Source organism: Pseudomonas sp. NPDC087185 (assembly GCF_044744955.1).
GTDB lineage: Bacteria > Pseudomonadota > Gammaproteobacteria > Pseudomonadales > Pseudomonadaceae > Aquipseudomonas.
This window is the reverse complement of record NZ_JBIUZK010000010.1, coordinates 57,672-163,703: the sequence shown is the minus strand read 5'-3', so window position 1 is coordinate 163,703 and position 106,032 is coordinate 57,672. Positions and strand designations below refer to the sequence as shown.

Here is a 106,032-nt window from a genome sequence, read left to right as displayed (position 1 = left end):
TAGTGAAACGATGCATCGCCGATGGTAGTGTGGGGTTTCCCCATGTGAGAGTAGGTCATCGTCAAGATTCATTTCGCAAAACCCCTATCTGCGCATGCAGGTAGGGGTTTTGTCTTTTCAGGCCAGCTTCAACCGCGGGCTAGTTCCGCCAGATGCGCGGTGGTTTCTTCGCTTTTGAGCACCAACACATCGCCTTTCAGCGAATCGAGCACCACTTCGCAAGTATTGCCAATCAATGCCCCAGAGATACCTGTGCGCGCGACAGTGCCAATCACCGTGACCACCGCATCCAGTTTCATCTCCAAATGAGGAATCAGCACATCGGCCGGCCCCTCTTCGACATGTAAGCGGTCTTCACTGATGCCGTACTCCGCCTGGAATTTACTGCAAGCTTCCCGATATCGTTTATCGAGGGTCTCGCTGAGTTGATACACAGGGTCCGACGCCGCCAACATAGGGGAGGGATGGGCAGTGATGACGTGTAGTTGGCCTTTAGCCAGGCCTGCAATCGCATACCCATGATCGATAATGTCCGCATGCAGCCTGCGATGATCGTCATCTTGATTGCCGACATCCACGGCAGCGAGTATGACTCCACCTGTCCACGCCCGCTCGCTCTTGACCATTAGTACCGCACAAGGGCAAAAGCGCAGCAGTTTCCAGTCGCTGGGCGTGAGCAGTGCCTTTTTCAGAGGGTTGTCCGGCCGGTGCTCCTTGATCACCAGCTCACAACCTTCTGCCTCCTGCACCTTGATGATGGATTCGTGCAATGTGTCATGCCAGGCTTGCTCATGCGTGACGTTGTCATAGCCGTCATCGTGCAACTGGCTACTCAAAAGGCTGAGCAGTGCACTGTGATCTTGCCTCTTGTCGCACATCAGCAAATGCAGACGGGCCCCCGTCACGCCCGCAATCAGCTTGGCGCGGGTCAATGCACGGCTATGGGCATGTTCAGGATCGAGGACGACGAGAATGCTACGGACAGCTTGCATGGGCGTGAACTCCGTTCAATGGTAGCGGCCAATGCCAGACTATAGTCGGCGCCCCTTGCGTCGCCGCTTGATGTACATCAAGCATAGTCACTGGCGCTTGCTGTTGCCGCCGGTATAATCGCCCGTCCTGTCTGTTCTGTGTGGTTGCACGTTTATGTCCCTGATCCCCGAAATCGATGCTTTCCTCGGTTGTCCCACCCCAGACGCCTGGATCGAAGCGGCGCTCGCCGACCAGGAAACGTTGCTGATCGACCACAAGAACTGCGAGTTCAAGGCCGCCAGCACGGCGCTGAGCCTGATCGCCAAGTACAACACCCATCTGGACCTGATCAACATGATGTCGCGCCTGGCCCGCGAAGAGCTGGTGCATCACGAGCAGGTATTGCGCCTGATGAAGCGCCGAGGTGTGCCGTTGCGGCCGGTTTCGGCAGGGCGCTACGCATCAGGCTTGCGCCGCCTGGTGCGAGCCCATGAGCCGGTCAAGCTGGTGGATACCTTAGTCGTTGGGGCGTTTATCGAGGCGCGTAGCTGCGAGCGCTTTGCAGCCTTGGTGCCTCACCTGGATGAGGAACTTGGTACCTTCTACCACGGCCTGCTGAAAAGTGAGGCGCGCCACTATCAGGGTTACCTGAAGCTTGCTCATCAGTACGGGGATGAAGCGGATATTGCCAAGCGGGTGCTGCTGGTGCGCGAAGCTGAAGCTGAACTGATCCAGTCTGCGGATCAGGAACTGCGTTTCCACAGCGGTATTCCGATGGCGCAGGCCGCCTGAATCGCATCAGGCGGCACCACGCCGGGCAACTGCTTCAGTTGCGGCGGCCCAGCAACAGGCCGATTACCAGGCCAAAGCCTGCGGAAACTGCAACCGTCTGCCACGGATGGCCGCCGATGTAGTCCTGGGTAGCGTCCACTACCGGTTGCGCCTTGGCGCGCACCTGGCCGGCCGCCTCTCGTGCCTGGCGAAGTTTGAGGCTGACCTGCGCGCGTAGGGTATCGGCTTCCTCGCCAACCAGTGAAGCGCTGTCGTTGAGCAACTTTTCCGACTCTTCAATCAATGCCTGCAGCTCACTGAATACCTGATCCTTGATCTGTTCGCTGTTGGCTGCAATAGCCGTTTTTCGGGCCATGAACACGTCCTCGTCGATGGGGGTGGTTAAGCAATGGATGCCGGCAGGCCGGGAAAGTTGCGCTGGCTTACCGATCAAGCGGCGCTACGGTGTAAGATAGCGGCCATTTTCAACAGGTGGGTACCTTCATGAGTTTCAATCTGGCCAACAGGAGCTTCCAGGAACGGGCGCAGATCGAGGCGGAAAAGGCCCGGCTGTTCGAAATGTGGCAGAACAACCTCGGCAAGGCCAAAGGTGAGGCCGCCCGACTGATCTCGGAAAAACCACGCCGCAAGGGCAAGTGGGCCGAATGGGTGCGTGCCGAACTGGAAGGCATGTCGCCGCCCGAGTACGCCGGCATGGTGCGCAGTGAAGTCAACAAGATGATGGCTGCCGCCAGCGCCAATCGCTGACGTATACCCCACTCACCAACTCAGGCTAGCGCCCTTGGGCAGGTCGAGCTTGCCCTCATCGGTGAAGCGCACGGTACTCAATGGCCCGCTGGCCAGCTTGCCACGCAGCACATAGGGCATCCCCTGCAGCGAGTCGAGCTTGCCCAGGCCATAGGCCTGGCGCAGGAAGGCGAACGCGGTAATGCTGACCGGCACCACGACGACCGTTTCGCCGTAACGCCCGATATGCCCCTGCTGGTCGCTGACCCCAGAGGCCAGCGGCTGGCCGTTGACCTCGAGATTCAGCGCAATACCGTTGTAATCGACTGGGGCCTCATTGGGGTTCTGCACGCGCATCTTCACCGCCATACGCATTTCCAACGCCTGACCCGCAAGCGGCTCGATGCCGATCACGCTGATGTTCAGCGGGTCGCGGGGCTGCAAAAACGCACAGGCATTGAGCCCACCCGCCATCAGTAAAAGCAGTAACAGACGAGCGCAGCGGTGCAAACGGGCAGTCATGGCAATGGACCTCACCAACAGGATCTGTCCTGCAGTGTGGCAAATGCACGGTAGCGTTGAAAGTGGCGGCCTGGAAATGGACAAGCAGAGCAAGGCCCCACGCTATCCCAGCTAACGGGTCGATGGTGTCTCGGTCTATGCCCAGCTGGACTGGCATGCCACCGACAACCTGACGCTATCGGGCAGTGCGCGTCGCCAGTAGATGGACGTGGATGTCAGCGATTTCAAGGGCGTGCCCGGCGGCAGCAATGACCACCAGGTCAACCTGTACAAAACACCGCCAGCAAATCCTCCGCAAACGCCCGCTGAGCTTCCCCAGGGGCTTGCGCCCTATGCCTGGCCAGGGTAAACGGCACCACGAAGTCCAACGCGGTATCCAGTGCCTTCAACAACCCTTGGCGTTCCCAGCCCGCAGCGCAGTGGCACGGCAGGTAACCCACATGCCGCCCCGACAGAATGAACGTCAGCACGCTCTCGATCTGTTCTGCAACCGCCATGCTGCGCCGGCTCTGGAACGGTTCGCCGCCTTTGAGAAAACGATAGGGATGGCGCACCTGATCTGCCTCGAGCAACTGCTCGCGCGTCACGTGGAGCGTGTCGAACAAGGGGTGGCCCTGGCCGCAGTACAACCGCTGGCGTTCCTCGAACAGGGGCTGGTAATCGAACGCTGCCTGGTTGCCGGAAAAATAGCTGATGGCGTAATCCAACCGCTGCTCCAGCAGCAGCCGCTCCAGCTCCGCCGGTGGTGCGCTGATCAATTCTATTTGCACCGACTCTTCTCGCTCGCGAAAACGCGAAACGGCTGACGCCAGTCGCAGGCTCACGGCTGGATCCTGGTTCTCCGCCATGCCCACCCGCACGCTGCCCAGCAAGCGTCCACCCACGCCGTTGGCCTGCTGGCGAAACTGCTCGATATTCACCAGCAACTCCCGCGTCGCCTCCAGCAGCAGCTCGCCCTTTTCGGTAAGGCGAAAGCCGCGTTTGCCCCGGCTGCACAGGCGATAGCCCAGGCGAGCTTCCAATTGCGCCATGCGTTGGCTGATGGTGGGCTGGCTCAAGCCCGAGACGCCCTGGGCGGCGCTGAAGCCGCCAGCCTCGACTACAGTGACGAACAGCCGCAACAGATGCAGGTCAGGGTCGTGCAGTTGTCCGAGCATCACATTGCTCCTGATGAATGTCAGCTTTTCAAACTTGGCATTCTTGCAATGTAACCCGGCTGGCATGCTGGCGGCATCCACCCATTAGCCGAGGTGTCCGTCATGCGTCGATCGCTGTGTCTGCTGTCCCTGTTCCTGGCCTTGCCCCTGCAGGCCGAAGAAAAGGTGGTCAACCTCTACAGCTGGGCGGATTACGTCGCCCCGGAAACCTTGCAGCGCTTCGAGAAGGAAACCGGCTACAAGGTGCGCTACGACACCTTCGACACCACAGAAGTACTGGAAACCAAGCTGCTGACCGGCCGCAGTGGCTATGACGTGGTGGTGCCGTCGTCCACCGTGCTGGCGCGAGCGCTTAAGGCCAATGCCCTGCAGCCCCTGGATGCGCAGGCCATGCCCGGCTACGCCAACCTCGACCCGGACCTGCTAGCCAAGCTGGCCGAAGCTGACCCCGGCAATCGCTATGCCGTGCCTTACACCTGGGGCACGCTGGGCCTTGGGGTGAATGTCGAGGCCGTGCGCCAACGTCTGGGCGATGTGCCGCTGGACAGCCTGGACCTGCTGTTCAAGCCCGAATACGCCAGCCGGTTGAAAGCGTGCGGCATTGCCATGCCCGATTCACCTCAGGAGGTGATCGGCGTAGCCCTGAACTACCTGGGCAAAGACCCTTACAGCCAGGACAAGGCAGACCTTGCGGCCGCGCAGAGCCTGCTGAAAAATTTGCAACCGTCGATCAGCTACGTCGCCAATGGCCGGCAGATCAACGACCTGGCCAACGGCAGCGTGTGCCTGGCGCTGACCTACAACGGTGATGCCGCCATGGCCGCCGATCAGGCTCGCCGCGCCGGCAAGCCGTTCGAGCTGATCTACCGCATTCCACGTGAAGGCACGCTGGTCTGGCAGGACAACCTGGTCATCCCCAAGGATGCGCCGCACCCGGAAGCCGCCCGGGCGTTCATCGCCTTCATGCTGAAACCGGAGTCGGTCGCCGCGCTGACCAACACGCTGTTCTTCGCCAACGCCAACCAGGCGGCCACACCGCTGGTCGACGCTGCCGTGCGCAATGACCCGGATATCTACCCACCCGCCAATGTGCGAGCCCGCCTGTTTGCCGACCGCAGCATGGCGTTGTCCGACCTGCGCCAGCGCAACCGCCTGTGGACGGCTTTCCGCACGCGTCAGTAACCCATAACCCAAAAGGAGCCCGACCGTGGAGCAAGCCCACAATAACGACCAGGCGATGACCCGTGCCAGCCTGTATGGCACCGCCGCTGAAAGCACCTACGCCGGTATCACCAGTTTCTCTCGCCGGCGCTACAGCCGCGACCTGCGTGGGGTGGATGTGGTGGTCAGTGGTGTGCCGTTCGACACTGCCACCAGCAACCGCCCAGGCGCGCGCTTCGGGCCTCGGGCGATTCGCGCCGCCTCGGTGCAACAGGCCTGGGCGCGCCACTGGCCGTGGGCGTTCGACCCGTTCGAGCACCTGGCGGTCATCGACTACGGCGATTGCGCGTTCGACAGCGGTACACCGCAGTCGGTCCCGGACAGCATCGAGGCCCATGCCACGCACATTCTCGAAGCGGGTTGCGCCATGCTCACCCTGGGCGGCGACCATTTCATCAGTTACCCACTGCTCAAGGCTCACGCCCGGCGTCACGGCCCGCTGGCACTGATCCATTTCGATGCGCACAGCGACACCTGGCCGGACGAGGAGGGCAAGCGCATCGACCACGGCACCATGTTCTGGCACGCCGCGCGCGAAGGCCTGGTGGACCCGTCCTGTTCCGTGCAGATCGGGCTGCGTACCACCAATGACGACAGCCAGGGTTTTGCCATCGTCGATGCCCGGCAGGTGCACCGCCAGGGTAGCGAAGCCGTGATCGCGGCGATCCGCCAGCGGGTCGGCGAGCGGCCGGTGTACCTGACCTTCGACATCGACTGCCTCGACCCGGCCTACGCGCCCGGCACCGGCACGCCTGTGTGTGGGGGGCTGACGACGGTGCAGGCGCTGGAGATCCTCGGTGGTCTGCGCGGCATCAACCTGGTGGGCATGGACCTGGTAGAGGTGGCGCCGGCCTATGACCATGCGGATATCACCGCACTGGCTGGCGCAACCCTGGCCATGGAGATGCTCTGCCTGTATGCGGCACGGCACAAGGTCGATTGCCCCGGCTGATCAATGGGGCCGGGCAGTGGCCCCCAAAGGTTCATACTGAAACATCACGTATCGCATTCACACTTTTGCCGCGAACCCCTCGCGCCTTAGGCTATCCAACGCACAAGGCGCGCCTTTTCGTACATGAGGTGAAGCATGAATCTGACATTGCCAACCCTGGCCATCGGCCTGTTGCTGTGCCTGTCCGCACAGGCGACGCCGCTGCAGCCGCTGCAGCTTGCCGCCAGCAACAACAACCCCTACAACAGCCCGATCCAGCGCGCCAACCCCAACAGCCGCCAGGGCAGCATGCAGGCCGCGCCGCCGGTGCGTGGCCCTTCCACTGTGCCCATTCAGCGCACACCGTCCCTGGACAACCGCGGTATCGGTAATGGCGACAACCTGCGCCGCCAGCAGCAGACCCCCAACCTGGAACCCACCCGGCCACCGCGTGATACCCAGCGTGCGCCCTGAGCCCCTCATCGAAAGGAATCCTGCATGACCCGAGCTACCTGGCTGACCACGCTTACCGCCGCCACCCTGCTGCCGCTGTTGGCGCATGCCGCGGCCGAGCAGCAGTTCCCAACCGAAGAAGGGCAGATTACCGTCAGCACCGTGGCTGATGGCCTGCGCAACCCATGGGCGCTTGCGTTCCTGCCGGGCGGCAAGGACATGCTGGTCACTGAGCGCCCAGGCAACCTGCGTCTGGTCAGTGCCGAAGGCAAGGTCGGCGCCCCCATCAGCGGCGTGCCCAAGGTCTGGGCCGAGGGCCAGGGCGGCCTGCTCGACGTGGTGCTGTCGCCCGAGTTCGCCAAGGACCGTACGGTGTATCTGTCTTACGCCGAGGAGGGCAGCGATGGCAAGGCCGGCACGGCGGTCGGCCGTGGGCAGCTGTCGGAGGACCGCGCCCGGCTGGAGAACTTCAACGTGATCTTCCGCCAGCAGCCCAAGCTGTCGGTCGGCAACCACTTCGGCTCGCGGCTGGTGTTCGACCGTAACGGCTACCTGTTCATCGCCCTGGGCGAGAACAACCAGCGCCCGACAGCGCAGGACCTGGACAAGCTGCAGGGCAAGATCGCGCGGATCTTGCCCGACGGTGAAGTCCCTAAGGACAACCCCTTCGTCGGCAAGGACAACGTGCGCCCGGAAATCTGGTCGTTCGGCCACCGCAACCAGCAGGGTGCAGCACTCAACCCCTGGACTGGCAAGCTCTGGACCCACGAGCATGGCCCGCGCGGCGGCGACGAGATCAACATCCCGCAAGCCGGCAAGAACTATGGCTGGCCGGTTGCCACGCACGGCATCAACTACTCGCTGCTGCCGATCCCCGAGGCCAAGGGCAAGCAGGTCGATGGCATGGTCGGCCCGCACCATGTATGGGAAAAATCCCCAGGCATCAGCGGCATGGCGTTCTATGACAGCCCGACCTTCAAGGCCTGGGATCACAACCTGTTCATTGGCGCGCTGGCGACCCAGGAGCTCATCCGCCTGCAGCTCGATGGCGACAAGATCGTCCATGAGGAGCGTTTGCTGGGGGACTTGAAGGCGCGAATTCGCGATGTGCGGGTCGGGCCCGACGGTTACCTGTATGTGCTGACCGACGACAAGGATGGCACGTTGCTGAAAGTGGGCCTGAGCGAGGGCTGAGCCGAGTTCTTGCCTGCACTGGCCCTTTCGCCGGCTTGCCGGCGAAGGGGCCCTTTGAAGATAATGGCGCATGACGCACGACCCCAGATCGCTATACAACAAGGCCCTTGCTGATCAAGGCTATGTCCCCGACCCGGCGCAAGCCGGGGCCGTCACTGCGTTGCAAGCCTGCTTCGAGGCCGTCGCGCTGCAGCCCGGCCCAGGGGATCTACCTGTGGGGCCCGGTCGGCCGCGGCAAGACCTGGCTCATGGACCTGTTCTACCGCTGCCTGAGCATTCCTGCCCGGCGCCAGCATTTCCACTCGTTCATGGCCTGGGTGCACCAGCGCCTGTTCCAGCTCAACGGCACCGCTGACCCACTGCAAGCCCTGGCCGGGGAGCTAGCCGGGCAAATCCGCGTGCTGTGCTTCGACGAACTGTTCGTCAGCGACATCGGTGATGCGATCATCCTCGGCCGCCTGTTCCAGGTGCTGTTCAAGCACGGCGTGGTGGTGGTGGCCACGTCCAATCAGCCGCCGCAGCAGCTGTACCGCGATGGTTTCAACCGCGAGCGTTTCCTGCCGGCCATCAGTGCCATCGAACGGCACATGCAGGTGCTGTCGGTGGCAGGCGAGCAAGACCATCGTCTGCACCCGGGGGCTGCATGCCAGCGCTACTGGGTCGCCGAGGCGGGCAAGGCCGGCGCGCTGGAAGCTGTGTTCCAGCAACTCAGCGCGGATCACCCAGGCAGCGCACAGCCACTGTCGATCGGTTCACGGCAGATCAAGGTGGTCCGGCACAGCGAACAGGCGCTCTGGTGCCGTTTCACCGACCTCTGCGAGCAGCCTTTGGCCGCTATGGAATTCATGGCCCTGTGTGACCGTTTCCCGGCAATCCTGGTGGAGGGCATACCGGCGCTGAGCGGTGAGCAGCGCGCCGGCCGTATCGCCCGTGGTACCGAGGACGGTGCAGCGCAGGTCGAGGCGGGTGATCGTCAGTTGCCGGCGTTGTCACCCAAGGATGACGCCGTGCGCCGCTTCATCGCCCTGGTCGATGAATGCTACGACCGCAGGGTGGCGCTGTACCTGGAAGCGCAGGTACCGCTCGAAGCGCTCTACACTCAAGGGTATCTGGCGTTCCCGTACCAACGGACCTTGAGCCGGCTACGGGAGATGCAACTGCAACGCTTCGCCTGAAGGAGCCGACCCATGGAGCCGCTGTCGCATCATCTGCTGACCCAGGCCTACAACAATGGCTGGGCCAACCACCGCCTGTACAAGGCCTGCCTGCAACTGACCCAGGACGAGTTCGTCGCCCCTCGTTGCAGTTTCTTCCCGTCGATCAAGGCCACCCTCAACCATCTGTTGACGGTGGACTGGTTCTACCTGCACATGCTTGAGTGCGAACAGCGCGGCGCCGCGCCGGAGCCCGATGGCGAGCGGTTCTTCGAGCCAGAACAACCGTATGCCACCTGTACCGACCTGCATGCCCAGCAAGCCCAGGCTGACCGGCGGCTGATCGCTTATTGCAATGGGTTGCATGATGACCAGCTGGCCCGCTACGTCTGCATCGTGCGGCCCGACCGGGTGCAGCGCGAACAGCGCCTGCGCCTGCTGGCGCACCTGTTCGAGCACCAGATTCATCATCGCGGGCAAGTGCATGCGATGCTCAGTGACACGGCGGTGCGGCCGCCGCAGCTCGATGAATTCTTCTGCGAGGAAGAGGCCGAATTGCGCGAGGACGACTTTGCCGAACTGGGCTGGACCGAAGGCCAAGTCTGGAAGGGCTAGGGGCTGCTTTGCAGCCCATTCACGGGGCGCGAAGCGCCCCGTTACGATTTACTGCGCCAGCCACTCGATCAGCGTCTTGTTGAAGCGCCGTGGCTCTTCGATCTGCGGCGCATGCCCCATACCCTCGAAGGTCATCAGCTCACCGTGTGGAATCAGCTTGGCCACCTGCGGGCCGAGTTCCTTGTAATGACCCAACCGCGCCTTGACCTCCGGCGGGGCGATGTCGCTGCCGATGGCGGTGGTGTCCTGATCACCGATCAACAGCAAGGTCGGCATCTTCAGATCCTTGAACTCGTGGTACACCGGCTGGGTGAAGATCATGTCGTAGATCAGCGCCGAGTTCCACGCCACGGCTTCATGCCCAGGGCCCTTGTTCAGCCCCACCAGCATCTGCACCCAGCGCTCGTACTCGGGCTTCCAGCGCCCCGCGTAATAGGTCTTGCGTTCATACTCGCGCACGCCCTCGGCATCGAGCTTGAGTTCCCGGGCATACCACTGGTCTACCGTGCGGTACGGCACGCCCAGGGCTTTCCAGTCTTCCAGGCCGATCGGGTTGACCATCGCCAGGCGCTCGACCTGCTGCGGGTACATCAGCGCGTAACGGGTGGCGAGCATACCCCCGGTGGAGTGGCCGAGGATGATCGCCTGCTTGATGCCCAATTGGTCCAGCAGGGCGTGGGTGTTGTCAGCCAGCTGCTGGAAGCTGTACTGGTAATGGTCCGGCTTGCTCGACGTGCAGAAGCCGACCTGGTCCGGTGCAATCACGCGGTAGCCCGCCTGGCTCAGGGCGTCGATTGTGGTTTCCCAGGTGGCGGCGCAGAAGTTCTTGCCGTGCATCAGCACCACGCTGCGGCCATTGGCCTGGCCTTTGGCAGGCACGTCCATGTAGCCCATCTGCAGGCGCTGGCCCTGGGACTGAAAGTCGAAATGCTTGAGGGGGTGAGGGTAGCTGAAACCTTCGAGCTGTTTGCCGTAGGTGGGCGGCTCGGCAGCGATGGCCGGGGCGCCGACGAGGCAGGCCAGGGCTAGGGCAGTTGCGCGCAGCATGGGGGCACTCCGTGTAGGGCCATGTAGGAATTGGCGACTTTAGCAGCCAGAGAAGCACCTTAAACGTTAAAGGTGTTACCAGGCATGAAACCAACCCAGGGTGACGATGGCCACGACACTGTAGCGCCCAGCCTTGGCCACGCTCACCAGCAGCATGAAGCGCCAGAACGGTTCACGCATGATCCCGGCGATCAGGGTCAGCGGGTCGCCGATCACCGGCATCCAGCTGAGGAGCAGCGACCATTGCCCCCACCGCTGGTAGCGCCCCTGGGCCCGCTCCAGCTGCGCGTTGCTGAACGGGAACCAGCGTTTGTCGCGCAGGTGCTCGATGGCCCGGCCCAGCAGCCAGTTGACCACCGAACCCAGCACGTTGCCCAAGGTGGCGACCAGTAACAGGGTCAACCAGGCATCGGGTTGGCGCAGCAGCAGCCCGACCAGCACCGCCTCCGATTGCAGCGGCAGCAGGGTGGCGGCACCAAAAGCGCTGAGGAACAGCGCCCAGAAGCTGAGCATCAGTAGTTGGCGACCACGGTGTCCTGGCCATCCTGGGTCACCCCGATGACCGAGTAGGCATCCTTGTGATCACCCATTTCCATGCCTGGCGAACCCATCGGCATGCCCGGCACGGCCAGGCCCTTGAGGTCGCTGCGCTTGGCCAGCAGGCGCACCTGCTCGGCCGGCACATGGCCCTCGACGAACTTGCCGTCGATCACCCCGGTGTGGCACGACGCCAGGCGCGGCGCCACGCCCAGGCGCTGCTTGACGGCGCTCATGTTCGGTTCGACATGGTCAATGACGGTGAAACCGTTGTCGCGCAGGTGGCTGATCCAGGCTTTGCAGCAGCCACAGTTCGGGTCGCGGTAGACATCGATCGTCTCGGCGGCCTGGGCCAGGCTGGTGATGGCCAGCAGGCCGAACGCGATCAGGTGTTTATGCAGCATGGTCGAACCACTCCTCTAGAAACGCAGACGCACACCTGCCACCAGGCGGGTCTGCCCAAGGTCTTCACCGCTTTCACGGGCCTGGTCGGCGCGGTTGCCGTGCAGGCGGTTGAAGCTTACCCCGACATAGGGGGCGAAGCCGCGGGTTATTTCATAACGCAGGCGCAGCCCGACTTCGCTGTCGGCCAGCCCTGCCCCTTGCTCGCGCTGTGCATCGTTGCGGCCGAAGAAATTGGCCTCCAGCGTTGGCTCGAGGATCCAGCGATTGGTCAGCAGCATAGCGTAGGCCGCTTCCAGGCGCAGCGCGGTCTGTTGCCGCTCGCCCGCGTAGGCCGTGGCTTCCAGCTCCAGGCCGTAGAGCGGCGTGCCCTGGAGGCCAAACGCTGCCCAGGCCTGGCCACTGGCGGGCTTGAAATCCTGTCGCAGGCCGCTGACGAGCTCCCACCAGGGGCTGATCGCATGGCCCCACAGCGCCTGCAGTTCGGCCTTGTGGGTCCTGCCTTGTCCCCGCTCGCCTTCGCTGCGCAGCCACAGGCGGTCGATATCGCCGCCGACCCAGGCCGTGGCGTTCCAGTTCAGCGCACTACGGCTTTCGACGTGCTGGTACTCCAGTTGGTCGACAATTACCGCCCAGTTGACCGCGCGATCATGCACCTGATGGCCGGCCACACGTGGGAAGGCGGCCTGACGGTCGGCGTCGGTGATGACTGGCAACGGCGTGCGGGGCTGGCGTGGGGGCACATTGTCGTGGCTCATCTGGCTGTGGTCCATGGACAGGCTACCGTGCCCCATGTGTTCCATGCCCGCGGCCATGGCCCGTTCGCTGGCCAGCAGTGCCAGCAAGGCGACGCCGGCCACCAGGCGGCGGTTGTTGAGCTCACTCATCGACCCGTACCTCGCGGAACATACCCGTCTCCATGTGATAGAGCAGGTGGCAGTGGTAGGCCCAGCGGCCCAGGGCGTCGGCGCTGACGCGATAGCTGCGGCGGCTGCCGGGCGGGATGTCGACGGTGTGCTTGCGCACCATGAAGCGCCCGTGTTCGTCTTCCAGGTCGCTCCACATGCCATGCAGGTGAATGGGGTGGGTCATCATGGTGTCGTTGACCAGGGTGATGCGCACGCGCTCGCCATAGGTCAGGCGCAGCGGCGCGGCATCGCTGAACGTGACCCCGTCGAACGACCAGGCAAAGCGCTCCATGTGCCCGGTCAGGTGCAGTTCGATGTCCCGCGAGGGTTCGCGGCCGTCCGGGTCGGGGTAGGGGCTGCGCAGGTCCGCATAGGTCAGTACCCGGCGGCCGTTGCCGCGCAGGCCGATACCGGGGTCGGCCAGGTTAGGCCGGGGGGCCATGGTCTGCATGTCGACCAGCGGGTTGCCGGTTTCGCTGCCTGGGTGCTGTTGCATGGCCGCCATCGCGGAGTGGTCCATGCCGGCCATATTGCTGTGGTCCATGCCCGCCATACCGCTGTGGCCCATGTCGGCCATGCTCAGCACCGGGCGTGGGTCGGGCGCCGGCACCGGCGCCTGCAAGCCATCGGCGCGTGCCAGCGTGCCGCGGGCATAGCCGCTGCGGTCCATGCTCTGTGCGTAAAGGGTGTAGGCGGGAAGGTCTCCAACGGTGACCAGCACATCGTAGGTTTCGGCCACGGCGATGCGCAGTTCGTCCACGGCCACAGGTGTCACCGGCAGGCCGTCGGCGGCGATCACCGTGAGCTGCAGGCCAGGAATGCGAAAGTCGAAGTAGGTCATGGCCGACGCGTTGATCAGCCGCAGGCGCACGGTCTCGCCGGGCTGGAACAGGCAAGTGAAGTTGCCGTTCGGCGGCTGGCCGTTGAGCAGGTAGGTGTAGCTGGCGGCGCTGATGTCGGCGAGGTCGGTGGGGCTCATGCGCATGCGCGCCCAGCCCAGGCGCTCGTCAACGGTATAACCCCAGCCGTTTTGCGCGACGTCGTCGATGAAGTCGGCAAGCGTGCGCTTGTGGTAGTTGAAGGCGTCGGACTGCTTCTTCAGGGCCGCCAGCAGTGCGTCGGGTGCCTGGTCCGACCAGTCGCTGAACAACAGCACGTGGTCACGCTGGTAGCGGTGCACTTCAGGCTCGCGCGGTTCGATGATAATCGCGCCGTACACCCCAGCCTGCTCCTGCAAGCCTGAATGGCTGTGGTACCAGTAGGTACCGCTCTGGCGCAGGGTGAACTGGTACAGGTAGTCGCCGCCAGGGGGGATGCCGGCAAAGCTCAAGCCGGGTACGCCGTCCATGTTGGCGGGCAGGAGAATGCCGTGCCAGTGGATCGAGGTGTCCTGGGCCAGCCGGTTGCGTACGTGCAGGCTTACCGTATCGCCTTCACGCCAGCGCAGCAGCGGCCCGGGCAGGCTGTTGTTGAGGGTCAGGGCTGTGCGTGGGCGGCCAGTGATATTGACTGGCGTCTGGCCGATGAACAACTCGAAGTGCTGGCCAGTCAGCTCATGGCCTTCGGCGGCGTGCGCCAAGGGGCGCCATAGGCCAAGGCCCGCTAGGGTCGTAGCGGCGCCCAGGCCTTTGACGAAGGTACGGCGGGTGGGGTTGCGCAACATGGCGTGGCCTCTTGCGGGAGAGCCACGATCCTCGCCTGCTGCGCCTGTCAGTTGGCTGAAGCGCACATTACGGCTTTGTCAGTTGCCTGTGTCGGGACACAAGTCGCGCATCAGCAGGCCATGTTCCAGTGAAACCTGCTCTGGAACCGGCAGGTACACCACGTGGCCGTCACCCGGCGCCACGTCGATGGGATGCCGTTGCCGGCCGAACAGGCGGTGCAGGTCGAAGTGATAGTTACCGCGCGGGGTCATCAGCTCCAGGTGGTCGCCTACGGCGAAACGGTTCTTCACCTTGACCTCGGCCAGGCCATCCACACGCACGCCGGTCAGCTCACCGACGAACTGCTGGCGCTCGGACAGCGAATTGCCGCGCAGGTAGTTCTGGTATTCGTCGTGCACATGGCGGCGCAGGAAACCTTCCGTGTAGCCGCGTTGCGCCAGCGACTCGAGGTTGTCCATCAGGGCCATGTCGAAGGGGCGCCCGGCCACGGCATCGTCGATGGCCTTGCGGTAGGATTGCACGGCGCGTGCGCAATAGAAGTGCGACTTGGTGCGGCCTTCGATCTTCAACGAGTGCACGCCCATGGCGGCCAGGCGCTCGACATGCTGGATAGCGCGCAGGTCCTTGGCATTCATGATGTAGGTGCCGTGTTCGTCCTCGAACGCCGGCATCTCGGTGCCGGGGCGGTTGCTCTCCTGCAGCAGGAAGACCTGCCCGGTCGGTGCGCCCAGGCCCAGGGTCGGCTCGACCTCGCGCACGATGTCCCCTGCGGCGTTCTCGGTGGCCGGCGTGGCGTCGTACTTCCAGCGGCAGGCATTGGTGCAGGTGCCCTGGTTGGCATCCCGCTTGTTCAGGTAGCCAGACAACAGGCAGCGGCCGGAATAGGCCATGCACAGTGCGCCGTGGACGAACACTTCCAGCGCCATGTCCGGTACCTGCTGGCGGATTTCCTCGATCTCTTCGAGTGACAGTTCCCGGGACAGGATCACCCGGCTCAGGCCCAGCTGCTGCCAGAACTGCACGCTGGCCCAGTTGACCGTGTTGGCCTGGACCGAGAGGTGCACAGGCATCTGCGGGAAGTGCTGACGCACCAGCATGATCAGGCCGGGGTCAGACATGATCAGCGCGTCGGGCGCCATCGCGATGACGGGCGCCAGGTCCTTGAGGAAGGTCTTCAGCTTGGCATTGTGCGGAGCAATATTGACCACCACGTACAAGCGCTTGCCCAGTGCGTGTGCCTCCTGGATGCCCAATGCCAGGTTGGCGTGGTCGAATTCGTTGTTGCGCACCCGCAGGCTGTAACGCGGCTGGCCGGCATAGACCGCGTCGGCACCGTAGGCGAATGCATAGCGCAGGGACTTGAGGGTGCCGGCAGGGGCCAGCAGTTCGGGCTTGGCAGGTAGCTTCATGTGCGCACCGGGGCAAAAAGCGCGGATGCTAATGCCGGGTTGCGCCGGCCATCTTGATTTGAATCAAAGGAGCAACGGCACTTTTCTGGATAGCGCGTGCACTAATGTTCAGGACACTCGAGGCCCCCCATGAACGAAACCGCTCTGCAGAACAAGGCCCTGGCAGTACTGCTGGCGCTGGTCACCATCGCCTTCGGCTGGATCCTGCTGCCATACTATGGCGCGATTTTCTGGGCGGTGATTCTCGGCATCCTGTTCGCGCCGCTGCAACGCAACTTGCTGATGCGCTTTGGCCGGCGGCGCAACCTGGCTGCCGCCACCACCTTGCTGGTGTGCCTGCTGGTGGCTATCTTGCCGGTGATCATCACCAGTGCGCTGCTGGTGCAAGAGGGCGCCATGCTCTACCAGCGGATCGAGAGCGGGCAACTGGACATCGCCGGCTACGTCGAGCGCGGCATGGACATGTTGCCCCCTTTCCTACAGCACGGGCTGGACAACATGGGGATGGGCAACCTGGACGGCCTGCGCGACAAGATCACCAAGTGGGCCACCCAGGGCAGCCAGGTGCTGGCCAGCCAGGCTTTCAGCTTTGGCCAGGGCACCTTCGAGTTTCTGGTGAGCTTCGGCATCATGCTTTATCTGTTGTTCTTCTTCCTGCGCGAAGGCGCCGAGGTGGCGCGCCGGGTACGCCTTGCCATCCCCCTGCCAGAACACCAGAAGCGTCGCCTGCAACTGAAGTTCAACCGCGTGGTGCGGGCAACGGTCAAAGGCAATGTGCTGGTGGCCATCACCCAGGGCGCGCTGGGCGGTTTCATCTTCTGGGTACTGGACATACCCAGTGCGCTGGTCTGGGCGGTGCTGATGGCGTTCCTGTCGCTGCTGCCGGCGGTGGGTGCCGGCATCATCTGGGCGCCGGTGGCGGCGTACTTCCTGCTGACCGGGGCGATCTTGCAGGGGATCATCCTGACAGCCTTCGGTGTGCTGGTGATCGGCCTGGTGGACAACGTGCTGCGGCCGATCCTGGTGGGTAAGGATACGCGGATGCCCGATTATCTGATCTTGGTGTCCACCCTGGGCGGGTTGGCGGTATTCGGGCTCAACGGCTTTGTGATCGGGCCATTGATTGCCGCGTTGTTCATGTCGAGCTGGGGGATTTTCGCGGCCACCAAGCCGCAGGTCCAGTTGCCCTGAGGATAACGCCAAAGGCAGCTGATCGACCCGCTAAAGGGCTAGCGTCTTACTTGAATGTGTAAGAAATACCTAGATAGGTGGCAAAGCCCTCGCCCGGTGTGGAGCGGGCGACATCGGCACCGGCATCGTCATACCCCGGCGTGACCGTTGCCGCGTAGCGCTTGTTGGTCAGGTTGCGCAGGTCCAGCCAGGTCTGCCAGTCCTGTTTCGGCGAGTCCCAACCCAGCCGTGCGCCCAGCAACGCATAGGCATCGGCGTGGTAGCTGTTGGCGTAGTCGACCTGCACCTTCGAGGCCATCTGCGTGTTGATCCCGGCGTAGAACCCGCTCGGCCAGCCGTAACGCAGCTCGGCCTGGTAGTAATGCATGGGGATGCCGGGCAAGCGGTTATCGCCGAACCTGTCGTCGTCCACGTAATGGAAGTCGCTGAACGTGTACGCCTGGCGCAGGCTCAGCTTGCCGGTTCCGGAGCGTTCCCAGAGCGTGCTGTCCAACCCGGCCTCGACGCCCTGGTGCACGGTGGGGCTGGCGTTGAACTCCTTGAACGGCAAGCCTTGCACGACTTCCACGTTCAGCAGTTCGTGACGGACCTGCGCGTAATACCAGGCCAGGTCCCAATGCCCCAGGGCCGAATCGCCGCGAGCGCCCAGTTCCAGGGTGGTGGCGGTCTGGTTTTGCATTTTCATGGGCTGGTTGTTGACCGGCGCACTCCAGACCAGCGACCACGGATGCGGTGGCTCCACCGAGCGGCTGAGGTTGCCGTAGACCTGCAGGTCCGGGCGAATGTCGTAGCGCAGGCCTACCCGTGGCGCATAGTCCCAGTCGTGCTGGCTGACCCTGCCGCCGCTGGCAGGGTAGGTGACGTCGCTTTCACGACGGGTGTAGATCATCGCCAGGCCGGTGGTCAGCCACAGGTCGGGGATCAGTTCCAGGTCGTTGCCCACGTGCAGCACGGTGTCCGAGCCCTGGTAGCTGAAGTCACGGCTGCGCGCGCCGAAGTTGTCGCCGCTGCTGCGGGCAAACTGCGAGGCGCCGCTGTTGGGCAGGTGCTTGGTGGTGCGCCAGCCGACGGTGGTCTTGCTCTCATGGCCTAGCAGCGTATCGCGGCGGAAGTAGTTCAGGGTGCCGCTGACATCGGTGTAGGCCACCTTCAGGCGCATCGGGCCTTCGCGCAGGTCCATGGGAAAGTCGTGATAGACCAGCCCGGCTTCCACGCGGGCATCGTCTTCGAGGTAAAAGGTGGTCTTGTTGCCCACCCAGGTGCTGCCGGGTTGCGGGCGGCTGTCATCGCGGGCCAGGTAAGCGGCGTTGGCGGCGCGCGGGTCGTGCTTGATCTGATCTTTGGTCAGGCGCCCGGCCAGGTCATTTTCGGTTTCCCGGTAGCGCAGGTAAAAGCGTGTCTCAAGGTTGGGGTTGAAACGGTAGCCGACATTGGCGGCGATACCCTTGGCGCTGCCGCTGCTGTGCTGCTGATAGCCGTCGTACTCCGAATCGGTAAGCGCCACGTAATAGTCAAGGTTGCCCAGTACCTGGCCGGAGCTGATGTGCCGGTGCTGGTAGCCACGGCTGCCAACCTCGTAACGCACCTGCAGCGGCGCTGCATCGTAGCCGGTGTGGGTCACGTAGTTGATCGCCCCGCCCAGGGCCAGCGAGCCCTGATCGAAACCATTGGCGCCGCGCAGGACTTCGGCACGGCTCAGCCACAGCGGCTCGAACAGTTCGTAGGGTGTACCGCCCGGGCCGGTCAGGGGCAGCCCGTCGAACATCGTGTACACCCCCGAGCCATGGGCACCCGGCGCGCGGTTGATGCCCGAGCCACGGATCGACAGCTTGATGCCGTCGTTGCCGGCCGACTGGGCGAATACACCCGGCTGATAGGCCAGTACATCCTGGTTGCTGGCGACCCGGCCCTGGCCCACCTTGTTCATGTCCACCAGGTTGCTGGCGCCGGGGATTTCCCGCAGCTGTTCGGCGGCACGCTCCAGTTCGGTCTGTTGCCGATCTTCGATCAGCACCTGGTCGAGTTCGATGCTGCCGGCAGCCTGGGCGGCGCTGGTGACGCACAGGGCCAGCAAGGAGAGGGGGAGGGACGGGCGCATTTGATGGGGTTCCAGATCGATAAGCGGGAATCTGACGCTGCAAGTGTCAGACGAAGCACAGCTTTCGTTCTGTAACCTTGAAAAAGAAAAACCCCGCCGAGGCGGGGTTTTCAGGATCGCTGCAGGTCAGCCGATCAGTTGCAGGCCAGCTTGCTGGACCATCTCCAGCAACGGCTGCGGGTACACACCCAGGACGAAGGCGAGGATGGCGATGGCCAGCAGCATGACGCCGCCGGTGCGCTGTTCCCACTTCAGCGGGGCATCGTGGCGACGCAGGTTCGGCTCGACCAGGTACAGGGTAACCATGACGCGCAGGTAGTAGTAAACGCCGATGGCGCTACCGATCACCAGTGCACCGACCAGCCACCACAGGTGCGATTCGACGCCCGTGGCGATGATGTAGAACTTGCCGATGAAGCCTGCGGTCAGCGGGATACCGGCCAGCGACAGCATCATCACGGTCAGCACAGCGGTCAGGTACGGGCGGCGCCAGAACAGGCCGCGGTACTCGTACAGCGCGTCGGCGTCGCGGCCGCCGTAAGGCGAGGACATCAGCGTGATGACACCGAAGGCGCCGAGGCTGGTGATCACGTAGGTGACCAGGTACACGCCCATGGCTTCCATGGCCAGGCCCTTGCTGGCGACCAGGGCGATGACCAGGTAACCGAAGTGGGCGATGGACGAGTAACCGAGCAGACGCTTGAGGTTGCTCTGGGTCAGCGCCAACAGGTTGCCGATCAGGATCGAGGCGACCGCGATCACCGCCAGTACGGTGCTCAGCACGCCGCTGCTGGCAGCAGGGGAGAGCATGAACAGGCGCACGACCACGGCGAATACCGCCACCTTGCTGGCCGTGGCCAGGAACGCGGCGACCGGTGCCGGGGCGCCTTCATACACGTCCGGGGTCCACAGGTGGAAGGGGACCAGCGACAGCTTGAAGGCCAGGCCGACCAGCATCATGCCCAGGCCCAGTTGCGCGACCAAGCTTGGCATGCTGGTAGTGGCCAGCACTTTGCCGATCTGGTCGAAGCTCAGGCTGCCTGCATCGGCGTACAGCAGTGCCATGCCGAACAGCAGGAAGGCAGAACCTGCGGCCGACAGCACCATGTACTTGATGCCCGCTTCCAGCGAACGCTTGTTGAAGAACGCGTACGCCACCAGGCCGTAGACCGGCACCGACAGCAGCTCCAGGCCGATGAACAGGCCGGCCAGGTGGTTGGCGCTGACCAGCACCAGGCCACCCAGTGCCGACATCAGCAGCAGCAGGTAGAGTTCTTCACGGTTGCCCGGGAAGCCCTTGGAGCCTTCGCCGAGGTAGGCGTGGGCGAGGGTGACGCAAGCCAGCGTGGCCACCAGGATGATCGCCATGTACAGGCAGGCGAACTTGTCGATGGTGATCAACGGGGTAACCGCCAGCGGTGCAACCTTCAGCACCGGCAGGATCGACAGCAGGGCCAGGTTCAGGCCCACGGTGGACAGCAGGAAAGTCTGCGAGTGGTTGCGCTTCCAGGCGATCGCCAGCATCACCACCACCGTGGTGATGGTGGTGATCAGCATCGGCGCCAATGCGATGAAGTGTTGAGTGGTGAATTCCATAGCGCTCTTACCGGGCCGAAGCGAGTTGAGTGAAAGCGGAACCGAGCCACTGCTGCACACCACTCATGGTGGCGGCAGAAGTGTCGAGGAACGGCTGCGGATACACGCCCAGAACGATCAGCAGCACCGCCAGGCCCAGCACCATGATCAGCTCGCGGCCGTCCATGCCGGCCAGCACGGTATCGCTTTTGCTTGGGCCGAAGTAGGCGCGGTGGATCATGATCAGCGAGTAGACCGAACCGAACACCAGGCCAGTGGTGGCGATCACGGTGATCCACGGCACGCTGGCGAAGCTGCCGATCAGGATCAGGAACTCGCCGACGAAGTTGCCGGTGCCGGGCAGGCCCAGGGAGGCGGCGGCGAAGAACAGGCTGATCGCAGGCAGGTAGGCGATGCGGTGCCACAGGCCACCCATCTGGCGCATGTCACGGGTGTGCAGGCGCTCGTACAGCTGGCCGGACAGGATGAACAGCGCGGCGGCCGACAGGCCGTGGGCCAGCATCTGGATCACCGCGCCTTGCAGGGCTTGCTGGCTGCCGGAGTAGATACCGATCAGCACGAAGCCCATGTGCGAGACGCTGGAGAAGGCGATCAGGCGCTTGATGTCGGACTGCGCGAAGGCCAGGAAGGCCCCGTAGAAGATACCGATCAGGCCCAGGGTCATGGCGATCGGCGCAAACTCGGCCGAGGCGTTCGGGAACAGCGGCAGGGCGAAGCGCAGCAGGCCGTAGGCCGCAGTCTTCAGCAAGATACCCGCCAGGTCCACGGAACCTGCAGTCGGTGCCTGGGCGTGCGCATCCGGCAGCCAGGAGTGGAACGGCACCACCGGCAGCTTGACCGCGAAGGCGATGAAGAAGCCCAGCATCAGCACGTACTCGACGCCAGCCGGCAGTTCGGCCTTGAGCAAGTCGCTGTAGTTGAAGGTGAGCACGCCGGTGGTGTTGTAGTTGACCAGCACCAGGCCCAGGATCGCCACCAGCATGATCAGGCCGCTGGCCTGGGTGAAGATGAAGAACTTGGTCGCCGCGTAGATCCGGGTCTTCTTGCCGTCTGCGGAGCTGTGACCCCAGAGCGCGATGAGGAAATACATCGGCACCAGCATCATTTCCCAGAAGAAGAAGAACAGGAACAGGTCCAGCGCCAGGAACACACCGACCACGCCGCCCAGGATCCACATCAGGTTCAGGTGGAAGAAGCCGACGTGGCGCTGGATCTCTTTCCAGGAGCACAGTACCGACAGCACACCGAGCAGGCCGGTGAGCAGGATCATCAGCAGCGACAGGCCGTCGAGGGCCAGGTGGATGCTGATGCCGAAGCGCTTGATCCACTCGACTTTGTATTCGAGTGCCCAGGCAGGTTCGGCGCCCGGTGCAGGGGCCAGGGTGTAGTCGCCGGTACCCCAAAGGTACAGGCCGATGCCAAGCAGCAGGGACATGGTCAGCAGCGCGATCCAGCGTGGCAGGGTGGCGCCGAAGCGCTCACCCAGCCAGCACAGGAAGCCGCCGATGAAGGGGATCAGGATCAGCCAAGGCAAAATCATGACGGGTTGGTTTCCTTTGGCAAAGTCGCAAGATTCATAGTCATACCGCAGCCACTACCACAGCACCGAGTACCAGCACGGCGCCGACGGCGATCGAAGCGGTGTACCAGCGCAGTTGGCCGGTCTCGGTCTTGCTCATGGCGACGTGGCCACCACGTGCCATCCGAGGGATCAGGCCGATGCTGCGGTCAACCGGGTCCTTGCGCAGGATATGGCTGATCAGCAGGTAAGGTTTGACGAAGAGCTTGTCGTAGATCCAGTCGAAGCCCCAGGCGGCGAACCACCAGGCCGACAGGACGCGGCCGATGCCGCTGTTGGCCACCGCGCTGACGAAGCGGCGCTTGCCCAGGAACAGCAGGGCCGACAGCAGGATACCGGCGATGGCGATGGCGCCCGAGGCGATCTCCAGCGAGTGCTTGGCGTCACCGCCAGCGTGGCCGGCGCTTTCCGGCAGCACACCTGCCAGCGGCGGGGTGATCCAGGCGCCGACGAAGGTCGACAGCACGATCAGCACGCCCAGTGGCAGCCAGTGGCTGATGCCGTGGCCGGCGTGGGCTTCGGTCTTGGCTTCGCCGTGGAAGGCGATGAAGATCAGGCGGAAGGTGTACAGCGAGGTCATGAACGCACCGACCAGGCCGGCGTACAGCAGGCCGGTGTTGCCGCTGGCGAAGGCTTCCCAGAGGATCTCGTCCTTGGAATAGAAGCCCACGGTGACGATTGGCAGGGCTGCCAAGGCGGCACCACCGACCACGAAGCTGGCGTAGGCCAACGGCAGTTTCTTCCACAGGCCGCCCATCTTGAAGATGTTCTGCTCGTGGTGGCAGGCAACGATCACCGCACCGGAAGCAAGGAACAGCAGGGCCTTGAAGAAGGCGTGGGTCATCAGGTGGAAGATCGCCGCGTCCCAGGCACCAACGCCCAGGGCCAGGAACATGTAGCCGATCTGGCTCATGGTCGAGTAGGCGAGGATACGCTTGATGTCGGTCTGTACCAGCGCGGCGAAGCCGGCCAGTACCAGGGTCACACCGCCGACCACGCCCACCAGGTGCAGGATGTCCGGCGCCAGCAGGAACAGGCCGTTGGTACGGGCGATCAGGTAGACGCCCGCGGTCACCATGGTTGCGGCGTGGATCAGTGCCGAAACCGGGGTCGGGCCTGCCATCGCGTCAGCCAGCCAGGTCTGCAGCGGCAGCTGGGCCGATTTACCGACCGCGCCACCCAGCAGCATCAGGGTCGCCAGGACCATCCAGGTGTCACCCGCCTGGAATTTCTGCGGTGCCAGCACCAGCAGTTCCTGCACGTTCAGGGTACCCAGCTGGGCGAACAGGATGAACAGGCCGATGGCCATGAACACGTCGCCGATACGGGTGACGATGAAGGCCTTGAGTGCTGCGTTACCGTTGTTGCGGTTGCTGTAGTAGAAACCGATCAACAGGTACGAGCACAGGCCCACGCCTTCCCAGCCGAAGTAGATGAACAGCAGGTTATCGCCCAGCACCAGGAACAGCATGCTGGCGATGAACAGGTTGGTGTACGAGAAGAAGCGCGAGTAACCGGCTTCGCCACGCATGTACCAGGACGCGAACAGGTGGATCAGGAAGCCAACACCGGTGACCACGCCCAGCATGGTGACCGACAGGCCGTCCACGTACAGGGTGAAGTTCGGCGCAAAGCCGTCTACCGACATCCACTGCCACAGCAGCTGGCTGTACGCGCCGCCTTCAGGCGGGGCGACGTTGAATTGCCAGATCACGTAGGCGGCTGTTGCGGCCGAGAGGCCGACCGAGCCGACGCCGATCAGGGCGGACAGGTTCTCCGAGAACCGCCCGCGCGAGAACGACAGCAGCAAGAAGCCGATCAGGGGGAAGACGAAAGTCAGGAAGATAAGGTTCATCCGCGCATCTCACTGGCAGCATCGATGTCGAGAGTGTGGAAGCGGCGATACAGCTGCAGCAGGATCGCCAGGCCAATGCTGGCCTCCGCGGCTGCCAGGCTGATCACCAGAATGAACATCACCTGGCCGTCGGGCTGGACCCAACGGGCACCGGCGACGACGAACGCCAGGGCAGAGGCGTTCATCATGACTTCCAGGCTCATGAGCACGAAGAGGATGTTGCGGCGGACCATCAGGCCAACCAGACCTAAGCAGAACAGGATGCCGGCGACCGCCAGACCATGCTCGAGAGGGATAGCACCCATGATTTACTCCTTCGCCTCAACGCGGCCCAGGTGGAAGGCGGTGACGGCTGCAGCCAGCAGCAGCATCGAGGCCAGTTCGACCACCAGCAGGTACGGCCCGAACAGGCTGATGCCCACTTCTTTCGGGCCCACGGTGGTACCGCTGATGCCAGCGCCGCTTGGGGCGACGAACAGCACGTACAGCAGTTCCAGCAGCAGCAGGGTGCCGAGGATTACCGGCCCTGCCCAGATGCCGGGCTTGAGCCAACCGCGTTCCTGGGCGACCGAGGCCGGCCCGAGGTTGAGCATCATCACCACGAAGACGAACAGCACCATGATGGCGCCGGCGTAGGCGATCACTTCCAGCGCGCCGGCGAACGGCGCACCCAGGGCGAAGAAGATCATGGCCACGGAAATCAGCGAAATGATCAGGTAAAGCAGGGCGTGCACGGGGTTGGTGCCGGTCACCACCCGAAGGGTGGAAACCACGGCGATCCCGGATGCGAAGTAGAAAGCGAATTCCATCTTTCTGTCCTTATGGGAGCAAGCTCTTCACGTTGATCGGCTCGGCTTCGTTCTGTGCAGAGCCTTTCGGCTTGCCAGCGATGGCCATCCCCGCAACACGGTAGAAGTTGTAGTCAGGGTTCTTGCCGGGGCCGGAGATCAGCAGATCTTCTTTCTCGTACACCAGGTCCTGACGCTTGAACTCGGCCATTTCGAAATCCGGAGTCAGCTGGATCGCGGTGGTCGGGCACGCTTCCTCGCACAGGCCGCAGAAGATGCAGCGCGAGAAGTTGATGCGGAAGAACTCCGGGTACCAACGACCATCCTCGGTCTCGGCCTTCTGCAGCGAGATGCAGCCCACCGGGCAGGCCACCGCGCAGAGGTTGCACGCCACGCAGCGCTCTTCGCCGTCGGGGTCGCGAGTGAGGACGATGCGGCCGCGGTAGCGCGGCGGCAGGTACACAGCTTCTTCGGGGTACTGCAGGGTGTCGCGCTTGCGGAACCCGTGGGAGAACACCATGGCCAGGCTGCGCAGCTGTGTGCCGGTGCCCTTAACGATGTCGCCGATATACTTGAACATGGGTCAAATCCTCACTGGGCCGCGACGGCTGGCGTGTTGTAAAGCACGATCGCAGCGGTCACCAGCAAATTGATCAGGGTCAGCGGCAGGCAGAACTTCCAGCTGAAGTCCATCACCTGGTCATAGCGTGGGCGCGGGATCGAGGCGCGCAGCAGGATGAACAGCATGATGAAGAACGCGGTCTTCAGCGCGAACCACAGGAACGGCACTTGCGGCAGGATGCCGAACGGGCCGTGCCAGCCACCGAAGAACAGGGTCACCAGCAGCGCCGAGATGAGGATGATGCCGATGTACTCACCGACGAAGAACATGCCCCATTTCATGCCGGCATACTCGATGTGGTAGCCGTCGGCCAGTTCCTGTTCCGCTTCCGGCTGGTCGAACGGGTGACGGTGAGTCACGGCGACGCCAGCGATGAAGAAGGTGCAGAAGCCGAAGAACTGCGGAATGATGAACCACAGGTTCTGGGCCTGGTACTCAACGATGTCGCGCATGTTGAACGAGCCCACCTGCACCACCACGCCCATCAGCGCCAGGCCCAGGAACACCTCGTACGACACGGTCTGTGCCGAAGCACGCAAGCTGCCCAGCAGGGCGTACTTGTTGTTCGACGACCAGCCAGCGAACAGCACCGCGTAGACCGACAGGCCGGCCATGGCGAAGAAGAACAGCAAGCCGATGTTCAGGTCGGCGACGCCCCAGCCCGGTGTGATCGGGATGATCGAGAAGCCGATCAGCAGGGCGCTCATGGCCACGACCGGCGCCAGGGTGAAGATCATCTTGTCGACGAAGGGCGGGTTCCAGTCTTCCTTGAAGAACATCTTCAGCATGTCGGCGGCAATCTGGAACATGCCGAACGGGCCGACCCGGTTAGGGCCGTAGCGGTCCTGCCACCAGCCCAGCAGGCGGCGCTCGACGAAGCTGAGCAGTGCGCCGCAGACCACTACGGCCAGCAGCACCACGATAGCCTTGACGACCTGGATGATCACATCGATCACTTCGGGGGTGAACCAGCTCATTGTGCTGCCTCCTGCAGGCCTTCGACGGAAGCACCGAAGATGGCAGGCGGAATGCCGGCCAGGCCTTTCGGCAGCGCAACCAGGCCAGCGCCCAGCTCTTCATTGATGCGCAGCGGCAGGCGCAAGGCCACACCGGCGACGTTCAGGCTCAGCAGCGCGCCTTCGTTGACGCCCAGGCGGTCGGCTTCGGACTTGGCCAGGGCCACGTAGGCTGGCTGGATGCGCTCCTGCACCGGGGCGGCGCGCGAGGAGCTTTCTTCGCTGCCGAACAGGTGGAAGAACGGTACTGCAGTCCAGGTGCCACGGGCCGGATTGAAAGCGCCCGGGATGGCGTTGAACCAGCTCAGGCGGTCGCCTTGCGACTCGATCAGGCGCACGCCCGGGTCACCGGCACGCAGGTGGCCACCGACTTCGTCCTGGAACTTGTTCCAGGCTTGCGGCGAGTTCCAGCCTGGCGACCAGGCGAACGGCACTTGCTGGCGGGGTTCGACGGAGCCCGAGTAGCCTTCCATCGAGAAGGCGAACGCGGTGTCCTTGTCTTGCGGGGTACGCGGTTCGTGCACGCTGATGTTGGCGCGCATGGCGGTACGGCCGGAGTAGCGCAGCGGCTCACGAGCAAGCTTCATGCCCTTGATGCGGAACGCGGCGCTTGGTGCGGCGTTGACGATGCCGGCCAGTTGCGGGGCGGCTTCGGCGCACGCGCTGGTGACGTGGTCCAGCTGGGTCCAGTCGACCGGCTTGTTCAGCAGGGTGGCACGCAGGGCGTGCATCCAGCGCCAGCCTTCGTGGACCAGAATGCTGCTGTCCAGGTATTGCGGGTCGAACACCTGGAAGAAGCGCTGGGCACGGCCTTCCTGGCTGACCAGGGTGCCGTCGCCTTCGGCGAACGACGCCGCTGGCAGCACCAGGTGGGCGCGCTCGAGGGTGGCGGTGTGGGAATGGTCGGCGACGATCACCACCTTGGCGGCAGCCAGGGCAGCGTCGACTTTGGCGGCCGGCACACGGGTGTACAGGTCGTTTTCCACGATCACGATGGCATCGGCCTTGCCGCTGATCACTGCGTCCAGCGCAGCATCGACGGACTCACCGCCCATCATCGCCATGCCCAGGCTGTTGGCCTCAGGCACCACCAGGCTCAGCGAGCCGTTCTTCTCGCGCAGCTTCAGGGCTTTGGCGATGTTGGCGGCGGCTTCAATCAGCGCCGCGTCGGCCAGGGAAGTGCCGGCGATGACCAGTGGGCGCTGGGCAGCGACCAGGGCGTCAGCGATGCGCTGGGCCAGGGCCTTGGCTTCGTCGTCCAGGCCAGCTACTGCTGGTGCGCTCGGGTCGATGGCGTGGGCCACGGCGAAACCGATGCGGGCCAGGTCGGCAGGGGCGGCGTGCACGCATTCTTCGGCCACGTCGTCCAGCTTGGTTTCAGCCAGCGAAGCGATGAACAGCGGGTACAGCGCGTGCTGGCCGATGTTCTTCACTGCAGCGTCCAGCCAAGGCTGCACTTTCATCGCCTCGGCCATGGCTTCGGCCTTGCCTTTGGTGGCCTGGCGCACGGACAGGGCCACACGGGCGGCGGTCTGGGTCAGGTCTTCACCGAGCACGAACACGGCGTCGTGGTCTTCGATGTCGCGCAGGGTCGGCACCGGCAGCGGGCTGTTGTTCAGCACGTTCAGGGCCAGGCGCACACGGGCCAGTTCGCCCGCTTCCATGCCGCAATAGAAGTAGTCGGCGCCGACCAGTTCACGCAGGCCGTAGTTGCTTTCGAGGCTGGCGCGCGGCGAGCCGATACCGACGATGGTGCGGCCGCGCAGCAGGTCGGCGGCCTTGTCCAGGGCGGCGTCCAGGCTCAGCTTGGAGCCATCGGCCAGGCGCGGCTGGCGTGGGCGGTCGGTGCGGTTGACGTAGCCATAACCGAAGCGGCCACGGTCGCACAGGAAGTACTGGTTGACCGAACCGTTGAAGCGGTTTTCGACCCGGCGCAGCTCGCCGTAGCGCTCGCCCGGGCTGATGTTGCAGCCGCTGGAGCAGCCATGGCAGATGCTTGGGGCAAACTGCATGTCCCACTTGCGGTTGTAGCGCTCGGAGTGGGTCTTGTCGGTGAACACGCCGGTGGGGCAGACCTCGGTGAGGTTGCCGGAGAACTCGCTCTCCAGCACACCGTCTTCAACGCGGCCGAAGTACACGTTGTCGTGGGCGCCGTAGACACCCAGGTCGGTGCCGCCTGCGTAGTCCTTGTAGTAGCGCACGCAGCGGTAGCAGGCGATGCAGCGGTTCATCTCGTGAGCGATGAACGGCCCGAGGTCCTGGTTCTGGTGGGTACGCTTGGTGAAACGGTAGCGGCGCTCGTTGTGGCCGGTCATTACCGTCATGTCCTGCAGGTGGCAGTGACCGCCTTCCTCGCACACCGGGCAGTCGTGCGGGTGGTTGGTCATCAGCCATTCGACGACGCTGGCGCGGAACGCCTTGGACTCGTCATCTTCGATGGAGATCCAGGTGCCGTCGGAGGCAGGGGTCATGCAGGACATGACGATACGACCGCGGGTGTCGTTCTCGTCGGTGTACTGCTTGACCGCACACTGCCGGCAGGCGCCAACGCTACCAAGCGCCGGGTGCCAGCAGAAATAAGGGATGTCGAGGCCGAGCGACAGACACGCCTGTAACAGGTTGTCTGCACCGTTGACTTCGAGCGCTTTGCCGTCTACGTGGATAGTGGCCATTGTTCAAAGTTCTTCGTTGGCCCGCGTGAGCGGGCGTGGCTAATGGAAATCTGTACGCCTGCGGCCCGCCACGAATCGTTCGGGCCGGCCTGCAGGCTGGCGGATGGCACGGACCACCCGCAGCTCATCGGGTTATGCGCCGACCACGATCGGCCCGCTCGGCACTGGCTTGGCCAGGTTCGGGCGCAGGGCGTCGGCAGCACTGGCTGGGGCGACACCGGCCTCGAACTCGGAGCGGAAGTATTTGATGGCACTGCCCAATGGCTCGACGGCACCCGGTGCGTGAGCACAGAAGGTACGGCCTGGGCCGAGGAAGTTGACCAGACCCAGCAGGGTCTCGATGTCTTCGGCGCGGCCCTGGCCTTGCTCCAGCGAGCGCAGCATCTTCACGCTCCACGGCAGGCCGTCACGGCATGGGGTGCACCAGCCGCACGACTCGCGGGCGAAGAACTCTTCCATGTTGCGCAGCAGCGAGACCATGTTGACGCTGTCGTCCACTGCCATGGCCAGGCCAGTACCCATACGGGTGCCGACCTTGGCGATGCCACCGGCGTACATCTGCGCGTCGAGGTGCTCGGGCAGCAGGAAACCGGTACCGGCGCCGCCTGGCTGCCAGCACTTGAGCTTGAAGCCATCACGCATGCCGCCGGCGTAGTCTTCGAACAGCTCGCGGGCGGTGACGCCGAACGGCAGTTCCCACAGGCCCGGGTTCTTGACCTTGCCGGAGAAGCCCATCAGCTTGGTGCCGTGGTCCTCGCTGCCTTCGCGGGCCAGCGATTTGTACCAGTCGTTGCCGTTGGCGACGATGGCCGGCACGTTGCACAGGGTTTCGACGTTGTTCACGCACGTCGGCTTGCCCCACACGCCCACGGCGGCAGGGAAGGGCGGCTTGGAGCGCGGGTTGGCGCGGCGGCCTTCCAGCGAGTTGATCAGTGCGGTTTCTTCACCGCAGATGTAGCGCCCGGCACCGGTGTGCACGAACAGCTCGAAGTCGAAGCCCGAACCGAGGATGTTCTTGCCCAGCAGGCCGGCGGCCTTGGCTTCGTCGATGGCACGGTTGAGGTTCTTCGCTGCAGTGGTGTACTCGCCCCGCAGGAAGATGTAACCACGGTAGGCCTTCAGGGCGCGGGCGCTGATCAGCATGCCCTCGACCAGCAGATGGGGCTGTTGCTCCATCAGCATGCGGTCCTTCCAGGTGTTGGGCTCCATTTCGTCCGCGTTGCACAGCAGGTAGCGGATGTTCATGGATTCGTCTTTGGGCATCAGGCCCCACTTCACACCCGTGGGGAAGCCCGCGCCGCCACGGCCCTTGAGGCCGGAGTCCTTGACCGCCTGAACGATGTCGTCCTGCGACATCTGCGCCAGCGCCTTGCGGGCCGCGGCGTAGCCGTTCTTGGATTCGTACTCGGCAAGCCAGACTGGTTCGCCGTCGTCACGCAGGCGCCAGGTCAGCGGGTGGGTTTCGGCCGAACGCGCGATGCGGTTGGCCGGGCCGAAGGAAGTGATGGTCATACGTAACCCTCCAGCAGTTTGGTAACGCCAGCGGGCTGCACGTCGCCAAAGGTGTCGTCGTCGATCATCAGCGCCGGGGCCTTGTCACAGTTGCCCAGGCAGCACACCGGCAGCAGGGTGAAGCGCCCGTCCGCGGTGGTCTGGCCGAGGCCGATGCCCAGTTCGCTCTGGATCTGGCTGACCACGGATTCGTGGCCGCCGATGTAGCAGACCATGCTGTCGCACACACGGATGATGTGGCGGCCAACCGGCTGGCGGAAGATCTGGCTATAGAAGGTGGCCACGCCCTCGACGTCGCTGGCAGGGATGCCCAGCACTTCGCCAATGGCATGAATGGCGCCGTCCGGCACCCAGCCACGTTCCTTCTGGACGATCTTCAGGGCTTCGATGGACGCCGCGCGCGGGTCCTCGTAGTGATGCATCTCGTGCTCGATGGCCGAGCGCTCGGTTTCGCTCAGGGCGAAACGGTCGGTTTGGATAAGCGTGCTGTTCATGCTTAGCGGTCCACGTCAGCCATAACGAAGTCGATACTGCCCAGGTACGCAATGAGGTCGGCGACCATGCTGCCTTTGATCACCGAAGGGATCTGCTGCAGGTGCGGGTAGCTCGGGGTACGGATCCGGGTGCGGTAGCTCATGGTGCCGCCATCGCTCGTCAGGTAGTAACTGTTGATGCCCTTGGTCGCCTCGATCATCTGGAACGACTCGTTGGCCGGCATGACCGGGCCCCACGAGACTTGCAGGAAGTGCGTGATCAAGGTCTCGATGTGCTGCAGGGTGCGCTCTTTTGGCGGCGGCGTGGTCAGCGGGTGGTCCGCCTTGTACGGGCCTTCCGGCATGTTGCGCAGGCACTGGTCGATGATGCGGATACTCTGGCGCATCTCCTCGACCCGGACCATGCAGCGATCGTAGGCATCGCCGTTGTGGGCCAGCGGTACTTCGAACTCAAAGTTCTCGTAGCCGGAGTAGGGGCGTGCTTTGCGCAGGTCGAAGTCGCAACCGGTGGAGCGCAGGCCGGCACCGGTGGTGCCCCATTCCAGCGCTTCCTTGGTGTTGTACGCGGCAACGCCGACGGTACGGCCCTTGAGTATGCTGTTCTGCAGGGCGGCCTTGGTGTATTCGTCCAGGCGCTTGGGCAGCCACTCGACGAAGTCCTTGACCAGCTTGTCCCAGCCGCGTGGCAGGTCGTGGGCGACGCCACCGATGCGGTACCAGGCTGGGTGCAGGCGGAAACCGGTGATCGCTTCGATCACGGTGTAGGCGCGCTGGCGGTCGGTGAAGGTGAAGAACACCGGGGTCATCGCGCCAACGTCCTGGATGTAGGTACCCAGGAACAGCAGGTGGCTGGTGATGCGGAAGAACTCGGCGAGCATGATGCGAATCACGTCGACCTTCTGCGGCACCTTGATACCGGCCAGCTTTTCCACCGCCAGGACGTACGGCAGGTTGTTCATCACCCCGCCGAGGTAGTCGATACGGTCGGTGTAAGGGATGAAGCTGTGCCAGGACTGGCGCTCGGCCATCTTCTCGGCGCCACGGTGGTGGTAACCGATGTCCGGGACGCAGTCGACGATCTCTTCACCGTCCAACTGCAGGACGATACGGAATGCACCGTGAGCGGATGGGTGGTTGGGGCCGAGGTTGAGGAACATGTAGTCCTCGTTGGCGCCCTGACGTTTCATGCCCCAGGCTTCCGGGTTGAAACGTGCCGATTCCTCTTCAAGCTGCTGCTTGGCCAGGGTCAGGCTGTAGGGGTCGAACTCGGTGGCGCGGGCAGGGTAGTCCTTGCGCAGCGGGTGACCTTCCCAGGTGGGCGGCATCATGATGCGGCTCAGGTGCGGGTGGCCGGCAAAGTCGATGCCGAACATGTCCCAGACTTCGCGCTCGTACCAGTTGGCGTTTGGCCAGATGCCGGTCACGGTCGGCAGGTTCAGGTCGCCTTCGCTGAGCGACACCTTGATCATCACGTCGCTGTTACGTTCGACCGACAGCAGGTGGTAGAACACGCTGAAATCGGCTGCCGGCAGGCCACGGCGCTGGGTGCGCAGGCGCTCGTCGACGCCGTGCAAGTCGTACAGCATGCTGTAGGGCTTGGCCACGCCGCGCAGGAAGCTGAGCACCTCTTTGAGCTGGGCGCGCTTGACCCACAGTACGGGCATGCCGGTGCGGGTTTCCTGGGCGACGAATGCTTCGGCGCCAAAACGGTTGTGCAGTTCGACGACCACATCTTGGTCGTCAGCCTTGTAGGGCGGAATGAAAATAGCGTTGTCCGCTGTCATGGTCTCGGTCGCTTTGGGTCAACGTTAAGAATGAAGCCAGGCCGCCGGCTCCATAGGGAGCGGGCGGCAGGTCGCTGGATCAGACTTCGTCGGGGCTGCGCAGGTTGGTTACTGCAATGCGCTGCTCACGACGCAGGTCTTTCTGGGCAGGCATCTCGGCACGGTAAATACCTTGATCACCAACAACCCAGGAAAGCGGGCGTCGTTCTTGGCCGATCGACTCCTGCAGCAGCATCAAGCCTTGCAGGAAAGCCTCAGGGCGTGGCGGGCAGCCAGGCACATAGACGTCCACGGGGAGGAACTTGTCGACCCCCTGAACGACCGAGTAGATGTCGTACATGCCGCCGGAGTTGGCGCACGAACCCATGGAGATGACCCATTTAGGCTCGAGCATCTGCTCGTAGAGGCGCTGAATGATCGGCGCCATCTTGATGAAGCAGGTACCGGCGATGACCATGAAGTCGGCCTGACGCGGCGAAGCCCGGATGACTTCGGCGCCGAAGCGGGCGATGTCGTGGGGTGCCGTGAAGGCCGTGGTCATTTCCACGTAGCAGCAGGACAGGCCGAAGTTGTACGGCCAGAGGGAGTTCTTGCGCCCCCAGTTGACGGCGCCACGCAGCACATCTTCGAGTTTCCCCATGTAGATGTTCTTGTGGACCTGGTCTTCCAGCAGCTGGTCGGTAACGGTTTCCCGCTCGCCTACCGGGTACTGCTCGTTGGGCGCATCCGGGTCGATTCTGGTGAGATTGTATTGCATTGCCAAAGCCTCATTGTTTCAGCTTCGCTTGCCGCTTGCGGCGACCTTCGGGAGCCCAATCAAGAGCACCGACGCGCCAAAGGTAGACAAGACCTGCCAACAGAATTGCTATGAAAACGAGTGCTTCGACGAACCCGGTCCAGCCGCTTTCGCGGACGGACACAGACCATGCAAAGAGGAAGAGGGCTTCGATATCGAAGATCACGAACAGCATCGCGACCAGATAGAATTTGGCGGACAGGCGCAGGCGGGCGCTGCCGACGGGCAGCATGCCGGATTCGAAAGGTTCGTTCTTGGCGCGGCCCCAGGCCTTGCTACCGAGCAGGCTGGACAGGCCGAGCATGAAGGCGCACAGGCCGACGACACCCAGAAGGAAGATGGCAAAGCCCCAGTTGTGGGCGATGAGTCCTGCCGAATCGGACATGCTAGAAATCCTTATACAGAGACCCAGCTCTGCAGTCTGAAATAAGTAAAGCGGCGACGTGGTGTCGCAGGTGCAGTGACCAAATGTCGCAGCTGAATCAATCGCGCTGATTTTATGGGTAAACCTGGTGCAAGTAAAATTTCTGTCGCAAATTTATTCGTAGCATTTAGAACAAAAGCCCTTCGTAACTGGCTGAAAGCCTTGAAATTCGGGCATTGCGTCTGGTTTTGTTAATTATGTTTCTTGCGACGGGTAACGAATTACAAGTTGCGTAATGATAATTAATATCATCTGGGCTGAGCTGCATTACTTTAATGAGATTGAGCCTTGTTAAGTTCATGCCCCCATTCCCCCACTTGCAATTCCATTCGGCGCTCGTTCTATCAGCCTCTGACACCGCTTGCACCGCTCTGGGTCAATGTTTTTGCGAATGCTCCGTGCTGCGCTGAAGCGGCGATTGCCCACTGGCCGAGCCAATAGGCTGTGATGATCAGGTACTGCGCCGCAGCGAACGGGCTGACGAAACGGTCGAGGCCGATGAGGCTGTCGGAGAACACGAACAGGCAGGCGCCGAGGGCCGCCAGGCCGCCGCAGGCCAGCGCGCGCCAGAGCATGGCGCTGATCGCCAGGGCATACACAGCCACCGGGACCAGCAAGGGGCCCAAGCCGTGGCTGGCCAGTACGGCGAGCAGGGTGGTGCCGATGGCCGCGCTCACCAGCAGTGCCGGCAGGGCAGGGCGTAACGTCTTGCTGCAATAGGCGCGCAGGTAGGCGAGGTGCGCGCAGAGGAAGGCTGCCAGGCCGAACACGAACAGGTCTGCCGGGATTGCCAGTAGCAGGTCGCCAAGTACCGAGAAGCCGAGGCCCAGCGTGATCCAGCGACGGTATGGGGTAGCAGGTGCGCTGTACAGCCAGGCGATCAGGGCCAGTACCGGAACCGGTTTTACCAGCAGGCCGAGCAGGGCGTTTTCGCTGGCCAGTGCATATAGATAGAACGCAGCGGCTGCGGCGGCGATCACGAGCAGATGGCTTGGACGAGGCATGGGCGGTCCTTGCTACTGGGCTGCCACAAGCATAGTCCGGATCTTGAATTCTGCTTTTTGTCTGTTCTGGCGCTTCGCGGATGAATCCGCTCCTACAAAGGCCAGGCGCGATCAGTAGGAGCGGATCCATCCGCGAAGGGCCGGCGAAGGCCGCAAAAAAGCCCAGGGCCTAGCAAGCCCTGGGCCTCATTCGAGCATTGCGCTATCAGTGGAACTGCTCTTCCTCGGTCGAACCGGTCAGCGCGGTCACCGACGAAGCGCCACCTTGAATCACGGTGGTCATGTCATCGAAGTAACCCGTGCCCACCTCCTGCTGGTGCGCCACGAAGGTGTAGCCTTTGCTGGCGTCAGCGAATTCCTGCTCCTGCAGCTTCACGTAGGCGGTCATGTCGTTGCGGGCATAGTCGTGCGCCAGGTTGAACATGCCGTGCCACATGTTGTGGATGCCGGCCAGGGTGATGAACTGGTGCTTGTAGCCCATCGCCGACAGCTCACGCTGGAACTTGGCAATGGTCGCGTCGTCCAGGTTCTTCTTCCAGTTGAAGGAAGGCGAGCAGTTGTACGACAGCAGCTGGTCCGGGTATTCCTTCTTGATCGCTTCGGCGAAGCGGCGCGCTTCGTCCAGGTCCGGTTTGGCGGTTTCGCACCAGATCAGGTCGGCGTACGGTGCGTAGGCCAGGCCGCGAGCGATGGCCTGGTCGAGGCCGGCACGCACTTTGTAGAAGCCTTCACGGGTACGCTCGCCGATCACGAACGGCTGGTCGTACGGGTCGCAGTCGCTGGTCAGCAGGTCGGCGGCGTTGGCGTCGGTACGGGCCAGGATGATGGTCGGCACGCCCGAGACGTCAGCGGCCAGGCGCGCTGCAACCAGTTTCTGTACCGCTTCCTGGGTCGGCACCAGCACCTTGCCACCCATGTGGCCGCATTTTTTCACCGAGGCCAGCTGGTCTTCGAAGTGCACGCCGGCGGCGCCCGCTTCGATCATGTTCTTCATCAGCTCGTAGGCGTTGAGCACGCCGCCAAAACCGGCTTCAGCGTCAGCCACGATGGGCGCGAAGTAGTCGATGTAGCCTTCGTCGCCTGGGTTCTTGCCGGCTTTCCACTGGATCTGGTCGGCGCGGCGGAACGAGTTGTTGATGCGCTTGACCACGGTCGGTACCGAGTCGACCGGGTACAGCGACTGGTCAGGGTACATGGACTCGGCCGAGTTGTTGTCGGCGGCAACCTGCCAGCCCGACAGGTAGATGGCCTGGATGCCAGCTTTTACTTGCTGCACTGCCTGGCCGCCGGTCAGGGCGCCCATGCAGTTGACGAAATCTTTTTCAGGGCGGAAGGACGGGTGGGCACCTTCGGTGACCAGCTTCCACAGTTTTTCTGCACCCACGCGGGCCAGGGTGTGCTCTGGCTGCAGGGAGCCACGCAGGCGAACGACATCGGCGGCGGTGTAGGTACGGGTCACGCCTTTCCAGCGCGGGTTCTCGGCCCAGTCTTTCTCGAGGGCTGCAATTTGCTGTTCGCGTGTCAGTGCCATGGAAATAAACCTCGTCGCATCGATCTTGGGGTAATTGTGCTGATGCTCGGATGCGAATCAGGGGCCTGGCGGCTGTCCTGTCCGGGGGAGTGCGGCGGCGAACGCGAAGGCTCGAAGGGGAAGGTGGTGCAGGCCAGGCGAAGGTGTGCTCCGGCAGGTCGGCTCGTGGTTGCCTTGCTGCGGTGCTACGCGATTGCCAGTACTGCGGTGATGCGCTTCCGTCCCTCGGGACAACTTCTTCGTTGCAGTCGCAATCCCGTCGAACCGCCTTGTGGGCCGTATAGACACGAGGTGCCTCCAGGGGTGGTCGGAGTGCGCCTCGAAGGCCCTTGCCAGGGCCCCTGATTAGCGGGAGCGAGGCCATCATGCCTTTGCCAAAAACACCCTGTCAAATGTTTTGTAGTGCTTTTTTCTGCTTACTACATCTTTGGTCTAGTGCGACTTGGCGGTCAGTTTCAAGGCCCTGGGTCGAGGCCTTGAATTGCCTGGGATCAGTCGACAAGGTCGACTTTGACACGCAATGTCATGTTTTCACCCCGTTGAGTGCTGTATGTACGGCTTGACGCGCTGCGGTCTGCCTGGCTCTGCTGATTGAACCCTGCCAGAGTGATCCACTCGCCGAGCCTGCCGGTGACCGTCGTGTCGGTACTTTGCACTTTCACTACATCTGCACGTTCCTGGCTGACTCGGTCATTATTGGTGCTTATTTGCAGACGAACCGTCTCGCCAGTGAGGCTTGGGGTGACATAAAATCCTTGGGTCACATTGCGGTATTCGGTGTTGCTTTGCATGCGCCCATAACCGTCGGTACTGGTGCTGGTGACCGGAATGCTCTGGCCCACCTGGATCAGCGCCGGCTGGCCTTCGCTGGCCTGCACCTGCTGCAGCCCGCCGTCACGGTTGCTGGTGCCGTAGTGGATGATGCGGCCGTTGCCGCGGTTGTCTTGGTAATTGCTGTCGTTGTTGTCGACACTGATCAACAGGCGCTTGGGGGCAGTGTCCAGCTGCTGTAGCAGGGCGCGCAGGTCGTCGATGCGCTCGGGGCTGGCGTTGACGATCAGCTTGTTCTCGAAAGCGCTGACGCTGCCGTCCTTGCCGATGAAGGACTGCGCGGCGGGCAGCAGTTCGGCGCTGCTGCGGTACTGCAGCGGCAGCACTTCGGTGGCAGCGTGGGCGGTGAGGCTCGCAGCCAGCAGCAGCGAAGCGAAAAGGGGGCGTAGCGGCATGTCCATGATCTCCGCAGGTGGAATCAACATGATGGCAAATTTACCGCGATCATGCCGGGTGTACATCACAGGCTTTCTTCTATCCGGTTCGGCAGTGCTTGCGGTGGCCGCTGTCAGACAAATTCCGTAACATCGCGCCCTTCGATTTTTGTACAGTCCGTCAGGACCGCACCACAGGACTCACATGAAACCCGCTCGCCTTCGCGCCGACCTGCTTGCCGGCCTGACCACCTCTTTTGCCCTGGTGCCCGAGTGCATCGCCTTCGCCCTGGTGGCCCACCTCAACCCGCTGATGGGCCTGTACGGCGCCTTCATCATCTGTACCCTGACCGCGCTGTTCGGCGGCAGGCCGGGCATGATCTCCGGTGCCGCCGGCTCCATGGCGGTGGTGATCGTCGCCCTGGTGGTGCAGCACGGTGCGCAATACTTGCTGGCCACGGTGCTGCTGGGCGGTGTGGTGATGATCCTGTTCGGCCTGTTGCGCCTGGGCAAACTGGTGCGGCTGGTGCCTTACCCGGTGATGCTCGGCTTCGTCAATGGCTTGGCGATCGTTATTGCGCTGGCCCAGCTGGAGCACTTTAAACAGGGCGAGCACTGGCTCAGCGGTTCGCCGCTGTACCTGATGATCGGCCTGGTGGCGCTGACCATGCTGGTGGTCTACGTGCTGCCGAAGCTGACCCGTGCCGTGCCGCCAGCGCTGGTGGCGATTCTGGGTGTCGGCCTACTGGTGTACCTGCTCGACCTGCCGACCCGTACCCTTGGCGACATGGCGCACATCGCCGGTGGCTTGCCGGTGCTCGCCCTGCCGGATGTGCCGTGGAACCTGGAAACCCTGAAGATCATTGCCCCGTACGCGCTGCTGATGGCCATGGTCGGGCTGCTGGAAACCCTGCTGACCCTCAACCTCACCGACGAAATCACCGAGAGCCGTGGCTACCCGGACCGCGAGTGCGTGGCCCTGGGCGCGGCCAACATGGTCTCGGGCCTGTGCGGTGGCATGGGCGGTTGCGCGATGATCGGCCAGACCGTGATCAACCTCAGCTCCAACGGGCGCGGTCGCCTCTCCGGTGTGGTGGCGGGGGTGATGATCCTGTTGTTCGTGCTGTTCCTGTCGCCGTTGATCGAGCGCATTCCGCTGGCGGCGCTGGTCGGGGTGATGTTCGTGGTCGCCCAGCAGACGTTTGCCTGGGCCTCCCTGCGGGTGCTGCACAAGGTGCCGGTGAGCGATGTGCTGGCGATCATCGCGGTAACGGTGGTCACGGTATTTACCGACCTGGCAACCGCGGTGCTGTTCGGTATCGTCATCGCGGCAGTGAATTTTGCCTGGCAGCATGCGCGTGAGCTGTATGCCGACAGCCACCAGGACGGTGAGGGGATCAAGCATTACCAGGTGCACGGCACGCTGTTCTTCGCCTCGGTCACGCCGTTTCTCAACCAGTTCGACGCGGCAGGTGACCCGGACAAGGTGACGCTGGACTGCAGGCATCTTAGCTTTGTCGATTATTCGGCAATTGCGGCCCTGAAGACCTTGCGCGAGCGCTATGCCAAGGCCGGCAAGCAGTTGCGGGTCGTGCACCTTTCCGAGCGCTGCAAGAAGCTGCTGAAGCGGGCTGGCGAGCACCACTGAATTTTTTGTGGTCTGAAATGGCCCTATCGCCGGCAAGCCGGCGATCGAGGGCGCAGCCCTCGGTTAATCACTCCCCGCGGTTTTTCTTCACGATCCCATCGGCAATGCTCGCCGGCGCCTCGGCGTAACGGGTAAATTCCATGGTGTAGCTGGCGCGGCCCTGGGTCATGGAGCGCATCGAGGTGGCATAGCCGAACATCTCCCCCAGCGGCACTTCAGCGCGGATCACCTTGCCGGCGGGCGTCTCGTCGCCATCCTGGATCATCCCGCGGCGCCGGCTCAGGTCGCCCATGATGTCGCCCTGGTACTCCTCAGGCGTGACCACCTCGACCTTCATCACCGGCTCCAGCAGCACCGCGCCACCTTTTTGCGACAACTGTTTGGTCGCCATCGAGGCGGCGATCTTGTAGGCCATCTCGTTGGAGTCGACGTCGTGGTAGGAACCGTCGAACACCGCCGCCTTCAGGTTGATCAGCGGGTAGCCGGCGAGTACGCCGTTCTTCATCTGCTCCTCGATGCCTTTCTGGATCGCCGGGATGTACTCGCGCGGCACCACACCGCCGACGATTTCGTTGATGAACTCCAGGCCTTCCTTGCCTTCATCGCCTGGCGCGAAGCGGATCCAGCAGTGGCCGTACTGGCCGCGACCGCCAGACTGGCGCACGAAGCGGCCTTCGATCTCGCAGGTGTTGCGGATTTTCTCGCGGTAGGCCACTTGCGGCTTGCCGATATTGGCCTCGACGTTGAACTCGCGGCGCATGCGGTCCACGATAATGTCCAGGTGCAACTCGCCCATGCCGGAGATGATGGTCTGGCCGGTCTCCTCATCGGTACGCACGCGGAACGACGGGTCTTCCTGGGCCAGCTTGCCCAGGGCGATGCCCATTTTTTCCTGGTCGGCCTTGGTTTTCGGCTCCACCGCCACAGAGATCACCGGGTCGGGGAAGTCCATGCGTTCGAGGATGATCGGTTTGTCCATGTCGCACAGGGTGTCGCCGGTGGTCACGTCCTTCATGCCGATCAGTGCGGCGATGTCGCCGGCGCACACGTCCTTGATTTCGGCGCGCTGGTTGGCGTGCATCTGCACCATGCGGCCGATGCGCTCCTTCTTGCCTTTGACCGAGTTCAGCACGGCATTGCCGGAGCTGAGCACGCCGGAGTACACCCGGGCAAATGTCAGGGTGCCGACGAACGGGTCGGTGGCGATCTTGAAGGCCAGGGCCGAGAACGGTTCTTTATCGTCGGCGTGGCGTTCCAGGTGCTTTTCTTCGTCGTCCGGGTCGGTGCCTTTGATCGCCGGGATTTCCGAAGGGGCGGGCAGGTAATCGATGACCGCGTCGAGCATCAGCGGTACGCCCTTGTTCTTAAACGATGAACCCAGGATGGTCGGCACGATCTCGTTGGCAATGGTGCGCTGGCGCAGGGCGGCCTTGATCTCGTCGATGCTCAACTCCTCGCCGTCGAGAAACTTCATGGTCAGTTCGTCATTGGCCTCGGCCGCCGCTTCGATCATGTGCGCGCGCCATTCGTCGGCCAGCGCCTGGAGCTCGGCGGGGATCGCTTCTTCGCGGTAGCTGGTGCCATTGTCAGCGTCGTTCCAGTAGATGGCCTTCATCTTCACCAGGTCGATCTGGCCGATAAAGTTCTCTTCGCTGCCGATGGCCAACTGGATGGGCACCGGGTGGTGCCCCAGGCGCTTGTCGATCTGCTTGACCACGCGCAAGAAGTCGGCGCCCTGGCGGTCCATCTTGTTGATGTAGGCCAGGCGCGGCACGTGGTACTTGTTGGCCTGGCGCCACACGGTTTCGGACTGCGGCTCGACGCCGTCGGCGCCGCTGAACACCACCACTGCGCCATCGAGCACGCGCAACGAGCGCTCCACCTCGATGGTGAAGTCGACGTGGCCGGGGGTGTCGATGATGTTGAAGCGGTATTTGTCTGGGAACTGCTTGGTCGAGCCTTGCCAGAAGGCCGTGGTCGCTGCCGAGGTGATGGTGATGCCGCGTTCCTGTTCCTGGGCCATCCAGTCCATGGTCGCGGCACCGTCGTGCACTTCGCCCATTTTGTGGTTGACCCCGGTGTAGAACAGGATGCGTTCGGTGGTCGTGGTTTTGCCGGCGTCCACGTGGGCGACGATACCGATATTGCGGTACAGCTCGATGGGCGTTGTACGGGCCATGACGGACTACCTGCGGCTGAGCGGATTCCCCCACGTTAGCAGAGCGGGAGAATCCTGCTTTACCGCCGGGCCGTCAGTCGGCCTGGGCTTGCAGCAACCACTGGCCATCCACTTCGCGCGCCAGGCCGCAGGCGGGCAGCAGGGCCAGCAGGCGTTCGTGCAGGGCGGTGTCGGTGAACGTCTTGAGGGTGGCCAGGTCCAGCGCACCGATCAGGTTCAGGTCGGCCTTGGTGTAAGACAGCCAGGCTTTCTTCAGCACTTGCGCCACATCGCTGCCAGCGGTGGTGGCGAAGCGGCGATGCCACTGGCGGCCTTCGAAGGTGAAGGTGTGCGCGTGGCTGTAGGTGCTCTCGTCGCCCCCTTCGGCGCAACGGTGGCAACTGCACGGGCCTTCGCCGAAGGCATTGTGCAGGTAGCTGTTGAAGTCCACGACGGGCTTGAGGGTCAGGCGTTTGTCGACCTCGAACAGGTCGGCGATCAGGGGTTCTTCGGCGCTCACTCGGTGTCCTCGTGTGGTGTGGCGTGCATCGGCGGGCACCCTAACAGATCGAGGCGGGGGAGGCCATGTGTTGTGGCTTGCCGGTCATAAGGCCAATGGAGACAAGCGCTGGCGGCTGCCGTACTCTACGCGCCTGCAAAACCCACCCTTCAAAACCGAGGTAACCCCGCTTGAGCACCCAGTACCCGTACACCGCCACCGTGACCGTCAGCGCCGAAGACCGTGGGGGCGATATCGAGGCCTCGGAAAACCCCAACATGCGCGTCGGCCTCGAAGCGGTGACCGAAACCCTGAAGAAGGTGCATTTCGTCGGTACGCTCGCGGCCCCCGAGAAGTCAGCCACGCACATCTGCGTCACCCTGGAGAACGGCCTGACCTACTACGGCCCGATCGTCAACGGCCACGCTGAACTCGAAGGCGGCTGGATTGCCTTCGAGTCCGACATGCTCACCCCTGAAGAACTGGGCCTGTAAGCCTCAGCTCAACTCGGCCAGGCATTGCTCGAAGATATCCAGCCCTTCTTCGAGCACCTCGGCTTCGATGGTCAGCGGCGCCAGCAGGCGAATGATGTGCCGCGCCTTGCCGCTGGGCATCAGCAGCAGGCCTTTGGCCCGTGCGGCGTCCATCACCTTGGCCAGTTGCGCCGGTGCCGGGCTGCCGTCGGCATTGATGAACTCGATTCCGCGCATCGCCCCGACGCCGGTCAGGCGGCCGATAAACGGGTACTGGCCTTGCCAACGTTCAACACGGCTGACGATCGCCTGCTCCTGGCGTTCGCCCCAGGTGGCGACGTTCTCATCGGTCATCTGCGCCAGGCTTGCCACGGCCGCCGCACAGGCAATCGGGTTGCCCGAATAAGTGCCGCCCAGGCCGCCTTTGGGCAGTGCTGCCAGCAATGCCTTGCGCCCCACGAGCGCCCCTAGCGGCATGCCGCCAGCAATGCTTTTCGCCAATAGCAGCAGGTCTGGCTCGATGCCCAGGCGTGGGAAGGCAAAACGCTGCCCGGTACGGCCGAAGCCGGACTGGATCTCGTCGATGATGATCAATATCCCGTGCTCGTCGCAGAAGCGGCGCAGGGCCTGGGCAAATGTCGGGTCAAGTGCCAGAAAGCCACCTTCGCCCTGGACCGGCTCCAGGATGAATGCCGCCACGTCCTCCACGGCCAACTCGACGCTGAACAGGCGGTCCAGGGCTTTGAGTGCCTGCTCGCAGGTAACCCCAGTGTCGGTGCTGGGGTAGGGCAGGTGGTACACCGGCCCTGGCAGTTCACCTACCCGCTGCTTGTACGGGGCGACTTTGCCGTTGAGGTTCAAGGTTGCCAGGGTGCGGCCATGGAAGCCGCCATCGAAGGCGATGATGGCCCGCTTGCCCGTGGCGCCGCGGGCAACTTTCAGGGCGTTCTCCGCTGCTTCCGCGCCACTGTTGGTGAGCATGCCGGCCAGCGGGTAGCTGACCGGGACGAATGCACTTAAACGTTCCATCAGTTCCAGGTAGGGCCCGTGAGGCGCTGCGTTGAAGGCGTAGTGGGTGAGGCGGGTTGCTTGAGTCTGGATGGCCTCGACCACGGCAGGGTTGCAGTGCCCCAGGTTGAGCACACCGATACCACCGACGAAGTCGATGTAACGTTTGCCAGTGGTATCCCAGACTTCGGCATTACGGCCATGGGAAAGTGTGATCGGATGAACGATGGCAATGGATTGGCTGATACTTTCCAGATTCATGGGCACGCGGACCTTGTTCGAGTTTCATACTATCGAAGCGCGCCGCCGTGTTATTCCGCAAACGAATTATTCGATTGCGATCATTCCGTGTATTCATGAAGTCACCGTGCTGCCCCTTCACGTGTTCACCCGCGAAGGGGCCAGCACAGCCAGGCATCAATCCCCCTCTGCCACCCGCTCGCGGATCCACTGCACGAAGGCCCTGATCTTCGGTACCTCCGCCGCATGCTCGGCATGGGCGATGAAGTGCCGGCCATTGCTCGCCACCGGGTGGTCCCAGGCTACCACCAGCTTGCCCTCGCTCAATTCTTCGGCCACCAGGTAGCGCGGGATCAGGGCAATGCCACAACCGGCGATGGCTGCACGAATGCACAGGTAGAACGTGTCGAACCGCGGGCCGTGGTAGCTGTTCTGGCTGTGCAGCCCCAAGCCGAGGAACCATTCATGCCAGGCCTCGGGCCGCGAGGCGCATTGCAGCAGGCGGTGCTCGGTGAGCGCCTCGGCACTGTCGAAACGGTGCCGCTGCAGCAGTTGAGGGGCGCACACCGGTACCACCGCTTCGCTGAACAGCTCGATACACGTTGCCCCCGGCCAAGTGCCCTGGCCGAAAAAGAAGGCGATGTCGGCCTTGGCCTGTACCAGGTCGAAGGGTTCCAGTTCGTTGCGGATGTCCAGGTGGATGCGCGGGTAGCGGTCGCCGAAGCCCTTGAGCCTGGGCACCAGCCAGCGTGCGCCGAAGGTCGGCTGGGTGGCGATGCGCAGCACTTCGGTCTCGTCACCGTAGCTGAGGATGTAGCGGCTGGAGATGTCGATCTGGGTGAGGATCTTGTTCACTTCGGTCAGGTACAGCGCGCCGGCCGGGGTCAGGTGCAGGCGCCGGCGAATCCGCTGGAACAGCGAGTGCGACAGCATCTCCTCGAGCTGCGCGACCTGCTTGCTGACGGCGCTCTGGGTCAGGTGCAGCTCCTGCGCCGCGCGGGTGAAGCTCAGGTGCCGGGCGGCGGCTTCGAAGCACTGCAGGGCGGTGGTGGAGGGCATCAGGCGTTTGGACATGGCAGGCGCGTACCGAGCAAAAAAAAGGAAGAAGTTCATTCCGTATCGGAATCATGTGCTTCGAAAAGGTCGTTTGTTGACCTCGCCCTATAGATTAATACTGACCGGGATCAACAATTACAACCGGCACTGCGAAGAGGAGGCAAGTGCACAGCCGGCAACTTCAAAACAAGAAAAAAGAGCAAGACACCTACAAGAATTCTGCTCCAACTTTTCAGCCGTCCGCGCGGCGGCCGACCCATTCGAGGGTTCTCCATGGCTTCGCTAGAAAACAAGAAACAGCGTTCCCTGCAGCACGGCCTGACGTCCCGTCAGGTATCCATGATCTCCATCGCCGGCATCATCGGCGCGGGCCTGTTCATCGGTTCCTCCAACGCCATCGCCACGGCCGGCCCGGCCATTCTCATCTCCTACGCCATGACCGGCCTGCTGGTGCTGCTGGTGATGCGCATGCTTGGCGAAATGGCCATCGCCAACCCCAACAGCGGCTCGTTCTCCACCTATGCCTCCGAGGCCATCGGCCCTTGGGCGGGCTTCACCATCGGCTGGCTGTACTGGTGGTTCTGGGTGCTGATCATTCCGGTCGAAGCCATCGCCGGTGCCGACATCCTGCACGCCTACTTCCCGGGTGTGCCGTCCTGGCTGTTCGCCTTCCTGATCATGCTCGTGCTGTCGGGCACCAACCTGGTCAGTGTGAAGAACTTCGGAGCATTCGAGTACTGGTTCGCGCTGGTCAAGGTGATCGCGATCGTCGCCTTCATCGCAGTCTGCAGCCTGGCCGTGTTCGGCTTCTGGCCACTGGCCGAAGTCTCGGGTGTGAGCCGGCTGTGGGATAACGGCGGGTTCATGCCCAATGGTTTCGGTACCGTGCTGGGCGGTGTGCTCATCACCATCTTCTCCTTCTTCGGCGCCGAGATCGTCACGATTGCCGCTGATGAGACCGCCAACCCGAAAGACAAGATCCGCCGCGCGACCAACCTGGTGGTGTACCGCATTGCGATCTTCTACCTGGCATCGATCTTCCTGGTGGTGTCGCTGGTGGCCTGGAACGATCCAGGCTTGAAAGCGGTGGGTTCGTTCCAACGCGTACTGGAAGTGCTGAACGTGCCCGGGGCCAAGCTGCTGGTTGACCTGGTGGTGTTGGTGGCCGTGACCAGTTGCATGAACTCCGGCCTCTATACCGCTTCGCGGATGCTGTACTCCCTGGGTGCCCGTGGCCAGGCGCTGAGCATGACCAGGCGTATCTCGGGTGCTGGCGTGCCGACCGTGGCGGTGATCCTCTCGACCCTGGCAGGCTTTGCTGGCTGTTTGGTCAACTATGTGTTCCCCGGCAAGGTGTTCGGCTTCCTGCTCTCGACCACCGGCGCCATCGCTTTGCTGGTGTACCTGGTGATCGCCGTTTCGCAGCTGCGCATGCGGGCCCGTGCTGACCATGAAGGGCGGCCGCTGGAGCTGAAGATGTGGCTGTTCCCGTGGCTGACCTGGCTGGTGATCGGTACCATCGTAATGGTGCTGGGTTACATGCTGTTCAGCGATGCCTACCGCTATGAAACGCTGATGACCGCCGGGGTGACCGTGTTCATCGTGCTGGTTTCGCTGACCCAGAAGCGCGGCAGGGCGGTGGCGCAGACGGCCTGACGTTTCTGCTTTAATGGGGGCGTTTCGCGCCCCCATTCCAACAAGCACAGGCTGCGTATGAACGATCAGATGCTTTCCCTTCAGGCCCTCGCCGCACCCGACGGCACTTGCTACGGCTGCGGTAGCGCCCACCCCTCCGGCCTGCACCTGCAAAGCCACTGGGATGCCGACGGCATCCACCTGTTATGCCGGCATGCACCGGATGAAACCTTCATCGGCTGGCCCGGCCTGGTCTACGGCGGCTTGCTGGCCATGCTGGTCGATTGCCATTCCAACTGGACCGCCATGGCCTACCACTACCGCGCCGAAGGCCGCGAGGCGGGTAGCCTGCCGCGTATCGACTGTGTCACCGGCAGCCTCGGGCTCAACTTCCTGAAGCCGACCCCGATGGGCGTGGAGTTGCTGCTCAAGGCCCGCGTAGAGGGTGACGTCGGACGCAAGACGCGGGTCATCTGTGAAGTCTGGGCGGGTGATGTCCTGACTGTCAGCGCCGACTCGATTTTCGTGCGGGTGGACACCGAAAAACTCAAGCTCAAGGCGCACGGCCAGGTCTGACAACAGGCCGTTCACCTAGCATTTCTGCCAGTAGACGCCTGAACGGCGCTCGCCCTAACGTGGGTGTGCGCCGTTCAGGCGTTTGGCCGTCAGGAATAGAGCCTGTGCCGAAGCAGTTGTTGAAAAGCTGATGGGGTGGTTAGGAAAAGTCCTATTCGACTGTCAGCTTCGTGGCAATAGTCTTGCGTCGTTTCCAAATCAGGCTGTCTGTTCATCAACTGCCTGTGGTCGCCGACGCCGGTAGCCACAGATTCGCGAGCGCATCAAAGGAGCCTATTCCATGCGTTTCAACTGCAAAACCTTGCCGCTTGTCGGCCTGCTCATGATCATGAGCGGCTGCGCCAGCGTGACCGTTCCCAATGAGCAGATCGAACTGGCTCGCAGTGCGGTCAACCGCGCCGTCGCCGCCGAAGCCACCCAGTACGCCCCGGTGGAGATGCGCGCCGCCCAGGACAAGATGAGCGCCCTGGACCGCGCCCTGGGTGAGAAGAAGTTCGAACAGGCCCGCACCCTGGCCGAAGGCGCGAGGGCAGATGCCCGCGTGGCCGAGCGCAAGGCCCAGGCGCTCAAGGCCAAGGAGCAGTTGGAGGCCGCCCGCAAGGGGATTGAAGTGCTCAAGCAGGAGATCCTTGATGCGCCTGACAGCCCGACTGCCAAATCCGTTCATTGAAGGAAGTGACCATGTCCAAAATCTACCTGCTGCCCGCTGTGTCGCTCCTTGGTCTGATGCTGGCCGGCTGCGGCACCACCCCGGAAAACCCCACATTGCTTGAAGCGCGTGAAGCCTATTCGGTGTTGCAAGGCAAACCCGAGGCAAGCCGTCTCGCCGCTCTGGAAACCCAGGATGCCTATACCGCACTGGGCAAGGCCGAGTCGGCCTCGCTCAAGGACCGCAAATCCGCCGAGGTCGAGCGCCTGGCCACGCTAGCCGGTCGGCAGATCGAGTTTGCTGAGCAGACCATCGACTTGCGCAAGACCGATGCCGCGCTCAAACGTGTCGAGCTTGAGCGAACTCAGGCCCGTCTGGATGCACGCACCGCACAGCTCAACGCGCTCAAGGCCAAGCCGAGTGCACGCGGCGACGTGGTGACGTTCGGTGATGTGCTGTTCCAGACCGGCAAGGCCGAGCTGAACGGCCGCAGCCACCACAACATCCAGGAGCTGGCGGCGTATCTGCAGGCAAACCCTGAGCGCAAGGTGCTGGTAGAGGGTTTCACCGACTCCACCGGCAGCGATGCCCTCAACCAGCGACTGTCCGAGCACCGGGCTGACTCGGTGGCCAACGCGCTGCGCCGTCAGGGTGTAGGTGCGGAGCGCATCAAACGCGCCGGTTACGGCAAAGAATACCCGGTGGCCAGCAACGCCACGGCGCAGTCACGCCAGCTCAACCGACGTGTCGAGGTGGTGATCTCCAGGGGCGCCGAGGCCGTCGCGCCACGCTTCTGATAAAGCGCCGGCGCAGCCCTCTGGCTGCGCCATCTGGCACTCTGCGATGGTCAAACCGCAGCGCTGTCCCTAAAGTGATCGTTTCCACGACTGCAGGGACCGAGCATGACCGATCTGAGCGCATTCCCCATCACCCGCAAGTGGCCGGCGCAACACCCCGAGCGCCTGCAGCTGTATTCGCTGCCCACGCCCAATGGCGTCAAGGTGTCGATCATGCTGGAGGAAATCGGCCTGGCCTACGAGCCGCACAAGGTCAGCTTTGACAGCGACGACCAGTTGAGCCCCGAATTCATTTCGCTGAGCGCCAACAACAAGATCCCGGCGATTCTCGACCCCGATGGCCCGGGCGGCACTCCGCTGCCGCTGTTCGAGTCGGGTGCGATCTTGCAGTACCTGGCGGAAAAGAGCGGGCAACTGCTCAGCCAGGAGCCGGCGACTCGCTACCAGACGCTGCAGTGGCTGATGTTCCAGATGGGCGGCATCGGGCCGATGTTTGGCCAGGTCGGTTTCTTCCATTTCTTTGCTGGCAAGGAATACGAAGACAAGCGCCCTCGCGATCGCTACGTCAACGAATCGAAGCGCCTGCTGGGCGTGCTGGACCGGCACCTGCAGGGGCGGCAGTGGATGGTCGATGAGTACAGCATCGCCGACATCGCCATCTTCCCCTGGGTGCGCAACCTGGTGGAGCGCTACAACGCCCGCGAGCTGGTCGGGTTCGATGAATTCAAAGAGGTGCAGCGGGTGCTGGCCAGCTTCCTCGAGCGGCCTGCCGTTCAGCGTGGTCTGAAAATCCCAGGTTGATCGGGCATCACTGAGCCTGTGGGAGCGCGCTTGCGCGCGAACGCTGTGAGGTTTCGCCATCGTGTTCGTGGGCGAGCCCGCTCCCACAGGTTCTACATTCCCACTCAGAAAACCTGGTTCAGCAGCCAGTAAAGGCTACCCGCCAACACCATCGCCGCCGGCAAGGTCAGCACCCAGGCCATCAGCAGGTTGATCAGCGTCCGCTTCTGTACCCCCGAGCCATTGGCAACCATGGTCCCGGCCACTCCCGAACTCAACACATGCGTCGTCGATACCGGTAGCCCGAACAGGTCTGCCGCACCAATGGTGCACATCGCAACCACTTCAGCCGACGCCCCCTGGGCATAGCTCAGGTGAGTCTTGCCGATCTTCTCGCCCACCGTCACCACGATGCGCCGCCAGCCGACCATGGTTCCCAGGCCCAAAGCTATGGCCACGGCCACCTTGACCCACAGCGGAATGTACCGCGTGGCGTCATCCAGCTGGGTCTTGAACCGCTGCACATGGCGGTGGGTCTCGGTGTCGAAGGCTGCCAGCTGGTGCTTTTCGATCAGGCGGATCGCTTCGCTGGTCAGGTACATGTCGTTGCGCACGTTGGCCATGGCTTCGGCCGGTACGCGCTTGAGCGAACCATAGCCCTTGACCTCTTCGCCGATCATGCCGGTGAGCGCGGCCAGGGCCGGTACCAGTTGTGGGTTGGCCTTGGGTTCGCTGATGAACACCGTGAGTACCTGGCGAGGGTCTGCCGGCAGCGGCTGCGGGTCGCTGCGCACCAGCGCCTGGCGGGTCACCTCGGCGACGGCGGAAAACTGCAGCGCCTGCTCGCTGGGCATGGTCTTGTTCAACGCGTAGGCCATCGGCAGGGTGCCGACCAGGATCAGCATGATCAGGCCCATGCCTTTCTGCCCATCGTTGGAGCCGTGGGCGAAGGACACGCCGGTACAGGTCAGGATCAGCACGCCGCGGATCCACCACGGTGGCGGCGTCTGGCCTTGCGGCGCCTGGTACAGTGCTTTGCGCTTGACCAGCGCGCGCAGCGCGAGCAGCAACAAGGCCGCGCAGGCAAAGCCGATCAGCGGCGAAAACAGTAGCGCGTAGCCGACCTTGCTGGCTTGGCCCCAGTCCACCCCGCTGGTGCCGTCACGCCCGTGCATCAGTGCATTGGCCACGCCGACGCCAATGATCGAGCCGATCAGGGTGTGCGAGGATGACGCCGGCAAGCCCAGCCACCAGGTGCCGAGGTTCCAGATGATCGCAGCCAGCAGCAGGGCGAAAACCATGGCGAAGCCGGCCGTGGAGCCCACCTGCAAAATCAGCTCCACCGGCAGCAGGGCAATGATGCCGAACGCCACCGCACCGCTGGAAAGCAGCACGCCGAGGAAGTTGCACAGCCCGGACCAGACCACTGCCACCGGCGCCGGCAACGAATGGGTGTAGATCACTGTGGCCACGGCATTGGCGGTATCGTGGAAGCCATTGACGAATTCGAAGCCCAGGGCAATCAGCAACGCCAGGCCCAGCAGCAGGAACGGCGTGACCGTGGTGATCACCGTGCCGCTGGCGCTGACGTCCTGCTTGAGGCTCCAGGCGGTGTAGGCGATGCCTGCCGTGAGCAGACCGAAGAACAGCAAGAGCGTGGCACGCCCGGGTTTGTGGTTCAACTGCGGGCGGGCATCGCGTTCGGCCAGTTGCGGCTGGCTGGCCAGTGACGGGGTTGCCATGTGGGCTCCGGTTGGCGTCGGGCGAAGGTGCCGAAGGCTGTCAGCATAGAAACATTTCCTTGCCTGAACGTGACCCCGGTCAATGGATTACCTAGGCTCAAGACGAGTGGTAGAGGCAGGAGAACCCCATGATTCGGTGCAAGCGTGTCTACGACGCGGCCAGCGAAGACGATGGCCAGCGTGTGCTGGTCGACCGCCTGTGGCCGCGTAACACGCGCAAGGATGCGTTGCAGGGCCAGTGGTTGCCTGAGGTGGCGCCGTCGAACACATTGCGCAAGGCGTTTCACCAGGCGGCGGTCGATTACGCCGGTTTCACCCAGCGTTACCAGCAGGAGCTGGCGGCGCACCCCGAACACTGGTACCCCCTGTTGGACCGGGCTGCCCAGGGCAATCTGACCCTGCTGTATGCCAGCAAGGATACCGAACACAACAATGCCCGCGTGTTGGCCGAATGGCTGGAGGATGAATTGGAGCGGCGCGGGCCGGGGAGTTCGCCGGTGTGTTATGCCACCTGAGCGGTGCACAATGGCAACATGAGACTGATACCCGCCACCGACCAACATTGCACCTTTGCCCGTGACCTCACCCGGCGGGCCATGCTGCCTTATTACCGTGAGTACGACCTGTTGTGGGTCGAAGAGGCATTTGACCAAGCCTGGGGCTGGCGTGAGCAGTGGCTGGTGGTCGAAGGCGAAACGTTGCTGGGTTTCTGCAGCCTCAGCCAGGACCGTCAGGCGCTGTTCATCCGCGAGCTGCATCTGTTGCCCGAGCACCGTGGGCAAGGGGTCGGCAGTCGGGTGCTGGAGGCGCTGGCGGGCTGGGCGACGCAGCGGCGCTTGCCGTTGTTGCGGCTGATGGTGTTCAAGAGCAACCCGGCACGGCGGCTGTACCAGCGCCATGGGTTTGTCGAGATGGGTGAGGATGAGTGTTTTGTGCGCATGCAGCGGGTAACAGGCTGATCTGTACCGGCCCTTTCGCGGGTTTACCCGCGAAAGGGCCCGTTCGGTCACTCAACAAACGGGATCACTGCTGCTGCACCCGCACCGCGCGCCCTTGGCGCACGGTAGCCTCCAGCAATTGCCCCTGCAGTGGCAGCAGGTCGCCGATCAACAGGTTCTGCAGCAACGGCTTGCCCTCAAAGGTATTGCCCCCCAGCAGCACATCACGCACCCCCTCCACGCGCACCAGTGCCTTGCCCACCTGGCCCAGGCGGTTGCCGCTCAGCACCAGTGGCCCCGGCAGGGGCGCGGCGTTGCGCAGGCTCACGGCGTATTCCGCGGTATTGCCGATCCGGTTGTCGAGCAGCGCCACGGCGCTGACTTCACTGGCATCCACGGCGCTGCCCGCGCTGCTGGCCAGCAGGTTGTCGTCGATGACCAAAGGCGCCGCAGGGGTAGGCGTGAGGTTGCGCAGTTGAATGCCATTGCCACGGCTGTCGCCGATGCGGTTGCCCGCCAGCAGCACCGCCCCCTGTTGTTCGCTGACCTCGATGGCCGCCTTGGCGGCGCCGAGGATCAGGTTGCCTTCGACCTGCGCGCGGGTCTGGCCCCGCAGGCGCACGCCACTGTTGTTGTTGATGCCGCGCAGTTGATTTTCCTGCAGCCGGACCTGGCTGTCGCGCACATCGATAGCGTACTGCTGCGACTGTTCGAACTGGCTGGCGCTGATGGTCGCCTGGCTGTGCTGCAACTCCACCGCGCTGGACATGTCGCTGAACTGGCTGTCGCGGATGACCACGGTGGCCAGGCGCGTGCCCGGCGCCTGCTGGGGGCTCAGGGCGGTGGTCAGGCCGCGTGACAGGTTGGCGTTGTAGCCCAGCCGTTTGAGCGTCGAACCGATCACCTGGGTGTGGCTCCCTGCCCAGGCCACCACGAACGGGCGCCAGGCGCGCTCGGTGTTGCCAGGCTGGTCACCGGCCATGCTTTGCAAGCTCGACTGGTTCAGGCCCAGCCAGCCCTGGTTGATCAGGGCCGTGCCCGCGTAGCTCGACAGGTACAGGCTGGTGCCTTCCATGACCAAGCCGGCATCCACGCCGATCATCAGCGGGTAGCTGAGCAGGTAGCCCTCCTTGTAGCGCGTGAGGATACGCGGGTCATTCAGCGCATCGTGCAGTTGCGCCAGGGTGATGCTGCCACCGCGCAGCATCACCACCTGCGGGTGATGCGCCTGGTAGCCGGCGATGGCGCGGAACAGGCCGTTGTTGACGAACGGCTCGAACGGCCAGCTACCGGCCTGGGCCGAGAACATCGGCTGCAGGCTAACGCTGGCGCGGCCCGCCGGGCGCGGGCGCTCGGCCTGCTGGAAGGACACCGCCTGGCGTACGTGCCGGCGCAGTTGGTCGACCTTCAGCTGGCGCTCGGCCTGGGGCAGCGTGTCCACCGTCTGGGTGATCGGCAGCGCCTGGCTGGCAGCCTGGGCACTGGCCGCCAGCCACAATGCGGCCAAGCAGGTGAAGGAGAAGCGGGCGAGTGGCACCATGGTCAGGTCCTTGATCCGGGCAATGGGGGGTAGAACGGCTTGAGCGGGCCACCGAGCTGGCTGTAGTTGTCCACCTCACCGTCCTCGCTGTCGTACAGCTGACGTGCCAGCGTGTGGTGCGGGTTGCGCTGCAGGAACGGGATCAGCCAGGCCAGCTTGTACGGCGCCACCTCTGCCTGGGCCTGGCCCTTGAGTTCGGGCAGCTCATCCGGGGCGAGCACACTGCGCGCGGCGAAATTGGCCAGCAGGTCGAGGGTATGCTGGTCTTCGGCGCTCCAGGGCAGGCCATTGGCCCGCGCCGCTTCGGCCAGCAGCACCAGGGGCACCAGCGCGTACTGGCTGTAACTGGCGGCCAGCTTGCTGCGCGCGACTTCCAGCGGCAGGTAGGCATAGCTGCCGTCACTGGCGCGCACGGCCTGGGCCAGGCCGCGACGCAAGTTGCCATCGGCCCAGAGGATGAAGTCGTCGCGGCTCACCAGCATGCCGGTGGCCGCGACTGCCCAGGCGGCCCAGTAGTCGTGGTTGTTGAAGTACACCCCAGGGGTATCGCGGCGCGGGTCGTACTCGGCGATCACGCGCTCGCCGAGCCGGGTGAACCAGGCTTTTTGTACCTCGTTCAATTGCACCTTGCCGTCGCTGGCCGACTGGGTCAGCAGCACGGCGCCGGCCATGGCTGCCAACGCCCATTTGCGCGCGGCCATGCCGGTGCTGCTGGCGTCAGGGTTGAGCAGGGCGCCGGCTTCGGCCCAGCGCTGCAGCCATTGGTCCTGGCAGGCCAGGGCCATATTGGCGTCCTGGGGCTTTTGGGCCCGCTGGAAGCGTTTGCTGGCGTAGATCAGGCCGCCCACGAACTGCTTGACCTGCTTGCCGATGCGCTCGCTGTCGGCATCGGGGCTGCTGCGCAGGGTCGACTTGCTGGCGTCGCGCTGGTCATATTTACTTTGCAGGCGCAGGGTACCGGTGTAGGGCGGTGGGGCTTGCTTGCTGCAGGCCAGTGTGCGGTAGTCGGCGATCATCGCGGCTTGCGCGGTGCCGTGGGCAGGCCAGATCGGTTGAGCGGCCTGCGCCAGCGGGGCGAGCAGGCACAGCGCACATAGCGTCTTCACAGGCACAGGCGCGTCTCCACATCGGTTGCCACCGTCCCAGCCTTGGTCGGCTCAAGGAACACCGACAGCAGGTTGGCCCCAGCGTAGGCGGGGTCCTTGCTCAGCTCCAGGTAATACTGGCCACCGCTCACCGCCGCTTCACGGCGGAACCACACCTTGTCGCGGGCGCCATTGTCGTAATAGACGATCACGTAGAAGTCCTTGACGTTCTTGTCGCTCAAACGGATGTCGAGAAAACCCTTCGAACCACTCAACGACTGCCGCCCGCTGCCGGCATTGCTGAGCAGCTCGATGCGTTCGCCGACCTTCAATGCCGGGCGCTGCAGCTTGCTGCCAAGTACTTCCTTCGACGCCGCGCAACCGCCCTGTACCGCCGGCACCAGCTGGCGGTACATCAGCGGCGAGTCGAGCCGGTAGTTGGCTGGCAACTCCCAGACGATCAGCTTGGGCGGCGCCTTGGGCGTGTAGTCGCTCGACAGCAGGTACTCCAGCAACGAGCCATCCTCGCCCACGCCCGGCAGGGCATAGTTGAGGATGTCGGTCTGCAGGTACTGCTTGAGGTAGCCGTCGAAGTTGAACTGCTTGCTCTCGTCCTCACGTGCCGCAGCGTTACTGTCACCGACCAGGATCACTTGCGGGTCCGGTGCCTCGTCGAACAGCGCGTCGGCGCTGTCGGCCACCGGGATGGTCTGGTAGCCGCGCACGTACTGGAACCCATAGTTGTTGCCGCAGATGTAGCTCAGCGCCAGGTTCAGCGTGCCGTCCTTTGGCACCATCACCCCGGGCTCGGTACGGTACTGCTTCTTGGTCAGCCCGACGTAGAACGGTTGGCGGCGGATCTCCTCGGCCATCAGCCTGGCGGTGGCCTCGGCGCCGGTGGGGGTCCAGTGGTGGTCGCGGCGGAAGAAATACTCACCCTTGGGCGGCTGCTGCAGCAACTGCATCATCGGCGCGACCACCGCGCCGCCCTGGCGCAGCTGGCCCAGGTAGGCATCCAGGTTGCGGCTGGCGCGGGCGTAATCGAAACCGTGCAATTGCCCGGGCAGCAACTGGTCGCGGTGCATCAGCCCGCGGGTCGGCTGGATCGCCATGGCCACGTGAATGCCCTGGCGCTCGAAGGCCTGCATCAGCCGGGCAAATTCCGGGCGCATCGGCGCGGGGATGCCAAAGTCGTTGGTCAGGTCGACCATCGAGCGGAACAGCCAGCGGTCCTTGCCGGGCACGATCTCGCGCATCAGCTTCATGCGCCCTTCGCCATAGCGCTGCGGGTCGCTCAGCGCCGGGCAGACCATGCACTGCAGGTTTTCACAGCCGGGCTTGCTCGCCTGGGCTGCGGGCGCCGCCTGGCCAGGCAGGCTCAGCAGCGCCAGGGCCAGGCTCAGGGCTGAGGTTACGAGAATCTTCATGTGCCTTTCATCCTTGCAGCAGGGGCGTCACTCGGTGGGGTCGATGCTGTTGGCCAGGGTCATGCTGCGGTTGCCCGGCAGCAGCACATAGCTGTAGGAACGGCCCTTCTTGAGGAACTGCTCGTCGAAGCTGGCGACCTTGGTGTCCTGCGCATACGCGGCAAAATCGAGCTTGATCTCGTTGACCATGCGCGTGCCGGTCTGGCCGTTGCCCAGGGCCGCGACGACCTCGTGCTTGCCGTCGGCGGTTTTCAGCGCAGTCGGGTTCGGGGTCAGGTTGTAGAAGGCAATCTGGGCCTTTTTCGGCTCATTGACGTACTTGTCGCTGATCAGCGTCAGCTGCTTGCCGTCGTAGACCACGGTGCTGGCGGCATTGGCCTTGAGCTGCGGTTCGATGGCCTTGCCGCCAACGGCAATCTTGTGGGCACCGGCGGGGGTGAAGCGGTAGCCGCTGAGCTGGCCGGCGGCGACCCGTTGCGGGTTGACCTTGCCGCTGAGCGTCACCTCGATGTTGCTGGCGGACAGGTTGAGCACGCGCACGAACGCTGAGTCGGCTGGGGCGACGGCGTCATACAGGTCGGCGTTGCCTTCGGCGGCCAGGGCCGTGTGGCTGGCCGTGGCCAGGGCCATGGCGGTGAACAGGTGCGAGAGTTTCATCAGGTTCTCCATGATTTGTCAGAAATGCTGGGGTGTAGCGCTTCGGCTAAGCGAGCCGGGGCGGTGGGCGAGCAGGGTGCGCAGGGGGAATTCCCAGACCACGGTGTCGATCTGCGTGTTGGCCAGCTGGTCGCTGGCCAGGAATTGGTTCATCGCCTCGAACGGGCCGCGCGCCTCGACGGCGATGCTCAGCAGGTCGCGGTTGAGGGCTTCCTTGAGGAAACCGACGAAGTTCCAGTCGTCGATCTTGCTGTAGCTGGTGCCGACCAGTAGCAGGCGCTGGTCCTCTTCGGCGAACAGGTCGTCACTGCCTTGCTCGGCCTTCAGGGTTTCGTAAAGGGCGATCGTGTTGGGGCCGAACTGTGGCGCCAGGCGCGCGTGGTCGAACTGCAGGTAGTTCATCAGGTCGCCCTTGATGTTCTTCTCGCCGGCCTTGTGCGACACATACACCTGGTCGCCCAGCAATTGCGGGCGTTGGCGCGCCAGCTCGTACGCCGACAGCCGCGCGCCTTCGGGGCTCCAGTGGGTGTCGGACGTGAGGAACAGCTGCGGCCCGTCGAGGTTGGCCATGAACGCACCCCGCAGCGGCACCACGTCCAGCTGGCGGCTTTGCAGTTCGCCGACAAAGCGGTCGTAGAGGCTGCTCACACGTGGGTCGAAACGGTGCTCGGCATGCGTGGCATACACATCCAGCTTCATCGGCAACGGCAGGATCACCAGCTGCTTGCCATGCTCGGCCAGTTGCGCGCGGACCTTGCCAATCTGCTCCAGCTGGCTGGCGAGGTTTGCGTCAAGGTCGTTGGGCACGCGGTATTCCTGGTTGGTATAGAGCCAGCCGTCCTTGCCCAGCACTACGCCCTTGGTACCTTCGCCGAACAGGTGGAACTGGGCATCGGCCCACAGCGTCACCGACGGGTCGCGCAGGAAGAGGCGTTTGTCATAGGCCTGCTCGAACGTGCGCAGCAGCTTGCCGTCGACGAACAGGTTCCAGCTGTCGGTCTGGGTGCGGGCAAAGTTGAACACGGGCGGCAGCGAATAGATGAACATCGCCGCCAGCACCAGCGCGAAGAGAATGCCATTGGCCTTGCTGGCCGAATTCATCACCGGGTACATGGCCGTCTCCTAGAACTGGAAATACAGGAAGGGCGAAAAGGAATTGGCCGCCAGGCTGCTCAGCGCCAGCAAGAAACCACCCCACAGCAGCACGCTGTGCAGCGCGCCGACATGGCGCATGAAATAGCCTTCCTTGTTGCCGGCGTAGAAACGCACGTTGTTGACCCCGGCCAGCACCAGCCAGGCCAGCGCCACCAGGGCGAAGGCCATGGCCATCTTCGAGGCGCCGAGCACGTACAGCTCCAGCGAGCCGAAGCCGTTCACACCCAGCAGCGCCTGGTAGATGTCGAGGCTGTGGCGCAGGTCCATGGTGAAGAACAGCGGCATGCTCAGCACGATCAGCAAGCCCGTGCGCAGGTTGCGGCCCAGGTGGTAGGGCGTGGTGACCTTGGTCGCCAGGTTGAACTTGCGCTCGATGACCATGCCGATGCCAAAGAACAGCCCCCAGCAGATGAAGGCGAAGCTCGCCCCGTGCCACAGGCCCGACAGCAGCATGGTCCAGATCAGCGCGGGCAGCGCGCCGGCCACGCGCTTGCGCACCAGCGGCATGTACACGTAGTCGCGCAAGAAATGCGCCAAGGTCATGTGCCAGCGCGCCCAGAACTCGGTGATGCTCTGCGACACATAGGGCTGGTTGAAGTTTTCCGGGAAGCGAAAGCCCATCATCAATGCCAGGCCCAGCGCCATGTGGCTGTAGCCGGCGAAGTCGAAGTACAGCTGCAGGGTCGAGACCACCAGGCCGAACCAGGCATCGCTGAACTGCAGCGCACCTTCGCTGACGAACAGCCCGTTGATCGGTGCCAGGCGGTCGGCGATCAGCACCTTCATGATGAAGCCAAGCATGAAGCGGCACACGCCCAGCGAAAACAGCTCCAGCGAATGGGTGCGCTCGCGCAGCTGCGGCGCCAGCTGGCTGTAGCGCAGGATCGGCCCGGCCACCAGGTGCGGGAACAGCGCGACGAAGGCGGCGAAATCGATGAAGCTGCGGGTGGGCGTGGCATCCTTGCGGTAGATGTCGACGATGTAGCTCAGGGCATGGAACACGTAGAACGAAATGCCCAGCGGCAGGAAGATGTTCTCCAGGGTCCAGGTGTTGATGCCCAGCGGCGCCAACAGCATGGCCAGCACTTCGGCGCCGAAATTGGCGTACTTGAAGTAGCCCAGGGTCGACAGGTTGCCGGCTATGCCGAGCCACAGCAGGCGCAGGGCCCAGCGTTTGTCGCCGGCGTCCAGGCGCGCCTTGATGCGCAGGCCGAACCAGTAGTTCCAGTAGGTGATACCGACGAACAGCAGCAGAAAATCTGGCCGCCACCAGGCATAGAAGATGTAGCTGGCAGCGACGATCACCAGCGAGCGCCACTGCGCCTTGGCCAGGAAGTACACGGCCAGGAACAGCGGCAGGTAGAGGAACAGGAACACATTGGAGGCGAAGATCATGGCACGTCCCTTCCTTAGTAACTGATCACCACGCCGACGCTCAGCTGGTAGTCGTCGCCGGTTGCCAATGCGCTGCCGGCATTGAGGTAACTGGCGCTGACCAGCGCGTTGACATCCAGGTGCTTGCCATCGAGCGCCACGGGAAACATCTTCCAGTAGTAATTGAGGTCGAGCATCTGCCCGACATTGCGGCCGCTGCCGTTGCTGCCCTGGGCGATGGCGCGGTTGCGTTCGGCGCGCTGGTCGCCGTTCATGCGGATCGGCAAGGTGCCGTCGGCGTCGCGCAGGTTGAGTTGGGTCACGCGCAAGTCCAGGGCACTGCGCGGGGTCGGGCGTGTTTCCAGGGCGAAGCCGTAGTAGCTCAAGTTGCGCAGGTCGAGGGCGACGAACGAACTGGTCAGCCGGGTGCTGTACGCGCCGCTGCGGGTGATGCGGTCGGACTGGATGGCGTTCAGGCGAAAGCCGTCGTTCTCGTCGCTGGGCGTGTCGGTCAGGCCGCCGCGCAGGGCCACGCGCGGGGCCCACGGCAGGCTGTCGAAGCGCTTGCCGAGTTCGCCCAGCGCCGCCCAGCCTTTGCTGCTGTGGCCGGTGCTTGTCAGGCCATCGCTGTCGGTGTTGTCCATCTTGCCGTCCAGCGCCGCCAGCTCCAGGTGGTAGTCGCTGAGCACTGGGTAGGCCAGGTTGTCGCCCTTGAAGAACAGCCCGTAGCGCAGGCCCTTGAAGTCGTAGCGGTCGTCGGCGTCGTGGCCGCTGTGGTCGTTCTCGTGCATCAGGCGCACGCCGGCCTGGTTGTTCTGGCTCCAGCGGTAAGCGTACTGGCCCATCAGGTAGGTGGTGCGTGCTTCGCTGTCGGCCAACGTGTTGACGTCGGTGTTGTAGTTGTGGAACTTCTGGCCGACGGCGAAGAACGCCTCGGAGAAGGTGTCCTGATAGTTGAAACGCACCGATTCCAGGCTGTCGTCCCACCAGATGCCGTAGTCGTCGTAGAAGCGCTGGCGCCCCAGCGAGGCCGAAAACCGTGGGTCGTCGCCGATCAGGTTGCGCTTGACGTACAGCTCGCGCAGCTCGGCGTACCACCCTTCAGGCTGCTCGCGTTCGCTGCCGTTGCTGGCCTCGTTGGTCAGGTTGCTCGACTGGCTGGAATCGTAGTTCAGCCACAGCCGCCCGTAGACCATCCACTTGGCCCAGCGTTTTTCCGGCGAGTACCAGGCGAACGACGGTTCGTAGCGCAGGCTGTAGAACGACTCGCGGTCGCTGCCGACCTGGGAGTCCTCGGGGCCGTAGCCAGTCTGCACGGTGAGCTTGTTGAAGAATTCCGAGGTAATCACCGGCTCGCTGCCATCGATGGCGACGCGCACCGGTTCGTTGCTGTCCGCCTCGGGGCCGGTGATTTCCTCGGTGGCCAGGGCTGCCGGCAACGGGGCCAGGGCGAGCAGGGCGCCGAACAGGGGGTGATGGGCTTTCACAGGGTGGCCTCCTTCAACAATCCGTTGCGAGCGGCCAGGGCGCGCTCGATGTCATCCTTCGGCAAAGTCCTTTCCAGGCGCTTGAGCAGGCTGCGCGCCCCCCGTTCGCCCAGGTCGAGGGCGACGCGGGCGTAGGTATAGGCCTTGACCGGGTCGTGGCACAGCGCGCGGCCATAGGCGTGGAGGGTGGCCATGCGGTACCAGGCGGCGGTGGAGCCTTGCTCGGCCTCGGCCTGGAACAGCGCCAGGGCCTTTTCCTGGTCGGGCTGGTCGGCAACGCCTTTGCTGTAGTACTCGGCGAGTAGCAGGCCGGCGCCCGGGTAGCCACTGGCGCGCAGCGCGTCGATCAGCGCGCGCGCCTTGTCCGGGTCGAGGGTCAGCCAGTTGTTGACCATGTAGAACTGCGCCTGCAGGGCCTTGGCTCGGGTCGGTTCGCGTTCGCGCACCTGGTCGATCAGCACCTGGGTTTCTTCAGCGTTGTGCTCGGTCGGGTTGGACATCATGTAGTTGGCCTTGGACACCATGGCCGGCACGAAGCCGCGCGCCACGGCCGCGTCGCGCCAGCGCTGGACCTGCGCGGTGGCCTGGTCGAGGGCGTCGGCCTGGGCTTTCTCGCGGGCCAGCTGCGCCGGCGTTGGCGGCAGCTTTTCGCCAACGCCGGCCTGGCTTTCGTAGCGGTCGGCTTCCTGTTCGGCGCGCTGCACGCTGGTGATGCTGTCGAGCAGCGCCGCGATACGGTGGACGATGTCCTCCGGCAACTGCGTACGCTCAGGCTCGAGCTGGTCGGCGAAGGCCGGAAACAGCCGGTCCTGCTGCTCGCCGAGGAACGCGTAATAACGGTCGATGGCGCGCACATCGACGCGTACGGCCTGGCGGTACCAGCGCTCGGCACCGGCGCGGTCGCCCTGGCGCTCGGCCAGCACCGCGCGGTACAGCTCGGGGCGGCAGTTGAGCAGGCAGGCACGCTCGTACAGGGCCAGCAGCTGCGCGGCTTGCGGCACATCGACCAGCTCGGGGTAGACCAAGAATACTTCCAGCGTGGTACTGGTGTTGCGCGGGTCGAGGTTGGCCGGGTAGCGCGTCAGCGCCTGGGCCACCCATGGCCGCTGCGCCTCGCGCAAGCTCGGCGTGCGGTCGATCAGGCGCGCCATCGAGGCCAGGGCTGGCACCAGGCCGTGGCCGTCGGCAAAGGCCTGCCGGTACAACGCAAGTACTTGCGTACGGCTGGCGTCGTCGCGCCCGGCCAGCACATCGCCGAGCAGCAGGGTGCTGGCCAGGTCGCCGCGTGCGGCCAGTTGGCGTAGGTCGGCGCTGACCTCGGCACTCGGGTCCTTGTACAGCGCGTAGCGGATCTGCTCCAGGCTCTGCCCGGCACTGGCCGCGCCAGCGCAGGCCAGGGCAAGGCCCGCCAGCAACAGGCGGGAAGGCGTGTTCACGGTCATGGTGTCATCGTCCTCGGCGGCTCAGCGCGAAGCGCCGAACGGCAGGCCCAGGTACAGGTCGACCGCCACGGCTTTCTGGTAGGCCGAAGCGGGCAGCGGGCTGTCCGGCTGGAGGGTGAGTGCCAGGTTGCGATTGACCTCATCGACGCGGGCGTCGACCACCTTGCCGCTGAAGTGCTGGTCGAGGCCGAACACCTGCATGTCCACCGCGCGCACCCGGCTCACATCGGCGAGTTTGTCGAACGGCACGTTGGCACGCACGAACAGGCCCTGGTCCTTGGGCAGCAGGTGCATCAGCGGCGCGTCCTTGTAGCCGTAACCGTCCAGGCGCTGGGCCGGGTGATACACCTGGCAGTCGCACGGGCTGTTGATCACCGTCTCGATGGTGGCGCGGCCAAGCAAAGTCTGCAGGTCGCCCGGCGAGAGATCAGCTACTGCCTTCATGTCGGCGGGGCTGGTAAAGCTCGTTGCCAGTTGCGTGGAGATGCTGGCCAACGGCTGGCCGGCTTTTACCTCGGTAGCGTCGGCAGGCAGCAGGTACTTCACGTAGCCATTGTCGGGCATGCTGATGACCTGGGCATTGGTCGCCACTTGGGCCTGCACGGCGGGGATACGGAAGAACAGCAGGTAGCCCTTGTAGCCGACGAATGCCAGCGCGGCGACCCCGGCAGCGCTGTACAGCAAGGTGCCGGCCAGTGCCTTCAGGCGCGCACCGGGGGTGCGCGCGCTGGCGTACTTGTGCTTGCGCTCCTTGATGTAGTTTTCGCGCTGCATGACGTTGAACAGGCCGTTGATGTCGGCAATCTCGCCAGACATGTAGGCGCTGATCAGGTAGCGCAGGATGTCGCGCTTCTGCGCATCGAGGTCGACGAACTGTGCGCCCACTTCGCTGCCGCGCTGCGAGACGATGCGGATCTTGCTGTCGATGCTCAGGTCGACCTGGTTCAACCGCAGGCGGATCGAGGCGTCGTACAGCGCGCCGACCTTCAGGGGCGCCTCGTGCAGCAGGCCCAGGCCACCCAGCGAGATATCCTGCAGGGCGGCTTCGAACGCCGGTTGCCCGGCGCTGGCCAGGCGCACGCGGGCGTTCATGCGGGTGCGCACGTACTGGCGCTCGTCGATCGCCTCGTGGACGATATTGGCCGCTGTCTTGCCCGGGGCCGCGGGAATGTTCGTGCTACTCATGTGCAGGCGCCTTTCCTTTAACGTTGCGTGAGTTCCAAGAGAACGGTGATGACCCCGAAGAAGATGGCGATCGACGCGCACAGCATCGCCTTCGAGGACCAGCGGTTGAGGGTGGCGTCGAAGTCGACGCTACCGGTGGCCAGGGTGGTCTTCTGCCGCGTCCAGCTCTGCTGGTCCATGTGGAACATCGCGTAGACCTTCATCAGCGAACCGACGATCTGGTTGTAATAAAGAACGAAGGGGTACATCGGGCTGACCGGGTGGCCCGCGAAGACGAACAGCACGGTCACCAGGCTGCGCGAGATCAGCACCCAGAACAGGTACACCAGCAGGTACTGGATGCCGAACACCAGGCCTGCCACCACCGACGCAGTCAGGCCCATCAGGCAGGTCCACATCGACACGCGCTGGTCCAGCAGCACATACAAGGTGAAAAGCCCCAGGCGGGCGCGGCCGAGCAGGGCGGTGGCGCGGAAGTTCTGCCGCAGCGAGTTGCCGTACCAGCGGAACATCAGCTGGCGGGTGGCGACCCAGAAGCTGTCGCTGGGCGGGTGCTCGACTGTCAGCGTATGGCTGTCGGGCACGTAGAAGGTGTCCCAGCCGGCGCGCATCAGGCTCAGCCAGCTCGACTTGTCGTCGCCGGTCAGGAACTGGAAGCGGCCCAGGCGCCAGTGTTCGAGGAAGTCCGCCTCGACATCGCGGATGAACGCTGGGTCGGTCATCACGCTGGCGCGGAAGAACGACAGCCGCCCAGTCAGGGTCAGCACCCGGTGCGACAGCGCCATCGAGCACATGTTGATGTGCCGCTGGACGAAGCGCATCGAGTGCCACTGGCGCATCCAGCGGCTGCCTTCGACCTCGCAGAATTCGTTGGTGGTCAGGCCGCCGACATCCGGCAGCACGGCAAACAGCTTGACCGCGCGCTCGACGCAGCCAGGCAGCATCATGGTGTCGCCATCGACCACGCCGACCACCGCGTCCTCTGCCGGCATCTGCCGCGACAGCGCGCGGAAGGCGTGGGCCAGGCCATCACGCTTGCCGGTGCCGCGGGCGCGGACGATCACCAGCTTGATGTCGTCGCGTGCCTGCACCTCGTTGCGCATGATGTCCTTGATGAAGGTCTCGTCGCCCTTTTCGACGATCGAGGCGATCACCGTGCACGGTACGTTCAGCCGCTGCACCTCCTGGAACACCGACTGGTACACCTTGAACGTGGTGAGGGTAGGGATGCGGAAACTGGTCACTACCATGAACAGGTGCGACGGCAAGGCCGCATCGCCCAGGCGTTCGACCTGGCGGCGCAGGCGCGGGAACGCCCAGTGCAGGAAGTACATGCCGCGTAGGTAGTGGACGATGGCATTGCCATAGCGCCACATGCCCAGGGTGCCGATGATGAAGATGAACAGGTGGTGGTTGGGGTCCAGATACTGCGGCGCGACCATCTCCGACGCCAGTGCGATCAGCCCGGCCAGGCATGCCCAGGCGAAGAAGCTGGCGCCTGCGCGCAAGTAGCCGGGTGGCGGTTGCTGTCGATCCATGAACCTTGACTCCTGTGTTGCGCACCCGCGTGCCACGCCACACAGGCCAGGGCCTGCGGCGAGTGCTGCAGTGCAGTGCGGGTGCCGCGGCGGGTTTACCAGCAGATACCTTGGGTACTGGAATCGCTGACGCCGGACATGAAACCGACCAGGTCGATCACCTGTTTGCCGTTGCCGGCCGCCAGGGCGTTGGCAAAGCGCTCGTCGCTGTTGCCCAGCACGATCACATCGGCGTCGTCGATCACCTGGGCCAGGTCGTTGTGCAGCAACGACGAGACATGCGGGATCTTCGCTTCGATGTATTCGCGGTTGGCCCCGAAGACCCGGGCGTACTCGACGTTGGCGTCATAGATGCGCAGGTCGTAACCCTTGCCGATCAGGCGCTCCGCCAGCTCCACCAGCGGGCTTTCGCGCAGGTCGTCGCTGCCGGCCTTGAAGGCCAGGCCGAGCAGGGCGATCTTGCGCTTGTCCTGGCGCTCGATGAGGTCGAACGCGTTCTGCACCTGGTTGCGGTTACTGGCCATGATCGACGCCAGCAACGGGTGTTCGACGTCCAGTTGGCTGGCACGGTAGGTGAGGGCGCGCACATCCTTGGGCAGGCACGAACCGCCAAAGGCAAAGCCCGGGCGCAGGTAGTAGCGCGACAGGTTGAGCTTGAAGTCCTGGCACACCACATCCATGACTTCGCGGCCATCCACGCCCGAGGCCTTGGCGATGTTACCGATCTCGTTGGCGAAACTGACCTTGGTGGCGTGCCAGACATTGCAGGTGTACTTGATCATTTCGGCGACTTCGATCGACTTGCGGATCACCGGGGCGTCGAGGCCGTTGTACAGCGACTCGAGCAGGTCGCCCGACTGGGCGTCCAGCTCGCCGATCACGGTCATGGCCGGGAAGTCGTAATCCTGTATCGCCGTGCTTTCGCGCAGGAACTCCGGGTTGACCGCCACGCCGAAGTCGACGCCGGCCTTCTTGCCCGAGCATTGCTCCAGGATGGGAATCACCACGTTGTTCACCGTGCCGGGCAGCACGGTGCTGCGCACCACCACGGTGTGGCGGCTGCCCTTGTCACGCAGGGCAGTGCCGATTTCGCGGCATACCGCTTCCATGTACACCAGGTCCAGGTCGCCGTTCTTCTTGCTGGGTGTGCCCACGCACAGCAGCGACAGGTCGGTGGCGAGGATCGCCGCCTGCACATCGGTGGTGCCGCGCAGGCGGCCGTGGCGCACGCCGTCGAGCAGCAGCTGTTCGAGGCCCGGTTCGACGATGGGCGACTTGCCCTGGTTGATCAGGTCGATCTTTGCCGGGGAGATGTCCACCCCCAGCACATGGTGACCGCGGGCCGACAGGCAACCCGCACAGACAGCGCCTACATAGCCAAGTCCGAAGATACTGATGTTCATAGATCCCTCTCCCCAGGCGCGGCGAAGCCGGCCGAGATACACAGTTCAAGAAGTTGTCGAGTGGCAGACGCGCAGAACTAAGCCGCGCTCAGAAGTGGCGTTACAGGCTGTTTCTTAGTGGTCTTCTTATAGCCTAAGTGCGTTCTTATTTTTATTGCAAGCGTTGCTATTTGTTATTTTGAAAATAACTTGAAATCAACCTGTTAAAGTTTAAAAACCTATAAAAATCAATGAGTTAAAGTTTGATAATAGTTGGGCGTCAAAAAAATGATTTGCCTTGAAGGGTCGATAAAATGGCGCCAAGTGGGTGGCGTTTATCCCTCTTCACACCTCACAACGTTAAGGGGTGTCGCGTTTTTTCAGCGGCAATAGTTGCCAGTAGTTGTAGTGCAAGCGGGCAATTATCCTTGAAATTCAGGGCCTCTAGAGAGCAATGGTGGCGCAATGCTGGCTTGCGACGAGGGCGTGCGATGGGCATAGTGACTGCGGAGTCTGCAAGTGCTCACAGGGTCGTGGGCAATATCCGATGACGATTAGGGAAGAAGGAGCAACGTCATATGAACGAGGTCGGTCCGCGTCTTAGGGAAGAGCGTGAACGGCTGGGCATGACCCAGCGGGTGTTCGGTGATATCGGCGGCGTCGAACCCAATGCCCAGGGCAAGTACGAAAGTGGCGAACGCACGCCCCGGCTCGATTACCTGGCGGCCTTGGCGGCCAGGGGTGTGGATGCACTCTATGTGCTCAGCGGTGTGCGCACGCCTGCGCCGCTGAACAGCCTGACGGCCGATGAAACCGGTTTGCTGGGCGCTTTTCGGCGCTTGTCAGCGGCCGACCAGGCGGCTTTGTGGCACTTGTTGGGGCGCCTGGTGGGCGAAGGGGGGAGCCGCGAGGCGTCGTGGCCGCCGCGCCATCAGCGTCAGACGTTTCTCACGGAAGTTTTACGTTAGGTCCGTCTTGAAAAATTTTGTTAAGGTGGCGGGATCCAATCGCCCTGTTGACGAGGTGTCTGCTTGATTAGGGTCCTAGTGGTCGACGACCACGATCTGGTACGAACCGGTATCACACGCATGCTGGCCGACATTGACGGCCTGCAGGTGGTGGGTGAGGCGGATTCGGGTGAGTCGGCGCTCAAGCTGGCCCGAGAGCTGAAGCCGGATGTCGTGCTGATGGACGTGAAGATGCCCGGTATCGGCGGCCTGGAGGCCACCCGCAAACTGTTGCGCAGCCACCCCGACACCAAAGTGGTGGCGGTTACCGTGTGCGAAGAAGACCCGTTCCCCACACGGCTGATGCAGGCCGGTGCAGCCGGGTACCTGACCAAGGGCGCGGGCCTGGACGAAATGGTCCAGGCCATCCGCCTGGCATTTGCCGGGCAGCGTTACATCAGCCCGCAGATCGCCCAGCAGCTGGCACTCAAGTCGTTCCAGCCGCAGGGCTCCCCGTTCGATGCGTTGTCGGAGCGGGAAATCCAGATAGCCTTGATGATTGTCGGGTGCCAGAAGGTGCAGATCATCTCCGACAAGTTGTGCCTGTCGCCCAAGACCGTCAATACTTACCGTTATCGGATCTTCGAAAAACTCTCGGTCACCAGCGACGTCGAACTGACCTTGCTGGCCGTTCGCCACGGTATGGTCGACGCAAGCCTGTAAACCTCATGCCCCAAGTCTTTGATGCCAGCGCGTTCCTGGCGACCTGCAGCGGTCGCCCGGGCGTCTACCGGATGTTCGACGCCGAGGCTCGGCTGCTCTACGTGGGCAAGGCCAAGAACCTCAAGAAGCGTTTGGCCAGCTATTTTCGCAAGACTGGCCTGGCGCCGAAAACCGCCGCGCTGGTTGGGCGGATCGCCCAGGTTGAAACCACCATCACCGCCAACGAGACCGAGGCCCTGCTGCTTGAGCAGAACCTGATCAAGCAGTGGCGGCCGCCGTACAACATCCTGTTGCGCGACGATAAATCCTACCCGTATGTATTTTTGTCTGATGGCCAATTCCCACGCTTGGGTATCCACCGTGGTGCGAAAAAAGCCAAGGGCCGTTACTTCGGGCCGTACCCTAGCGCCGGCGCCATCCGCGAAAGCCTCAGCCTGCTGCAGAAAGCCTTCTCGGTGCGCCAATGCGAGGACAGCTACTACGCCAACCGCACCCGTCCCTGCCTGCAGTACCAGATCAAGCGCTGCAAGGGGCCGTGCGTCGACCTGGTCGCCGCCGAGGAATACGCCGAGGACGTGCGCCACTCGGTGATGTTCCTCGAAGGCCGCAGCCAGCAGCTGGGCAACGAGCTGAATGCCGAGATGGAAAAGGCCGCCATGGCCCTGAACTTCGAGAGGGCCGCCGAGCTACGTGACCAGATTGCCCTGTTGCGCCGGGTCCAGGACCAGCAGTACATGGAAGGCGGCTCTGGCGATGTCGATGTGGTCGCCGCCTTCGTCAACCCCGGTGGCGCCTGCGTGCACCTGATCAGCGTGCGCGGTGGGCGGGTGCTGGGCAGCAAGAACTTCTTCCCGCAGGTGGGCATCGAGGAGGAGGTGGCCGAAGTCATGGCGGCTTTCTTGTCCCAGTATTACCTGGGCAACGCCGAGCGCGAACTGCCCGGCGAGTTGATCGTCAACGTGGTGCACGATGACTTCACCGCCATCAGCGAGGCGCTGCACACCCTGCGCGGCCGCGAGCTGACCATCAGCCACCGGGTGCGTGGTACCCGCGCCCGCTGGCAGCAGCTGGCGGTCACCAACGCCGAACAGGCACTCAACGCCCGCCTGGCCAACCGCCAGCACATGGCCGCGCGTTTCGAGGCGCTGGCCGAGGTGCTGGGCCTGGACGAAGTGCCGCAGCGCCTGGAGTGCTACGACATCAGCCACTCCAGCGGTGAAGCCACGGTGGCCAGCTGCGTGGTGTTCGGCCCGGAAGGCCCGCTGAAGTCCGATTACCGCCGCTTCAACATCGAAGGCGTGACCGCTGGCGACGACTACGCCGCCATGCACCAGGCCCTGATGCGCCGTTACGGGCGCATCAAGGACGGCGAGGGCAAGTTGCCCGACGTGCTGCTGGTGGACGGCGGCAAGGGCCAGCTGAACATGGCCCGCGACGTGATGCAGGAGCTGGCCTTCACCGACCTGACCCTGCTCGGCGTGGCCAAGGGCGTGACCCGCAAGGCCGGTTTCGAGACCCTGTACCTCAATGATGTGGCCCACGAGTTCACCCTCAAGGGCGACAACCCGGCGCTGCACCTGATCCAGCAGATCCGCGACGAGGCCCACCGTTTCGCCATCACCGGCCACCGCGCTCGCCGCGGCAAGGCCCGGCGTGTGTCGAGCCTGGAAGACGTTGCCGGGGTAGGGCCCAAGCGCCGCCGCGACCTGCTGAAACATTTCGGCGGCCTGCAGGAGCTCAACCGCGCCAGTATCGACGAAATCGCAAAAGCCCCCGGCATCAGTAAAAAGCTTGCCGAGTCGATTTATGCCAGCCTGCATAGCGAGTAGAATGCCGTGCTCAACCCGCAGCCAGTCGTACCGATGAATATTCCAAACCTGCTCACCGTTCTACGCGTCCTGCTCATCCCGATCTTCATCCTGCTGTTCTATGTGCCCTATCACTGGAGCTACATGGCCGCCAGCACGGTGTTCGCCATCGCCGCCGCCACCGACTGGCTGGACGGCTACTTGGCGCGTCGCCTGCAGCAGAGCACGCCGTTCGGCGCATTCCTCGACCCTGTGGCCGACAAGCTGATGGTCGCCGTGGCCTTGGTGCTGCTGGTGCAGGTGCACGCCAACTTCTGGCTGACCCTGCCGGCCGCCGTGATCATCGGCCGCGAAATCGTCGTTTCGGCGCTGCGCGAGTGGATGGCCGAACTGGGGGCGAGGGCGCACGTGGCGGTGTCGAACCTGGGCAAGTGGAAAACCGCGGCGCAGATGCTGGCGCTGGTCATCCTGCTGGCCAACCCACCGGCGATGACCTTCTGGGTGATTCTCGGCTACTTCCTGCTGCTGATCGCCGCAGGCCTTACGCTGTGGTCCATGGCGCATTACCTGCTGGCCGCCTGGCCACACCTGCGCGAAGGTTCGGAGCAAAAATAAAACTTTTTTGAATCAAGGGGTTGACGCCGTTTTAGATATCGTTAGAATGGCACCCATCACGACGCGGGAATAGCTCAGTTGGTAGAGCACGACCTTGCCAAGGTCGGGGTCGCGAGTTCGAGTCTCGTTTCCCGCTCCAGTTATAGATCTACAGAGTTCCACGGAAGTCTGTAAGTCGTTGAAAAAAGGGCCTTAGGGCCCTTTTTTCGTTCCAGCGGAAACCACTGAAAACCGGCAGTATCCGGACATTTTAAGTCCAGAATTGAGTCCAGAATTGGAAAACGCCCGATTCGCTTTTCCGGTAGAGCTAGGTGGCACACGAGACGAGCATTTGGCCTCTGACAGTTTCAGGAGGTCACCATGGCACTCTCGGAAATGGCGATCCGGCACGCTCGGGTCACCGGTAAGGACTACACGCTCGCAGACAGTGACGGCTTGTTCCTCAATGTCACGGCGCAGGGCGGCAAGATCTGGCACTTCCGCTACTACTGGGCCGGTCGGCAGAAGCGCATGTCGTTTGGCAGCTACCCGCAGGTTGGCCTTCGCGATGCGCGTGCACGGCGAGATGAAGCAAGAGCTTTCATTGCTCAAGGCACTAATCCGTGTGAGCAGCGCAAGCAGCAGCGCCAGGCAGTCCGCCTCGCCAGTGACCATGCCTTTGAGGCCGTGTTCAATCAGTGGATCGCCTTCCGCCGCTTGAGTCTCAAAGAAGGGCGGCAGAGCACGCTGTCACAGATGCTGCGCATCTTCGCCAAAGATATTCTGCCCCACATCGGCGATCGCTCCATCCATGACATCACCCGACATGAGCTCATGGAGGTGCTGGATCGTATCGAGTCTCGCGGTGCATATACCACGGCGGAAAAGTGCCGGACCTGGCTGAATCAACTGTTTCGTTATGCGCTGGTGCGGATCGCTGGCCTTGAGCATAACCCCGCGGCCGATCTGGACGTTGTGGCGATGCCGAAGCCTCCAGTGGAGCATAATCCTTTCCTGCGTATGGCTGAGCTGCCCCCGCTTCTAGGTAAACTCCGTACTTATCACGGCGGTCAGCAGACCCTTTTGGGGATTTGGCTGCTGCTGCTCACTGGTGTGCGTACCGGTGAGCTGCGCTTGGCAACGCCTGATCAATTCGACTTGGAGCGTCGGCTGTGGGTCATTCCGCCAGAGGTGGTTAAGCAGTTACAGCTCAAAATGCGCAAGAGCCGTAGTAGCGCCTCCAAGGTGCCGCCATACATCGTTCCGTTGTCAGTCCAGGCGATTGAAGTGGTGAGTCTACTGCTTGATCGTGTAGTGCCCGCGCAGCGGCATTTGCTTGCCCATCGAAGCGACTTGAGCAAGCGCATCAGCGAGAACACTTTGAACAGTGCGCTGCGGCGTATGGGCTTTGCTGACAGACTCACCGGGCACGGCATGCGAGCTACCATCTCAACGGCCCTCAACGAGATCGGCTACCCGAAAGCATGGGTTGACGCACAGCTTTCACACGCACCGGGATATCAAGGCTCGGAGGTTGCTCTCAGTCTGTCTTGGAAATCGGGGTCAACGTATTCCGGATTGGCAGCTTGATCCGTTGAAGCTCAAGCTGGTGCTTGCGGTATTCGAAACACTGCCTGCAATGGGAGCTTGGGATGTCTACCGCATGCTGACCAATCCTCATGCAAAGCTGCGCGGAAATGCTCCTTGCACCGCTATTAGCCCTGATAATTTTGAAGAGCTTGTGAGCCTTCTGACTTCTATGGGCTAGGTGCAAAGATCGCCGCGACGGGTCGATAACTGCTCTGTCGCGAATGGCAACTTTCGACCCAATGCAGACGGTCACGGCGAGCACTTTTTGTGAGAGCTGCTGATCAACCTGATCCACCACTGCTCAATGACCTTGAGACCTGCTCACTTCCACGATGCGTGCCGCGTCCTTGGCCGGAGGTAAGCCGAACAGGCGCACGTAGTCCCGGCTGAATTGCGTGGGGCTCTCATACCCAACCTCGAACGCCGCCCCCATCACACTTTTGGCATTGGCCACCATGAGGGTGCGGGCCTGAAGCAAGCGCACGCGCTTTTGGTACTGCAACGGGCTCAGGTTGGTGACAGCTTTGAAGTGCCGGTGGAACGCCGAAACACTCATGGCCGCCCGCTGCGCAAGCTCTTCAACTCTGATCGCCTGCGCAAAGTCACGGCGTATGAACTGAATAGCCTGGCTTACCCTGGCCAGGGCCGTATCCGGCGCGGCTATCTCCCGCAACATACAGCCATGCGGGCCTTGCAATACGCGGTACAAAATCTCGCGTTCATAGACGGGGGCAAGGGCCGCTATCTCTTCAGGCTTTTCCATCAGGCGCAGCATACGTACCCAGGCGTCCATCAGCTCTGGCGTGACGGCTGCTACCGAAAACCCTAGGTGGTGTTCATACTGCCCGGTTGGCGTTGGCAGGTCGGCGAGCAAGGTCGTCAATACCACCGGGTCGAGCGTCAAGCTCACCGCCAGGTAGGGGGCACCTGACTCAGCGGCGTGCACCGTGCCCACTGCGGGCAGGTCGACGGACATGACAAAGTAAGTCTCCGGGTCGTAGCGCAGGGTGCGATCACCCACGGTCATCGACTTACTCCCTTGCAGGATCAGGTTGATCATGGGGTCGTAGACAGCAGCCAGCATGTGCTCCGGGATTTTGCCCTGAACCATGGCTACACGCGGGATGCCCGTCTCGGTGCGGCGGTTTTCGGCTCTGGCGGCCAGGGTGCGGAGTTCATCAATTGGAGTGGTCATGGCTGGCATGCTGACGGCAGCGGGCGACGCCGTGCAAGCAAAAAGCAGAAACAGGCAGGATCTAGGCAGCAATGGGAGCGTCGGCAATCTGCGATGTGATTACTGTGGGGGCTCAGTTGATCATCAGCGGAGTAGCACATGGGCGTTATCGTCATAACGGGAGGCAGCCGGGGCATCGGCGCCAGTACCGCACAACATCTGGCCCGGCGCGGCATGGGTGTCATTCTTACCTACAAGCGCAGCTCGGATGCCGCACGGCAGGTAGTCGCTGACATTGAACACGTTGGTGGCAAAGCAGTTGCACTGGAATTGGATGTCGCGGATGTCGGTAGCTTTGTCAGCTTTCGCGAGGCCGTCATCGAGGTGCTGCAAGAAAACTGGGGCGTGAGCGGGCTTGGCGGGCTTGTGAACAATGCGGGGCACGGCCTTTTCAAACCGCTGGAATCGGTCACTGAGAACCAGTTTGACGCGCTGCTCGGCGTGCACTTGAAAGGCCCGTTCTTTCTTACCCAAACCTTGTTGCCGTTGCTGGAAGCGAACGCTTGCATCGTCAACCTCACCAGTGCCACCACGCGCGTGGCAACGGCGGGTGTTGCGCCCTACGCATCCTTCAAAGGGGGGCTTGAAGTGCTCACCCGTTATATGGCCAAGGAGTTCGGTGAGCGCCGTATTCGTGCCAACTCGGTTTCCCCGGGTGCCATCCGCACTGAGCTGGGCGGTGGTTTGAACGATGAGTTCGAGGCGTTGCTGTCGTCCCAGACGGCGTTGGGGCGGGTGGGCGAACCCGAGGATGTGGCGCGCGTCATCGGTACTCTGCTGTCCGCCGAGGGCGTCTGGATCAACGCCCAGAACATTGAAGTCGCCGGCGGTTACAACATCTGAGCACAGGAGCGTTTCAATGCTTGACCACATTTTCCTTTCAGTAAGCGATATCGAACGTTCCATCCGCTTCTATGACGCAGTCCTGACGCCACTTGGCATAACGGCGCGGCTGAATTATGACGGTAAAGACGGGCCACCTGGGCATCCCGATCTCAAGGGTTATGGTGCCAACGGTCGGATGTTTTTCTGGCTACGCAAAGGCATCGTCGAGGGAGGCGCCGCGCATGTCGGCTTCGTCGCCCGCAACAAGGCTGAAGTGGACGCGGCCTATGCTGCGGCCATGCGTAATGGCGCCATCGACAACGGCGCGCCGGGTGCCCGTTTACACTACGACCCTGATTACTACGCTGCCAATGTGCGAGATCCGGACGGGTACAGTCTCGAATTCGTTTACAAGAAATGGCAGCACGCACAATGAAAAAGCTTCTGATCTACGGCGCCACGGGTTACACCGGCCGCATGGCGGCAGAGCGAGCAAAAGCGCTCGGGCTGAATGTTGAAATTGCCGGGCGCGACGGTTCGCGCCTGACGTCACTCGCTAGTCAGCTGGGCGTACCTTTTCGGGTGTTCAAAGCCGACGCGCACGCCGAAGCGTCTTTATCGGGCATTTCGGTACTGCTCAACTTCGCAGGGCCATTCGCGCATACGGCTGAAGCCTTGATGCGTGCTTGCATGAAAGCAGGTGTGCACTACCTGGACATCACCGCAGAAATCAACGTGTACCGATTGGCCGAGAGGCTTGGCACTGAGGCGGCTTCCCATTCAGTCATGCTGATGCCTGGCGTCGGTTGGGACGTCGTGCCCACTGACTCCCTCGCAGTGCAAGTCGCCAAACGTGTCAAAAATCCGCTTGCACTCAGCATCGCGCTTCAAGTGCCTGGCTCGATGTCCCGAGGGTCGGCCATGAGCGCCAGCGAAATCATCGGGGCAGGTGTACTCACCAGGGTCGATGGCGAACTCGTTGCAACGCCTGATGCAACGCCGCGTCATTTTGATTTCGGGGAGGGGCCGGTACTCTGTGCACCTTTGTCGTTTGGAGACTTGGTAACCGGCTGGCATTCGACTGGCATCGCGAATATCGCGATGTTCGTTCATGTATCAGGCGATGCATTTCCCGAAGGTGACCTGTCTCAGCTGCCTGATGGGCCCAGCGCTGAAGAGCGAAATGCTCATCGAGCGCAGGCAGTGGTAGAGGTGGTGGGAGCAGATGGATCAATTGCTCGCTCCGTGATCGACACGGTCAATGGCTACACGTACACGCCGTTGTCCGCAGTGGAGGCTGCGCGACGGGTACTGAGCGGTGAGCGTCACGCAGGCTTTGCAACTCCCGCTCAAGCCTTTGGCAGTGGATTTGCCCAGAGCATCGTAGGCACGTACATCACCGATTTTTAATAACAGAAAGCTTGGGGCGTTGCTTAGTTCGACGGGCTGCTTTGGGTCGATAGCTGCCGGTCACGACGGACCGCTATCGACTCTATGGCTTTTGCATGGGGTGCAAGGGGTCGAGTGTTCGAATCACTCCGTCCCGACCAAATAACTCCAAAGAATCCAGTCACTTAGCGGTGACTGGATTCTTTTATGGCTGAGGCATTCTTGTCCCTTGGCGTTTTTACCCCACTTTTTACCCCACCGCGATTTGTCATGTTCCGGTTGCCCGATCATGGAGCTACCAGCCGCATCTGTTTGGGGTGGAATTTCTGATCAAGCTGGGTTGCGGTTCGCTGCTGCTGCTGCTGCTGAGTGTCAGTGGCTGTGAGTGGCAATTGCGATCAACTCATCACAACGCTGAGCATGGGCTGGAAATTGCTTGGTGAAGCTCTGCATCCGGATCGGCGACACCGCCGGCTGAATTTGTCTGGCCTAGACTCAGCCGCAGGGAGAATGAGAAGATTTTGAGCCGCCATTCACAGCCAGATGAAAGGCACAATGATGTCGTTCGTAGCTTCTGGAGCATTGAGGTCTGAATTTAAGGTTTTAGTTTTTGTGATGCGGATAGTGGCAATAGTCTGAGCTTCGTTGAGCTGGAGGTTCGGGGGTCGCCCCCTTTTATTATTATTGTGGCGGCTAATTAAGAAGGGTTCTGAATTTTTATCCCAGTGGGCAGGTGATGTTGTCTACATGCGCTAGCAGCTTCTCGTTTGCGTTGTAAAGGTTCAGTGTATATGAGTGGCCGAGACTGCTTTCATCTAATATATAGCGTCTTCCTGGTTTGAAATCGTTGTAGCTGATGTTAGCGTTGCATGTAGATCCGTTACTGTCACCATCCCCTTCGACGAACAGCGTCGCACCTAACGTATGTTTTCCTGTGGGTACCTCGAAGTAGCGCCCGTCGTTGAGCCGCTTGCCGTCCAGACTTTCCGCCATCAAGGTGGTTGTTGGTTCCTCTTTCAGGCTTACCCAGGCCGCGTCAGAACTGGCTTTTGGCATTGGTCCGGCGCAGCCGCTAAGCACTCCGAGTAGTCCGAGAAGCGGTAACATAAACTTCCATTTAGTGCTCATATTAGCCCGCATAAAACACCTCTGTTTGCACCTGTGAATGATTCGCATAGGATGCCAGCAACCCGCTTGGCTGCAAATGAAGACGCTAGATGCTTTTTCTTAAAATACTTTAATGGAGGTTTAACCTATCCCCTAGTAAGCCCGTGGAAGACTGCGCACGGTTTAACTTTCAGGGGCACAGCATGCTCGCGCTGGTAAAAACGGCACTTCACAAACCCTACACTTTTCTGGTGCTCGCGATCGTGGTTTGCATCGTCGGCCCATTGGCGGCGGTACGCACGCCAAGTGATGTGTTTCCGGATATCGGCATACCGGTGATTGCCGTGGTCTGGCAATACGCAGGGCTGGCGCCGGATGCCATGTCGGGCCGAGTCATCTACACCTACGAACGGGCCTTGAGCACCACGGTCAACGACATCGAACACATCGAGTCGCAGTCGTTGCCAGGCATGGGCATCGTCAAGATCTTCTTCCAGCCCAGCGTCGATATTCGCACCGCCAATGCCCAGGTCACCGCCGTGTCGCAAACGGTGCTCAAGCAGATGCCGGCCGGCATCACGCCGCCGCTGATCCTCAACTACAGCGCCTCGACCGTGCCCATTCTGCAGATGGCGTTTTCCAGCCCCACCTTGTCCGAGGCGCGCATCCGCGACCTGGTGCAGAACAGCATTCGCCTGCCGCTTACCGCCGTGCCCGGCCTGTCGATGCCAACCCCCATGGGCGGCAAGCAGCGCCAGATCACCCTCGACCTCGACCCCCAGGCCCTGGCCGCCAAAGGCCTATCGGCCGAGGACGTGGCCAATGCCTTGGCCGCGCAGAACCAGATTATTCCGGTGGGCACGGCGAAGATCGGCCGCAACGAATTCACGGTGCTGTTGAACAACAGTCCCAGCGCCATCGATCAACTCAACGACCTGCCGGTCAAGGTCGTCGACGGTGCACAGATCACCATCGGCCAAGTGGCCCATGTGCGTGACGGCGCGCCGCCACAGACCAACATCGTGCGTGTCGACGGCCGCCGCGCGGTGCTGATGCCCGCGTTGAAGAACGGCAACAACTCGACCCTGTCGATCGTCGACGGAATCCGCGGCATGCTGCCGCGCATCAACGAAACCCTGCCACCGGAACTCAAGATCTCGCTGCTCGGCGACGCCTCGACCGTGGTCAAGGAATCGGTCGGCAGCGTCGCCCGCGAGGGCATCATCGCCGCACTGCTGACCAGTGCCATGATCCTGCTGTTCCTCGGCAGCTGGCGTTCGACGCTGATCATCGCCGCCTCGATCCCGCTGGCGGTGCTGTCGGCGATCGCCTTGCTGGCGGTCAGCGGGCAGACCCTCAACGTGATGACCCTGGGGGGCTTGGCACTGGCGGTGGGCATCCTGGTGGACGATGCGACGGTGACTATCGAAAACATCAACTGGCACCTCGAACAAGGCAAGGCGGTCAGGCAGGCGATCCTCGATGGCGCCCAGCAGATCGTCGGCCCCGCGTTCGTGGCGCTGTTGTGCATCTGCGTTGTATTTGTTCCGATGTTCATGCTTCAGGGCATCGCCGGATATCTGTTCCGGCCCATGGCATTGGCAGTGATGTTCGCCATGGGAAGCTCTTTTATTCTGTCGCGCACTTTGGTGCCGACCCTGGCCATGTTCCTGCTCAAGCCGCACCGGGTGGAGCAGGGCGAGGGGCCGCATCCGGAGGACGCGTACCTCAACCACCACGAAGGCGACAAGTCGGCCAACCCGCTGGTGCGCCTGCAGGCCGGTTTCGAGGCGGGCTTCTCGCGCCTGCGCGATGGCTATCAGGGCCTGCTGGAACTGGCCCTGGCCAAGCGCAAGCGCTTCCTGCTGGGCTTTCTTGCTTGCGTGCTGGCCAGCTTCGCGCTGCTGCCGACCCTGGGCGAGGACTTCTTCCCCGAGACCGACGCCGGGGCCATGGCCCTGCATGTTCGCCTGCCGTTGGGCACTCGCATTGAAGAGAGCGCGGCGGCCTTCGACCGGATCGAAAGCCGCATCCGCGAGGTGTTGGCGGCCGATGAGGTGGAGTCGATCATCGACAACATCGGCCTGCCCATCAGCGGCATCGACATGGCCTACAACAGCAGTGGCACGGTAGGCCCGCAGGATGGCGACATCCAGGTCTCGCTCAAACCCGGCCACGGTCCGACCGCCGATTACGTGAAGCGCCTGCGCGAGGTGCTGCCGGACAGCTTCCCCGGCACCACCTTCGCCTTCCTGCCCGCGGACATCAGCAGCCAGATCCTCAACTTCGGCTCACCGGCACCGCTGGACGTGAAGGTCTCCGGCCCCAATGATGCCGCCAACCGCGCCTATGCTGCCGAGCTGATGCGCCGCCTGCAGCACATTCCCGGCATCGCCGACCTGCGCCTGCAGCAGTCGGAAAGCTACCCGTCGCTGGAGGTCAACGTCGACCGCAAGCGCGCCGCCGAACTGGGCATCACCGAGCGTGACGTCACTACCAGCCTCGGCGCCTCGCTGGCCGGCACCTCGCAGACCGCGCCGACCTACTGGCTGAACCCGGCCAACGGCGTGTCCTATTCGGTGGTCGGCTCGACGCCGCAGTACCGCATGAGCAGCATTGCCCAGCTGGAGGCGCTGCCGATCACCGGCAGCAACGGCCACACCACCGTGCTCGGCGGTATCGCCAGCCTGGCGCGCACCGACACCGCCGACGTGGTCAGCCACTACAACATCACTCCGACCCTGGACCTGTACGCCAACGTCCAGGGCCGTGACCTGGGCGGCATCGCGGCGGACATCCAGCACGTCATCGACGACACCGCGCAATTGCGCCCGAAAGGCGCGACCGTGAGCCTGCACGGGCAGATCACCGCGCTGCACGAAGCCTTCCACGGCCTGGGCCTCGGCCTGCTGGGCGCGGTGGTGCTTATCTACCTGCTGATCGTGGTCAACTTCCAGTCCTGGGTCGACCCGTTCGTGATCATCACCGCGCTGCCCGCCGCGCTGGCCGGCATCGTCTGGATGCTGTTCGTCACCGGCACCACGCTGTCGGTGCCGGCGCTCACCGGGGCGATCCTGTGCATGGGCGTGGCCACCGCCAATTCGGTGTTGGTGGTCAGCTTCTGCCGCGAGCGCCTGGCCGAGCATGGCGATGCCATGAAGGCCGCCATGGAGGCCGGCTTCACCCGCTTCCGGCCGGTGCTGATGACGGCCCTGGCGATGATCATCGGCATGCTGCCGCTGGCCCTGTCGCAGGAGCAGAACGCCCCCCTGGGCCGTGCGGTGATCGGCGGCTTGATCGTCGCCACCTGCGCCACCTTGTTGTTCGTCCCCGTCGTGTTCAGCCTGGCCCACCGCCGCTCAACCCCTCACGCTGTCGTTGGAGAAAACCTGCATGCCTAGCCGTTCCGTAGCTGATCGTCGGCGCCTGAAGCTCATGGGGGGCGCCGGCCTGGGCCTGGCGGCCCTGGTCGTCGCGCTGGGGGTGTATGGCCGCCAGCACCAGGCCGCTGCTGTGCAGGCCTGGACCGAAAGCCGGGCTCTGCCTGCCGTGGTGACCTTCACCCCGTCGAAGAACGCGGCTGGCGAAACCCTGAGCCTGCCCGCTCACCTGCAGGCCTGGAACATGGCCGGGGTCAACGCCCGGGTCAGCGGTTACCTGAAGAGCTGGCAGGCGGACATCGGCACCCCGGTCAAGGCCGGCCAACCGCTGGCGGAGATCGACAGCCCTGAGCTCGACCAGCAACTGGCCCAGGCTAAGGCCACCCTGGCCCAGTACCAGGCCAGCGCGTCGCTGGCGCAGAGCACCGCCGCGCGCTGGCAGCACCTGTTCGCCAGCCACTCGGTGTCGCGCCAGGAAGTCGACGAGAAAGTCGCCGCGGCAGCCGTGGCCAGTGCCGATGCCGAGGCGGCGCAAGCCAACTACGCGCGGCTCAAGGACCTGGCCGCGTACAAGGTCATCCGTGCCCCGTTCACCGGCACCATCACTGCCCGCCACGCGCAGATCGGCCAGCTGATCAAGGCCGACAGCGACAACGCCACCTCGCTGTTCGACATCGCCGACACCCGCCGCCTGCGCCTCTATGTGCCGGTGCCGCAGAACTACGCCAGCCGGATTTTGCCCGGTATGCAGGTGCAGTTGTCGGTGCCGGAGCGCCCTGGGGAACACTACATGGCGGCGTTGATGGGCACCTCCACGGCAGTCGACCAGGGCTCGGGCACGCTGCTGGCCCAGTACGCGGTGGAGAACGCCAACGGCGCCTTGCTGCCAGGCGACTACGCCAGCGCCAGCATCACCCTGCGCAGCGATGCCACGGCGGTGAGCATCCCGTCCAGCGCGCTGATCTTCCGCGCCCAGGGGCCGCAGGTGGCGGTGCTCGACGCCCAGAGCCGCGCGCACCTGCGCAGTATCCACATCGCCCAGGACCTGGGTAGCACGCTGGTCGTCGACCGTGGCCTGGGCCTGAAAGACCAGGTGGTGGACAACCCGCCCGACGCCTTGCGTGACAACGACGCGGTACGCAGCGTGACCCAGGGAGGTGCCCATGCGCCCTCGGTTTAAGCACGCCGGGCTGGCGCTGTGCCTGGTGTTGCAAGGCTGCTCGCTGGCGCCGCATTACCAGGCGCCTGTGGTGGACTTGCCCGCCCATTACGGCGAGCGGGTCGGCGACTGGCAAATGATCGATGGCAAAGGGCATTTGCCCGCGCAGTGGTGGACATTGTTTGCCGACAAGCGTCTCGATGCACTCCAGGCACGGCTGTTGGCCTCGAACCCGAACCTCGCCGCCGCCGTGGCCCACAACGATGCGGCGGCGGCCTATGCCCAGGGCCTGCACGGCAGGTTGTGGCCGCAGGCCAGCGCCAGTGCCACGCCGCTGCGCCAGCGCCAGTCCGACCGCCGACCCTTGCGCGGCGATACCCAGCCGTCGATCTACAACAGCGATACCGCCGGCCTGAGCCTGAGTTTCGACCTTGACCTGTGGGGCAAGCTGCGCAACCAAGTCGCGGCCGGCGATGCCACGGCGCAGGCCTCGGCGGATGAGCTGGCCGGCGCGCGGCTGAGCCTGCAACGGCAGCTGGCGGTGCTGTACGTGCGGGCCCGCGGCCTGGATGCCCAGCGGCAGTTGCTCGACAGCGCGGTTAACCACCGTGCCCAGCTGCTGGCACTGATCCAGCAGCGCTTCGAGGGCAACATCGCCTCCGAGCTGGACCTGGACCGGGCGGCGGCCAGGCTGTCGGAGGCAAAGGCGGCGCGGGACGATGTGGTTGCCCAGCGCACCCTGGCACAGCATGCGCTGGCCGAGCTGGTAGGCGCATTGCCCGGTGATTTCTCGTTGGCGCCGGACCCGACACCGGTCACTGCGCCAGAGGTGCCGACCGACCTGCCCGGCAAGCTGCTATTGCAGCGCCCGGACGTCGCCGCGGCCGAGCGCCGGGTGTTTGCCGCCAACGCCAATATTGGTGTGGCGCGGGCCGCCTGGTACCCGGACTTCAGCCTGACCGGCATACTCGGCGGGCAGACCCAGGGCACCGGCAATCTGCTGGCGGCGGCCAACCGCTACTGGGCGATTGGCCCGGTGCTGCAGCTGCCGCTGTTCGACGGTGGACGACGCTCGGCTGACGAGCGCCGGGCCAAGGCCGAATTCGAGGCAGCGGCGGCCGAGTACCACGGCAAGGTGCTTCTGGCCGTGCGCGAGGTCGAGGACAGACTGGCGCAGGTGCGTGACCTGGCGCAGGAGGCGGGTGATGTGGGGCGGGCGGCGCAGGCGTCGGGGCGTGCCGAGCAGATTGCCCTTGAGAGCTATCGGCAAGGGGCAGTGAGCTTGCTGGATGTGCTGACGGCGCAGATCGATGAGTTGCAGGAGAAGCAGAAGTTGCAGGAGCTGCAAACACGGCAGCTTGAGGCGCGCATAGGGTTGATGGTGGCGCTAGGCGGTGGTTGGAGTATTCCAGAGGGACGACTTAACTGAGGATGAATCAACCCTGCGTTATCCCACATCAAACGGGCGGAAGCTTGAGGGTAAGTCGCAGTCAGCGTATTTGATTCATGGTGAAATGGATGGCGAAGCTTCTCTTTTACAGACGATGGAGTGGGTAGCCCATGCCCTCAGAGGTCGTTATGCATGACCGCTAGGGGCAGTCCATTAGCCGTGTTTGGGCTGGCATGATGGGTGTTATATGACCTTCAGCAGAATCCGTCGTAACATTTTGCGTCAACGAAGGTGATGAAACATGCGTTCACCGGTTGTATCTGCCGTTGGAGTGATGGCTAGCCGTTCTCCCTTACCGAGTGTGAAATAAGTCCTGTAAGGTCGTATGCTACTTCACACCTTTGGCCTCATGGGCAGCTTTCAAGCGGCTCACATGATCCAAGTGCGAGCGAAGGAATTCGGCAGCCTGTTCGCGTTGGCCAGACTCAATCAGGTCCAGCAATTCGATGTGCTCGCGGCATTGTTGAATCAACCGCGGTCTGTCGACGTTGGACTTATAAGCCATGAAGCGGCGCAGCTGGTTTTGCCGGCGGATGGATTCAAGGAAGAACGGATTGCCCGAACAACGCACGATCAGTTCATGCAACTGCGCGCCGATATGGAACAGCTGCGAACGAGACAGCGTAAAGATCTCGCCTTCCAGCAGCGTTTGCTGTGTTTTGCGTGCTTTAGCGAAAGCGGCTTTGTCTACCACATAGCCAGGTTCGAGGAGGGCGGCTGGTTCAACAGCCATGCGAAATCGGTAGCTCTGTATGTGCGCTTCGGAGTCGTGGAGAAAAGCATTGATGCTCCACCCCTGGCCAGGGTTCCGTTCGATCATACCCTCCCGGGCCAGCCGGTTGAGAACTTTAATGATCTGACCCCGCGGTACAGCGTACTTGCGCATCAGCTCAGCTTCGAAGAAGGATGCTCCGATATCCCCCGCCAACACGTCGTCGACTACCCGCAGGTAGAAGTCTTCGAAAGAATCAACCTCCAATGGCAGTTTCCCGGTATCGACACTGCGTGCATCGCAGGTCAGGAAAAACCCTCGGTTAGGCTCTTTGACGGCCAGTCCCAGCTCTTCAAGAAGCGCAAAGCCACGACGGATGGGGGATCGTGAAACGCCCAATTCCTTTGCGAAAGCTTCTTCTCTAAGCGGATCGCCGGCTCGCATTGAGCGTGCGCGAGCCATATCCAGGATCTTGGGTGCCAACTGGTTGGCAAGGTCTTTACGGATCGGAGAGGTCAAGGTGGTCAAGGTGTGTATCCAGCGATAGCTGCCCGGCTGGGTGAGGTCGATGCTCACTATATCGTATAGCTGAAGGTTGCGGAGCTTAGCGGTCATCCGTTGCGGATAACCTGACGCAATATTGCACTTGCAATTTCCAAAATGCAGTAGCAGAGTGGCAGAAGCCTGTCTGCAGGTTCGCTGTTCAGGGATCCTAACCAGGTGGGTGGCCTGTACAATTGTTCAGGATTGTATTCCTGCGCGATGAAGTCCAATATCAGGCGAGTTTTTCTCGCTAGCTGCTGCTCCCTACAAAAAACACAAAAGGAGTAAGGTTTATGTCCAAACGCATCGCTTACGTCACAGCCGGCATGGGCGGCTTAGGTACTGCTATTTGCCAGCGTCTTTATCGTGACGGTTTTACCGTAGTGGTAGGCTGTGGACCCTCTTCGCCGCACAAAGCTGACTGGCTTGCCGAGCAGCATCGGAAGGGGTTCGACTTCATCGCCTCTGAAGGCAACGTCGCGGATTGGGACTCTTGCGCTGCCACCTTTGATCGTATCAAGAAAGAAGTCGGTCCTATCGATGTGCTGGTCAACAACGCCGGCACAGCCTGCAATGTGGTATTTCGCGACATGCAGCCCGGGGATTGGGCAACTGTCATTGATACCAACCTCAATTCGCTGTTCAACGTGACCAAGCAGGTTATCGATGACATGGCCTCCCGGGGATGGGGCCGAGTGATCAACATTTCATCGGTGAACGCGCAGATCGGCCAGGTCGGCCAAGTCAATTATTCCACCGCCAAATCAGCCATCCGCGGCTTTACCCGCGCCTTGGCCCGTGAAGTAGGGTCGCGGGGCGTGACCGTGAATACGGTATCGCCAGGCTTTATTTCCACTCCCAAGCTCAAGTCCGTGACCAGCACCGCCATGATGGATCGCTTGATCCACGACATTCCTGCACGGCGGCTTGGCACTCCCGAAGAAATTGCAGCTATTTGTGGCTGGCTGGCATCCGAAGAGTCAGGGTACGCAAACGGAGCTGACTTCTCGGTCAATGGCGGCTTGCACATGAGCTGACGGTTCGCCGTCTGTGACCTTGATGCGCCGAAAGAGCGCTGACCCACAACAATAATTGTATTTCAAGTCAAGGTGATACAAATGCTGTCATTTCTTGGATACGGCATGATCGTGACCTTCATGGCCCTGATCATGACCAAACGGCTGTCACCCCTGGTGGCCATGACCACCGTACCGATCGTCTTCGCGTTGATTGCCGGCTTCGGGCCGGACATGGGCGACATGATGATCGAGGGCCTGCGCAAGGTCGCGCCGACTGCGATCATGGTGATGTTCGCCATCCTCTACTTCGGCCTGATGTTCGACACTGGGCTGTTCGACCCAATCATCAAGAAGTTCATCAAGCTGATTGGCGGGGACCCGATGAAAGCGGTGGTGTTCGCCGCGCTGCTGGCAGGTCTGGTGTCGCTGGACGGTGACGGCTCGACCACCTACATGATCACGGTCACTGCGATGCTGCCGCTGTTCAAGCGGATGAGGCTGGACCCTCTGGCACTGACCTGCGTGGTAATTCTGGCTGCCAGTGTGACCAACCTGCTGCCATGGGGTGGGCCATTGGCACGGGCAGCGGCCTCGCTGCAAGTGGAGACTTCCGAGCTCTTCCTGCCATTGATCCCGACGCTGATCATCAGTTTCCTGGGTGTCATGCTGCTGGCCTTGTTCATTGGTACCCGCGAACGTCAGCGCCTGGGACGCTTGCCGCAATCGCTGGGAGCAGCGGCCACGGTATTCGATGACGCTGATAACGAGGCTACGCCTTCACTGTCGGAAGAAAACGCCGAACTGCGTCGACCCAAATTGTTCTGGCTCAATGCTGGCCTGACTATCGCGCTGATGACTGGCCTTGTGCTGGAGATTCTGCCGCTGGCGATCCTGTTCATGGTGGCGTTCTCGATTGCGCTGGTAATCAACTACCCGCACATGCAAGACCAGCGCCGGCGTATCTCCGCGCATGCGCCCACGGCCTTGAATCAGATCGCGATCTTCCTGGCGGCCGGTATTCTGGCGGGCATTCTGTCGGGGACCGGGATGGTCGATGCAATGTCCAAGAGCTTCCTGAACATGCTGCCGGCGGAATGGGGCCCTTATATGGCACCTATCACTGCACTGGCGAGCATTCCAGGCACGTTCTTCATGTCTAACGATGCCTTCTACTACGGCGTGTTGCCCGTGCTGGCCAAGGCTGCCGAGGTCTATGGCATCACCCACGCCGAGATCGGTCGGGCTTCGTTGGTCGGGCAACCGGTGCACTTGCTCAGCCCGTTGGTGGCATCGACTTACCTGCTGTGTGGGCTGGCCGGGGTCGAGTTCAGTGACCATCAGAAGTACACCCTGAAGTGGGCCTTTGCCCTGTGCATGCTGATCATGGTCGTGGCCATGGCGTTTGGCTTGTTCCCTTGGAGTGCAGGCTGACGTTCATTGTGGAATGCCGGTGCGGTCAGGAACCGCACCGGCTACTTGTCTCTCTGCAGTTCTGCGTACATCGCAACAGCCCTAGCGTTAGATCCCTCATACCCTTCAATGCGTGGCGACCTCAGGCAGATCTTGCGGGCCGGGGCGCCACGGCCGTGACTAACACATCCGATCAATCCCAAGCCTGTGGTTGGCCCTCCTTCTAGCGAAGGTGTGGGCAATGCAATTGCACCCATTTGAAATGCTGACCCAGCGCGCGGGGGCAGGTGCAAGCGTAAGCAACAGCAGTCGACATCGGATAACGTGTGCCACTACTCGGTATTTCGCCGTCGTGGGACAGGCCTTCGCCTTGGTTCAAACGCATTGGGGCCGCATAAGCGGCCCCAATCTGGAGTACAAGGAAGGTGCTCAGTCGGCTTTTGCCAGGTTACCTTCACCTGCCTCATCCTGAGCTTTTTCACGGCGGGTTCGCATACGGATGTTCAAAGCTTCTACTGCCAGCGAGAACGCCATTGCGAAGTAGACATAGCCTTTGGGTACATGCACGTCGAAGGACTCGGCGATCAGCACGGTACCGACCACGACCAGGAAGGACAGCGCCAGCATCTTCAGGCTTGGATGGCGCTCGATGAACGCGCTGATAGTGCCGGCGGCCATCATCATCACCATCACTGCGACGATGATCGCGGCAACCATCACGGGCACATTCGAAACCATGCCCACGGCAGTGATGACCGAGTCGAGCGAGAAGACGATATCGATGATGGCAATCTGAATGATCGTGGCGATGAATCCGCGTCCGACACCTGGGGCGTCGGAGGCTTGTTCTTCTTCACCTTCCAGGCTTTGGAACATTTCAGTACTGCTCTTGTACAGCAGGAACAACCCGCCGAAAAACAGAATCAGGTCTCGCCCGGAAATGCCTTGGCCGAAGACTTCGAACAGGTCGCGGGTGAGCCCCATGATCCAGGTGATCGAAAGCAGCAGCAAGATGCGCGTGACCATCGCCAGCGCCAGCCCGAAAAAGCGGGTGCGCGCACGCATATGCGGCGGCATGCGGCCGACGAGAATTGCGATCATGATGATATTGTCAATGCCAAGGACGATTTCCAGGGCGGTCAGGGTGAAGAAGGCGACCCAGATTTCTGGGCTGGTAAGCCATTCCATATCAATTACCTATCAGTGTCTAAGCCCTGCAGTCAGGCTGCGCAGGCGGGAATAAAAAGGAGGCGGTCCCGTTGGGGACCGCCTCAAAGACGCGCAGTAGCGTCACCGTGGAGCACGTCATCGATGGCAAGGCAGGGTGACCAGACCACTCCCAGCCCATCCATGACCTGATGGTCCCCTGAAGACCGATCAGTTGGTAAGCAACGAATGACCTTCCATCTGTGCCGGCAGTGGGAGATTCATCAATTGCAAAAGCGTGGGGGCTATGTCGCATAGCCTGCCGTCGCGCAAGCCTGTATTAGCCACGTGACGGCCCACCAGAATCAGCGGCACCGGGTTCAATGTGTGAGATGTGTGGGACTGCCCGGAGTCGGGATCTGTCATCTGTTCAACATTGCCGTGGTCGGCGGTGATCAGGCACTGTCCGTCGACCTTCAAAATCGCTTCGACTACGTTAGCAAGGCAGTTGTCGAGGGCCTCGACGGCCTTTACTGCCGCGTCGAATGATCCGGTGTGTCCGACCATGTCGCCATTGGCGTAATTGCACACTACCAAGTCAAAACGTTCGCTTTCGATCGCTTCGACCAGGCGCTCGGTCAGTTCTGGCGCACTCATCTGCGGTTGGAGGTCATACGAGGCCACGGCGGGCGAGGGGATCAGGATGCGCTCTTCGCCGGGAAAAGGCTGTTCGCGCCCGCCATTGAAGAAGAATGTTACATGGGCATACTTCTCCGTCTCGGCGATACGCAATTGTCGCTTGCCCAGACCTGCCAGGTATTCGCCCAGGCTGTTGACGATGCTTTCTGGCCCAAACGCGAAGGGGCAGGGCAGGTCTTCGGCGTACCTGGTCAGTGTCAACAACTGCGACGCTGGCACTACAAACGGCCGCTCGAAGCCAACGAAATCTGGCATGACCAGCGCCTGGCACAATTGCCGTGCACGATCCGGGCGGAAGTTCATGAACAGAAGTGCATCCTGCGGCTGCAGCGGAACCGGCTCACCGATGGTCGTTGCGGCAACGAACTCGTCACTTTCGCCACGTTCATAGGCCTGTGACAATGCCTCGCTGGCAGAGCTGGCCTGAAACTCGGCCTGCCCCTGAACCATAGCGCGGTAGGCATTCTCGATCCTCGGCCAACGATTGTCGCGGTCCAGCGCAAAATAGCGCCCGACCAGCGTAGCGATACGTCCACGGCCTGACTGCGCAAGCGCTGCCTCCAGCACCTCGATCGATTCGCTAGCGCTTTTGGGTGGTGTGTCGCGCCCATCGAGATAAGCGTGCACGTACAACCGCTCGACGCCCAATTGCGCCAGAGTCTGGCAGGCTGCAAGGATCTGGTCGATGTGGCTGTGGACACCGCCAGGCGACAGCAGCCCCATGACATGGACCGCGCCGTCGCGCTCCACCGCCTGGTCGACCAGTGACCGCAGGGCAGCATTGCGAGCAAAGTCCCCGTCGGCAATTGCCTTGTCGATGCGGGTAAGGCTTTGGTACACGACCCGTCCGGCGCCCAGGTTCATGTGCCCCACCTCAGAGTTGCCCATCTGCCCTTCGGGCAGGCCGACGGCCAAGCCCGAGGTCGCGATCTGACTATTTGGGTAGTGCGCCAGTAGTGAGTCCAGGTTAGGCGTGCGTGCCGCTGCCAAGGCATTGGACTCGCTGGCCTCACGCAGGCCGATGCCGTCCAGGATGATCAATGCACGGGTGCTCATCTCCGGGCCCTCAGAAGATATAGTCGGTCGTGAGGAAGCTCGACTCACGATTACGAATGATCTTGCTGATCAGTTCTTTGTTGCTGCCTTGGAACTTGGTGGCAACCAGGGTGCGGATGGAGAACACACGCAGCGCATCGTGAACCGACAAGGTACCTTCAGCGCTGTTTTTACGGCCGTTGAACGGATAGTTGTCCGGGCCGCGCTGGCACTGGGCATTGATGTTGATGCGACCCACCTGGTTGGCGAAGGCATCGACCAGACGACCCACCTCTGCACTGTCGTTACCGAAGATACTCAATTGCTGGCCGTAGTCAGAGTCCAGGACATAGTCGATAACCGTTTTCAGATCGCGATACGGCACTACCGGCACCACGGGGCCAAACTGCTCTTCGTGATAGACGCGCATCTCGCGGCTGACTGGGTAGAGCACTGCCGGGAAGAAGAACGAGCCGCGGACATCGCCCCCCCCTTCATTGACCACTTGGGCGCCCTTGGCTTTAGCATCAGCGACAAGGGTGGCGAGGTAATCGGTCTTGCCCGGTTCGGGCAGTGGCGTGAGCGAAACACCCGGCTCCCAAGGCATGCCCGGCTTGAGCGCGGCAACCTTGCGATTGAATTTATCAAGGAATGCCTCTACCACATCCTCATGTACGAAGAGGATCTTCAGTGCGGTGCAGCGCTGGCCATTGAAGGACAGTGCGCCGGTAACCGCCTCTTCCACGGCATTGTCCAGATCCACCTGGGGCAGCACGATGCCGGGGTTCTTGGCGTCCAGGCCGAGCGCAGCGCGCAGGCGGTGCGGGCGTGGGTGCAGTTTCTTCAAATCGCTGGCAGCCTTGTGGGTGCCAATGAAGGCAAACACATCGATCTTGCCGCTGGCCATCAGTGCGCTCACGGTCTCGCGGCCGCTGCCGTATATCACGTTGATGACACCAGCCGGGAAGCTGTCGCGGAAGGCTTCGAGCAGAGGGCGAATCAGCAGCACACCGAACTTGGCCGGTTTGAATACCACTGTGTTACCCATGATCAGCGCGGGGATCAGGGTGGTGAAAGTCTCGTTGAGCGGATAGTTGTAGGGGCCCATGCACAGCGTCACGCCCAGCGGTACTCGGCGGATTTGGCCAAGTGTGCCTTGTTCAAGCTCGAATCGGCTTGAGCGACGGTCGAGGTCTTTCAGAGCGTTGATGGTGTCGACTATGTAATCGCAGGTGCGGTCGAATTCTTTTTCAGAGTCCTTCAGGTTCTTGCCGATCTCCCACATCAGCAATTTGACGACGGCCTCACGCTGCTTGCGCATGCTGGCCAGGAAAGTTTCGACATGCTGGATGCGTTCAGCCACGCGCATCGTCGGCCAGGTACCTTGGCCATTGTCATAAGCCTTGACCGCTGCATCGAGGGCGACCAGCGCGGTGGTGGCATCGAGCAGCGGCGCACTGCCCAGGATGACCTGCTGCTCGCCCGTTGCGCTGGCCAGGTAGACCGGGCTGCGCACTGTGGCCACTGGACCGTCCCAGTGGTGTAACTGGCCGTCTACCAGGTACTCACGCTGTTCGATCGGGTCGCCCAGACGGTAGGCCTCCGGGACCTGCTCGGCGGTGGGGAAGAGGGTGCTGAGGGGGGCAATCGAATTCATGCTTTTACCTTTCTTGTGTTTCTTGTCTGAAGGCGCACGGTTGCGCGATTGGGTCAGGCGCGAGCGGCTTTGCAGATCGCACCAAAGGCTGCTGGGTCCAGCGATGCGCCACCGATCAGGCCACCGTCAATATCGGCCTGCTCGAACAGCTGCGCTGCGTTATCTGCTTTGACACTGCCGCCGTAAAGCAGGGGAATGCTGGCGGCAGCATCCGGATCCTGCTCGGCCAGAAGCGCACGAATGTGCTGATGGACTGCTTGGGCCTGGGCTGGCGAGGCTGTCTCGCCCGTGCCAATTGCCCAGACCGGTTCATAGGCAATGACGCCACGGGCAAGTTGCTTTATCCCGACTTGCTGCAGAACCGCTCGCAGTTGTGCGCCGATCACTGCATTGGTGTTGTCCGCCCGGCGCTGATGGATGGTTTCGCCCAGGCACAGGACTGGCACCAGGTTTGCGCGTAATGCTGCCTCGAATTTCATCGCCACCAGCGCGTCAGTTTCGCCATACAGGCTACGGCGCTCGGAATGGCCGACGAGCACGTAGTTGCAGCCTATGTCGGCAAGCATTTCGCCGCTGACCTCGCCAGTGAAAGCTCCTTGCGGGCGTTCGCTGAAATTCTGTGCGCCCAGCGATACGCAGGAATTGCCCAGAAGATCGGCAACTTGGGACAGGTATGGCAATGGCGGGCAGATGGCGATCCGTACGCCTTGCAATTCGCTGAGTGTTGGCAGCAGGTTGTTGATCAGTTGCTCATTGGCAGCACGAGTGCCGTGCATTTTCCAGTTCGCGATTACAAGCTTTTCGTTCATGTGCGGTTCTCTTTATCAGCCGCGTTGCGCGCGCAGTGCATCCGCGCAGTAGGGCGCCTGTTCCAACAAGGCTTCTTCGATGCGCAGCAGGCGGTTGTACTTGCCCACCCGGTCAGAGCGACACAGTGAGCCGGTCTTGATCTGCCCGGCACGTGTGCCTACCGCCAGATCTGCGATAGTGGTGTCTTCGGTTTCGCCTGAGCGGTGGGAAATCACGGCGTTGTAGCCCGATTGCTGAGCCAGGCGGATGGCGTCGAGCGTTTCGCTGAGGGTTCCGATCTGGTTGTATTTGATCAGGATGGCATTGCCCACGCCTTGGCTGATCCCCTCGCGCAAGATGGCCGGATTGGTGACAAACAAATCGTCACCGACCAGCTGGGTGCCTTTGCCCAGTGCCTGGGTCAGCAGGGCCCAGCCGTGCCAGTCGCTTTCATCCATGCCATCTTCGATGGACAGGATGGGATAGCGGTTACGCAGCTGACCGAGGTAGTCGGTGAATGCGGCGCTGGAAAATCGCTTGTTCTCGCCAGCAAGCACGTACTCACCGTCGTGGTAGAACTCTGAGGCTGCGCAATCCAGCGCCATGCTGATATCGACGCCGACTCGGTAGCCTGCACGTTCGATGGCTTCCTGAATCACCACCAATGCTTGTTCGTTGGAGTCCAGGGACGGGGCAAATCCGCCTTCGTCACCCACAGCGGTGCTCAGGCCGCGCTCTGCTAGCACTTTCTTCAGGGTATGAAACACTTCAGCCCCCATGCGCAGGGCTTCGCTGAAGTTCTGCGCGCCGATCGGCTGGATCATGAACTCCTGAATGTCGACGTTGTTGTCGGCATGCTCGCCGCCATTGATGATGTTCATCATGGGTACCGGCATGCTGAACTGGCCGGGTGTGCCATGCAGCTCGGCGAAGTACTTGTACAATGCCAGGCCCTTGGCTTCGGCAGCAGCCTTAGCCGTGGCCAGAGAAACCGCCAGGATTGCATTGGCCCCAAGCGTGCCCTTGTTGTCTGTGCCGTCCAGCTCAATCAGAGCTTGATCGATTGCCCGCTGATCAAGTGCGTCCAATCCTTTCAGGTGGGCAGCAATTGCCTGATTGACATGTTCTACCGCGCGCAGCACGCCCTTGCCATGGTAGCGGTTGCCACCATCTCGAAGCTCCAAGGCCTCGCGGCTGCCCGTTGATGCTCCCGACGGTACGCTTGCGATACCTTGCTGGCCACCTGCCAAGGTGACTTGTGCTTCCACCGTGGGATTGCCACGCGAGTCGAGGATCTCACGTGCGGTGATTTGGGTGATGAGGGTGGCGTTGATCATGGCGTCTGGTGCCCCTGTTTCGAAGGTCGGATCCAGCAGCTCCTGCTGCTCTGCATATTCCTGGCGGAAATCGAAGTCACGCGGCCAACTGCCAAGTGCCGGATGATCAGATGAGACGTTGTGTGTGGACTGGCTCACTGGCAACCTCCTGCTTCTCAGCGGTTTTCATCGCCCACGCGCACTACGCGCAGGGTATTGGTACCGCCTTGGTTGTGGGCATGGTCGCCTCGGGTAATCAGCACATGATCACCGGCACTGACCACACCCCGCAGGACCAGGGCTTGCACTGCACGGTGATTGACTTCCTCGGGGAGCATGTCATCGCTGTTCAAAGGCAGGGTCTGGACGCCACGGAACAAGGCCACGCGCGTTTGTGTACGCGGGTTGTCCGAGCATGCGTAGATCGGCAGGTGCGAGCGGATGCGCGACATCAGACGGGGTGTATCGCCACTTTCGGTCAGGCTGATGATCGCCTTTACGCCATGCAGGTGGTTGGCGGCGTACATGGCGGAGAGGGCGATGGTTTCGTCGATTCGCTGGAAGACTTCATCCATGCGGTGTTTTGAACGTTGCGCCTGCGGATGACGTTCAGCGCCGGCAATGATGCGGACCATTGCTTCCACTGTCTGCACTGGGTAGGCGCCGGCAGCGGTTTCGGCGGACAGCATCACGGCATCTGTGCCATCGAGCACGGCATTGGCGACATCGAACACTTCGGCGCGGGTTGGCATGGACTGCGTGATCATCGACTCCATCATCTGGGTTGCCGTGATCACAACTCGATTCAAAGAGCGCGCACGATCAATGATCAGTTTCTGCACCGCTACCAATTCGGCATCGCCGATTTCCACACCCAGATCGCCACGAGCGACCATGACCCCTTCGGAGGCTTCGATGATCGCATCGAGGATATTCCGATCAGCCACTGTCTCAGCACGTTCGATCTTGGCGATCAGGCCTGCTTCAGCGCCTGCTTCATGCAACAAACGACGCGCCAGGTGCATGTCCTCGGCATCGCGCGGGAACGACACAGCCAGGTAATCCACCTGCATCTTCGCTGCGGTACGAATGTCCTCGCGGTCCTTATCGGTCAAAGCAGCGGCAGATAGGCCCCCGCCCTTGCGGTTGATGCCCTTGTTGTTGGAGAGCGGACCGCCGACCAGCACTTCGCAGACCAGGTGGTGCGCATGAGCCTCGAGTACTTGCAGCTCGACGCGTCCATCGTCGAGCAACAGGATGTCCCCTGCGCGGCTGTCGCTGATCAGGGCCTCATAGTCGATACCCACTGCTTCGGCAGTACCCGCCTGCTTATCCATTTTTGCGTCGAGGATGAAGTGCTGCCCTTTGTTGATCGTCACCTTGCCTTCTGCAAAACGGGCAATCCGAATTTTCGGGCCCTGCAGGTCGGCCAGGATGGCCACAAAGCGATTGTGCTTGCGGGCCATCTCACGCACCAGCGCTGCTCGAGCAATGTGCTCGTTGGCCGAGCCATGAGAAAAGTTGAGGCGCACCACATCAACGCCGGCGCGCACGAGGCCCTCGATCGCTTCCGGTGACTCGGTGGCGGGTCCCAGTGTGGCAACTATTTTTGTTCTTCGCTGCATGGCTCAGCTTCCTTCAAAGCGGACGTCTGGTAAGAAAAGGCAGTCAGATCAATTGGATATTTGGATCCATACATCCAAATAAGGTTTTGGCTTGAACTCAATCTGAAGGCTGCCATTGAGCAAAAATCATGGATTCATCAGGCGGTTTGTGAGGGTGGTGAGGACTGCCTGGCGAGCGAAAGAAGATTCGCATATTGACACTTACAAATGCAATGTTATTTTTGGAGGGCAGCGCTGCTGGTGGGCGTTCGTTTCTGGCATTGCCTGCCAGGACCTCATCAGGAGGCTGCTGCGCCGCAGTGCGCATAGCTTGTTTAGATCCACAACAAGAAAGCCCGGCAATGGCAGGCCAGGGCACTAACTTCTAAACCAGGAATACTTGACGATGCATGCAGTGACTCAGGGGTTTACCGCGTTGGCCGTTTCGCTCGCCTGTGCTACGGCTCAGGCTTCGGATCAGTCGGAATCAGCGGGTTTTATCGAAGGCAGCAGCCTTCGTCTGCTCAACCGCAATTTTTACTTCAATCGCGATTATCGTGATGCCGAGCCCGGTGATCAGAGCTACCGCGAGGAGTGGGCGCACGGGATCATGGCGTTCTATGAGTCTGGCTTCACACAAGGCACCTTGGGTTTCGGTGTGGATGCCTTTGGCTTGCTTGGCTTGAAACTTGACAGTGGGCGAGGGCGTTCCGGCGCTGACCTGTTGCCGGTCGATAGTGATGATCGCCCGGAGGATGACTACTCCAGCGCCGGCGCCGCTGTGAAAGTGCGTTTATCCAACACCGAGCTCCGCTACGGCAACATGCGCACCGAGGCGCCGGTGTTCGCAACCGGGGATTCGCGACTGTTGCCAGAGACCGCAACCGGTCTGTTGCTGCAAAGCAAGGAAATTGATGGCCTTGATCTGCAGGCGGGGCATTTCACCGCCTACAAGCTGCGGGACTCCAGCAACCAGGATGACGATCTTTATCTCAATTACGGTGAAAACCGCATTGGCAAGTCGATCGATTTCGTCGGCGGCACCTATGCCTTGAGCAAGCAGCTCAGTGCTAGCCTTTATGCCTCGGATTTCGATGAAACCTGGCATCAGTACTACGGCAACCTGAACTATGTGTTGCCGCTCTCCGATACCCAGTCCCTGGACATGGACGCCAACCTCTACAAAACTCGGGATGCCGGCAAGGCGTTGCAGGGCGAGATCGATAACACCACCTATAGCCTGGCGCTGGGCTATGCGTTCGGCGATCACAAGCTGACCGTTGCGTACCAAGACGTAGATGGCAACACGCCTTTCGATTTTGTTGGCGGCGACTCTATTTTTCTCGCCAACTCCGTCAACTACTCGGACTTCAACGGGGCAAACGAGCGCTCCTATCAGGTGCGCTACGACCTGGACTTTGCAGGCTACGGCGTGCCGGGCCTGAAGTTTTCTGCACGCTACCTCAAGGGTGATCATATCGATGGCACCAAGGCCGATCCTCTGGGTGGATACGCAGGCCTGCAAGGTGAGGATGGCAAGCACTGGGAGCGTAATCTGGACCTGCGCTACGTCGTGCAATCGGGCGCTGCCAAGGACCTTTCCCTGCGGCTGCGACACACCACTCACCGTGCCAACGAAGCTCAGGCAGAGGGCGACGTGGACGAAGTGCGCGTAATCGTCGAGTACCCGCTCGAACTGCTCTGAGCCGTCATTGCAACTTGTTCGTCGATGCCGGGCCTGTTCGCGGGCCTCGTATCGGCGCAAGTCATTGTTGCGATTCCCGTCCGGGAACAAAGGAACCTTGATTAGATGAACATCAGAATGATCGGTGTAGGACCGCGAGCTGCTATCGGCTTCGCGTGCCTGGCGCTGTTGAGCGTGCTGTTGGGCGCGTTTGCGCTGCAACAAATCCGCGTAGTACAGGCTGAGGCTCTGGATATCAAGGATAACTGGCTGCAGCGCGTTCGCGCCCTGGGTACGGCCAATGCCGCCTTGAATCGCTATCGAATGGGGTCGATGCAGCACATCCTTTCGGTTAGCCAAGAGCAGATGCAGACGTACGAAGAACGTACAGCAGGTCGCCTTCAGCAAGTGCGCGAACAAATGCAGCGATACGCCGGGCTGTTGCAAACCGAGCAAGAGCGTACCGGCCTCAAGGACTTTGTGCGTAGCCTTGAAACCTATGCAAAGCATCATCAGGCACTACTGGCCGTTTCGCGTACGGGCGACAAGGCAGGTGCACGTGCTTACCTCATGTCGGTGCGTGATGCTTACGATGAGATGACCCGCCAGTTCGACGCGTTGATCGAACAGGCTGATGAGGGCGCTCAGCGCGCCAACCTGCGATCGGAAACCGCGTATTCCAATGCGATCAAGGGAGTCGTGCTGGTGGTACTGTTGGTCTTTGTCTGCACCGGGTTGATCGCTTGGCTCCTTATCACCAGCATCACTGCACCCTTGCGGTCGGCGGTACAAATTGCCGAACGGGTTGCCGAAGCGGATCTGAGTCAGGTGATCGCGCCAACGGGTAACGATGAAGCGACGCGGTTGATGCAGGCCCTGAAGCGTATGCAGTCGAACCTGTTACAGACACTGCGACAGATCGATGGCTCGTCTACGCAGCTGGCAACAGCCGCCGAGCAACTTAATGCCGTTACCGAAGAGGGGCGGCGGGACAGTCACATGCAGCACAATGAGATCGAGCAGGCGGCTACTGCGGTCACCCAGATGACCAGCGCAACCGAGGAAGTCGCTCAGAGTGCGGCCATGGCCTCGCAGTTGGCACACGAGGCCCGTGAAACGGCGCTCCAAGGCAGGCAAAAGATGGAGGAGGCGCTGGCTTCGCTCAATGGTCTGATACGCGATGTGCTGGCCAGTGCCAGCCAGGTTGAAGGGCTTTCAGGGGCAGCGCAGGGGATTGGGCGGGTACTGGATGTTATCCGTACGATTGCCGAGCAGACCAACCTGCTTGCGCTCAATGCCGCGATCGAGGCTGCCCGTGCGGGCGAAGCGGGGCGGGGTTTTGCAGTGGTCGCAGATGAAGTGCGGGGCTTGGCTCACCGTACGGCAGAATCTACCCGCGAGATCGAAGCCATGATCACGGCGATGCAGCGGGAAACCGGGGCCGCAGTGCAGACCATGCACAACAGTACCAGCCGAACGCAGGAAACCTTGGCCCTGGCCGAGGCAGCCAGCGTCGCGCTGCAGGCGCTGCTATCTAGCAGCGAGCAAATCAATGAGCGTAATCAGGTCATCAGTTGTGCGGCGACCGAGCAGGCGCAGGTGGCCAGGAGCACGGACCGTAACTTGTTGGCAATCCGTGAGCTGTCGATACAGACGTCGGCGGGCGCCGCTCAGACCGCAGCGGCAAGCCAGTCGCTGGCCCACTTGGCGTTGGAACTCAATGAGCTGGTGCGACAATTTCGCATGGCGCCCCGTTAGCGGTGCCTGCCGCCTTGAGCAGGTTCTAGCGTATACTTGCATTTAACGGCGCCGATAATCAAAGGATTGGCTGCTGATCTCTCCGGTTTTACAACGTATCGGTTCAGGTATATGGCATCAAGCACCCTAGTCCAGCGCATTGTTTTTGACATAAAACACAAGATCCAGCTTGGCGAAATTACCACTGGAGCGCATTTGAGCGCGCAGAAAGTCGCTGATGACTTTCATGTGTCGCGCTCACCTGCTCGGGAGGCGTTGACGCTGTTGGCCGAGCAGGGCGTCCTGGAGCAGATTCCCAACCGGGGCTTTTTTGTAATTGGCATTGCTGACGGATTGACTGAAGCACTGGATGAGATCACGGCGACTGAAGAACCCCCAGAGTACTATCGGCTTTCAGAGGATTGGCTCAACGATGCAATTCCATCGGAAGTCACTGAGAAGTACCTGCGAGAGCGCTACGACCTGACCAAGTTTCAGGTCATCGATATTCTCAACCGAGCGGCGAAAGTTGGCTGGGCCGAGCCCAAGCCAGGTTACGGCTGGCGGTTCCTGGATGTGGCGAAAACCCCAGAGACGCTCCAGCAGATTTACAAGGTCCGGTCTCTGATCGAGCCTGCAGCTTTGCTCGAGAATGATTTTGCGTACGACCTCGATGTGCTCAGGCGTCTTAAAAAGGAGCAGAAGGACCTACTGTCCGGCGGCATCGACACGCTGCCGGCCGATGTCCTCATGAAGTCCGGTATCCGCTTCCACGAGGATTTGATCAAGTTGTCCGGCAACCCGCTGTATCACATGATCCTCAAGCAGCTGAACAACATGCGTCGCTTGCTGGAGTATCGCTCCATGATCGACCGCAAGCGCCTCTACACGCAGTGTGCCGAGCACCTTCGGATGATCGAGTTGGTCGAAGAAGGGAACAATCTGGAAGCAGCGCATCTGATGAAACGCCATCTCAGTGGTTCGCTCGCCCGCAAGTCGCCGATTCTGGAGCGCAGCAGGCCAACGGAGACGCCCGCGGAAACGGTCGAGGCGGGCGTTCCTGTTGCGTAAAGGCGCTAGTCCTGCTCTTGTTGCTCGTTCACGACGTCACCCTGGCGTGCCAGCCATAGCTTGAGCACAGGTTCTGCGCATAACATGACCACCACCAGGCGCATGATCTGCATAGCGGTCACCATCCCTGCTCCCAGGTGAAGGGCTTCAGCGGTAAGGTACATCTCAGTGCTGCTGCCCGGCATCATGCCCAGCGCCAATGACAGCACTGGCATACCTGTCAGCCAGCCGAAGCCCCAGGCGAACAGGAAAGTGCCAACGATCATCGACAGGGTAAAAATCACCACCTTCATCAGGTATAGCGGCGAACGACGGAAGAAGCCTCGATCGAAGAAGCTGCCCAGGGCACAACCAATCATCAATTGGCCATAGTGGCTCATCTCTACCGGGAGTGCTGTTCGCAGGTCGAACGCTGCCGTCAGGCCAGCGCACAGGGCCATCGGGCCGAACATCCACGGGTTCGGCAGGCCCATCCGTCGCCACAACACTGCCACCAACGCACCCCCTACCAACATGGGGCCGAGCCACTGCCACTGGGCTGCAGGGCGCAACGGTTCGGTTACGCCTGGGGTAACTTGCATCAACAGGAACATGGCGGCAGGCACGCTGAGCACGATCAGCACCAGGCGGATGCTATGAGCCGCAGCGATCTGACTGACGTCAGCGCGGTGGCGCATCCCCAGCTGGATCATTTCGGCAAAGTTTGCCGGCATGAAGGCGAAGTAAGCGGTCTTCAGGTCCATGCCCTGGCGCCGCATGAAGGCGATCCCGGCAAGGGCGAGTAACAGGGTAAGAAAGGCTGCCGCCAGCATCATCGGGAAATGGCGGACAATTTCATGGACTACAGGTTGGGTGAAATGCAGGCCGATGGAGGTGGCAATCATCCACTGGCCTGATTTACGTCCGTTTGGAATCTCGGCAATCAACCAGCCGCTGCAGCGGACGAAAATCACCGCTAGCATCGAGCCTATGATCCATGGCAGGGGCCAGTGCGCCGCACTGGCCAGAAGGGCGCCGATGATGCCTACCAGAGGTGTTGCCCACCAGGTTTTCAGGCTCGCAAACATGTGCCATTCACTTCAGAGGATAGAGGCGCCGCAGTTCGGCAATTTGCTCGGGGGTCAGGGTCTTGAACTTGTGCTGGAAGATCAGCAGGAACAACTGGGCGGTAGCCTCGAGTTCCTCGGTGGCATCTACAGCGGCGTTCAGGTCACTGCCCGCCACCACGGGGCCATGATGGGCCAACAGCATGGCGTGATGCTTGCTGGAAAACGAGCGGACTGCTTCTGCCAGGGCCGGATCCCCCGGGGCGTAATAGGGCACCAGCGGAAGTTTGCCGACGCGCATGGCGTAGTAGGCAGTAATCGCCGGCAGCAGGTCGTCCGGGTCCAAGCCATCCAGTACCGAGACGGCTACCGAGTGGGTGGAATGCAGATGCACGACGGCGCCACTCGTGGGGCGCTCTTGATACATGGCAAGGTGCAGCATCAATTCCTTGGAGGGCTTGTCGCCGCTGATGTGCCGGCCTTCCCAGTCTAGCTTGGTCAGTCGTGCGGGATCGAGTCGGCCCAGTGAGGAGCCGGTTGGCGTAAGCAGCCAGCCGTCATCCAGACGCACGCTGATATTACCTGTGCCCCCGTGGGTCAGGCCACGGTCGTACATGGACTTGCCGAGCAGGACAATCTGTTCCCGTTCCTTGTTCTCGTTCATGGCGCCAGCTCCAGGGCTTTGATGAAGAAGTTACGGGTACCGAAATTACCGGATTTAAGTGCCAGCGCTGTCGGGTGCTCACCCAGGCCAAGCGTCCATGGCACGCCCGGGTCGATAGGTGCACCGATTCTCAGTGCATCGACACCCAGCGCCTTCACTACTGCCCCGGAGGTTTCGCCGCCCGCGACAACGAAGATGTTCACGCCCAAGTTTCGTAGGCCCAGAGCAATCTGCGACAGGGCACGTTCGACAATTTCGCCGGCAGCGGCAATGCCAAGTCGCTCCTGAACTGCTTTGACTGTTTCGGGGCGAGCGCTGCCGTAGATCAGTACCGGTCCTTCAGCCAACAGTGGTTTAGCCCAGTCCAGCGCCTCAGTAATCTGGTCATGCCCGTCGGCGAGGCGCAGCGGGTCGAGCGCGAAGCTCGGACGACCACTCTGCTGCCAGTATTCGACCTGGCCGTTGGTCGCTACCGAGCAGCTACCGGACAGTACCGCCGAGTGACCTTCGATATGGGGTAGCTTGGCAGCGTGAGAAGCGCCAGGGAGCAGTCCTGCGCGCTTGAAGTTATCGGGTAGGCCGATGGCTACGCCTGAGCCGCCGGTGATCAATACATGGTCTGCGGCAGCTTCGCCGATAACCTTGAGGTCCAGGTTGTTGACAGCATCGACGATAGCATAGCCGCTACCATCGGCCTGGGCCTCGGCGAACGCCTGACGTACCGCGCCGGTGCCTTGATTGACGATGCTGTGGGGTATCAGGCTGACCTTGCGCTCGGTTTGCTGTTGCAGGACGCGCACCAGATTGGCATCAGTCATCGGCGTCAACGGGTGATGGCGCATGCCGGACTCACTGAGCAGTTCGTTACCAACGAACAGGTAGCCGTTGAAGAGCGTACGCTGGTTTTCCGGGAATGCCGGGCATGCGAGCGCAAATGGCGCGTTCAAGGCTTCAAGCAGGGCGTCTGCGACTGGGCCGATATTGCCTTGCGCGGTGGAATCGAACGTTGAGCAGTACTTGAAGAAGAACTGACGGCAGCCGGCCTGTTTGAGCCAGTCAAGTGCGGCTACTGATTCTTCGATGGCCTCGGCGGCGGGGAGGGTGCGGGACTTCAACGCGATGACCACGGCATCGACATCAGCGTCTATCGGGCCGTCGGGAACGCCTATCACCTGCAGCGTGCGCATGCCTCCGCGCACCAACATGCTGGCGAGGTCGGTGCCGCCGGTAAAGTCGTCGGCGATGCAGCCGAGTAAGGGTTGGGTCACGGGCAGTTTCTCCTGTGCAATTGTTGGGCGGCGTAAAACGGGTTCAACCCCGCAGGAGCGGGAAAAGCCGGCGACGACAGCGCATCGCCAGCTTGGTAGGTTCCTGCAGGATTTACGGCGTGCGGTAGATCAGCCGGCAATCACTGCTGCAACAGCTTCACCGAAGGCGGCGCAGCCCAGCTTGCCGCCGAGGTCGGCAGTGCGCTTGGCTGGATCTTCCAGTACAGCGTCCACTGCCTGCTCCATGGCCTTGCCCGCTTCGCCCAGCGCAGGCTTGCCGTGCTGCTCGCCCATCCACTGCAGCAGCATCGCCACCGAGAGAATCATCGAGACAGGGTTGGCCTTGTCCTGGCCGGCGATGTCAGGCGCCGAACCGTGCTGGGCCTGAGCGCAGCAGTGAATGTCGCTGGCCATCATCGAGCCGGCGAGGCCGAGGCTGCCGGACAGTTCGCTGGCCAGGTCGCTGATGATGTCGCCGTAGAAGTTGGTTGCAACCAGCACGTCGAAACGCTCAGGGCTGCGCACCAGGTGAGCGGTAGAAGCGTCGACCAGCAGGTCGTCGACTTTGACTTCCGGGAAGTCTTTGGCCACGTTGCGCACGCACTCCAGGAACAGACCATCGGTCATGTGGAAGCTGTTGGCCTTGTGGATCGCTGTGACCTTGCGGTTACGCTTCATGGCCAGCTCGAAGGCGCGACGGGCGATACGTTCGCTGCAGTGTCGAGTGATTTTGCGAGTCGACAGAGCCATGTCCGGCGATGGCATGACTTCGCCCCAGCCACGGGACATGTTGCGGTCCGGATAGAAGCCTTCGGTGGCTTCACGCATGATCACCAGGTCCATGGTCTTGCCAGGCTTCATGTTCGACTCGAGGAACGAACGGGTGCGCGCCGGGCGCACGTTGGCGTACAGGTCAAGGCCGATACGGAAGCCGGCGGAAACGTTGCGGCCACCTTTCTCCGGCGCTGGGTAGTCAGCATGTGACTGCGTGCCCAGGATGATGCCGTCGTAGGTCTTGGCTTTTTCCAGAGTCTCATCACGCAGGGTGGTGCCGTACTTTTCCAGGCTGACGAAGCCGACGTCGTCGTAGTCAAAGCTCAGGCCAAGATCAAATTTCTTGTTGGCAGCATGCAGGGCCGACATCGAAGATTCGACGATTTCAGGACCGATACCATCGCAGGGAAGAACCAGAATACGCATCACACTCTCCTAAGCATTTTTGTTCGTAGATAAAGCGGCTCGTCGCTACTCGCTAGGGTGTACGTTGCGGCGACGAAGTACAATCATCGAAGCGATTCGTTGCCGCCCCGATCGATGCTGTCCACTGGAGCAACCCGCTGCCGCCCCGGCCTTTGCATTTTATTGCATGTAAAACCAATATATGCAACATTTGTTTTGTCTAAACCTAGCGAAGGGGCTGCAATGAGCATCAAGACCACCGATCTGTGCGATGAGTTTGGCGCGAGTGCCAGAGTGCTTCTGCCGATTTTTCAGGACCTGGGCGGCAAACCTGACTTTCAGGGCCCGGCAGTCACGGTCAAGTGCTTCGAAGACAACTCGCGCATCAAGGAGCTGAGCTGCCAGGCCGGCGCGGGGAGGGTGTTGGTAGTGGATGGCGGCGGTAGCGACCGTTGTGCACTGTTTGGCGATCACATTGCCGAAGACTTGGTACGCAACGGCTGGGCGGGCGTGCTGGTGTATGGCTATGTGCGCGACAAGGCGGTCCTGCGCACCTTGCCGATCGCCATCAAGGCGCTGGGGGTGACCCCGGCCAAGTCGACCAAGCGCAATGAAGGCCAGGTTGGGCTGAGCGTGACGATTGCCGGCCAAACCATTGCCGATGGCGATCAGCTGTTTGCCGATGACGACGGCGTGCTGGTGCTTGATGCATCGCGCGTCCAGGGAGCCGCATAATGTCGACCAAGCGTGTTTTCCTTATTCACGCCACCCCAGTGGCGGTTGCGCCTATCAATGAAGCTTTTGCACGTTTGTGGCCTGAGGCCGAGCTGTGCAATTTGCTCGAAGATTCGCTGTCGCGCGATTTGCGAAGCGCAGGTTCCGTCACGGATGCACTGAAGCAGCGCTTTATGGCGCTTGCACGCTATGCGCGCGAGGCGGGCGCGGACGGAATCCTGTTCACCTGCTCGGCGTTCGGTGAGGCGATCAATGCGTGCAAAGCCAGCTTGGATATTCCTGTCCTGAAGCCCAATGAGGCAATGCTCGAAGACGCCTTGCAATACGGTGATCGGGTGGCGCTGCTGGCCACCTTCGCCCCGGCTATCGATTCGATATCCGAGGAACTGCACGAGGCAGCCGCGGCACGAGGCAAAAAATTGACCTTGCAACACGCCGTCTCGCCTCGGGCCATAGAAGCACTTCATCAAGGAGATGCGGCGCGCCATGATCAGTTGATCAGTGAAATGGTCCCGCCGCTCGCTGATGTCGATGTGATCTGTTTTGCTCAGTTTTCCATGACATCGGCCGCCTCGGCTTGTGCGGCGTTAACCGAGACGCCTGTGTTGACCACTCCCGACAGTGCGGTTTTGAAGCTCAAGCGGCTGTTGCAATCCTAAATAGCGACATATTGCACTTGTATTTACTGAAATGCAGATGCAAAGTGTGAGTCGTGCTTGCCAGGGGCATCCGCGCGTTCATGCGCGCATGCCCTCAGGCCCTCCGCGATATGAGAATAGAGGGGTGATTCATGACTAAACGCGTAGCTTACGTCACAGCCGGTATGGGCGGATTGGGTACCGCTATCTGCCAACGGTTGTACCGCGACGGTTTTACGGTAATCGTAGGCTGTGGCCCGGACTCCCCACACAAGGCAGACTGGCTTGCGGAGCAGCACCGAAGGGGCTTCGATTTCATTCCCTCGGAGGGCAATGTGGCCGACTGGCAGTCATGTGAGGCGGCCTTCGATCGCATCAAGCGCGAGATTGGGCCCGTCGATGTGCTGGTCAATAATGCAGGCACCGCTTGTAACGTAGTTTTTCGTGACATGCAGCCCGGGGATTGGGCGACAGTCATCGACACCAACCTCAACTCACTGTTCAACGTCACCAAGCAGGTGATTGAGGACATGGTTGCCAATGGATGGGGGCGGGTGATCAATATCTCCTCAGTCAACGCCCAGATTGGCCAAGTAGGCCAGGTCAATTACTCGACGGCAAAGTCCGCCATTCGTGGATTCACCCGGGCGCTTGCCCGTGAGGTCGGGGCGAGGGGCGTCACGGTAAATACGGTTTCTCCCGGTTACATTGCCACTCCCAAGCTCAAAGCGATCACCAGCACGACGCATATGGATCGCATCGTCCATGAGATCCCTGCGCGCCGGCTGGGCGCTCCAGAAGAAATTGCCGCGATCTGCTCCTGGCTTGCATCTGACGAATCGGCCTATGCCAATGGAGCGGACTTCTCGATCAATGGTGGCCTGCATATGAGCTGATCCACTTTGCAGCGATTAATCTACAGCTGCCGTTCACACGCTATCGCTGCTGCCCTTGATGCGCCTCACCGCGCTGACTCACAACAATAATTGTATTTTAAGTCAAGGTGATACAAATGCTGTCATTTCTCGGATACGGCATGATCGTGACCTTCATGGCCCTGATCATGACCAAGCGCCTTTCGCCCCTGGTGGCCATGACCACCGTACCGATCGTCTTCGCGTTGATTGCCGGCTTCGGGCCGGACATGGGCGACATGATGATCGAGGGCCTGCGCAAGGTCGCGCCGACTGCGATCATGGTGATGTTCGCCATCCTCTACTTCGGCCTGATGTTCGACACTGGGCTGTTCGACCCAATCATCAAGAAGTTCATCAAGCTGATTGGCGGGGACCCGATGAAAGCGGTGGTGTTCGCCGCGCTGCTGGCAGGTCTGGTGTCGCTGGACGGTGACGGCTCGACCACCTACATGATCACGGTCACTGCGATGCTACCGTTGTTCAAGCGGATGAGGCTGGACCCTCTGGCACTGACCTGCGTGGTAATTCTGGCTGCCAGTGTGACCAACCTGCTGCCATGGGGTGGGCCGCTCGCTCGTGCCGCTGCTTCCTTGCAAGTCGATACAGCAGACCTGT

General features: G+C 62.2%; 92 protein-coding genes, 2 tRNA genes and 4 pseudogenes (1 of these 98 cut by a window edge). 42 read left to right on the top strand and 56 right to left on the bottom strand.

Translation table 11 applies throughout. The features are described from left to right. Window positions 1-128: 128 nt before the first annotated feature. Entirely contained in the window at window positions 129-992 is an 864-nt protein-coding gene (locus tag ACIPIJ_RS27265) for a universal stress protein (protein ID WP_401082917.1), read from the bottom strand. Window positions 993-1,146: 154 nt separating this feature from the next. Here ACIPIJ_RS27265 and ACIPIJ_RS27260 point away from each other — a divergent pair, with 154 nt between their 5' ends. Then, window positions 1,147-1,764, top strand: coding sequence for a tRNA-(ms[2]io[6]A)-hydroxylase (locus ACIPIJ_RS27260; protein WP_401082915.1), 618 nt, complete (start codon window positions 1,147-1,149; stop codon window positions 1,762-1,764). Between the two features lie 34 nt (window positions 1,765-1,798). Here ACIPIJ_RS27260 and ACIPIJ_RS27255 read toward each other — a convergent pair whose 3' ends face one another. Continuing rightward, window positions 1,799-2,119 (bottom strand): YqjD family protein, encoded by a 321-nt coding sequence (locus ACIPIJ_RS27255; protein ID WP_401082913.1) that lies wholly within the window; start codon window positions 2,117-2,119, stop codon window positions 1,799-1,801. 128 nt (window positions 2,120-2,247) lie between these two features. Here ACIPIJ_RS27255 and ACIPIJ_RS27250 point away from each other — a divergent pair, with 128 nt between their 5' ends. Then, window positions 2,248-2,511 carry a hypothetical protein gene (locus ACIPIJ_RS27250; protein ID WP_401082911.1) on the top strand — a complete coding sequence of 88 codons (264 nt, stop codon included), beginning with the start codon at window positions 2,248-2,250 and terminating at the stop codon, window positions 2,509-2,511. A gap of 12 nt (window positions 2,512-2,523) precedes the next feature. On the opposite strand, the gene ACIPIJ_RS27245 is transcribed toward ACIPIJ_RS27250, so the two are convergent. Continuing rightward, window positions 2,524-3,012, bottom strand: a complete 489-nt coding sequence (locus ACIPIJ_RS27245) for an LEA type 2 family protein (protein ID WP_401082909.1) — start codon at window positions 3,010-3,012, stop codon at window positions 2,524-2,526. A gap of 52 nt (window positions 3,013-3,064) precedes the next feature. On the opposite strand from ACIPIJ_RS27245, the pseudogene ACIPIJ_RS27240 reads away from it, so the two are divergent. After that, window positions 3,065-3,283 (top strand): annotated as a pseudogene (locus ACIPIJ_RS27240) (hypothetical protein); the annotation flags it as partial. Here the strand turns inward: ACIPIJ_RS27240 and ACIPIJ_RS27235 are convergent. Then, complete coding sequence (locus ACIPIJ_RS27235; protein WP_401082908.1) at window positions 3,273-4,169, bottom strand: LysR family transcriptional regulator; 897 nt, start codon at window positions 4,167-4,169, stop codon at window positions 3,273-3,275. The pseudogene ACIPIJ_RS27240 and the gene ACIPIJ_RS27235 overlap by 11 nt on opposite strands. Before the next feature lie 102 nt (window positions 4,170-4,271). Here ACIPIJ_RS27235 and ACIPIJ_RS27230 point away from each other — a divergent pair, with 102 nt between their 5' ends. The 6 genes and pseudogenes from ACIPIJ_RS27230 (at window position 4,272) to ACIPIJ_RS27205 (ending at window position 9,737) form a co-directional block, all read left to right on the top strand. After that, the gene (locus ACIPIJ_RS27230; RefSeq protein WP_401082906.1) at window positions 4,272-5,351 is read left to right on the top strand and encodes an extracellular solute-binding protein; all 1,080 of its coding nucleotides are present in this window, start codon (window positions 4,272-4,274) and stop codon (window positions 5,349-5,351) included. Between the two features lie 25 nt (window positions 5,352-5,376). Next, complete coding sequence (speB, locus tag ACIPIJ_RS27225; RefSeq protein WP_401082904.1) at window positions 5,377-6,342, top strand: agmatinase; 966 nt, start codon at window positions 5,377-5,379, stop codon at window positions 6,340-6,342. Between the two features lie 135 nt (window positions 6,343-6,477). Beyond that, window positions 6,478-6,795: a hypothetical protein gene (locus tag ACIPIJ_RS27220; protein ID WP_401082901.1), complete on the top strand. Its 318-nt coding sequence runs from the start codon at window positions 6,478-6,480 to the stop codon at window positions 6,793-6,795. A 24-nt stretch (window positions 6,796-6,819) separates the two neighbouring features. Continuing rightward, complete coding sequence (locus ACIPIJ_RS27215) at window positions 6,820-7,968, top strand: PQQ-dependent sugar dehydrogenase (RefSeq protein WP_401082899.1); 1,149 nt, start codon at window positions 6,820-6,822, stop codon at window positions 7,966-7,968. Between the two features lie 70 nt (window positions 7,969-8,038). Then, window positions 8,039-9,143 (top strand): annotated as a pseudogene (gene zapE, locus ACIPIJ_RS27210) (cell division protein ZapE). A gap of 12 nt (window positions 9,144-9,155) precedes the next feature. After that, window positions 9,156-9,737 (top strand): DinB family protein, encoded by a 582-nt coding sequence (locus ACIPIJ_RS27205; protein WP_401082896.1) that lies wholly within the window; start codon window positions 9,156-9,158, stop codon window positions 9,735-9,737. Window positions 9,738-9,785: 48 nt separating this feature from the next. Here the strand turns inward: ACIPIJ_RS27205 and ACIPIJ_RS27200 are convergent, their stop codons facing one another. The 6 genes from ACIPIJ_RS27200 to yegQ form a co-directional block, all read right to left on the bottom strand. After that, complete coding sequence (locus ACIPIJ_RS27200) at window positions 9,786-10,784, bottom strand: alpha/beta fold hydrolase (protein WP_401082893.1); 999 nt, start codon at window positions 10,782-10,784, stop codon at window positions 9,786-9,788. Between the two features lie 75 nt (window positions 10,785-10,859). Beyond that, window positions 10,860-11,297: a YqaA family protein gene (locus tag ACIPIJ_RS27195; RefSeq protein ID WP_401082890.1), complete on the bottom strand. Its 438-nt coding sequence runs from the start codon at window positions 11,295-11,297 to the stop codon at window positions 10,860-10,862. Next, window positions 11,297-11,725, bottom strand: a complete 429-nt coding sequence (locus tag ACIPIJ_RS27190; protein ID WP_401082887.1) for a DUF411 domain-containing protein — start codon at window positions 11,723-11,725, stop codon at window positions 11,297-11,299. Before ACIPIJ_RS27190 ends, ACIPIJ_RS27195 begins: the two co-directional genes overlap by 1 nt. Before the next feature lie 15 nt (window positions 11,726-11,740). Next, window positions 11,741-12,610, bottom strand: coding sequence for a copper resistance protein B (locus ACIPIJ_RS27185; RefSeq protein ID WP_401082884.1), 870 nt, complete (start codon window positions 12,608-12,610; stop codon window positions 11,741-11,743). Further along, window positions 12,603-14,294 carry a copper resistance system multicopper oxidase gene (locus tag ACIPIJ_RS27180; RefSeq protein WP_401082881.1) on the bottom strand — a complete coding sequence of 564 codons (1,692 nt, stop codon included), beginning with the start codon at window positions 14,292-14,294 and terminating at the stop codon, window positions 12,603-12,605. The genes ACIPIJ_RS27185 and ACIPIJ_RS27180 overlap by 8 nt, the downstream gene beginning before the upstream one ends. A gap of 78 nt (window positions 14,295-14,372) precedes the next feature. Beyond that, a complete protein-coding gene (gene yegQ / locus ACIPIJ_RS27175; RefSeq protein WP_401082878.1) occupies window positions 14,373-15,704 on the bottom strand; it encodes a tRNA 5-hydroxyuridine modification protein YegQ in 1,332 nt (443 codons plus the stop codon). A gap of 129 nt (window positions 15,705-15,833) precedes the next feature. Between yegQ and ACIPIJ_RS27170 the strand changes: the two genes are divergently transcribed. Beyond that, window positions 15,834-16,895 (top strand): AI-2E family transporter, encoded by a 1,062-nt coding sequence (locus ACIPIJ_RS27170; RefSeq protein WP_401082875.1) that lies wholly within the window; start codon window positions 15,834-15,836, stop codon window positions 16,893-16,895. Between the two features lie 46 nt (window positions 16,896-16,941). Here the strand turns inward: ACIPIJ_RS27170 and ACIPIJ_RS27165 are convergent, their stop codons facing one another. The 17 genes from ACIPIJ_RS27165 to ACIPIJ_RS27085 form a co-directional block, all read right to left on the bottom strand. Further along, window positions 16,942-18,993: a TonB-dependent receptor family protein gene (locus ACIPIJ_RS27165; RefSeq protein WP_401082872.1), complete on the bottom strand. Its 2,052-nt coding sequence runs from the start codon at window positions 18,991-18,993 to the stop codon at window positions 16,942-16,944. A 126-nt stretch (window positions 18,994-19,119) separates the two neighbouring features. Continuing rightward, window positions 19,120-20,589, bottom strand: coding sequence for an NADH-quinone oxidoreductase subunit NuoN (gene nuoN / locus ACIPIJ_RS27160; RefSeq protein ID WP_401082869.1), 1,470 nt, complete (start codon window positions 20,587-20,589; stop codon window positions 19,120-19,122). 7 nt (window positions 20,590-20,596) lie between these two features. Further along, entirely contained in the window at window positions 20,597-22,129 is a 1,533-nt protein-coding gene (gene nuoM, locus ACIPIJ_RS27155; RefSeq protein ID WP_264312380.1) for an NADH-quinone oxidoreductase subunit M, read from the bottom strand. Window positions 22,130-22,169: 40 nt separating this feature from the next. Beyond that, on the bottom strand, window positions 22,170-24,023 hold the full coding sequence (gene nuoL, locus ACIPIJ_RS27150; RefSeq protein ID WP_401082866.1) for an NADH-quinone oxidoreductase subunit L: 1,854 nt from the start codon (window positions 24,021-24,023) through the stop codon (window positions 22,170-22,172). Beyond that, window positions 24,020-24,328 (bottom strand): NADH-quinone oxidoreductase subunit NuoK, encoded by a 309-nt coding sequence (nuoK, locus tag ACIPIJ_RS27145; protein ID WP_003251446.1) that lies wholly within the window; start codon window positions 24,326-24,328, stop codon window positions 24,020-24,022. The genes nuoL and nuoK overlap by 4 nt, the downstream gene beginning before the upstream one ends. A 3-nt stretch (window positions 24,329-24,331) precedes the next feature. Further along, complete coding sequence (nuoJ, locus tag ACIPIJ_RS27140) at window positions 24,332-24,832, bottom strand: NADH-quinone oxidoreductase subunit J (protein WP_401082863.1); 501 nt, start codon at window positions 24,830-24,832, stop codon at window positions 24,332-24,334. Between the two features lie 10 nt (window positions 24,833-24,842). After that, window positions 24,843-25,391, bottom strand: a complete 549-nt coding sequence (gene nuoI / locus ACIPIJ_RS27135) for an NADH-quinone oxidoreductase subunit NuoI (RefSeq protein ID WP_027592814.1) — start codon at window positions 25,389-25,391, stop codon at window positions 24,843-24,845. 11 nt (window positions 25,392-25,402) lie between these two features. After that, on the bottom strand, window positions 25,403-26,410 hold the full coding sequence (gene nuoH, locus ACIPIJ_RS27130; RefSeq protein ID WP_012273297.1) for an NADH-quinone oxidoreductase subunit NuoH: 1,008 nt from the start codon (window positions 26,408-26,410) through the stop codon (window positions 25,403-25,405). Then, window positions 26,407-29,121, bottom strand: a complete 2,715-nt coding sequence (nuoG, locus tag ACIPIJ_RS27125) for an NADH-quinone oxidoreductase subunit NuoG (RefSeq protein WP_401082860.1) — start codon at window positions 29,119-29,121, stop codon at window positions 26,407-26,409. The genes nuoH and nuoG overlap by 4 nt, the downstream gene beginning before the upstream one ends. Window positions 29,122-29,253: 132 nt before the next feature. Beyond that, window positions 29,254-30,633 (bottom strand): NADH-quinone oxidoreductase subunit NuoF, encoded by a 1,380-nt coding sequence (gene nuoF, locus ACIPIJ_RS27120; RefSeq protein ID WP_401082858.1) that lies wholly within the window; start codon window positions 30,631-30,633, stop codon window positions 29,254-29,256. Further along, on the bottom strand, window positions 30,630-31,127 hold the full coding sequence (nuoE, locus tag ACIPIJ_RS27115; RefSeq protein ID WP_012273294.1) for an NADH-quinone oxidoreductase subunit NuoE: 498 nt from the start codon (window positions 31,125-31,127) through the stop codon (window positions 30,630-30,632). The genes nuoF and nuoE overlap by 4 nt, the downstream gene beginning before the upstream one ends. Before the next feature lie 2 nt (window positions 31,128-31,129). After that, window positions 31,130-32,911, bottom strand: a complete 1,782-nt coding sequence (gene nuoC, locus ACIPIJ_RS27110) for an NADH-quinone oxidoreductase subunit C/D (protein WP_028626069.1) — start codon at window positions 32,909-32,911, stop codon at window positions 31,130-31,132. Window positions 32,912-32,990: 79 nt separating this feature from the next. Further along, on the bottom strand, window positions 32,991-33,668 hold the full coding sequence (locus ACIPIJ_RS27105) for an NADH-quinone oxidoreductase subunit B family protein (protein ID WP_012313769.1): 678 nt from the start codon (window positions 33,666-33,668) through the stop codon (window positions 32,991-32,993). A 10-nt stretch (window positions 33,669-33,678) separates the two neighbouring features. Continuing rightward, window positions 33,679-34,092 carry an NADH-quinone oxidoreductase subunit A gene (locus ACIPIJ_RS27100; RefSeq protein WP_003251427.1) on the bottom strand — a complete coding sequence of 138 codons (414 nt, stop codon included), beginning with the start codon at window positions 34,090-34,092 and terminating at the stop codon, window positions 33,679-33,681. A gap of 383 nt (window positions 34,093-34,475) precedes the next feature. Then, entirely contained in the window at window positions 34,476-35,135 is a 660-nt protein-coding gene (locus tag ACIPIJ_RS27095) for a lysoplasmalogenase (protein WP_401082855.1), read from the bottom strand. A gap of 205 nt (window positions 35,136-35,340) precedes the next feature. Further along, on the bottom strand, window positions 35,341-36,666 hold the full coding sequence (gene aceA / locus ACIPIJ_RS27090; RefSeq protein WP_401082853.1) for an isocitrate lyase: 1,326 nt from the start codon (window positions 36,664-36,666) through the stop codon (window positions 35,341-35,343). Window positions 36,667-37,157: 491 nt separating this feature from the next. After that, on the bottom strand, window positions 37,158-37,892 hold the full coding sequence (locus ACIPIJ_RS27085) for a secretin N-terminal domain-containing protein (RefSeq protein ID WP_401082850.1): 735 nt from the start codon (window positions 37,890-37,892) through the stop codon (window positions 37,158-37,160). Between the two features lie 184 nt (window positions 37,893-38,076). Here ACIPIJ_RS27085 and ACIPIJ_RS27080 point away from each other — a divergent pair, with 184 nt between their 5' ends. Beyond that, window positions 38,077-39,519: a SulP family inorganic anion transporter gene (locus ACIPIJ_RS27080; protein ID WP_401082847.1), complete on the top strand. Its 1,443-nt coding sequence runs from the start codon at window positions 38,077-38,079 to the stop codon at window positions 39,517-39,519. Window positions 39,520-39,586: 67 nt separating this feature from the next. On the opposite strand, the gene fusA is transcribed toward ACIPIJ_RS27080, so the two are convergent. Beyond that, window positions 39,587-41,698 (bottom strand): elongation factor G, encoded by a 2,112-nt coding sequence (gene fusA, locus ACIPIJ_RS27075; protein WP_401082844.1) that lies wholly within the window; start codon window positions 41,696-41,698, stop codon window positions 39,587-39,589. A 73-nt stretch (window positions 41,699-41,771) separates the two neighbouring features. Further along, window positions 41,772-42,197, bottom strand: coding sequence for a hypothetical protein (locus ACIPIJ_RS27070; protein WP_401082841.1), 426 nt, complete (start codon window positions 42,195-42,197; stop codon window positions 41,772-41,774). Between the two features lie 170 nt (window positions 42,198-42,367). On the opposite strand from ACIPIJ_RS27070, the gene ACIPIJ_RS27065 reads away from it, so the two are divergent. Next, the gene (locus tag ACIPIJ_RS27065; protein ID WP_401082838.1) at window positions 42,368-42,670 is read left to right on the top strand and encodes a hypothetical protein; all 303 of its coding nucleotides are present in this window, start codon (window positions 42,368-42,370) and stop codon (window positions 42,668-42,670) included. A 3-nt stretch (window positions 42,671-42,673) separates the two neighbouring features. On the opposite strand, the gene ACIPIJ_RS27060 is transcribed toward ACIPIJ_RS27065, so the two are convergent. Next, on the bottom strand, window positions 42,674-43,918 hold the full coding sequence (locus ACIPIJ_RS27060; RefSeq protein ID WP_401082835.1) for an aspartate aminotransferase family protein: 1,245 nt from the start codon (window positions 43,916-43,918) through the stop codon (window positions 42,674-42,676). 156 nt (window positions 43,919-44,074) lie between these two features. Beyond that, window positions 44,075-44,971, bottom strand: coding sequence for a transcriptional regulator GcvA (gene gcvA, locus ACIPIJ_RS27055; protein ID WP_401082832.1), 897 nt, complete (start codon window positions 44,969-44,971; stop codon window positions 44,075-44,077). 255 nt (window positions 44,972-45,226) lie between these two features. Here gcvA and ACIPIJ_RS27050 point away from each other — a divergent pair, with 255 nt between their 5' ends. From ACIPIJ_RS27050 to ACIPIJ_RS27030, 5 genes are all read left to right on the top strand, one after another. Beyond that, entirely contained in the window at window positions 45,227-46,609 is a 1,383-nt protein-coding gene (locus ACIPIJ_RS27050; protein WP_401082829.1) for an amino acid permease, read from the top strand. Window positions 46,610-46,666: 57 nt separating this feature from the next. Then, entirely contained in the window at window positions 46,667-47,164 is a 498-nt protein-coding gene (locus tag ACIPIJ_RS27045; RefSeq protein WP_401082826.1) for a PaaI family thioesterase, read from the top strand. Window positions 47,165-47,444: 280 nt separating this feature from the next. Then, on the top strand, window positions 47,445-47,834 hold the full coding sequence (locus ACIPIJ_RS27040; RefSeq protein ID WP_401082823.1) for a DUF4398 domain-containing protein: 390 nt from the start codon (window positions 47,445-47,447) through the stop codon (window positions 47,832-47,834). Window positions 47,835-47,845: 11 nt separating this feature from the next. After that, window positions 47,846-48,610 (top strand): OmpA family protein, encoded by a 765-nt coding sequence (locus ACIPIJ_RS27035; RefSeq protein WP_401082821.1) that lies wholly within the window; start codon window positions 47,846-47,848, stop codon window positions 48,608-48,610. A gap of 105 nt (window positions 48,611-48,715) precedes the next feature. After that, the gene (locus tag ACIPIJ_RS27030) at window positions 48,716-49,411 is read left to right on the top strand and encodes a glutathione S-transferase N-terminal domain-containing protein (protein ID WP_401082818.1); all 696 of its coding nucleotides are present in this window, start codon (window positions 48,716-48,718) and stop codon (window positions 49,409-49,411) included. 104 nt (window positions 49,412-49,515) lie between these two features. On the opposite strand, the gene ACIPIJ_RS27025 is transcribed toward ACIPIJ_RS27030, so the two are convergent. After that, window positions 49,516-51,132, bottom strand: a complete 1,617-nt coding sequence (locus ACIPIJ_RS27025; protein ID WP_401082815.1) for an inorganic phosphate transporter — start codon at window positions 51,130-51,132, stop codon at window positions 49,516-49,518. Window positions 51,133-51,260: 128 nt separating this feature from the next. Between ACIPIJ_RS27025 and ACIPIJ_RS27020 the strand changes: the two genes are divergently transcribed. Both ACIPIJ_RS27020 and ACIPIJ_RS27015 read left to right on the top strand, forming a co-directional pair. Then, on the top strand, window positions 51,261-51,647 hold the full coding sequence (locus ACIPIJ_RS27020; protein ID WP_401082812.1) for a DUF488 domain-containing protein: 387 nt from the start codon (window positions 51,261-51,263) through the stop codon (window positions 51,645-51,647). 18 nt (window positions 51,648-51,665) lie between these two features. Then, on the top strand, window positions 51,666-52,091 hold the full coding sequence (locus ACIPIJ_RS27015) for a GNAT family N-acetyltransferase (protein WP_401082809.1): 426 nt from the start codon (window positions 51,666-51,668) through the stop codon (window positions 52,089-52,091). Window positions 52,092-52,155: 64 nt separating this feature from the next. Here the strand turns inward: ACIPIJ_RS27015 and ACIPIJ_RS27010 are convergent, their stop codons facing one another. From ACIPIJ_RS27010 to ACIPIJ_RS26960, 11 genes are all read right to left on the bottom strand, one after another. Beyond that, a complete protein-coding gene (locus ACIPIJ_RS27010; protein ID WP_401082806.1) occupies window positions 52,156-53,610 on the bottom strand; it encodes a right-handed parallel beta-helix repeat-containing protein in 1,455 nt (484 codons plus the stop codon). Window positions 53,611-53,612: 2 nt separating this feature from the next. After that, window positions 53,613-54,716 carry a polysaccharide lyase gene (locus ACIPIJ_RS27005; protein ID WP_401082803.1) on the bottom strand — a complete coding sequence of 368 codons (1,104 nt, stop codon included), beginning with the start codon at window positions 54,714-54,716 and terminating at the stop codon, window positions 53,613-53,615. Further along, window positions 54,713-56,122 (bottom strand): alginate biosynthesis protein AlgX, encoded by a 1,410-nt coding sequence (locus ACIPIJ_RS27000; RefSeq protein WP_401082801.1) that lies wholly within the window; start codon window positions 56,120-56,122, stop codon window positions 54,713-54,715. Before ACIPIJ_RS27000 ends, ACIPIJ_RS27005 begins: the two co-directional genes overlap by 4 nt. 27 nt (window positions 56,123-56,149) lie before the next feature. Then, window positions 56,150-56,779 (bottom strand): alginate O-acetyltransferase AlgF, encoded by a 630-nt coding sequence (locus ACIPIJ_RS26995; protein WP_401082798.1) that lies wholly within the window; start codon window positions 56,777-56,779, stop codon window positions 56,150-56,152. A gap of 18 nt (window positions 56,780-56,797) precedes the next feature. Further along, window positions 56,798-57,892 (bottom strand): alginate O-acetyltransferase, encoded by a 1,095-nt coding sequence (locus tag ACIPIJ_RS26990; protein WP_401082795.1) that lies wholly within the window; start codon window positions 57,890-57,892, stop codon window positions 56,798-56,800. Window positions 57,893-57,901: 9 nt separating this feature from the next. Continuing rightward, window positions 57,902-59,329, bottom strand: coding sequence for an MBOAT family O-acyltransferase (locus ACIPIJ_RS26985; RefSeq protein ID WP_401082792.1), 1,428 nt, complete (start codon window positions 59,327-59,329; stop codon window positions 57,902-57,904). Between the two features lie 14 nt (window positions 59,330-59,343). After that, window positions 59,344-60,795 (bottom strand): ion channel protein AlgE, encoded by a 1,452-nt coding sequence (locus ACIPIJ_RS26980; protein ID WP_401082789.1) that lies wholly within the window; start codon window positions 60,793-60,795, stop codon window positions 59,344-59,346. Continuing rightward, window positions 60,792-62,237, bottom strand: coding sequence for a tetratricopeptide repeat protein (locus ACIPIJ_RS26975; RefSeq protein ID WP_401082786.1), 1,446 nt, complete (start codon window positions 62,235-62,237; stop codon window positions 60,792-60,794). The genes ACIPIJ_RS26980 and ACIPIJ_RS26975 overlap by 4 nt, the downstream gene beginning before the upstream one ends. A gap of 21 nt (window positions 62,238-62,258) precedes the next feature. Next, the gene (locus ACIPIJ_RS26970; RefSeq protein ID WP_401082783.1) at window positions 62,259-63,422 is read right to left on the bottom strand and encodes a PilZ domain-containing protein; all 1,164 of its coding nucleotides are present in this window, start codon (window positions 63,420-63,422) and stop codon (window positions 62,259-62,261) included. A gap of 17 nt (window positions 63,423-63,439) precedes the next feature. Continuing rightward, complete coding sequence (locus ACIPIJ_RS26965; protein ID WP_401082780.1) at window positions 63,440-64,960, bottom strand: glycosyltransferase; 1,521 nt, start codon at window positions 64,958-64,960, stop codon at window positions 63,440-63,442. Window positions 64,961-65,055: 95 nt separating this feature from the next. Further along, window positions 65,056-66,363 (bottom strand): nucleotide sugar dehydrogenase, encoded by a 1,308-nt coding sequence (locus ACIPIJ_RS26960; RefSeq protein WP_401082777.1) that lies wholly within the window; start codon window positions 66,361-66,363, stop codon window positions 65,056-65,058. A 557-nt stretch (window positions 66,364-66,920) separates the two neighbouring features. Here ACIPIJ_RS26960 and ACIPIJ_RS26955 point away from each other — a divergent pair. The 6 genes and pseudogenes from ACIPIJ_RS26955 to ACIPIJ_RS26930 form a co-directional block, all read left to right on the top strand. Then, window positions 66,921-67,310: a helix-turn-helix domain-containing protein gene (locus tag ACIPIJ_RS26955; protein ID WP_401082774.1), complete on the top strand. Its 390-nt coding sequence runs from the start codon at window positions 66,921-66,923 to the stop codon at window positions 67,308-67,310. 63 nt (window positions 67,311-67,373) lie between these two features. After that, window positions 67,374-68,012 carry a UvrY/SirA/GacA family response regulator transcription factor gene (uvrY, locus tag ACIPIJ_RS26950; protein ID WP_008098041.1) on the top strand — a complete coding sequence of 213 codons (639 nt, stop codon included), beginning with the start codon at window positions 67,374-67,376 and terminating at the stop codon, window positions 68,010-68,012. A 5-nt stretch (window positions 68,013-68,017) separates the two neighbouring features. Continuing rightward, window positions 68,018-69,841: an excinuclease ABC subunit UvrC gene (gene uvrC, locus ACIPIJ_RS26945; protein WP_401082771.1), complete on the top strand. Its 1,824-nt coding sequence runs from the start codon at window positions 68,018-68,020 to the stop codon at window positions 69,839-69,841. A 33-nt stretch (window positions 69,842-69,874) separates the two neighbouring features. After that, window positions 69,875-70,435 (top strand): CDP-diacylglycerol--glycerol-3-phosphate 3-phosphatidyltransferase, encoded by a 561-nt coding sequence (gene pgsA, locus ACIPIJ_RS26940; protein WP_401082768.1) that lies wholly within the window; start codon window positions 69,875-69,877, stop codon window positions 70,433-70,435. A gap of 63 nt (window positions 70,436-70,498) precedes the next feature. Further along, window positions 70,499-70,574, top strand: a tRNA-Gly gene (locus ACIPIJ_RS26935). 221 nt (window positions 70,575-70,795) lie between these two features. Continuing rightward, window positions 70,796-71,923 (top strand): annotated as a pseudogene (locus ACIPIJ_RS26930) (tyrosine-type recombinase/integrase); the annotation flags it as partial. 382 nt (window positions 71,924-72,305) lie between these two features. Here ACIPIJ_RS26930 and ACIPIJ_RS26925 read toward each other — a convergent pair. Further along, the gene (locus ACIPIJ_RS26925) at window positions 72,306-73,199 is read right to left on the bottom strand and encodes an AraC family transcriptional regulator N-terminal domain-containing protein (protein WP_401082765.1); all 894 of its coding nucleotides are present in this window, start codon (window positions 73,197-73,199) and stop codon (window positions 72,306-72,308) included. A 138-nt stretch (window positions 73,200-73,337) separates the two neighbouring features. Here ACIPIJ_RS26925 and ACIPIJ_RS26920 point away from each other — a divergent pair, with 138 nt between their 5' ends. The 4 genes from ACIPIJ_RS26920 to ACIPIJ_RS26905 all read left to right on the top strand — a co-directional run bounded on the left by ACIPIJ_RS26920 (window position 73,338) and on the right by ACIPIJ_RS26905 (window position 75,613). Next, window positions 73,338-74,081 carry an SDR family NAD(P)-dependent oxidoreductase gene (locus ACIPIJ_RS26920; protein WP_401082762.1) on the top strand — a complete coding sequence of 248 codons (744 nt, stop codon included), beginning with the start codon at window positions 73,338-73,340 and terminating at the stop codon, window positions 74,079-74,081. Window positions 74,082-74,097: 16 nt separating this feature from the next. Then, window positions 74,098-74,499 carry a VOC family protein gene (locus tag ACIPIJ_RS26915; RefSeq protein ID WP_401082759.1) on the top strand — a complete coding sequence of 134 codons (402 nt, stop codon included), beginning with the start codon at window positions 74,098-74,100 and terminating at the stop codon, window positions 74,497-74,499. Beyond that, on the top strand, window positions 74,496-75,473 hold the full coding sequence (locus ACIPIJ_RS26910) for a saccharopine dehydrogenase family protein (protein ID WP_401082757.1): 978 nt from the start codon (window positions 74,496-74,498) through the stop codon (window positions 75,471-75,473). Before ACIPIJ_RS26915 ends, ACIPIJ_RS26910 begins: the two co-directional genes overlap by 4 nt. A gap of 12 nt (window positions 75,474-75,485) precedes the next feature. Then, window positions 75,486-75,613: transfer RNA gene (locus ACIPIJ_RS26905), tRNA-Pro, on the top strand. Between the two features lie 556 nt (window positions 75,614-76,169). Here ACIPIJ_RS26905 and ACIPIJ_RS26900 read toward each other — a convergent pair. Then, window positions 76,170-76,559 carry a hypothetical protein gene (locus tag ACIPIJ_RS26900; RefSeq protein WP_401082754.1) on the bottom strand — a complete coding sequence of 130 codons (390 nt, stop codon included), beginning with the start codon at window positions 76,557-76,559 and terminating at the stop codon, window positions 76,170-76,172. A 203-nt stretch (window positions 76,560-76,762) separates the two neighbouring features. Between ACIPIJ_RS26900 and ACIPIJ_RS26895 the strand changes: the two genes are divergently transcribed. Genes ACIPIJ_RS26895 through ACIPIJ_RS26885 form a run of 3 tightly spaced genes read left to right on the top strand, consistent with a single transcriptional unit; the run spans window position 76,763 to window position 82,527 of the window. After that, window positions 76,763-79,960, top strand: a complete 3,198-nt coding sequence (locus tag ACIPIJ_RS26895) for an efflux RND transporter permease subunit (protein ID WP_401082751.1) — start codon at window positions 76,763-76,765, stop codon at window positions 79,958-79,960. Further along, window positions 79,953-81,119 (top strand): efflux RND transporter periplasmic adaptor subunit, encoded by a 1,167-nt coding sequence (locus tag ACIPIJ_RS26890; protein WP_401082748.1) that lies wholly within the window; start codon window positions 79,953-79,955, stop codon window positions 81,117-81,119. Before ACIPIJ_RS26895 ends, ACIPIJ_RS26890 begins: the two co-directional genes overlap by 8 nt. Continuing rightward, on the top strand, window positions 81,103-82,527 hold the full coding sequence (locus ACIPIJ_RS26885; protein WP_401082745.1) for an efflux transporter outer membrane subunit: 1,425 nt from the start codon (window positions 81,103-81,105) through the stop codon (window positions 82,525-82,527). Before ACIPIJ_RS26890 ends, ACIPIJ_RS26885 begins: the two co-directional genes overlap by 17 nt. A gap of 349 nt (window positions 82,528-82,876) precedes the next feature. On the opposite strand, the gene ACIPIJ_RS26880 is transcribed toward ACIPIJ_RS26885, so the two are convergent. Further along, window positions 82,877-83,875: a GntR family transcriptional regulator gene (locus tag ACIPIJ_RS26880; protein ID WP_259139462.1), complete on the bottom strand. Its 999-nt coding sequence runs from the start codon at window positions 83,873-83,875 to the stop codon at window positions 82,877-82,879. Between the two features lie 221 nt (window positions 83,876-84,096). On the opposite strand from ACIPIJ_RS26880, the gene phbB (ACIPIJ_RS26875) reads away from it, so the two are divergent. Beyond that, window positions 84,097-84,840 (top strand): acetoacetyl-CoA reductase, encoded by a 744-nt coding sequence (gene phbB / locus ACIPIJ_RS26875; protein ID WP_259139463.1) that lies wholly within the window; start codon window positions 84,097-84,099, stop codon window positions 84,838-84,840. Window positions 84,841-84,921: 81 nt separating this feature from the next. Further along, a complete protein-coding gene (locus ACIPIJ_RS26870; protein ID WP_401082741.1) occupies window positions 84,922-86,253 on the top strand; it encodes a CitMHS family transporter in 1,332 nt (443 codons plus the stop codon). 408 nt (window positions 86,254-86,661) lie between these two features. Here the strand turns inward: ACIPIJ_RS26870 and ACIPIJ_RS26865 are convergent, their stop codons facing one another. The 6 genes from ACIPIJ_RS26865 to pyk form a co-directional block, all read right to left on the bottom strand. Continuing rightward, on the bottom strand, window positions 86,662-87,420 hold the full coding sequence (locus tag ACIPIJ_RS26865; RefSeq protein ID WP_110744491.1) for a TerC family protein: 759 nt from the start codon (window positions 87,418-87,420) through the stop codon (window positions 86,662-86,664). Window positions 87,421-87,609: 189 nt separating this feature from the next. After that, on the bottom strand, window positions 87,610-89,133 hold the full coding sequence (gene gpmI, locus ACIPIJ_RS26860; RefSeq protein ID WP_401082738.1) for a 2,3-bisphosphoglycerate-independent phosphoglycerate mutase: 1,524 nt from the start codon (window positions 89,131-89,133) through the stop codon (window positions 87,610-87,612). A 10-nt stretch (window positions 89,134-89,143) separates the two neighbouring features. Further along, window positions 89,144-90,769, bottom strand: coding sequence for an NADP-dependent glyceraldehyde-3-phosphate dehydrogenase (locus tag ACIPIJ_RS26855; RefSeq protein WP_401082735.1), 1,626 nt, complete (start codon window positions 90,767-90,769; stop codon window positions 89,144-89,146). Window positions 90,770-90,822: 53 nt separating this feature from the next. After that, window positions 90,823-91,578: a triose-phosphate isomerase gene (tpiA, locus tag ACIPIJ_RS26850; protein ID WP_110744488.1), complete on the bottom strand. Its 756-nt coding sequence runs from the start codon at window positions 91,576-91,578 to the stop codon at window positions 90,823-90,825. Window positions 91,579-91,593: 15 nt separating this feature from the next. After that, window positions 91,594-92,895, bottom strand: coding sequence for a phosphopyruvate hydratase (gene eno / locus ACIPIJ_RS26845; protein WP_401082926.1), 1,302 nt, complete (start codon window positions 92,893-92,895; stop codon window positions 91,594-91,596). Window positions 92,896-93,050: 155 nt separating this feature from the next. Further along, window positions 93,051-94,499, bottom strand: coding sequence for a pyruvate kinase (pyk, locus tag ACIPIJ_RS26840; RefSeq protein ID WP_401082732.1), 1,449 nt, complete (start codon window positions 94,497-94,499; stop codon window positions 93,051-93,053). Window positions 94,500-94,884: 385 nt separating this feature from the next. Between pyk and ACIPIJ_RS26835 the strand changes: the two genes are divergently transcribed. The 4 genes and pseudogenes from ACIPIJ_RS26835 to ACIPIJ_RS26820 all read left to right on the top strand — a co-directional run bounded on the left by ACIPIJ_RS26835 (window position 94,885) and on the right by ACIPIJ_RS26820 (window position 98,970). Continuing rightward, a complete protein-coding gene (locus tag ACIPIJ_RS26835) occupies window positions 94,885-96,183 on the top strand; it encodes an OprD family porin (protein ID WP_401082730.1) in 1,299 nt (432 codons plus the stop codon). Window positions 96,184-96,288: 105 nt separating this feature from the next. After that, window positions 96,289-97,053: pseudogene (locus ACIPIJ_RS26830) on the top strand (MCP four helix bundle domain-containing protein); the annotation flags it as partial. Next, window positions 97,030-97,920: a methyl-accepting chemotaxis protein gene (locus ACIPIJ_RS26825; RefSeq protein ID WP_401082924.1), complete on the top strand. Its 891-nt coding sequence runs from the start codon at window positions 97,030-97,032 to the stop codon at window positions 97,918-97,920. The pseudogene ACIPIJ_RS26830 and the gene ACIPIJ_RS26825, both read left to right, overlap by 24 nt. Window positions 97,921-98,031: 111 nt before the next feature. Further along, window positions 98,032-98,970 carry a GntR family transcriptional regulator gene (locus ACIPIJ_RS26820; RefSeq protein WP_401082727.1) on the top strand — a complete coding sequence of 313 codons (939 nt, stop codon included), beginning with the start codon at window positions 98,032-98,034 and terminating at the stop codon, window positions 98,968-98,970. 5 nt (window positions 98,971-98,975) lie between these two features. Here the strand turns inward: ACIPIJ_RS26820 and ACIPIJ_RS26815 are convergent, their stop codons facing one another. The 4 genes from ACIPIJ_RS26815 to ACIPIJ_RS26800 form a co-directional block, all read right to left on the bottom strand. Then, window positions 98,976-100,037, bottom strand: a complete 1,062-nt coding sequence (locus ACIPIJ_RS26815; RefSeq protein ID WP_401082724.1) for an AbrB family transcriptional regulator — start codon at window positions 100,035-100,037, stop codon at window positions 98,976-98,978. Between the two features lie 7 nt (window positions 100,038-100,044). Then, window positions 100,045-100,680, bottom strand: a complete 636-nt coding sequence (gene otnC / locus ACIPIJ_RS26810) for a 3-oxo-tetronate 4-phosphate decarboxylase (protein WP_110744482.1) — start codon at window positions 100,678-100,680, stop codon at window positions 100,045-100,047. Next, window positions 100,677-101,948: a 3-oxo-tetronate kinase gene (otnK, locus tag ACIPIJ_RS26805; RefSeq protein ID WP_401082720.1), complete on the bottom strand. Its 1,272-nt coding sequence runs from the start codon at window positions 101,946-101,948 to the stop codon at window positions 100,677-100,679. The genes otnC and otnK overlap by 4 nt, the downstream gene beginning before the upstream one ends. A gap of 129 nt (window positions 101,949-102,077) precedes the next feature. After that, window positions 102,078-103,148 carry an isocitrate/isopropylmalate dehydrogenase family protein gene (locus tag ACIPIJ_RS26800; protein WP_401082717.1) on the bottom strand — a complete coding sequence of 357 codons (1,071 nt, stop codon included), beginning with the start codon at window positions 103,146-103,148 and terminating at the stop codon, window positions 102,078-102,080. 222 nt (window positions 103,149-103,370) lie between these two features. Here ACIPIJ_RS26800 and rraA point away from each other — a divergent pair, with 222 nt between their 5' ends. From rraA to ACIPIJ_RS26780, 4 genes are all read left to right on the top strand, one after another. Continuing rightward, on the top strand, window positions 103,371-103,862 hold the full coding sequence (gene rraA, locus ACIPIJ_RS26795) for a ribonuclease E activity regulator RraA (RefSeq protein WP_401082714.1): 492 nt from the start codon (window positions 103,371-103,373) through the stop codon (window positions 103,860-103,862). Next, on the top strand, window positions 103,862-104,521 hold the full coding sequence (locus ACIPIJ_RS26790) for an aspartate/glutamate racemase family protein (RefSeq protein WP_110744478.1): 660 nt from the start codon (window positions 103,862-103,864) through the stop codon (window positions 104,519-104,521). The genes rraA and ACIPIJ_RS26790 overlap by 1 nt, the downstream gene beginning before the upstream one ends. A 131-nt stretch (window positions 104,522-104,652) precedes the next feature. Then, a complete protein-coding gene (gene phbB, locus ACIPIJ_RS26785) occupies window positions 104,653-105,396 on the top strand; it encodes an acetoacetyl-CoA reductase (protein ID WP_110744477.1) in 744 nt (247 codons plus the stop codon). A 116-nt stretch (window positions 105,397-105,512) separates the two neighbouring features. Next, window positions 105,513-106,032, top strand: partial view of a CitMHS family transporter gene (locus ACIPIJ_RS26780; protein ID WP_110744476.1) — the beginning only. The gene runs 812 nt beyond the window's last position; the window shows 520 of its 1,332 coding nt (coding positions 1-520); it begins with the start codon at window positions 105,513-105,515; its stop codon lies beyond the right edge, outside the window.

What these genes read in the sequence shown, in the direction of transcription:
- ACIPIJ_RS27265 (WP_401082917.1), bottom strand. Translation starts at nt 992, where the DNA reads ATGCAAGCTGTCCGTAGCATTCTCGTCGTCCTCGATCCTGAACATGCC.
- ACIPIJ_RS27260 (WP_401082915.1), top strand. Translation starts at nt 1,147, where the DNA reads ATGTCCCTGATCCCCGAAATCGATGCTTTCCTCGGTTGTCCCACCCCA.
- ACIPIJ_RS27255 (WP_401082913.1), bottom strand. Translation starts at nt 2,119, where the DNA reads ATGGCCCGAAAAACGGCTATTGCAGCCAACAGCGAACAGATCAAGGAT.
- ACIPIJ_RS27250 (WP_401082911.1), top strand. Translation starts at nt 2,248, where the DNA reads ATGAGTTTCAATCTGGCCAACAGGAGCTTCCAGGAACGGGCGCAGATC.
- ACIPIJ_RS27245 (WP_401082909.1), bottom strand. Translation starts at nt 3,012, where the DNA reads ATGACTGCCCGTTTGCACCGCTGCGCTCGTCTGTTACTGCTTTTACTG.
- ACIPIJ_RS27235 (WP_401082908.1), bottom strand. Translation starts at nt 4,169, where the DNA reads ATGCTCGGACAACTGCACGACCCTGACCTGCATCTGTTGCGGCTGTTC.
- ACIPIJ_RS27230 (WP_401082906.1), top strand. Translation starts at nt 4,272, where the DNA reads ATGCGTCGATCGCTGTGTCTGCTGTCCCTGTTCCTGGCCTTGCCCCTG.
- ACIPIJ_RS27220 (WP_401082901.1), top strand. Translation starts at nt 6,478, where the DNA reads ATGAATCTGACATTGCCAACCCTGGCCATCGGCCTGTTGCTGTGCCTG.
- ACIPIJ_RS27215 (WP_401082899.1), top strand. Translation starts at nt 6,820, where the DNA reads ATGACCCGAGCTACCTGGCTGACCACGCTTACCGCCGCCACCCTGCTG.
- ACIPIJ_RS27205 (WP_401082896.1), top strand. Translation starts at nt 9,156, where the DNA reads ATGGAGCCGCTGTCGCATCATCTGCTGACCCAGGCCTACAACAATGGC.
- ACIPIJ_RS27200 (WP_401082893.1), bottom strand. Translation starts at nt 10,784, where the DNA reads ATGCTGCGCGCAACTGCCCTAGCCCTGGCCTGCCTCGTCGGCGCCCCG.
- ACIPIJ_RS27195 (WP_401082890.1), bottom strand. Translation starts at nt 11,297, where the DNA reads ATGCTCAGCTTCTGGGCGCTGTTCCTCAGCGCTTTTGGTGCCGCCACC.
- ACIPIJ_RS27190 (WP_401082887.1), bottom strand. Translation starts at nt 11,725, where the DNA reads ATGCTGCATAAACACCTGATCGCGTTCGGCCTGCTGGCCATCACCAGC.
- ACIPIJ_RS27185 (WP_401082884.1), bottom strand. Translation starts at nt 12,610, where the DNA reads ATGAGTGAGCTCAACAACCGCCGCCTGGTGGCCGGCGTCGCCTTGCTG.
- ACIPIJ_RS27180 (WP_401082881.1), bottom strand. Translation starts at nt 14,294, where the DNA reads ATGTTGCGCAACCCCACCCGCCGTACCTTCGTCAAAGGCCTGGGCGCC.
- yegQ (WP_401082878.1), bottom strand. Translation starts at nt 15,704, where the DNA reads ATGAAGCTACCTGCCAAGCCCGAACTGCTGGCCCCTGCCGGCACCCTC.
- ACIPIJ_RS27170 (WP_401082875.1), top strand. Translation starts at nt 15,834, where the DNA reads ATGAACGAAACCGCTCTGCAGAACAAGGCCCTGGCAGTACTGCTGGCG.
- ACIPIJ_RS27165 (WP_401082872.1), bottom strand. Translation starts at nt 18,993, where the DNA reads ATGCGCCCGTCCCTCCCCCTCTCCTTGCTGGCCCTGTGCGTCACCAGC.
- nuoN (WP_401082869.1), bottom strand. Translation starts at nt 20,589, where the DNA reads ATGGAATTCACCACTCAACACTTCATCGCATTGGCGCCGATGCTGATC.
- nuoM (WP_264312380.1), bottom strand. Translation starts at nt 22,129, where the DNA reads ATGATTTTGCCTTGGCTGATCCTGATCCCCTTCATCGGCGGCTTCCTG.
- nuoL (WP_401082866.1), bottom strand. Translation starts at nt 24,023, where the DNA reads ATGAACCTTATCTTCCTGACTTTCGTCTTCCCCCTGATCGGCTTCTTG.
- nuoK (WP_003251446.1), bottom strand. Translation starts at nt 24,328, where the DNA reads ATGGGTGCTATCCCTCTCGAGCATGGTCTGGCGGTCGCCGGCATCCTG.
- nuoJ (WP_401082863.1), bottom strand. Translation starts at nt 24,832, where the DNA reads ATGGAATTCGCTTTCTACTTCGCATCCGGGATCGCCGTGGTTTCCACC.
- nuoI (WP_027592814.1), bottom strand. Translation starts at nt 25,391, where the DNA reads ATGTTCAAGTATATCGGCGACATCGTTAAGGGCACCGGCACACAGCTG.
- nuoH (WP_012273297.1), bottom strand. Translation starts at nt 26,410, where the DNA reads ATGAGCTGGTTCACCCCCGAAGTGATCGATGTGATCATCCAGGTCGTC.
- nuoG (WP_401082860.1), bottom strand. Translation starts at nt 29,121, where the DNA reads ATGGCCACTATCCACGTAGACGGCAAAGCGCTCGAAGTCAACGGTGCA.
- nuoF (WP_401082858.1), bottom strand. Translation starts at nt 30,633, where the DNA reads ATGACCATCACTTCCTTCGGCCCGGCCAACCGCATCGCGCGTTCGGCC.
- nuoE (WP_012273294.1), bottom strand. Translation starts at nt 31,127, where the DNA reads ATGAACAGCACGCTTATCCAAACCGACCGTTTCGCCCTGAGCGAAACC.
- nuoC (WP_028626069.1), bottom strand. Translation starts at nt 32,911, where the DNA reads ATGACAGCGGACAACGCTATTTTCATTCCGCCCTACAAGGCTGACGAC.
- ACIPIJ_RS27105 (WP_012313769.1), bottom strand. Translation starts at nt 33,668, where the DNA reads ATGCAATACAATCTCACCAGAATCGACCCGGATGCGCCCAACGAGCAG.
- ACIPIJ_RS27100 (WP_003251427.1), bottom strand. Translation starts at nt 34,092, where the DNA reads ATGTCCGATTCGGCAGGACTCATCGCCCACAACTGGGGCTTTGCCATC.
- ACIPIJ_RS27095 (WP_401082855.1), bottom strand. Translation starts at nt 35,135, where the DNA reads ATGCCTCGTCCAAGCCATCTGCTCGTGATCGCCGCCGCAGCCGCTGCG.
- aceA (WP_401082853.1), bottom strand. Translation starts at nt 36,666, where the DNA reads ATGGCACTGACACGCGAACAGCAAATTGCAGCCCTCGAGAAAGACTGG.
- ACIPIJ_RS27085 (WP_401082850.1), bottom strand. Translation starts at nt 37,892, where the DNA reads ATGCCGCTACGCCCCCTTTTCGCTTCGCTGCTGCTGGCTGCGAGCCTC.
- ACIPIJ_RS27080 (WP_401082847.1), top strand. Translation starts at nt 38,077, where the DNA reads ATGAAACCCGCTCGCCTTCGCGCCGACCTGCTTGCCGGCCTGACCACC.
- fusA (WP_401082844.1), bottom strand. Translation starts at nt 41,698, where the DNA reads ATGGCCCGTACAACGCCCATCGAGCTGTACCGCAATATCGGTATCGTC.
- ACIPIJ_RS27060 (WP_401082835.1), bottom strand. Translation starts at nt 43,918, where the DNA reads ATGAATCTGGAAAGTATCAGCCAATCCATTGCCATCGTTCATCCGATC.
- gcvA (WP_401082832.1), bottom strand. Translation starts at nt 44,971, where the DNA reads ATGTCCAAACGCCTGATGCCCTCCACCACCGCCCTGCAGTGCTTCGAA.
- ACIPIJ_RS27050 (WP_401082829.1), top strand. Translation starts at nt 45,227, where the DNA reads ATGGCTTCGCTAGAAAACAAGAAACAGCGTTCCCTGCAGCACGGCCTG.
- ACIPIJ_RS27045 (WP_401082826.1), top strand. Translation starts at nt 46,667, where the DNA reads ATGAACGATCAGATGCTTTCCCTTCAGGCCCTCGCCGCACCCGACGGC.
- ACIPIJ_RS27040 (WP_401082823.1), top strand. Translation starts at nt 47,445, where the DNA reads ATGCGTTTCAACTGCAAAACCTTGCCGCTTGTCGGCCTGCTCATGATC.
- ACIPIJ_RS27035 (WP_401082821.1), top strand. Translation starts at nt 47,846, where the DNA reads ATGTCCAAAATCTACCTGCTGCCCGCTGTGTCGCTCCTTGGTCTGATG.
- ACIPIJ_RS27030 (WP_401082818.1), top strand. Translation starts at nt 48,716, where the DNA reads ATGACCGATCTGAGCGCATTCCCCATCACCCGCAAGTGGCCGGCGCAA.
- ACIPIJ_RS27025 (WP_401082815.1), bottom strand. Translation starts at nt 51,132, where the DNA reads ATGGCAACCCCGTCACTGGCCAGCCAGCCGCAACTGGCCGAACGCGAT.
- ACIPIJ_RS27020 (WP_401082812.1), top strand. Translation starts at nt 51,261, where the DNA reads ATGATTCGGTGCAAGCGTGTCTACGACGCGGCCAGCGAAGACGATGGC.
- ACIPIJ_RS27015 (WP_401082809.1), top strand. Translation starts at nt 51,666, where the DNA reads ATGAGACTGATACCCGCCACCGACCAACATTGCACCTTTGCCCGTGAC.
- ACIPIJ_RS27010 (WP_401082806.1), bottom strand. Translation starts at nt 53,610, where the DNA reads ATGGTGCCACTCGCCCGCTTCTCCTTCACCTGCTTGGCCGCATTGTGG.
- ACIPIJ_RS27000 (WP_401082801.1), bottom strand. Translation starts at nt 56,122, where the DNA reads ATGAAGATTCTCGTAACCTCAGCCCTGAGCCTGGCCCTGGCGCTGCTG.
- ACIPIJ_RS26995 (WP_401082798.1), bottom strand. Translation starts at nt 56,779, where the DNA reads ATGAAACTCTCGCACCTGTTCACCGCCATGGCCCTGGCCACGGCCAGC.
- ACIPIJ_RS26990 (WP_401082795.1), bottom strand. Translation starts at nt 57,892, where the DNA reads ATGTACCCGGTGATGAATTCGGCCAGCAAGGCCAATGGCATTCTCTTC.
- ACIPIJ_RS26985 (WP_401082792.1), bottom strand. Translation starts at nt 59,329, where the DNA reads ATGATCTTCGCCTCCAATGTGTTCCTGTTCCTCTACCTGCCGCTGTTC.
- ACIPIJ_RS26975 (WP_401082786.1), bottom strand. Translation starts at nt 62,237, where the DNA reads ATGACCGTGAACACGCCTTCCCGCCTGTTGCTGGCGGGCCTTGCCCTG.
- ACIPIJ_RS26970 (WP_401082783.1), bottom strand. Translation starts at nt 63,422, where the DNA reads ATGAGTAGCACGAACATTCCCGCGGCCCCGGGCAAGACAGCGGCCAAT.
- ACIPIJ_RS26965 (WP_401082780.1), bottom strand. Translation starts at nt 64,960, where the DNA reads ATGGATCGACAGCAACCGCCACCCGGCTACTTGCGCGCAGGCGCCAGC.
- ACIPIJ_RS26960 (WP_401082777.1), bottom strand. Translation starts at nt 66,363, where the DNA reads ATGAACATCAGTATCTTCGGACTTGGCTATGTAGGCGCTGTCTGTGCG.
- ACIPIJ_RS26955 (WP_401082774.1), top strand. Translation starts at nt 66,921, where the DNA reads ATGAACGAGGTCGGTCCGCGTCTTAGGGAAGAGCGTGAACGGCTGGGC.
- uvrC (WP_401082771.1), top strand. Translation starts at nt 68,018, where the DNA reads ATGCCCCAAGTCTTTGATGCCAGCGCGTTCCTGGCGACCTGCAGCGGT.
- pgsA (WP_401082768.1), top strand. Translation starts at nt 69,875, where the DNA reads ATGAATATTCCAAACCTGCTCACCGTTCTACGCGTCCTGCTCATCCCG.
- ACIPIJ_RS26925 (WP_401082765.1), bottom strand. Translation starts at nt 73,199, where the DNA reads ATGACCACTCCAATTGATGAACTCCGCACCCTGGCCGCCAGAGCCGAA.
- ACIPIJ_RS26920 (WP_401082762.1), top strand. Translation starts at nt 73,338, where the DNA reads ATGGGCGTTATCGTCATAACGGGAGGCAGCCGGGGCATCGGCGCCAGT.
- ACIPIJ_RS26915 (WP_401082759.1), top strand. Translation starts at nt 74,098, where the DNA reads ATGCTTGACCACATTTTCCTTTCAGTAAGCGATATCGAACGTTCCATC.
- ACIPIJ_RS26910 (WP_401082757.1), top strand. Translation starts at nt 74,496, where the DNA reads ATGAAAAAGCTTCTGATCTACGGCGCCACGGGTTACACCGGCCGCATG.
- ACIPIJ_RS26900 (WP_401082754.1), bottom strand. Translation starts at nt 76,559, where the DNA reads ATGTTACCGCTTCTCGGACTACTCGGAGTGCTTAGCGGCTGCGCCGGA.
- ACIPIJ_RS26895 (WP_401082751.1), top strand. Translation starts at nt 76,763, where the DNA reads ATGCTCGCGCTGGTAAAAACGGCACTTCACAAACCCTACACTTTTCTG.
- ACIPIJ_RS26890 (WP_401082748.1), top strand. Translation starts at nt 79,953, where the DNA reads ATGCCTAGCCGTTCCGTAGCTGATCGTCGGCGCCTGAAGCTCATGGGG.
- ACIPIJ_RS26885 (WP_401082745.1), top strand. Translation starts at nt 81,103, where the DNA reads ATGCGCCCTCGGTTTAAGCACGCCGGGCTGGCGCTGTGCCTGGTGTTG.
- ACIPIJ_RS26880 (WP_259139462.1), bottom strand. Translation starts at nt 83,875, where the DNA reads ATGACCGCTAAGCTCCGCAACCTTCAGCTATACGATATAGTGAGCATC.
- phbB (WP_259139463.1), top strand. Translation starts at nt 84,097, where the DNA reads ATGTCCAAACGCATCGCTTACGTCACAGCCGGCATGGGCGGCTTAGGT.
- ACIPIJ_RS26870 (WP_401082741.1), top strand. Translation starts at nt 84,922, where the DNA reads ATGCTGTCATTTCTTGGATACGGCATGATCGTGACCTTCATGGCCCTG.
- ACIPIJ_RS26865 (WP_110744491.1), bottom strand. Translation starts at nt 87,420, where the DNA reads ATGGAATGGCTTACCAGCCCAGAAATCTGGGTCGCCTTCTTCACCCTG.
- gpmI (WP_401082738.1), bottom strand. Translation starts at nt 89,133, where the DNA reads ATGAGCACCCGTGCATTGATCATCCTGGACGGCATCGGCCTGCGTGAG.
- ACIPIJ_RS26855 (WP_401082735.1), bottom strand. Translation starts at nt 90,769, where the DNA reads ATGAATTCGATTGCCCCCCTCAGCACCCTCTTCCCCACCGCCGAGCAG.
- tpiA (WP_110744488.1), bottom strand. Translation starts at nt 91,578, where the DNA reads ATGAACGAAAAGCTTGTAATCGCGAACTGGAAAATGCACGGCACTCGT.
- eno (WP_401082926.1), bottom strand. Translation starts at nt 92,895, where the DNA reads ATGATCAACGCCACCCTCATCACCCAAATCACCGCACGTGAGATCCTC.
- pyk (WP_401082732.1), bottom strand. Translation starts at nt 94,499, where the DNA reads ATGCAGCGAAGAACAAAAATAGTTGCCACACTGGGACCCGCCACCGAG.
- ACIPIJ_RS26835 (WP_401082730.1), top strand. Translation starts at nt 94,885, where the DNA reads ATGCATGCAGTGACTCAGGGGTTTACCGCGTTGGCCGTTTCGCTCGCC.
- ACIPIJ_RS26825 (WP_401082924.1), top strand. Translation starts at nt 97,030, where the DNA reads ATGCAGGCCCTGAAGCGTATGCAGTCGAACCTGTTACAGACACTGCGA.
- ACIPIJ_RS26820 (WP_401082727.1), top strand. Translation starts at nt 98,032, where the DNA reads ATGGCATCAAGCACCCTAGTCCAGCGCATTGTTTTTGACATAAAACAC.
- ACIPIJ_RS26815 (WP_401082724.1), bottom strand. Translation starts at nt 100,037, where the DNA reads ATGTTTGCGAGCCTGAAAACCTGGTGGGCAACACCTCTGGTAGGCATC.
- otnC (WP_110744482.1), bottom strand. Translation starts at nt 100,680, where the DNA reads ATGAACGAGAACAAGGAACGGGAACAGATTGTCCTGCTCGGCAAGTCC.
- ACIPIJ_RS26800 (WP_401082717.1), bottom strand. Translation starts at nt 103,148, where the DNA reads ATGCGTATTCTGGTTCTTCCCTGCGATGGTATCGGTCCTGAAATCGTC.
- rraA (WP_401082714.1), top strand. Translation starts at nt 103,371, where the DNA reads ATGAGCATCAAGACCACCGATCTGTGCGATGAGTTTGGCGCGAGTGCC.
- ACIPIJ_RS26790 (WP_110744478.1), top strand. Translation starts at nt 103,862, where the DNA reads ATGTCGACCAAGCGTGTTTTCCTTATTCACGCCACCCCAGTGGCGGTT.
- phbB (WP_110744477.1), top strand. Translation starts at nt 104,653, where the DNA reads ATGACTAAACGCGTAGCTTACGTCACAGCCGGTATGGGCGGATTGGGT.